We start from the raw sequence: 115,343 nt of genomic DNA on the forward strand, positions 1-115,343 counted from the left end.
CAGGTAGTAGAGGTCGTCGATCAGCCCGTCCAGCGGCGGTCGCGGCACTCTGGACACGTACTCCACGCCCACAGCATCGCCGACGCCCCGCCGGGATCGCGCGCCGGGATCCGCTGCGCGGCGAATACGCCGAGCAGACTCCCCGGGACCGGGCAGGCCGCTCACCCCGTGGTCCCGAGGTCCCCCTCCGGGAGGGCGGCCGGCGCCTTTTTGCTGGCTTCCACGATTGCGAGGGGCGGGTGGCTCAGCGGATCGCGCAGCCGGCGTCCCGGCAGCCACCTGGTCGTGCGGCGGAACGCGGCGCCACGGCCGGGATCGAGGGAGCCGATCGCCGCCAGGACGGCCTGATAGGCCTCGACTTCGTCGATGACGGTGGCGAGGTCGCTGTCGAGTCCGAGTCCGGTCCGCGTGCGGCGCCCGCGTGGGTGCACCTCGGTCCAGGTGTGCGTGCCGCTGCCGACCTCGTGCTCGGCTCCGGACGGTGGCCCGGGTGTCGGGCGGCACCTCGAGCTCGAACCGCACGAGGTCCTTCGAGCGGAACCAGCCGGCCGACGCCCGCCCGTACGGCGTGTCGTGCCACGCCGAGGCGTCTTCGAGCGCGTCGAGCAGCGTCGGGACGACCAGGATCCGCCGGTAGTGCCGGTGGTCGGGGTGCCGGGCCTCGATCAGGCCGTGCCTCGCGGTGTCGATCGACGGCGCCGCGCCGCCCCGGCCGTGCGGGCAGTAGCGCGCTTGGCGCGGCGGCGCGGCGAGCTGATGCGCGACGCGGCCCGTGAACCCGGTGGCATGCTCGCCGTGCCGGCCCCGGCCTCGGCCGTCGAGAACGCGATACGCGCGCTGGGTCGCGCGATCTGTGGCCGGCGAACCACAACGCACCCGAGCAGGTGGTGGTCTCCGGCGGCCGCCGGTCCCTCGCCGCCCTGGCGCGCCGGTTGGCCGAACGCGGCGTCCGCGCGCGCCCGCTGGACTGTCGGCGGCCTTCCACAGCCCGCTCGTCCAGGGCATGGCCCGGCCGTGGGGCGACCGCGTCCGCGGTTTGGCTCTCACCACCCCGGAAGTGCCGGTGTACGGTACGCCAACTCCGATGCCACCGCCTACCCGTCCGCACCGAGGGAGATCGCCGAGCGGATCGCCCGGCAGCCGGTGTCCGCGGTGCGGTTCGCCGACCAGGTGAACGCGATGTACGCCGCCGGGGTCCGGACGTTCGTCGAGGTCGGTCCCGGGTCAGTCCTGACCGGTGCCCCTGGGAACCCCCGGAGGAGCGGGAACGCCGACGTCGTGCTACTCCGAGACCCGGCCTCGGCGCCGGCCCGCGGGCGTCACGGGTTGAAGTACGGATCCTTCGCCATGCGCTGATAGGCCGCCAGCGACGGCACCGACGAGGTGATCTGCCACCGCCGCTCCTTCTCGACGTCGAACCACACCACCGCCTTGACGAGCGGGAACCTCCGCTGCAACGCGGGAACGACGTCTCCCACCCAGCGCGCCTTGTCCCCGCCGGTTTCGTCGGATGCCATTTCACCGATGATGATCGGCTTGCGCAGCGCGGCGAGCTTGCCGTAGCTGTCCGCGAACACCTCTTCGAAGCTCTGCCAGCCGAAGCCGGCTTCGGATGTGCCCCAGTTGTACCCGTCCACGCCGGTCCAGTCGACGTACTCGTCGCCCGGGTAGTAGGCCGTCGCCGGGGGTGCGCCGGGGGTGTCGGTGTTGTTCGGGCACCAGGCCCACACGACGTTCGTCACCCCGCGGGCCGCGAACACGTCGTGGATGTGCCGGTACGCGGCGATGTACTTCGCCGGCGAATGCCCGCCCCAGCCCTCTTCCTCGTTCATCTCGGCCGCGAAGTCCACGATCACCTTGGCACCGAGCGTCTTGACGCCGTCGGCGCGCGCTTCGACGGTGTCGTCCAGCTCGCCGGCCGCGAGGTCGTCGAAGGAGACGCCGAACGGTCCCCAGTTGATCAGCGGGATCCGGCCGCCGGCGAGGTCGGCGCGGGTGGCCCCGGCCGCGACCCAGTCGTCCGCCCAGCCGTAGTACGCAAGGTGGACCGCCGGTTTGCGGCCGATCCGGGCGTCGGTCTCCGCGATGGTCCCCGAACCGTAGTAGTGGCCCAGCAGGGCACCTCGCTCGGGGACCAGGATGTGGGCGGCCGGACCCGGCGGCGGTGCCGCCGGTGCTTCCCCGACGGCCGAACAGGCGACCACAGTCGCCGCCAGCACCGCCACCAGCCCCAGTGCCGAGCCGATTCTCTCCAGTACGCGCCCGGCCGTCACACCCGGCTCCCTTCCCGCAAGCCGCTCAGCACCTCGCCGACGATGTCGGCGTTCTTGTACCTGGCGATTTCGTCGATGCGCACCAGCCGGTTGACCACGCGCCGGCCGAGGCGGAAGCGGCGCAGCCAGGGCACCGCGCGGCGGAACCGGATCTCCGCCTTGCTGTTCACCACGAAGACCTTCCGGTCGGCGGCCGCGCCGTCGAGGTAGTGGCCGACGTAGGGCCGCAGCGCGCGCTCCCACTCCGTCAGCGCGGTGCCGATGTCGCCGGGGTGGCGTTCGAGCATGGTCCCGAGCAGCTCGGCGCCGGTGAGGCCCGACGAAACACCCATGCCGGCGTAGAGGGTGACGCACCAGGCGGCGTCGCCGAGCAGGACCACACGCCCGGTGTGCCAGGTGTCCATCCGGACCTGCTCGGCCGAGTCGAACAGGACGGTGTCCGCGGTCGCGGCCGCGCGCAGGACGTCCTCGAGCGTGGTGCCCGGCGGTTGCGGGCCGAAGACCTCGCGCAGCCGCTCGGCCGGGGGACGGCGGAACTCCGCGTCGACGTCGTCGGTGCGGTAGGTGATCAGCACCGTCGGGTCGTGGTCGCGGTAGGCGAAGACCCACATGGACCGGCCCGGCTCGAGCAGCGTCACCGCCTGGCCGGGGACGAGCCCGGCCGGGGTGCCGTCGAACCGGTAGGCGGCGACCATGTACCCCATCCGCCGCAGGTACCGCTCGTGCGGGCCGAACACCAGGGAGCGGACCGTCGAGCGCAGCCCGTCCGCGCCGACGACCAGGTCGAACCGCTCGGTGACCGACGTTCCCGCCACGGTGTCGAGCAGCGTGACGTCGACGCCGTCGTCGTCCTGCTCGATGGCGGTGGGCACCGTCGAGTAGCGGATCTCGACGTCGTCGGGCAGGACCGAGAAGGCCGCCTTCTCGATGTCGCCGCGCAGCATGGTCCACGGCCGGCCGGGTAAGTCCGAAAAGGACATTCCCGGCCGGGCGGCGCCGTCGCGCTCGATGTCGAGCTTCGGTGTTGTGGTCGCCCGGTCGTGGACGGCCGCCAGCAGCCCGAGCCGGGCGGCAGCTGCCTTGCCCGCGTCGAACAGGACGATGAAGTAGCCGTCGGAGCGGCGGCCCGGCGCCCGCTCGACGAGCACGGGCCGCCACCCTGCCCGGCGCAGCCGCACCGCGGTGGCGATCCCGCTGACGCCCATCCCGACGACGAGCACCCGTCCGGTTCCGGATTCGGTCATTGGTCTTCCCCTAGTCGACGAAGAGGCGGGCGAACTCGGCGACCTGCGCGGTGCTGGTCGGGTCCTCGAAGTAGACGATCAGTTCCTGCACCCCGGCCTCCTCGAACGCGGCGATGCGGCGGCGGACCGTGTCGAGCGAGCCGACGAGGCCGTAGGACCCGACGTCACCGGGGAAGACGAACTTGGACGCGAGCGGGATCAGCGCCCGCGCTTCGGCGTCGGTGTCCCGGATGATGCAGGGGGTGGTGACCGTGCGGGTGATCGCCGCGTAGTCGCGTCCGACGTCCTCGCAATGCCCGCGCAGCACGGCGAACTTGTGCCGGGCCACCTCGGGCGAGTCCATGATGTTGCAGGCGTCGCCGTAGCGGGCCACCAGCCGCAGCGTCCGCTTCTCCCCCGCCCCGGCGATCATCAGCGGGATGTGCGGGCGCTGCACGCCCTTGGGCTCGTTGACCGCGTCCTCGATGCGGTAGTAGCGGCCTTCGAAAGTCGCCTTCGGCTCCGTCCACAGGGCCAGGATGACCTGCAGGGCCTCCTCCAGCCGGCGCAGCCGCTCGCCGGTGGTGCCGAAGTCGTAGCCGTACTGCCGGTGGTCGGGCTCCAGCCAGCCCGCGCCGATGCCGAAGTCCAGCCGGCCGCCGGCCAGGACGTCCACTGTGGACGCCATCTTCGCCTGCAGCGCGGGGTTGCGGTAGCCGTTCGCGGTGACCAGGTGGCCGATCCGCACGGTGGTGGTTTCCCGCGCCAGCGCGGTGATCAGGGTCCAGGCCTCGAAGACCATGTCGGTCGACGGCTGGACCGTGGTGAGGTGGTCGGGCGCGAGCAGCGCCCGGTACCCGGCGTCGTCGGCCAGCTTGGCCAGCTCCACCAGCCGCGCGGTCACCGCGATCGGGTCGGTGAAGCCGGCGAACTCGCGGGCGAAGCCCGTGGGCAGGAAGATGCTGTACTTCATCGGGTGCCGTCCTCCTGGAGGAAGTGGGTGATCCGGGGCCACAGACCGGTCCAGGCCGCGTCCTTGTGGCCGGTGTCGTGCGCCATTCCCGGCACCACGACCAGTTCCGCGGGCACTCCCGCTTCGCGCGCAGCGGCGGCCAGCTCCTCGGACTCGGTGAGTTCGGCCACCGGGTCGGCGTCGCCGTGCACGACCAGCAGCGGCACGGTCACGTCGCCGAGCGCGCCCAGCGGCTGCCGGCTGGGCGAGGAGAAGTACTCCTCGATCGCGGCCGGGTCGCTCGGGGGCAGCAGGGAACCCGGCCGCGCCTGGTCGGCCAGCACGAACCGGACCGGGTCGTAGAAGCCCATGAGCAGCACCGCTCGCTGCCACAGGCCGGGCGCGCGCTCCACGGCCAGGAGCGCGGAGTACGCGCCGCGGCTGGTGCCCAGGATCCCGATGCGCCGCTCGTCGATCTCGGGGAGCCCGGCGAGGTGCCGGGCCGCCGCGACGACGTCGTCGATGTCCTCGGCGCCGATCCGCGCCAGCGCGCGGAATTCGGGCCCGTGCCCCGGTGCACCCCGCTGGTCGACGGAGAACACCGCGAACCCGGCCGCGGTCAGCGGCGCGTGCTCGCTCGTGTGCCGGTACTCGCCGTGGTCGTCGAGCACCCCGCCGTGCCCCGGCAGGCAGACGACCACCGCCGGGTGCGGGCCGGGGCCCTCGGGCAGGCTCAGGTGGCCGTAGACCACCGTGCCGTCGGCCGAGGTGATTTCGTGGACGGTGAGCTGCGTCCCCGGCGCCGCCGGCCGGGCGCGGTCCAGCTCGTCCGCGAGCAGGCCGCTGAGCACGTCGACGCTGAGGCTGCGCTGCAGCCGCGCCGCCGGAACGGCCACGCCGAGCTGCTTCTGGAGCAGCACCCGCAGTTCCACCGCGGTCAGCGAGTCGACGTCGACGGCCTGCTGCTCGGCGAGCTGCTGCTCGCCGAGGCCGGTCGTGCGCTGCAGCAACGGGGTGACCAGGGCGGGCAGCATGGCCGTGCGCTCGGCCGGGTCCGCCTGCTTGAGCCGCAGCGCGACCGACTCTTCGCCGCCGGAGTCGCCGTCGCCGTCCGCGGCCCCTTCCGGCACGACCGCGCGGAACTTCGGCAGCGAGGCCAGCTGCCGGTTGGCGCGGGCCCAGCGCGGCCAGTCGACGTCGGCCACCGACACCTCGGCCGGGGCGGTGCGCAGCAGCGTCTCCAGTTCGGTGACGAGCCGGGCCGGCGACATGCCGCGGTGGCCGTTGCGGCGCAGGACGTTGCCGACGTGGCCGTCACGGCTGACCGCGACGCCGACCTCGTCGATCATCCCCCAGCCGATGGCGGTCGCGGGCAGGCCCAGTGCGTGCCGGTGGCGGGCCAGGCCGTTGAGGTACTCGTTCGCCGTCGCGTAGGCGCCCGCCCCGAGCGCGCCCAGCTGCGCCGCGACCGAGGAGAACAGCACGAAGAAGTCGAGCTTGTCGGTCTGCGTCTCCCGGTGCAGGTGCCAGGCGCCGTCGGCCTTCGGCCGGGTGGCCCGCACGAGCCGGGCCGGGTCGGTGTCCGAGAGCACCACGTCGTCGAAGTCGGCCGCACCGTGCACGATCCCGCCGAGCGGCGGCAGGAAGGCCCGCACCCGCTCCAGCAGCGAGCGCACCTGTTCGCGGTCGCCGACGTCGGCCTTGTGGATCCGCACCTTGACCCCGCGCGCGGTCAGCTCGGCCACGTCCTGCGCCGCGGCGGACGACGTGACGCCGTGGCGGCCCGCGAGGACCAGGTACCGGGCGCCCCGGTCGGCGAGCCGGCGCGCCACCGCGCGGCCGAGACCGCCGAGGCCGCCGGTGATGAGGTAGGTGACGTCGGGGCGCACCGGCGAGCCGGGCAGCGACGCCGCCGGGACGGCCACCGGCTCGCCGCCGAGCCGCACGACGATCTTGCCGTGGTGCTCGGGCCGCGCCATCGCGCGGAAGGCCTCGCCCACCTCGGCGGCCGGGTACTCCGTGCACGGCAGCGGGGCGATGGCGCCCTGCTCGTACAGGTCGGCGACCGCGCGCATGCTCGCCCGGACGTCGTCCGGGCGCAGCGCCATCATCTGGTCGTAGTCGAAGGAGTGGAACGACAGCGCCCGCCGCGCGGAGGCCAGCCGGACGGCGTGGTCGGCGACGTCGCCGGGCTTGCCCAGCTCGACGAAGCGGCCGAAGGTGCCCAGTGCGCGGAGGCTGTGGTGGATCATGTCGGCGGGCAGGGAGCTGACGATGACGTCGACGCCGGCGCCGCCGGTCCAGCCGAGCACGTCGTCGGCGAAGGACGTCGACCGGGAGTCGGCGATGCGGGTGAACCCCTCGCGGCGCAGGACTTCCCGCCGCGGTTCGCTGCCCGCGGTGACGAACACCTCGGCGCCGAGCCACCGCGCGATCCGCGCGGCGGCCAGGCCGACGCCACCGGCGGCCGAGTGGACCAGCACGCGTTCGCCGGGCCGCAGGTTCGCCAGCCGCACCAACGACAGGTGCGCGGTGACCACCGGCAGCAGCGACGCGGCTTCGGCGCCCGACAGCACTTCGGGCTTCTTCACCACGCGGAACGCCTCCAGCGTCACGTGGGAGGCGAACAGGTCGCGGCTGTGCGCGAACACCTCGTCCCCGGCGCGCAGGTCCGGCACCCCTTCACCGACGCCGACGACGGTGCCCGAGCACTCCAGCCCGAGCGTCGTCCCGGAGTGGCTGCCCTCGATGGCGTGCGGGGAGATCAGGCCGGTCTGCTTGAGGACGTCCTTGAAGTTGAGGCCGGCGTGCGAGACCGCCACTTCGACCTCCCCCGGCCCCGGCGGACGGCGGGTGGCCGCGACGAACCCGAGGTCGCCACCCGCCAGCCCGGCCGGGCGCAGCCGCACCGGCGTGCGGTCGGTGCTCGTGCGGACGTGGTCGAACCCGGAGCCCTCCCCGGCCGGCAGCAGCCGCCGGACGTATCGGCCGCCGGCGCGCAGGGCGACCTCCTCGAGGCTGTCCTGGGTGAGCTCGGTGAGCAGCGCGGCCAGGATGCCGTCGCCCGGGGCGAGGTCGACAAGGCGACAACGCAGCTCCGGGCGTTCGGCGGAGACGACCCGCCCGAAGCCCCACAGCGCCGCGGCCGCCGGGGCGGTCGTCGGGTCTTCGGCGGAGACGCTCTGCGCGCCCGTGGTCACCAGGAACAACGTCCCGGACTCGGCCGGGAGCTCCTGGACCAGCCGCAGCGGCGCCGCCACCGGTTCGCACGCGGGCGCGTGGTCGTCTTGGGCGCCCTCGACGTAGACGACGCCGCGGCAGCCCCTTGAGACGGCGGCGAGCACGTCGTCGAGCCACCGGTCGCGGGCCGGGTCCGCGCGGACGACCTCGGCGTCCGCGCCGGCCAGCTCGCCGGCGACGGCGTCCGCGGTGGCCGACGAGCCCACGACGATCCAGCGGCCTTCCGCGCCGCCGGCCCGCTCCAGCGGTTCGGGCTGCCAGGCGTGCCGGTAGGCGAGCTTCGCCGCCGGCTCCTCCGCTTCGACCAGCCGGCTGGCCCGCAGGCCCTCGACCCGGGCGACGACTTCGCCGTCGTCGGTCACCAGGGTCAGGTCGCATTCGATGGTTCCCGGAGCGCTGCCGTCGCGGCCCCGGCCGTGGATCCACAGGCGGGTGCCCGGGGAGCGGAAGAACTTCAGCGCGTCGATCCGGGCCGGCACGTACGTGCCGGCCTCGACGCCGCCGCCGAGCAGGTGCGCGCCGGTGATGGCGGCCTGCAGCGCGCCGTCGAGCAGCACCGGGTGCAGCCGGTGGCCCGCCTGTTCGACGGTGTCGAGCCGCAGCTCGCCGAAGACCTCGCGCGTTTCCGTGCGCCACCACAGGCGCTGCACGACGCGGAACGCCGGCCCGTAGTTCAGCCCGCTGCCGCCGAGCCGCGCGTACACGTCGTCGTGGCCGAGTTCCGGCAGTCCTTCGGTGAGTTCGGCGAGGGTCCGGGGGTGCGGTTCCGCGGGGCGGGCCTTGGCGACGTGGGCGCGGCGGAGCTCGGCGTGCAGCGTCCAGCCGGTGTCGTCGGGGCCGCTGCGGCTGTGCAGGGTGACCAGCTGCCGCGCCGGGTCGTGCCCCACGCGCAGCGTCGGGACCGACGAGGGCGCCGGCGCGAACGGCCGGTGGAAGACGACGTCTTCGAGGACGCACGGGGCGTCGTCCGGGAAGGCGGCCAGCGCGGCTTCGAGGTAGCCGGAGCCGGGGAAGACCACCGACTCGCCCACCTTGTGGTCGGCCAGGTACGGGAACGCGGCCGCGGACAGCTCGACGTCGCGGACCGGGGTGACCGACGGCACGGGACGGCCGCTCAGCCGCAGGCCGTCGTGGCCCAGCCGCCGCTGCCGGGACGCGGCCGACTCGATCCAGTGCCGTTCCCGGTGCCACGGGTAGCGGGGCAGGTCCAGGTGCTCGCGCGGGCCCGGGTGCACGCGGTCCCAGTCCGGCTCGGCCCCGGCCTCGTACAGCAGGCCCAGGGTTTCGGTGAGCTGCTCGCGCTGCGGGCGGTCGCGGCGCAGCGACGCCAGCCGGGCGACGGTGTCCGCGCGGCCGGCGAGCGCCTCGTCGATCGCCGAAGCCAGCACGGGGTGCGGCCCGACCTCCAGCACGGCGCCGACGCCCCGGGTGAGCACCTTGCCGAACGCGTCGGCGAACCGCACCGGCTGCCGGACGTTGCCCCACCAGTACGCGGCGTCGAGTTCGGGGCCTTCGACGTGGTCGCCGGTCACCGTCGAGAACAGCGGGACCTCGGCGCGGCGCGGGCGGATCCCGGCCAGCGCGGCGAGCAGCGGTTCGCGGATCTCGTCCATCTGCGGGCTGTGGTAGGCGACCTCGACCCGCAGCGGCTTCACCGACGCGCTCAGCAGCTCGGTCAGCGCGGCAGTCACCGTTTCGAGGGCTTCGCGGTCCCCGGCGATCGTCGTGGCGTGGGTGCTGTTGATCGCGGCGATGCCCACGCCGTCGACCAGGTGCGGCGCCACCTCCGCGGCGGGCAGGCCGACCGCCGCCATCGCGCCGCGCCCGGCCAGGCGGGCCTGCAGGTTCGCGCGGTGAAAGCTCACCGTGAGCGCGTCTTCGAGGGTGTAGACGCCGGCCGCGTACGCCGCGGCCACCTCGCCCACGCTGTGCCCGACGATCACCGCGGGCTCGATGCCCCGCTCGCGCCACAGCGCGGTCAGTCCCGCCTGGACGACGAAGTTGGCAACCTGGGCGTAGAGCGTCTCGGTCAGCCGGGAGTCGGGCTCGGGGCGGCGCAACTCGTCCGCGATGGACAGGCCGTGGCGGGCGAGCACCTCGTCGCAGGCGGCGACCACTTCCGCGAAGCGCGGCTCCGTCTCCAGCAGCTCGCGGCCCATCCCCCACCACTGCGGACCCATCCCGGTGTAGACGAAGGCGATCGCCGGGCGCGTCACGCGGGTCGGGGCCGGCGTGAGGGCGCGCAGCTTCTCCGCGGCTTCCGCGGGCTCGGCGGCGACGACGAACGTCCGCATCGGGTGGTGGTCACGCCGGCGCGAGGCCGCACGGGCGATCTGGCGCAGCGGCGGCACGGCCGGTTGTTCGAGCAGGCTCGCGTAGGACTCCACCAGCGACTGCAGGGCTTCCGGGCTGCGCGCCGACAGCGGCAGCAGCACCGGGCGGCCGTCGTCGGTCCCGGCCGGCCCGGCGGCCTCGGCGGGCCACTGTTCGAGGATGGCGTGCGCGTTGGTCCCGCCGAAGCCGAAGGAGTTGACCCCGGCCCGCCTCGGCTCCGGCCGCTCCGGGAACGGGACCGCCTCGGTGGGCACCCGGATCGGCAGGCGGTCGAACGGGATGCGCGGGTTCGGCTTCTCGAAGTGCAGGTTCGGCGGGATGACCCCGCGCTGCAGGCACAGTGCCGCCTTGATCACCCCGGCCACGCCGGCCGCGGCCTCGGTGTGCCCGAAGTTCGACTTGACCGACCCCAGCCAGTGCGGGCCGGCGGAATCGCCGAGCACCTCGCCGATGGCGGTCGCCTCGACCGGGTCGCCCGCGGCGGTGCCGGTGCCGTGCGCTTCGAAGTAGCCGATCGAAGCCGGGTCGACGCCGCCGACCCGGCAGGCGCGCTCGATGAGCACCCGCTGCGACTCCACCCGCGGCACGGTGATGCCGGGCGTGCGGCCGTCCTGGTTCGTCGCGGTGCCCCGCACGACGGCGTGGATGCGGTCGCCGTCGCGCACCGCCGCCGACAGCGGCTTCAGCACCAGGACGCCGGCGCCCTCACCGCGGGCGTAACCGTTGGCCCGGTGGTCGAAGGACTTGCACCGGGCGTCGGGTGAGAGGAACTGGCCCTTGGACATCAGGATGGTGGTGGCCGGGTTCACCATGACGTTCACCCCGCCCGCCACCGCGAGGTCGCAGTCGCCCTGCGCGAGCGCGGTGCAGGCCTGGTGCAGCGCCACCAGCGAAGACGAGCAGGCGGTGTCGAGGGTGAACGCCGGGCCGCGCCAGTCGAAGGCGTACGACAGCCGGGCCGCCAGCATGGTCATGCTGACCCCGGTCGGGGTGGCCGAGCTGACCAGGTGCTGGTTGGACTCGGCCAGCTGCAGCGTCGCCGAGTCGAAGGTGAAACCGCCGATGTAGACCCCGATGTTCGCGGCCGCGGTGGTGCTCGGCGGGATGCCGGCGTCCTCGAAGGACTCCCAGGTGACTTCGAGCAGCAGCCGCTGCTGGGGGTCGAGCGCGGCGGCCTCGCGCGGGGACATGCCGAAGAACCCGGCGTCGAAGGCGTCGACCGGCGTGCGCAGGAACCCGCCCTGGCGCACGAACATCCGGCCCGGTGTCGCGCGGTCTTCGTCGAAGAAGTCGTTCGCGCGCCACCGGTCGCCCGGGATGTCGGTGATGGCGTCGGTGGCCGACTCGATCAGGTGCCAGAACCCCAGCGGATCCGCGACCCCGCCGGGGAAGCGGCATCCGATGCCGACGATCGCGACGGGCTCGGCGGTGCGTGGTGCGGAGGCTGCCATGCGCGTGAACTCCTTGACTACCGGGGGCGGCGGGGAGGGGTTTTTCCGGCGGTCTCTTCGACCACCGGGACGGTGCGGCGCATCGCCGTCGCGGCGAGGGCGCCCAAGAGCAGCACGGCCAGCGGCAGCAGCAACGTTTCGCCCGCCGCCTCGCTGAGTCCGATGTGGATGGTCCGGACCGCGAGCTCGCCCGGCAGGCCGGGCCCGGGAACCGGGCCGGCCGCGGGCGCACCGGCCGACGCGGTCACGCTTTCGATGAAGGGCACGCGGAACTGCTCCGGCAGCGTCGCCGCGGCGGCACCGGCCGCACCGGTGATCGAGGCCGAGATCCGCGCCTGCAGCAGGACACCGACCGCCGCGCTGCCGAGCACGCCGCCGACCTGGCGCGCGGTGTTGAAGACACCGGACGCGGTGCCGGCCAGCCGCGGCTCGACCGAGCCGAGGGCCACGGTGCTCATCGGCGCGAGGACGAGGCCGAAACCCAGGCCGCACAGCAGCAACGCGGGCAGCAGCGTCCACGGTTCGGTGGCCGGGGCCGCCTGCAGCGCCAAGACGCCGACCCCGGCCGCCAGCGCGAGCAGGCCGGTCACCACCAGGCGCTTGCCGCCGACCTTGGCCGCGGCGCGGCCGGCGACCGGCCCCAGCGCGGCGGTCAGCACGGACATCGGCGTGGTGAGCAGACCGGTCGCCGAGGGCGTCAGCTCCAGCACCGACTGCAGGTAGATCACCAGCGGCAGGAACATCCCGGTCATCGCGAAGCCGACGGCCGCCCAGGCGAGCGTGCCCGCCGAGAAGTCGCGGTCACCGAAGATCCGCAGCGGCACCAGGGGTTCGCGGCGGTTGGCGCGCTGCCAGAGCACAAACGCGCCCAGCAGCACCACACCCAGCCCGAGGGTCCCGAACACGCCGGCACCCCAGCCGCGCTGTTGCCCGTTTTGGACACCGAAGACGAGGAGGAACAACCCGGCGCCGGAGAGCAGAACACCGGCGACGTCGAACGAATGGGCGTGCTTCGGCTGCCAGTCGGGCACCAGCCACCAGGTCAGCACCAGGGTGGCGAGGCCGAGCGGGACGTTGACGAAGAAGATCCATTCCCAGCCCAGGTGCTGGACGAGCACGCCGCCGAGCAGCGGCCCGGCGATCGTGGCCAGCCCGGCCACGGCGGCCCACACCCCCATCGCCGGACCGCGTCCGGCGGGGGCGAACAGGTGGCTGACGAACGCGAGCGTCTGCGGGGTCAGCAGCGCGGCGCCGAGTCCCTGCACGGCGCGGGCCGCGATGAGCGTCTGGACGTCACCGGCGAGACCGCACCACAGCGAAGCGAGGGTGAACACGATGAGGCCGGCGAGGAACACCCGCTTGGGGCCGAACCGATCGCCGAGCCGGCTGGTGAACAGCATCGGGACCGCGTAGGTCAGCAGGTAGACGCTGACCACCCAGACGACCGCGTTGAGGCTCGCGCCCAGGCCGCGCAGCATGGCCGGGATGGCGACCGAAACGATGGTGGTGTCCAGCAGGATCATGAAGAAACCGAGGCACAGCGCGGAAAGCGCCGCCCACGGCCGGACCGGGCTCGTCGTCATGGGTCGTGTCCTCCGGGAAAGGGGCCGACACGGGATCACTCGCCGGACGGCCGGCCGGTGGGCACGATCGGTGCCGCACCCGGTGGCCGCCGCGGCGGAAAAGGCTTGCCCAGAAACTAACTCCGCCCGACGGCGATTGGCGATCGCCGCCCGCGCGGCACCGTCAGTTCGTCGAGCGGGTCTGCCCGATCAGGCCCGCGACCGGAAACCCGTCACCACACCGGCATCAACGACGGCAGCTCACCGCGGCCGCAGGGCACAACGCGACCAACAGCCCCGCCGCGCACACGCGGCCAGCTTCCGCGAGCCGAAGGACGCTACGCCCGCGGCCGGAAGCCCGTCACCACACCGGCATCATCAGCGACGGCAGCTCGCCGCGGCCGGAGATGCCCAGCTTGCGGTAGCCGTTCGACAGGTGGAACTCCACCGTGCTGGTGCCCAGGTGCAGCCGCGCCGCGATGGCCTTGTTGGCGAGGCCGGCGCGGGCGAGGTTCAGTACCTTGAGCTCCTGGGCGGTCAGTTTCGCGTCGGCGTCCTCGCCCGCCCAGCGGCGCAGGGCCGCGTCGATGCGGTGCACCCACGCTTCGCTGTTCATCGCCGCCGCGGTCTCGCGGGCGGCTCTCAGCGCCGGGCGCCCGTCTTCGTCGCCGGCGCGCACGCTGAGCTTGACGCCGAGTTCGTACCGGGCTCGCAGCAGGGTGCCGCGGGCGTTGCTGCGCGCCAGGTGGTCGGCGGCTTCCTTGAGCAGCTTGACGTCCCGGTCCTCGTCGGACACCAGCGCGACCGCCCGCAGCGCGGACCCGACCGCCTGCGGCGTGCCCCAGCGCTGGGCGTGGAACAGCTCTTCGTTGGCCAGCGAAAGCGCCAGGCTGCGCCGGTCGGCCGCCGCGGCGCACAGCGCCGCCTGGGACCGCCACGGCAGCACCGCCGGATTCGTCACGCCCCAGCCCGCGAGTTCCCTTCCGCAGGCGGTCCAGTCCTCGTAGGCCGGCTGCGCGCGTCCGGTGGCCTCCCGCAGCGCGCCGCGGGCCGCCAGCACCTCCGCGCGGTCGACGACGCCGTCGAGCGCGTTGGCGAACCCGTGCTCCAGCAGGAGGTCTTCGGCGCGGTCGAGGTCGCCGAGGTCCACCAGCGCCGCGATCGCCCAGGCGACGGCGACCTCGTGGAACTGCTCGACCACTCCCTGCCGCAGGGCGGCGTCGAGCAGCTGCCAGGCCCGCCGGGGCTCGCCGCCGAGCGCCGCGACCCGCGCGCGCAGCGCCGTGAGCGCGGAGCTGTGCGGGTGCGGGCCGGACCAGCCCGACCGCGCCATCGCCCGCTCGAGGTGGTGGCCGGCGGCGGCGATGTCGTCGGCGTAGGCGAGCGCGAGCACGGCGTACCAGAACGTCCCGAGGTCGCGCCAAGCGAAGGACTCCAGCGCCCGGTGCGCCAGCTCGACCACGGTCTTCGGCTCCCGGCCGCGGTTGACCAGCAGCATCGCGCAGGTCGCGTGCAGCCGGTCGGGCGGCACCGGCCCCCAGTTGCCCTTCAGCCGGGCGTGCCCGGGCCGGGGACTGCCCGCGACGTAGACCAGCCCGCCGAGGTCCGTTCCGATGATGTCGTGCGAGGCCGCCGCGAGGACGTCACGCAAGGTCACCAGCACGGCTTCGTCGGCTTCGCTCCACCGCCCGAGGTCACCGAGGCGGTCCCGTTCGGTGCGGGCGTTCTCGAGCGCACGCTGGATGCGCCCGGCGTCCTCGGACTCGCCCGGTTCCCGCATGCCACCCCCGTTCACGCCCCGGCCACGAACGAAGCGGGTGACCCGATTTTATCCGGCGCTCCCGCCCGCCCGGCCGCCACCACACCGCGAATTCACCCCAACCGGTGATCCACTACTCTTCGTCACGGCGCCCAAGGCGGCCCAGCACGCGCTTCAGCTCTTCGGGATCCTTGAGCCTTTCGAGCTCGGCGACCTCGGCCGGCACCGGTCCGGCGGGCGGCGGTGCGGCGACCGGACGGCCGAGGACCGGCGCCCCGTCCGCACCGGAGGTCCAGGCCCCCGGCTCGACCTCGAGGAACTTCGCCGGATCGCGTTCCCGCTCCGGCTCCTGCCCGGCCGCGCCGGGGAACGCCGACCCCAGGTACCCGCCGGCGGCGGAGTGGTCCCCGGCCACCCGCGGCGAGCCGGGCACCCCCGGTCCCACGGGCGGCACCCCCGCGGCCGTGGCGTCGAGACTTCCGCTGACCGGCTGGAACGCCGGCGAAGCGGGCAAGGCACCGGGCCCGCGCGGCACCCCGGCAGCGGGCTCGTGCCCCCCGAACCCGCCCGGCGACGGCGACCCGGGAAGCGGCCCGTGCCCCGACGCGGCCGGTGCCGTGGGAAAAGCGGGCCCCGCCGCAGTGGGAGTGGCGGGGAACGCCGGTGCCGCGGGCGCGGTCGCCGGCAGCGCGGGGGCAGCCGGGGTGCCGGGCGCCGGGGCGGCCGGAACCCCGGGCGCGGTCACCGAGGCCCCGTGGACGGCCGGAGCCACCTGCGCAGCCGAAGCCGAGGCCGGAGCCAGGTGACCGGCAGGTGCAGAAGCCACGCCCGGAGCCGGGTGACCGGCCGGTGCGGCGGCCGCATGAACAGCCGGCGCCGAAGCCACCTTCGGGGCCACGTGCTCGGACGGAGCCACCTCCGCAAGCGGTGCCGAGGCCGTGCTCGCTGCCCCGTGGCCGGCCGGTGCCGCGGCCGTCACCGGAGCTGCGTGGGCGGTCGGCTCCGCCACGGCCTCGATGGTCTTCGCGGCCCGCGGCGCCGCTTCCCGCGCGTGCTCACCTTCCGGCGCAGAAGTCGTGGGCACCTTCTCCGTCGCCGACGCGGGCTCGTCGTCGCGGCCGGGCTCCGGCGCGCACCCGTCGGACTTCTCCCCGAGCACCTCCTTGCGCCTCCCCCGGCCTGGACGAGCGGTCTCCTTCCTCCCCACCGACGGCCGTCCCAGCACCGCCGCCGCCACCGCGTCCGTCTCCGCCTGCGCAGACCCCGCGGCCGGAGCCGGAGCCACCGTGCGGCCGAGCACCACCGCACCCCCGGACGGCGCCGCCGGGGCAGACCCCGGCTCCACCCCGGCGGCCCGCGCGATCCGGCCCTGCACGCCCGGGTGCGCCAACGCCGCCGACGGCGCGAACCCGCCGCCGGCCGCTCCGCCGCCGCTCGGGTACTGCTCCTGACCGGACGGCCGCCACCCGGGCCCGGTCTGCGGCTCGCCACCGGCCGGCACACCACCCGGCGGGTTCGACGTCGACGGCACCTCGGTGCCCGCGCCCGGCACCGGGGTCAGCACCGCAACCAGGTCCCGGTACGCCGTGCCGAGGTCGTAGAGCACCTGGCGGGCGGCCTCGAGGTCGCCCTGGCGGTTCTGCGCGCGCAGGTCGTGCACGCGCTGGCGGGCCTGGGTCAGCGCGTCCCCGGCGCGGCGCAGCACCGCTCCGTAGCCGGGGTCCGCCATGGCGTGCACGACGGCTCCGGTGCGGCCGGACACCTCGCGGACGACCTCGTCGAACGCCTCCGCGATCCGGCCGGACCACGCTTCCCACAGGTGGCGGGTCTGGGCGCCGAGGTCGTCCTGCAGCTGCTCGAACCGCGCCATCGCGGTGTCGAACGCCGCGGCGCGCTCGTAGAACGCGTCCGGGCTCACCTCCTCGACCAGCTGGGCGAGCTGGTCGAACGTCAGGGTCTGCAGGTCGGGGTCGAGGACCGGCGGCGGTTCGGGTGCGCCCACCGCTCAGTTCCTGCCCAGCACGTGGCTGCGCGGCTCGTCGCTGTCCTCGCCGCCCCACGCACCCTGCTCGGCCTGCATCCAGATCTGCGGCTCTCGCTCCTTTTCGCCCTGGGCGCCGCCGCCACCGCCCATGCCGCCCATCCCGCCCATGGGCCCCATCGGGGCGCCGGCCGCGCCGGGGGCCGCCGGGGCTTGCGCGGACGCGGCCGGTGCGAGGGGGCCGCCCTGGGTGTTGACGCCGCCGCCCTGGAACGGCTGCGTGTCGAACTTGCCCGGGGCGGGTCCTTCGCCGGCGAGGGGGCCACCCAGCCCGGTGGTCGCGCCGCCGCCGGTGACCGGTCCCGCCGATGTCGCGGGCAGGCCGGGGCCGCCCCCGGGGCCGCCACCGGCACCGCCGCCCAGGCCGCCCTGCGGCGCCTTGAACTGCGGTTCACCCGGCTTGAGGAAGTCGTGGAGGGCGGAGGTGCCGTCGGTCCCCCCGATGCCGTCGATGGCCTTGTTCACCGCGTCCTTCGCGTTGGCGAGCGCCTGCCGCTCGGCGGGGGTGTCGTCGGGCTGGCACAGGGCGTCGATCGCCTTGGCGGCCTCGTCCTTCGCGTGCTGCACGGCTTGGTCGTGCTCGGGGCCGCTCAGCTCCGGGGTGTCGTTGAGCTCCCCGATCGCCTTGTCCGCCGCGGCCTTGGCCGCGTCGAGGGCGTGCCGGCGCTGCGGGTCGTCCCCGGCGGCGCCCAGGCCGTCGATCGCCTTGTCCGCGGCGTTCTTCGCGTCCTGGACCTGCTGGAAGTGCTCGGGAGCGGCGGCTTTGTCGATCGCGTCGCTCATCGCGGCCTTGGCGTCCTCGAGCGCCTGCTTGCGTTCGGGGTCGTCGGTCTGGCCGATGAGGTCGTCGATCGCCTTCTGCGCTTCGTGCTTGGCGTCGAGCAGGCCGGCGCGCTCCTGCGGGTCGGCGGCGCCGGGCCCGTCGGTCGCCTCCGGGTCGCCCAGGCCGTCGAGCGCGTCGGAGGCGGCCTGCTTGGCGTCCTCCAGCGCCTGTTTCCGGGCCTCGGAGTCGCCCGGCTCGGCCAGGTCGTCGATCGCCTTGCCGGCCGCGTCCTTCGCCGCTTCGATGCCCTCTTCGGCCGGGCCGCCGGTCAGCTGCCCCGGCGCGTCCGCCGGGCTGCCGAGCCCGTCGATGGCGTCCTCCGCGGCCTTCTTCGCGTCTTCCAGTGCCTTCTTGCGCTTCGGGTCGTCCGTCTTCCCGGCGAGACCGTCGATCGCTTTGCCCGCCGCGTTCTTCGCATCGGTCAGCGCCTGCTGGGCGGTGGGGTCGATCCCGCCCACCGCACCCGGGGACGGCGTGTCCGCCGGGCTGCCGGGCCCGGTCGCCGACGGCTGGCCGGTGAGCCCGTCGATCGCTCCCTGCGCGGCCTGCTTGGCGTCCTGCAGCGCCTGCTGCCGGGCCGGATCGGTTGTCTGCGCGGTCAGGCCGTCGATCGCGTCGCCCGCGGCCTGCTTCGCCCCCGCGAGGGCCTGCTGCTGCTCCGGGGTCATCCGGCCCAGGCCGGGTGCGCCTTCCTGCCCCGCACCCGGCGTCGCCTGCGGATCACCCGGCGTCTCGCCCGGCTTGACGGACTCGTACGCCGGCTTCAGCGGCCCCGCCTGCAGCGGCGTTCCCTGGCCCTGGGTCGTCTCCCCCGGCGTGGCCGGGTTCACCCCGGCGTAGGCGTTCTGCTGCGGGGTGTTCGTCGTCGGCGTGGCGGACTGCGAGTTCAGCTGCGAGTTCTCCACCGTCGGCTGCAGTGTCGGGGTCTCGGACGGCTTCGCGTTCGGGTCCAGCCCGGCCCCGATCCGCTGCTGCACACTGCCCTGGGGCGCGGCGGTGGTCGTGTCCCCGTCGGAGATGTAGAGCGGCACGAGGTCCGCCGCGCGGCTGTTGTACTGCCCGCCGAGCGCTCCCAGCGCGTTCTGCAGGTCCTTCAGCAGGGCCGTGTCCATGTTGGTCTTCATGGTGTTGAGGTCGGTGGTGACCTGCGCGTAGATGTTCGTCACCTGCTGGCTGGTCTGCGCCGCGGCGACCTGCGTCTGCGCGGTCGTGACGATCGAGTTCGTCAGCTGCGTCCGCGTCGACGTCGACGCGGTGTGGATCTGCCACCAGCTGTCCGCGAAGGACTGGACGGCGTGGCCGACGTTGCCCATCGTCGTTCCGAACTGCTTCTTCATCAGGGTGTCGTAGACTTCTTCACTGGTCTTGAGGATCGCGGTGGCGTACTTCCCGAACGCCTCGCCCGCGGTTCCCTCCAGGGCGTCCTTGACGGCCTTGATCTGCTTGGCGAAGTTCTCGTTGACGGTGGCGAGCGCCTTTTCCGCGCTTTTCACGTCCTTCTCGATCGCGTACCACGCTTCGGCGACGGTGGACTTGCTCGCCCCCGCCTTGGAGCCGTCCGCGTTGTAGACGAGGTCGCTGACGACGGACTCGATCGAGTCCAAAGTGGAGAAGAAGGCCGGGTCCAGCGTGGGCGCGGCCCCCGAGTACTGACCGACCAGCGGCGCGCCTGGGGAATCGGGCATGACGGAGATCCTTTTCTGGCCGGCCGGCCGCCGGGCCGGCGGACGCGGGGTTCACGCGGACCGGCCCGGCGCTCGCCGGGCGCGGGACTTCAGGTGGTGACCTGGTCGTTCAGGTTGTCGTTGTACCCGTCACCGTCGGTCGGGCGGTTGTAGCTGAAGCCGGTGTGCTGGGTGTCCGGCGTGTAGTTGTGCTGCTCGGTTTCGGTTTTGCCGTCGAACGTGTGGACCGCGCCGACGACCGCGCCCTCGAGTTCGGACATGGCCTTGCTGATCGCCTGGGCGTTGTCGCCGTCGGCGTTCTGGAAGTTCGTCGCGATCCCGTTGAGCTTCTTCTCCATTTCGTCGAAAGCGAGCTTGAGGTGCTCGGCGTGCGCGACGATCGCGTTGCGGCGGTCGTCCACGACCCGCTCCAGCCACACGGCGAGCTTGAACTTGCCCGCGTTGGGCCAGTGGTGCTTGAGCGCCTCGAAGGCGCTCATGTCGTCCATGAGACCACCGATCTTGCCCGCGGCGGTCTTGATGGCTTCGGCATCGAACTTCGTCGACACGGCAACTCCTTGCTTTCCACGAGGGCCGCCGGGGGCGGCGGGGGGCCGCGGTGTGCCGGGCGGGAAACGCCCGGCACACCGAGCGGGCTAGTGCATGCCCTTGGCACCGCTGGAGTCGGCCTGCTTCATGCGCTCGGCCGCGTCCTCCAGCGACTTGCGCAGGCTGTCCAGGTTGGACTTGTTCGCTTCGATGTCCGAGCGGAGGTCGTTGGCCAGCTGGTTGTAGGCGTCGGCCGTCGTGCCCTTCCAGTCGACCATGATCCGCTTGACGTCGGATTCCAGGTCGCCCGCCTGGTTCTCGATTTCGTTGGCCTTGCTGACCATCATCGAGATGCACTCTTCGATGACGGGGTAGTCGTAAGTGATCGTACCGTCGGACATTCAAGTCTCCTTTTCGGTCGGTGTTCGGGGTGGCGGTGCTCAGACGCCGAGGAAGTTGCCGGTCTCCATGGGCACGTTGAGGATCGCCTGCATGGATTCGGAGTCCATCGCGTCCTGGTTGTTCGCCTCGCGGCGCATGTTCTCGCCCATCGCGTGCATGTGGTCGAGCACCGACTTGCGCACCGATTCGACCCAGCGGTCGGTGGTCGTGCTCAGCGCGCGCGTGGCGGCGCTGGGGCTGGCCGCCAGCGTGGCCTCGATCTGCGACTTCAGCGTGTCGAGCTGCTGGCTGATGTTGTCGGCCGTCTCGTCGTGCCTGCTGGCCTGCTGGTTGATGGTCTGCGCGTTGAGCTGGGTGGAATGCGACACTTCGAGTCCTCCTGCGATGAGTGCTACGACTTTGGTGAGCGCTACGTTTCCTGCAGTAGCACGACCACGATTCGAGGGTAATTACCGCGGGCGGGCCGGAAAGCCGTTCCGCGAGCCGGTGCGCCCGTGGTAGGGATTCCCCTTACGAATTCCCGTCACGGCCCGGCCGCCGGCGCCCGGCGCGCGGCGTCCCCGCTGAGCACCGGCCCGGTGGGCAGCAGGTCGAGCAGCGGCACCGGAACGGGAACCGCCGCGGCCGGGGTGTAGCCGAGCGCGGCGACGGTTTCGGCGTCGGCCACGGCGTACTTTTCCCCCGCTTCGGTGACCAGGTACGTCACGCCGCCCCCGCCTCCCGGCGCGGGCGGGACGTGGGCGAGCACCCCGCGGCCCGCGGGAATCGCGACCCGGTCGGCCGTCGCGCCCGCCCGGTGGGTGCCGAGGGGGACCGAGGCCTGCGCGACCTCGTCGCCGGGCAGCAGTTCGGCCACCGGCGCCGGTGCGCCGCCGTCCACCGGGGTCTGGCGGATGCAGGGCTGCCGGCCCGCCGGCGGGGTCACCACCTCCGGGGGCACCGGGGGCAGCTCGGGCGCGATCCCGGCCGACGCCGCGATCGGCAGGCCGGTCAGCGCGTCCGGCCCGACCCGCACCGGCTCGATCACGCCGTCCGGGTAGGCCTGCCGGGTGCTCGGCGCGGCCAGCAGCAGTGCGGCCCCGGTACGGCTGAGCACGGCGAGGCCGTCCTGGCGCACCAGGTAGTCCTGCTCGGTGTTGATGGCCGGGTTGCGCACCTGGTAAACCTGGCCCACCCGGCTCTGCCGCCCCTCGATCACCGGGCCCGGCTCCCCGAGCCCGGCCACGGCCGGCGCGGCGACGTCCGGCCCCTGCGGCAGCGTGTTCAGCCACGCCGGGGGCACGTCGAACGGGCGCAGGGCGCCGTAGCCGAGTGCGGCGGCGACCGCGCTGCTCGGGACGTGGAACCGCTTTCCGCGGGACACCAGGTACACCGTCCCGCCCGGCGCCGACACGAGGAACGCCTGCCCGTCGCCGAGCGCGGGGCCCGCGGGGTGGCCCAGCAGCAGCGTCACCACCGCCGCGCCGGACGGTGTCGTGGCGCTCTGCAGGCACACCGTCCACGGCCCACCGTCCACTTTGTCCGGAGCCGGCAGGGAGTCCGGTGCCCCGGCGATCCCGATCGGCGGGCCGACCGGGGTGCCGGCCAGCGCGCCGGGGGAAACGGCGGTGAGCTTGCCGCCGGCCTGCGTGGCCACCAGCCGCGCGGAGGAGTAGTTGAGCACCGGCCGCAGCTGACCGCCGAGGTAGGCGTAGCGGGCTCCGCTGGTCTTGTCCATCACGAGCGCGCCCTCCTGCCGCCAGGAGGAGTCGCCGCCCGAGGGGACGAACATGCCGAAGATGCCGAAGACGCCCATGATCACCGCGGCCAGCACGAAGCCGAGCACCGTTCCGGTGGTCATCCGCTTGCTCGGCGACTCCAGCACGTCCGGCTTGCCGTGCGTTACCGCGGCCGCGAGCCGGCCGACGACGAAGAAGTAGGCCTGCACCTGGTCTTTGCGTGATTTCATCAGCCCGCCAGGTTCCGCATGAAGGTGTACACGTGCAGCACCTGCAGCAGGATCGGCAGCACCGCGACCGCGGTGATCAGCTCGAAGATCTCCACCGCGCGCCCCCAGTAGGGCCGGAACCGGCGGCCCGGCAACCGTTCCCCGCCCAGCAGCAGCAGGCCCGCGACGAGCGCGAGCGGGACGACGACCACGAACCGCGTGGCCGGCGCCGCGGCCAGCCCGAGCGCGGCGACCACGACCAGCACGGTGATCGCGGCGGGCACCAGGACCGCCCAGCGCTGCACCACCCCGTTCGGGTGGCGCGAGCGCAGCACCAGGAGCAGGGCGAGGACCAGCCCGAGGGTCAGGTGCCAGCCGTCCCCGCCGGTGAGCAGCACCGGCAACAGCACCGCCTGCGCGAGTCCCAGTCCGATGTGGAGCGCCGTGGCGTAGCCGAAGGTCGCGGCCCCACGCTCCACGACCACCTTGTGCGGCACGGGATCGATGTCCTCGTGCAGCTCTTCGGCGCCCGTGGGGAGCATCGGCAGCGTCAGCCCGGAGAGGCGGAACGCGGCCGTCGGGATGAACAGGCCCAGGATCCCCGACAGCACCAGGCCGATCGCGGTGGCCTGGGCCGGATCGGCCGGGGTCACCGAGCCGATCAGCCCGGTGCCCAGCAGCACCGCGGCGAACAGTACCGCGCCGGTGAACAGGAGCGCGGCGTCGGCGACCAGGATGACACCGGCCAGCAGGGCCAGCAGTGCGCCCGCCGCCGCCCCGGTGAGGCCCGCCATCGGGCTCGCCGCCGGGTCCAGCAGCAACACCACCGACCAGCCGGCGACCGCGGCGTGCGCGGCCCCGCCGGCGGCCAGTACCACGGCCGGCAGCGGTTTCGCGGCGCCGCGGGCCACCAGCGCGGCCGCCACCAGCAGCGCGAACGCCAGCCCGGCCGCGAGCAGCACCCCGGTCGCACCGGCGGAGCCGGGCAGCAGCACCAGGCAGCCGAGCAGCAGCGCCGCCACGGCACCCGCCCGGAACAGCCACCGGATCCGCGCCGGCGTCACCGCACCGGGGTGTTCGCGTACCTGTTCCGCGACGCCGTCGACGAGGTCGTCGTAGTCGATCGCGGCGAGCTGCGCGGCGCGCGGCAGCAGGTGCAGGCTCTCCCCGTCCAGCACGTTCAGCTCGGTCAGGGAACGGTCTTCGTCGAGCGCCGGTTCCCCGATCCGCTGCACCACCCAGCCTTCGTGTTCGGCACCTTGCTCGATCGTCTGCGCGCCGAACTGGGTGAGGACCGCGGGGAGCAGGTCGGCCAGCGGAACTTCCGCCGGCACCGCCAGATCCCGGGTCCGGTCGCCCAGAACGAACCGTAGCCTCGCCGAACTTGTTGTGCGATGCTGTGTTTGCTCTTCCATCGAAGCATCAGGCCCTTCCTGCCAGGTCCAGCCCTGAGACCGGCCCCGACGCTAGTGACCGGCGCGCCCCCGCGGCGCCCCGTCGCCCCGCCGGGGGCCCGAAGAGGGGAAGACCACTCACCAAACGGGAGAGCCTGTGAGCACCACCCTGTTCGCCCGGCGGGCGCGCCGGCCGAAACCACCCGCGCCCGACACCCGCATCGAGCTGCAGCCGCCGCCCGGCGTGCCCGAGAACACCGGCGGCGGGATCAGCTCCGTGCTGATGTACGCCCCGATGGGACTCGGGTCGCTGGCCATGGTGATGATGTTCGTCCGGCCCGGCGCCGGCGCGTTCGCCTACGTCGGCGGCGGCCTGATGGTCGTGTCGGCCCTCGGCATGCTCGTCACCCAGATGCTGCGCGGTTCGGTGACCCACAAGCAGAAGCTCAACGGCCACCGGCGCGACTACATCCGCTACCTCGGCCAGCTGCGCAAGCAGGCGCGCGACGCGCTGAGCGCCCAGCAGAAGGCCGCGCGCTGGATCCACCCGGACCCGGGCGCGCTGTGGTCGACGGCGCTGGGCTACCGGCTGTGGGAACGCCGGCCCGCCCACGACGACTTCGGCGAGGTCCGGCTGGGCCTGGGTGCCCAGCGCTCGACCTTCAAGCTGGATCCCCCGGACAGCAAGCCGATCGAAGACCTCGAGCCGCTCACCGCGCACGCCCTGCGCCGGTTCATGCGCGCCTACACGACGTTGCCGCACGCTCCGGTCGCGGTGTACCTGCGCGGCTTCGGCCAGATCCAGTTCAGCGGGGACGACGAAGCCGTCCTGGGGCTCGCCCGGGCGATCCTCGGCCAGCTCGCCACCGCGCACGCCCCCGGCGACGTGCGGATCGCGGTGTGCGCCGACGAGGCCCGGATGGGGCGCTGGGACTGGCTGAAGTGGCTGCCGCACAACCAGGACGCCGAAAGCCGCGACGCCGCCGGGGCGCGGCGGCTGGCCACCGGTGACCTCGCCCAGGCCGAGCTGCTGCTCGGCGGGCCCGCCTTCACCGGACGGCCGCGGTTCGAGGCGGACACGCCGGTCACCGCGTCGGAGCCGTTCGTCGTCCTCGTCCTCGACGGCGTGCCGGTGCCCGCCGACCACCGGATCGCCGACGAGGGCTACCGCAACGCCGTGGTCCTCGACGTTTCCGGTTCGCTGCCGTGGCAGGCCCGCCCGGGTGTGCTCTTCCTCGAGGTCGACGCGGACGACCTGCGGACCGTGTCGTTCGACCGGGTGGGCAAGCCGGAAACCGCTTCGCTGGGCCGTCCCGACCGGCTGAGCGAAACCTCGGCCACCGCGCTGGCCCGGATCATGGCGCGGTTCCGCATCGGCGAGGCGGTCGAGGAGGACGAGCCGCTGGCCGGCGACTACGACCTGGCGTCGCTGCTGGGCATCGGGGACGTGGCGAGCTTCGACCCGGTGCGGTACCGCCGCGACCGGATGACGAGCAAGCGCCGGCTGCGGGTGCCGATCGGGATCGCCGGGGCGGGCTCACCGCTGGAGCTGGACATCAAGGAGGCGGCCGAAGACGGGATGGGGCCGCACGGCCTGTGCGTCGGCGCGACCGGGTCCGGCAAGAGCGAGCTGCTGCGCACCCTGGTCATCGCCCTGGCCACCACCCACTCGTCCGAGGACCTCAACTTCGTGCTGGTGGACTTCAAGGGCGGCGCGGCGTTCCTCGGCTTCGACCAGCTGCCGCACACCTCGGCCGTGATCACCAACCTCGCCGAGGAGCTGGAGCTGGTCGACCGGATGCAGGACGCGCTGACCGGCGAGATGAACCGGCGCCAGGAACACCTGCGCGCGGCCGGGAACTACGCCTCGCGGCGGGATTACGAGGCCGCGCGCGCCCAGGGCGTGCCGCTGGAGCCGATGCCCGCGCTGTTCATCGTCGTCGACGAGTTCAGCGAAATGCTGTCCAGCAAGCCGGAGTTCATCGACGTGTTCGCCATGATCGGCCGGCTCGGCCGCAGCCTCGGCGTCCACCTGCTGCTGGCGTCCCAGCGGCTCGACGAGGGGCGGATCCACAAGGTCGAGACGCACCTGTCCTACCGGATCGGCCTGCGGACGTTCTCGGCGATGGAAAGCCGCAGCGTGATCGGCGTCCCGGACGCCTACGAGCTGCCCAACAGCCCGGGCAACGGGTACCTGCGGCCGGACACGCAGACGCTGGTGCGGTTCAAGGGTGCGTACTCGTCGGGCCCGTACCGGGCGAAGCAGAAGCAGGCCGGGGTCGCCGTCGAGCAGCACATCGTGCCGTTCGGCACCGCGTACGTCGAGCCGCCCGCCGCGCCGGCACCCGAGCCGGTCGCCGAAGCGGACGACGCCGGCGAGGCCACCCGGACCGTGATCGACGTGCTGATCGGCCGGCTGCGCGGCATCGGCCCGCGCGCCCACCAGGTCTGGCTGCCACCGCTGCGGACGTCGGCGACGCTCGACCAGCTGCTGCCGCCGCTGGTGGACGACCCGGCCTACGGCCCGCGCCCGGTCGGGGACCTGAACACCGCGAGCCTGTCGGTCCCGGTCGGGCTGATCGACCTGCCCGCCCAGCAGCGGCGCGAGCTGCTGGTCGCCGACCTGTCGGGCAGCCAGGGCAACGCCGCGGTCGTCGGCGGCCCGCAGAGCGGCAAGAGCACCCTGCTGCGCACGCTGATCTGCGCGCTGGCCCTCACCCACACCGCCGAGCAGGTGCAGTTCTACTGCCTGGACTTCGGCGGCACGCTCTCGGCGCTGGCGGCGATGCCGCACATCGGCAGCATCGCCAACCGGCTGGACCGGGACCGCGTCACCCGCACGGTGCTGGAGGTGACCAACCTGATGGCGCGCCGCGAAGCCCTCTTCGCCGAGCACAACATCGACTCGATGGCGAGTTACCGGCGTGCCCGCGCCCAGGGCAAGTACCGGGACCTCGACCCCTACGGCGACGTCTTCCTCGTCGTCGACGGGTGGTACACGATCCGTCAGGACTTCGAGGACGTCGAGGAGAAGTTCACCGAGCTCGCCGCGCGCGGGCTGAGCTTCGGCATCCACCTCGTCATCGCGTCCAACCGGTGGTCGGAGATGCGGCCGTGGCTGCGGGACGTGATCGCGACGCGGTTCGAGCTCAAGCTCGGCGACCCGGTCGACTCGGAGATCAACAGCCGGTTCGCCGCCACGGTGCCCGCCATCCCCGGCCGCGGCATCACCCCCGAGCGGCTGCACTTCCTGGCCGCGCTCCCCCGCATCGACGGCGACTCGCGGACCGACGACCTCGCCGAAGCGACGGTCGAGCTCGCCGAAGCGCTGGCCCCCGCCGGCGTGTCCCGCGCCCCGCAGGTCCGGCTCCTGCCGCAGACGCTGTCGGTGCGGGAGCTGCCGGGTCCGCGCGCGCCGTCGCCCGCGGCCGAGCTGCGGATGGCGCTGGGGCTGGAGGACCAGCACCTGGAACCCGAGTGGCACGACTTCGACGCCAGCCCGCACCTGCTCATCTACGGCGACGCCGAGACGGGCAAGACGAACCTGCTCAAGCACATCGCGCGCTCGATCGTGGCGCACCACAGCACCGACGAAGCCCGCATCATGTTCGGCGACTTCCGCCGCGAGCTGCGCACCTCGATCCCGGCCGAGTACCAGCTGGAGTACGCGGTGGGGGCCGAGGCACTCACCAAGTCGATCGCCGGCGCGGCCTCGGTGATCGAGAAGCGCATCCCCGGCCCCGAAATCACCCCCGACCGGCTGCCGCTGCGCGACTGGTGGACCGGCGGCCGGCTCTACATCATCATCGACGACTTCGAGCTGACGGAGTCCAGCGGCAGCGCCGGCCCGCTGCAGTCGCTGATGCCGGTGCTGGCGCAGGCCGCCGACGTCGGCATCCACGTGATCCTGGCCCGCAGCACCGCGGGCGCGGCCCGGTCGATGGGCAACCCGGCGATCCGCCGGATGTGGGAGCTGGGCACACCCGCGCTGCTGATGTCGTGTCCCAAGACGGAGGGCGCGTTCCTCGGCAACCTCAAGCCGCGGGTGCTGCCCCCGGGCCGCGCGCAGTTCGTCAACCGCCGCCGCGCGGTGCGGCTGGTGCAGACCCCGCTGGTCGACGGCGAACCGCAGCCAGCAAGCTGAAGCCGGGAAAGACAGCCGAGGAGGGCGCCATGCCGGAGAAGCTGACGGTGGACCTGCACCCGGTCTTCCGCGACGACCGGGCCATCGACCGCGCGGTGCGCAGCGCGCTGTTCCGCGCGGCCGGCACGAAGGTGCCGCTGCTGGAGATCATCCCGGGCAAGGGCTCCGGCAAGCTGCGCGACCGGGTGCTGGCCGCGCTGCGGCAGCCCCACCTGAGGAAGCTGTACCGGCGGGTGGAAGTGGCGCCGGGCAACGACGGGGTGGTGCTGGTGCACCTGCGGTGACGGGGGTTCGCCGCGGCCGGCCGGGCCGCGGCGAAGCCGCTTCCCCTTGCGGGGGCGGCACTGTGTCCGCGGTCGGGCGGCAGCGGGTCGTGAACGGCTCACCGGCCGGCCGGGCCGTGTGGAGGTCGCTGTGGGTGGGCCGCTTCCCTTGCGGGCACGGCACTGTGTCCGCGGTCGGGGCAGCGGGTCGCGAGCGGCTCACCGGCCGGCCGGTGCCGCGGCGACCCAGCCGAAGCCGCTTTCCTCTGCGGTGCAGAAAAAGGACCGCGCCCACGCAGGCGGGCTACCGGGTCAGGAAGCGGCGGCCGCGTTCAGCCGGGCGAGGAACGCCTGGGCTTCCCCCGCCTCCTCGCCGTCGAGCTGGACGAAGATGTCCAGTGCGCGCTGGGCGCGGTCGCGGGCTCGGGCGCGGCGGCCGGCGCGGCGTTCCAGTTCCGCGATGCCCAGCAGCGCCAGGGCTTCGTGGTAGCGGTCGCCGAGTTTCGCGCACAGCTCCAGCACCGTCTCGTACTCGCGGAGGGCGGTGGTGGTCTCCCCGAGGTCGCGGTGTGCGTGCGCCATGTTGAGCAGGAGGTTGACCTCCGTCAGCCCGGTGTCGCTCGCGCGGGCCGCGCGCAGGCCCGCCGCGCCCGCCTCGAGTGCCCGGCGCGGCTGCCCGGACTCGACGTACAGCTCGCACAGGGAATCGAGGCAGGAGGCCGTGCGGAAGTCGCGGCCGGCCGCCGTCGCCAGCTCGACCGCCTCCTGCGCCCGGCGGATCCCCTCGTCGTAGCGCCTCATCTCCCGCAGCGCCGAAGCCAGGTTGGCCAGCAACGCGATCTGCAGATCCGGGTCGCGCACCGCGCGGGCCAGCGCGAGCCCGCTCTCCAGGCGTTCGACGGCGAGCCCGTTCTGCCCGATCCGGGAGTAGGCGATGCCCAGCAGCATCAGGATGCGCGCCCGCGGCTCCGGGTCGTCGATTTCGCCCGCCGACGCCAGCCCGGCGTTGAGCAGCTGGATCCACTCGGTGAGCAGGCCCGTCGCGTAGTAGTGGTTGTAGGTGAAGAAGGCCAGCTGCCAGGCGATGTCGTGCTCGCCGAGCTCCGCGGCGCGCTGGATGAGCGGCAGTGTGTTCGGCGCTTCGGCCGCGTACCAGGCGTACACCGCTTCGCGGCTGTCGAACACGGGGAGCTCGTACCGGTCGTCGGGCACTCCCGCGGCCACCAGCGGGTGGTCGGGGATGAAGCAGGCGAACGCCGACCGGGCGGCCTGCAGGTACCAGCCGAGCAGTTCGCGGGCGGCGGTGGCGCGGTCCTCCGTGCTGTCGTGCCGCTCGGCCAGTTCGGCGGCGTAGACGCGCACGAGGTCGTGGAAGCCGTAGCGGTCACCGGCGCGCTCCAGCAGGTTCTGCTCGCACAGCACGGTGAGCAGTGCGGCCGCCTCTTCGACCGGCCGGTCGAGGAGGGCCGCCGCGGCGGCGAAGCCGATGTCCTGGCCGGGCAACGTGCCCAGGTACCGGAACGCGCGGGCGACTTCGGGGTCGAGCGAGTGATAGCTCCACGAGAACACCGCCCGCACCGACGACATCTCGTCGTCACCGGCCTCCAAGGTGTCCAGCCGGTCCTGCTCGGCGGTCAGGTTCGCCACCAAGTCGCGCAGGCTCGTCCCGGCATTCGCGGAAATCTTCTCCGCGGCGATCCGCAACGCCAGCGGCAGGCAACCGCACAACCGCGCCAGCTCCGCCGCCGCGCCGGGCTCGCCGTCGATCCGCGCCCGCCCCACCAACGCACGCAACAGGTCCCGGGCTTCCGCTTCGGTCAGCATCCCCAGCGTGAGGCGGTGGGCCCCGTCCCGGACGACCAAGCCGCTGAGCCGGTTGCGGCTGGTGATCAAGACAAGACTGTTGGACGGCCCCGGCAGCAGTTCCCGCACCTGCTCCGCCGACGCCGCGTTGTCCAGCAGGATCAGCACCCGCTTGTCCGACAGCAGGGTGCGGTAGATCGCCACCTGCGCGTCGCGGTCCTGCCGCTTGCCGCCCGCGCCCAGTGACCACAGCAGCTGCCCCAGCGCCTCGGGGCCGGACAGCGGTGGCCGGTGCGGGTCGAACCCGCGCAGGTTCAGGTACAGCTGCCCGTCCGGGAAGTCCGCGGCGACCTGGCGCGCGAACCGCACCGCGAGCGAGGTCTTGCCGACGCCCCCGAACCCGTCCACCGCCGAAATGACCAGCGCCCGGCTGTCCCGCCCGGCGGTGGCCCGCCACTGGGCCAGCTGCTCGAGTTCGTGGGTCCGGCCCACGAAGTCCGGCACCCCGTGCGGCAGCTGGGCCGGCACCGGCGCGGACGGCGACGCGGCCGGCGCGTCGAGCCCCGGGTCCGCACGCAACACCCGCGCCTGCAGCTCGATCAGCTCCGGCCCCGGATCGAGACCCAGCTCCGCCACGAACAACCGCCGCGTCGCCTCGAACTCCGCCAACGCATCCGCCCGCCGCCCACCGCGATAAAGCGCCAGCATCAACAGCGCCCGCAACCGCTCACGGAACGGCTCCGCCTGCACCGCCTCGCCCAGCTCGCCGACGACCTCGCGGTGCCGGCCGAGCTCCAGCAACAGCTCCGCCCGCTCCTCCACCAGCTGGAACCGCAGCTCCGTCAACCGCACCCGCTCGGCCTCCGCGAGCGGCCCGGGCAGCCCGAACAGCGGCTCCCCGCGCCACCGGGCCAGGCTTTCGCCCAGCACCCGCACGGCGCCGGGGTGGTCCCCGGCCGCGGCGAGCTCGCGCGCCCGCCGCGCGCCCGCTTCGGCCGCCGTCACGTCGACCGCGGCCGGCTCCAGCACCAGCCGGTAACCGGCGCCGGTGCGCACCAGGACGTCGCCGCCGGCCGCGGCCAGTACCCGGCGCAGCCCGTGGATGTAGGTGTGCACGCTGCCTTCGACCGACGCGGGGGCGGCGTCGCCCCACACGCCGTCCACCAGTTCCGCGCGGGAGACCGTCTCACCGGCCCGCAACGCGAGGACGGCGAGGACCGCCCGCTGCCGCGGCGGCCCGACCGCCACCTCGCCACCCGCCACCCGGGCCCGCACCTCACCCAGCAAGTCGATCCGCAACACCCGGCCAGCACCACCCACGCCGATCCAACCTCCACCCGTTCCCCCGCGAGGGCACCCTCGAACCGGCCGGTCGCCCACCCGGCGACGACCGCTCCTCCACGTCGGCCGGCTGCGGCACCACCGCACCCGGTTGTTCCCGCCGGCGCGACCACCTCTTCGGCCGGCAGCGGCTCTGCACCCTTGATAACGCCGCGACCGCGGCCGTACGCGGTTTGTTGCCCGAGCTTGGTGGCTTCCTGCCCGAAATGCCGGGCACGGGGGAGGGGTCGCCGCCATGTTGTTGTCCGGTGCCAGCGCCCCAACGCACCGAACGCCACATTCGGTGCGTTGAATCGGCACTGCGGCGCGGAGCGCCTCCGTTGAGGGTGGTGGCGGGGGCATGGATGGAGCACCGAACGCCACATTCGGTGCGCCCAACGCACCGAACGCCACATTGGGTGCGCTGGACGCACCGAACGCCACATTGGGTGCGTGGAACGGACCCTAGGCGGCCCGCACGAACCTCAGCCGTGCTCGCGCAGCTCCGCCAGCAGGTCCGGCCCGGGGACGCACCCGGCCACCCCGACCGCCCGTACCGTGTCCACCAGCCGGCCGCTCGAGGCCGCGACCCGCGGGAGCACCGCGCGCACCCGGCAGCGGGCCAGGACTTCGAGGTCGGCCTTCTCGATCCGGTTGGCCACCAGCACCGCGGGCGCGGCGAAGCGCCGGGCCGAGGTGCGCAGCACCTCCACGAACGCGTCGTCCACCCGCTCGGTCGCGTGCACGCACACGTCGATCGCCGGGTGGCCCCGGTCCCCGACCACGACCAAGCCGGGCGCCGCGCGCAGGCAGGCGCTCAGGCCGGTCAGGGTGAGCGGCTCGACCGCGTTCGGCAGGACCCGCACCGGCCGCGCGGGTGCCGCCGGCCCGTCCGGCTCGTCCCGCCCGGCCGCGGCCGACCGGCGGATCCGCCGGTCGAGCACCGACCAGCGGTCCAGCAGCAGGTCGCTCCAAAGCTGCTGCAGCCACAGCCGCCCGGGCTCCGCCGGCGAACGGTGCCACCGGATGTAGCGCCGGACGTCGAGGAGCTCGGCCTCCAGGCTCCGCAGCTCCCCGGGGCCGCCGGCCGCCGACCGCACCTCGCCCACCTCGTCTCCCCTACTCGGCTATCCAGGCGTGTTTGCGCGCCAGATCCAGGAAGCTCCGCCGCACGGCGACGAGCTGCTGCCCGGTCAGCGACGGCACGTCCGCCAGCACGGCTTCGGTCAGCTCCCCGCACAGCTGCTCGGCGGAGAGCACGTCGTCGCAGTGGCTCTCCGGCCGCGCCAGGCTCACCCGCGACGCCTTCAGCCCGCGGTCGCCTTCTTCGGCGGCGAACCGGACGCGCACGCCGGGCGCGATGAGCCGCTTGTCGCACTGCAGGTCGTTCACGTGGAGGAAGACGTCCTCGGTGCCGTCGTCGGGGGCCACGAAGCCGTAGCCGCGGACTTCGTCGAACCGGATCACCTTGCCCGTGACCACGGAAGACATTCCTCACCTCGCTCGTTCGAACGCCGCGACCGCGGCGAGCAGCCGGAAACCGATGCTAACGGCGGCGGGGAGCCGCCAGCCAGGCCGCGGCACGAAGGGGCACCCGATGCTGTCCGAACGGCCCCGGCCGGGTCCGTCCTAATCGGACTCTTGTGCCCGCCCGGCCGCGCCGGGCTCCCACGGGACGACCCGCAGGCCGGCGCCGTCCTGCTCGCCCGGCCCGTAGAGCTCGGCGACCTGCGCTTCGTCCAGCGCCAGTGACTCGCGCAGGAAGTCGCCGGTCAGCCGCACCGCGGCCGGGCCGCCCGGGTTGAACAGCACGTCGACCCCGTCGGCGAGCAGCGCGGTCAGCTCGGCCAGGTCGACGCGCCGCCAGTCCGGCGCGGCGACCCGCCGCCGGTGCGGCTCGCCGGTGGCCACGACGACGCACGGGACGTCGTCCGGCGACCGGGTGACCAGCGGGCGGCCGTCGCCGTTCATCGCGACGTCGACCAGCGTCTCCCGCACCACCAGCTGGATGTGCCCGGCCTCCGCGCGCCCCTGCAGGACCAGGCGCAGCACCGCGTCCAGCGGATCCGACGGCGAATGCTCGTCGGCCGGCACGTACTCCGGGTTGGCCCGGAACTTGCCGAGCCCGCCGTCTTCGGCCACCGGCCAGAGGCCGACGACGGCTTCGACCGGCGGTGCGTCGTTCTCGGCGGCCGGGCTCCAGGCCGGGTCCATCAGCAGGAACCAGTTCTCCAGCGGGCCCTCCGCCGGGGTTCCTTCGTTCGTTTCGGTCATGGTGGCCATCGGGCCCCTTTCTCAGTCGGTTTCCGGATCGAGGGCGGCGAACGCGCGCCGGATCCGCTCGGGGTCGCCGGTGGCCAGCGCCCCCTCGCCCAGTTCGTGCGCGGGCAGGTCGGTGTACACCACGACGTCGGCGGGCAGCCAGCCGCCCGGCACGTCGGCGAAGGCACCGGCGGTGATCGCCACCGGTCCCGGCGCCGGGACCGGGAGGCCGAGCGCGGCCAGCCGAGCGCTCTCCGCCGCGAACTCCGCGCGGAAGACGCCGGCGACCTCCTCCGCCCGTTCCCGGCCGCGTCCGGCGGTGTCGCCGTAGCCGACGATCTCCACCGCCGGCGCCGGAGCGCCGAGGCGCGAGCGCCACGCGGCCGCCCGGGCCACCTGGCGGGCCGCCCGCCGCACTTCGGTGTGGTCGGCGCCGGGACCGAAGACGTCCGCCTGCTCGATCCGGCTCGCGGCCAGATCGCTCAGCGGGATCGGCTCGGCCGGGGTGGCGTCCGAGCCGAGCACCTCGCGCAGGTGGCCGCCGTCGCTGACGTACCGGGCCCCGTCGGCGTCCAGCGCGGCGAAGCCGTCCGGCGCCAGCACCCGCAGGGGCCGGCCGTGGTCCCACGCCTGCTTCAGCAGGAAGGCGGAGCTGGGGCGGCCCGGTCCGGGGCGGACGTCGGCCAGGCAGCTGAGCAGGGTCAGCTCGACGGGCCCGGCCGGGCCCGCGCGCCGGAAGGCCGCACTGCCGAACAGGGCGGCCACGCTCGGCGCCCCGGCCAGCGTCACGCGGTCGCCCAGCCGGTGCGGGGAGCCGGCGAGCAGCCGGAAGTGGAAGCCCCGGCCCGCCGTGCCGTGCAGCACCGCGTTCCACGAACGGGTCGCGTCGGGCCGTGCGGGCGTGAGGTAGGGCCGCCACACCTCGTGCTGACCGCCTTCGCCGTCCGGCTCGGTCGTGCCGGAGTAGTAGATCCGGCTCTGCGCGGTGGTGTCGTTCACCGCGCCGGCCGCCATCAGGGCGCGGTCGAAGTCCCGGGCCGGGAAGTACTGGCCCCGCGTGCCCAGCTTCGCGTTCGCCCGTTCGTAGCCGGCCAGGTGCCGCGGTTGCGGCACGATCGGCGCGACCCGCTCGAACCCGCCGCTGCCCAGGCCGAGCACGCCGTCCGGGCGGAACTCCAGCGCGCCCGCCGATCCGTACCAGGTCCGCGAGTAACCGGCGGGCACGAACTCGTCGGCGAGCTCGGCCAGGCCCGTCACCGGGCCGCCGAGGCTCGCCAGCACGATGCCGGTCTCCTGGCCCTCTTCCCCCGCCACCGCGCCTTCGGTGCCGAGCATCCCGCGCAGCTCCCGGCCGTCGCGCACGGACCGGCCCAGCTCGCCCGCGGTCAGGTCCAGCTCCCGGCCGTCCCGGCGGAGGGCGCGGTAGCCGGTCTCGCTCCGGTGCGCGAACAGCAGCACCGGACGCTGCTGCCACGGCGTGAGCGCCCAGGTCCCGTCCCCGGTGAGGAACGCGGTGAGGGCGCCGGCGTCCTTCGCCGCCCACCGGCGGACCCGCGCGAGCACGTCGCCGTCCCCGGGGAACCGGACGAACTCGCCGATCGGCTGCCCCGCCGGGCCGGTGATCACGGTGGTCCGCAGGTCGCCCGCCCGCGGCACCGACACCAGCGTCAGCGTGCCGTCCGCGGCTCGCACGTGGACGTCGCCGAAGAAGCCGGCCGCGCGCAGCGCACCGGCGAAGTCGAAGCCGAGGCCGCCGGGGCCCACCCGCACGTCGGCGGCACCGGTGTCGAGGACGACGGGCCGGCCGTGGGCGAGCTGCTGCCGGAAGCCGGGATCGCGCAGCAGCAGTTCGCCCAGCGCGGTGCCGCCGAGGTCGGTGCGCTCGCCGTTCACCAGCTCGACCCGGGCCGAGGTCTCCGTCCCCGGCACGGCCACGACGAGGGCGTCCCCGTCGCCGGTGAACACCTCCGCGGTGCCGTCGAAAACGGTGCGGGCGCCGTCCCGGTGGTAGCGGACGTCGGCCGGGGCCAGGGGCGGCCCCGCCGCGAACGGGTGGTCGACGACGAGGACGCCGTCCTCGCGCAGGCTCAGTGGCCCGGCGTAGTGGTAGGACACCCACGGACCGGTCAGCTCGGCCAGCCGCGCCAGGAAAGCCTTGTTGAGCGAGTGGTCGCCCGGCGGGACGCCGTCGGCGTAGGTGATCACGGCCAGCGGCGGGCGCACCGGGCCGGCGGTCAGCCGCCGGAACTGCGCGCTCGCCGCCACGCGCTCCGCCATCTCGCCGGGGGTCAGCATGGCGTGGCGGCCGTCCCGCAGCGGCGCGAAGTACCGGCCGTCCGCGGCGCTCAGCAGCAGGCGCACCGGGTTCGGGCCGTCGGCCCAGTCCGCGGTCACCTCCACGGCGGTGACCTCCCCGGCCGGGTCGGCGCGGTTGAGGCCGTACAGGCGGTCGCTCTGCTCGGTCGTCCACTTGACGGTGCCGGCGAGGTAGTCCGCCTGCTCGTCGCCGTCGGACACGGTCAGCACGGTCTCCCGGCCTTCGGCGTTGCGGGCCGCGAACCAGCGCACGTCGTCCGCCGTGACTTCGTGCGCGGGCACCGGAGCCGGCGCCGGGGTGGCCGGCGGCGGTGGCGTGCCGGGTGCCGCGGGCGCCTGGTTGCCGGTGAGGGTCAGCAGCGGCGCGCCGGACGGACCGACGCCGAAGCGCGGACGGACCGGCGGCGTCCGGGTTCCGGGACGGCTCAGCCACTCGAGGGCCGCCCCGAGGTCGGTCAGTCCGGTGTGGACGGCCGCCCCGGTCCCGGACAGCTCGATCCACTCCGAGCCGGCTTCGACGCGGCCGTCCCCGGTGATCCGCACCCCGCCGTGGGTCACCACGACCGGCGCGGCGACCTCGGCCAGGACGGCCGGTCCGAGCCGGGCCGCCCCGCCCGGGACGGCCAGCACCAGGCGCAGCCGGGCGTCGTCCGGCGCCGCATCGGCGGCGTTGGTCAGCACCTCACGGGCCGCCAGGACCTTGCCGAACGCCGCGAACGGAACCGGGTCGGCCGACCACAGCTCGACGGTGTCCCGCCCCGGCGTCACCGTCGCGGCGACGATCTCGACCCCGTCGTAGGCCGGCAGGCTCCTGACCGTGCGCAGGGCGTCGCGCACGCTGTCGCCGCGCACCGGGTACACCCACCCGCGGGCCCCGGGGCCGATGACGACCTGGGACCGCAGGTGGTGGTCGTTGCCGCCCCGCTCCGACCACGGGGTGGTCCACGCGTAGAGCTGCACCGCCAGTTCCTGCGCCGCCGGGCTCAGCGGCAGCAGCTCCAGGAAGTCCAGCAGCAGGCCGAGTTCCGCCTCCCGCGTCGCGGCCGCCGGCTCGTGCCCGAGCAGCCGGGGATCGGCCATCAGCGCGTCGAGACGGCGGTGCAGCGACGGATCCTTCGCCGCCAGCACCATGGCCGCCGAGATCTCGGCGTGCACCTGCCACACCGCAACGTCGAGGGTGCCCGCCCAGAACCGGAACTCCAGCCAGTCACCGGCGTCGCCGTCGATGTGCTGGAAGTTGATCGCGTCGGGCTTGCCGGTGCTGAGGGCCTGGACTTCGTCGGCCGAGGTGATCGTCGCGGGGTCCGGCGGGAGCGGGTTGGGTCCGACCATCCACAGCTTCCGCTGCGGCGCGGTGGTGCCGTAGTGGTTGCCCAGCCGGTACAGCAGGCCTTCGAACGCCTTGTTCAGCTGCGCCAGCCGCCCGTACACCGGCAGTTCGGGTTGCTCGGCGAAGCTGAAGTTCACGTGGCCGCCCACGTACGAGGCGTCGGGACGGCCGCCGTGGAGGCCGCGGTGCGCGTGGATGATGTTCAGCACCTTCGCGAGGTCGGCCCAGCTCTCGACGGGCCCGCGGAGGATCGGCGAAACCACTTCCACGCCGCCCTCGTGCGCCCCTTCCCGCACGATCGTCCAGTCGTGGAAGCCGGCCGCGTCCAGCTTCGGGCGCAGGGCCGCCTCCGCGGCGGCGAATTCTTCGCCGAACAACTGGAATTCGATCTCGAAGCCGAACCGCGCGTCCGGCCGGCTGCTGACACCGCCGGGGACGCCGCCGGGGTGGAAGGCGAGCGGCTTCTTGTCGGCCTCGACCTCGGCCACCGCGGCCGTGTAGCTGCGGTCCAGCTGCTGCAGCCGCAGTTCCCGCAGGCGGGCGGTCAGCCGCCGGGCACCCGCGAGCCGGTCGGCGAGGTCGAGCGCGTCCACATCGGACAGTGCCGCGGCCCGCAGCAGGCTCGCGCGCCGGCTCCAGTCCCGCACCCGGGCGCGCAGTTCCGGCTGGTACGCCGCCGGGAAGACCGCCAGGTGCCGCCGCAGCTGGGCGATCTCGTCGGAGAGCTGCCCGATCAGCGCGGGCACGTCGGGGCGCGCGTACTCGGGATCGCTCTCCCCTTCGGCGTCCCGGTCGCTGTCGTAGTCCGGATCCGTTTCGCCGTCGGCGTCCCGGTCCGAACCTTCGTCGACGTCGGTCATCGGAACGTCTTCGTCCGGGTCGTGCCCGGGCGCTTCCGGCAACGCGGCCGCTTCCTCCGGGTGCGCCGGCCGGCCGGACCCCACCCCGGTCGTCGCGCCCAGCGCCCGGGCGCGGTTCTCCACCAGCCACAGGTTGCGGGGTTTGACCGACGGCACCGCGAGATCCGTGCGCCCGTGGCGCCGCAGGTCGTCGAGGTACGCGTCCAGGTGCGCGGTGAACAGGCCGTCGTCGCCGGCCACCCGGTTCGAGGACGGCCCGCGGAACACCCACGGTTCACCGTCGCCGCTGCGGCGGACGTACTCGTCGTAGAGGCCGGCGAAGTGCCCCAGTTCGTGGCCCAGCGTCAGCTCGTGGGCGTCCGACGGCCAGTGCAGCTGGTCGGCGGCGCTGCCCGCCGGCCCGACGGTGATCGTGGCGTGCGCGGCGGCGGTGGGGTCGTGCGTCACGCGGAAGTGGAAGGCGTCGCCGGTGGGCAGGCGGAACTTCCCGTTGTAGAGCCGGTCGACCCCGGCTTGCGCGCGGGCGAGGTAACCGGGCACGTCGAAGCCGGGAGGGGCCGCGAAGCCGAGCCGGACGGTGTACTCCTGCACCCACTTGCCGGGCCGCACCTCGTACCGGCGGTGGTCGTAGGCGATCGGCTGCCGCCACCGCCCGTCCGCACCGGCGGTCGGCCCGGTGTCCTCGCCGAACACGGTGACGGCCGTGGCCCGCGCCCGCGCGGCGGCGAGTTCGCCGTCGGTCGCCGGATCGGGGTCGGTCATCCATCCGGCGGTGGCGGCCGGGCTGTGCGCCCAGGCGGCGTCGTCGAGCACGGGGTGTTTGCGCGGCAGCAGCTCGGTGGTGACGTCGAGCGGCGCACCGGCGCGCTCCGGCCCGGTGCCGGCGAGCGTCCCGTGACCGGAGCCGCGCAGTTCCCAGTCCACGCGCAGTTCGACCGCATCGGGAAGCAGCCCGGTCGCCCGGCGCGGAGCAAGACCGATACCGGTGGCGGTCACCGGCTTCCCGAGCAGCCGGCTCGCGTGCGCGGAAATCTCGTCGGTCAGGATACGGGCGGCCTCGGTGGCCGGAGTGCCTTCCGCGGGGGCCAGCAGGGTGACGACCTGGGGTGCGAAGCCGAGCCGGCCCCGGGCCAGGGCGTGCTCCACGAGCGCGCGGGCCTGCTCGGTCAAGGCGTCGCGCTGCTGCGGGGACAGCCCCGTGTGGTCCGGTTCCCGGCGGAGGAGCAGCTCGCGGGTTCCGTTCTCGGGCGCGGCGGGGTCGGACCGACGCGCCTCGCCCGCTCCCGGCCGCGGGTCCGGAGCCGGTTCCGCCCGGCCGGACCCGCCCGGCGCCGTGCCGGGGTCGAGAGCAGACCGGCTCGCCTCGCCCGCACCCGGCCGCGGGTGCGGAGCCCAGCCGGACCCGCCCGGCACCGCGCCGGGGTCCTGCTCTCCTCGCCGGTGGGCGGCGAGCTTCAGCCGCTCGGCTCGACGCCGGGGAATCTCCTCGATCAAGGGCCGCCGTTGACCGTGCGAAATCGAGGCGCGCCAATCCGGAGCCGCCGGGCCGGCATCGGGGGTCGCCGCGGCTGCACCAGATTCGGTACCCGGCCCGGCCGAACCCACCGGATGTCCCGCCGGGCCGGCATCGGGCCCGGCCGGTTCCGCGAGCGTCGCCGGGCGAACCGCCTCGCCGAGGAACTCCGCCGAACGGCCCGGCTGCAACCTCACCAGGCCGGCCGCCTCCGGGGGCAACGGGACCTCCGCGAACCCGTCCTGCAGCACCCTCTCGAACGTCACCGAGCGCACCTGGGCCCGGAAGGCGGGCACGCTCGCCAGGAACTCGAGGGCGGCCTTCCAGACCACGGCCGGGGCCTCGTGGTCCGCCACCAGTCCGGCGACCTCCATCAGGTGCAGGTCACCCGGCCGGTTGTACAGCTGGCGGACCAGCGTCTGGACCACCTTCGCCGTCAGCAGGGCGGTTCCGCCGGCGTCGGCCGCCGCGATGCGGGGGCGGCGCGCCGCCGTCCGCGCGCCCGGGACCCAGCTCTTGGCGGAGCGCACCTCCACCCCGGTCAGCAGCGGCAGCTCCGCACGGCCGAGCCGCTGCCGCAGCCGGGAGAACAGGTCCGGGCCGGTCCGGCGCAGCACCGAGCGGCGGCGGATCGGGCTCCGCGGGTCCGCGATGGTCTCCGTGGCCGTGGGGCCGGCCGGACGGCGGAAGAGCTCGAACTGGGTCAGCCCGTAGTTCTCTTCGATCTGGTCCAGGTAGAGGCGGGTCACGGGATGGCCCTTGGCCATGGCCAGTGCGCTGTTGCTGGAGCGCACGCGGGGCCGGCCGTCGGCGTCGGCGAAACGCTCCCCGCCGAAGGCGTAGCCCTCGGGCGACTCGTGGACCGCGAGCAGCAGGCCGGGGTCGTGCAGCAGGTCGTCGCCGTCGAGGTAGAGGCCGCCGAACCGGGCGAGGACGTGCACGCGCAGGCTGTCCGCCGCGGCGGCGTACCCCGGCCCGCTGCCCTTGGCCAGTTCGGCGCGGTAGAACGGGTCCAGGCGCATCGGCGAGTCCGCGTTGAACACCTCGTCGACGTTGACCAGGTGGATGTCGTTCTCCCGCGCCCACCGCACCATGTCCCGCACGCCGTCGAGGGAGCGGTCGGCGTCGTCGGCGAGCGCGGCGGCGATCCGGCTGCGCGGCACGTCGGTCCACAGCACCGCCCGGCCGCCGAACGACTCCGCCGACGCGGCGAACCCCCGCCGGAACTCCCCGGTCGCGCCGCCGTCGGCCAGCTCGCCACCCAGCCAGATGCCGTGCAGCAGCTCGGGGGTCTCCCGCGTCGCGGGCAGCGTGGCGACATCGATCCCGAGCGCGGCCCAGTGCCGCAGCTCCGCCTCGCTCCAGTCCCCGGCCAGCACCTCCTGCCGGGCTTCGGCGAGGGCCTCGGGCGTGAGAGCTCCCGCGTCGGGGAACGGTTTCGTCAGGTCGATGCGCTGCAGCAGCGTCATGCCCTGCGCCGCACTGAGCCGGTCGTGGTCCAGACCACGCAGGGCCGCGGGCGCGGCGGGGGTCCGGCCGGAGCCGAACAGGTCCGGGCCGAGCAGCTCGGGCCGGCCCCGCCCACCGGCGCCCGCTTCCGCCATCCGCTCGAGCCGGGCCCGCACCTCGGCGACGGTGACGGGTCCGGCGGACGGGGTCGCCGGACCGGTCTCCGAGGCCGTCCCGGGTTCCGCGTCCGGTGCCCCCGCGTGGCGGATCGCCACCGCGCCCGTCCCGGCCGGGGCCGGAGCCGGGTTCGGGACCTTCCCGGGAGCCAGCGCCCGGAAGGCCTCGTTCAGCTGCTGAACGGCCTTCTCCGAACGGTCGCCGCCGGCCACGCGCCGGACCGCTCGCTCGCCGAGGTCGTGCTGCGGCAGCCGGACCTCCAGGCGCGCCACCGGACCCGTCTGCGGAGGTGCTTCGGCGCCGAGCACGCGGACGGCGAGGTCGCCCGGCCGGACGTCGAGGCCGAGCCGGGCCAGCCGCAGCGCTTCTTCCTCCAGCTCGTGGCGGAACACCGCGGCCACCGCCTCGGCCCGCGCCCGGCCGGTTTCCTTCGCCTGTTTCCCGCCGCTGAGCAGGCCGGACTGGCCGAACCCGCGGATCGTCACTTCCGGCGGGCCGGCGTGGTTGCGGCGCCGCCAGGCCGCGGCGCGCGCGACCTGCTGCGCGACCCGGCGGACGACGGCGACCGCCGGCCCCGGCAGGGTTTTGCTCTTCGACGCGAACGTGAGCACCTCCGGCCGGATCCGCTCGGCCGCGAGGTCGGCCAGCGGGACTTCGGGGGTGCGCTCGTGCTCCGGCAGCGCCTCGACGATCGTCCCGCCGTCCTCGACGACCCGGACGGCGGTCGAGGTGGTGACGGTGACCTCCCGGGTGGCGCCGAAGACCGCGCCCGGCCCCACGATGCGCCGCCACTCGAGCTTGAACCGCTCCGCGTGGGTCTGGCCGGCGCCGCTCCGGGGCGCCATCGTCCAGCATTGGCCCAGCGGGATCGACGCCCACGGGTCGAGCCCGGCCCGCCGGAACAGCTCGGTGCCGGCGACGAGCCGCGCGCCGGCCTCCGGGGTCAGCATGACGGTGTCGCCGATGTGCAGCGGCCGATCGGTCTTCAGCGCGAACGGCATCCACCCGCGGGGGCTGACGTGGCCGTCGAGGAACCACGCGGGGACGGTGCTGCCGGCCCACGGCGCGACGAGCGGCTCGAACCGCGAACCGCCGTCCGCGCGGTTCGCGAGCCGCCGCAGGTAGTACTGCTGCCGCACGGCGGAGTCGTACCGCGCGGGCAGGTACATGTCCTGGGCGTCGATCTCGTTCAGCGGGAAGAACTGGCCGTGGGTGCCGAGGGCTTCGTTGGCCATCGCGTAGGTGACGACGTCGTCCGGCCCGGGCAGCGGAGCCGGTTCGGTGGCGAACTCCGTCCCGCCGGTGGCGAAGGTTCCGTCCTCGAACAGCGAGAAGCCGTCCGGCACGTGGTGCACGGCGCGCGCAAAACCGCCGGGCAGCAACGACTGCGTGAATTCGGGGACCCCCGTGGTGGCCCCGGTCAGCGCGGCGAGCACGAGCGAGCGGTCGTCGCCGCGGCCGTGCCCGCGGCCGAGCGCCCGGCGCACACGGGCGTCGGTCCGCACCACCTGGGCCAGCTTCGCCGGGGTGAGCTGCAGGGGCGCGCCGTCCTTCCGGATGGCGGTGTACCCCCGCGGGCCCGCGCCGCCGAACAGGAACAGCGGCACCGAACCGGCCGGCCACGGCGAGTCCGCCGCGCCGGTGCCGGTCGCGTGGCTGCGCAGGCGCTCGGCCGTGGCGTTGCGGGCCCACGCCCGGGCCAGCCGGACCGCCCGGCGATCACCCGGGTAGCGCACGAACAGCGCGACCGGCTCACCGTCGGCGCCCGGCAGGACCTCGGTCCGCACGTCGCCGGCCCGCAGGTCGGACACGAGCAGGAACCCGGTGGTCCCGCCGGTGCCGATCCGGTCCGGTTCGAGCACCGCCGGCCCGTCCGGGGCGTAGACGTCGGGGAAGAATCCCGCCGACCGCAGCGCGCCGGCGAAGTCGAAGCCCAGGCCGCCGAAACCGGCCAGGGTGCTGCCGTCGCGGGCCACCAGCACCACCGGGCGCAGCGGGTCGGCCGCCAGGCGCCGCCGGAACCGCGGGTCGGCCAGCAGCATCTCCCCGAGCCGGCGACCGTCCACTTCGAGCACGGCGCCGGCGCGGGTGGCGAGGCGGGCGAACCGGCCGTCCGGGGAGTCGACCGCGACGACGATCGGCTTTTTCGGCGCCCAGAGCCCGTCCAGGTCGGCGGTGCCGTCCGCGACCGCGTCGAGGAACGCGGTCAGCACCGCGGTTTCCGCCGCCGGTTCGCGCGTCCCGCCCGGCACGGGGAACCCGAACACCCCGCCGCCGGCGATGTGCACCACGTCCGCCGTCGACGGCGGCGGGCCCTCGGTGAACCGGGTGCCCCGCGGGACGGTCACCATGGCGGTCTCGCCGACCGAGTACGGGCCGGTGTGGTGGTAGGTCTCCCAGGGCCCGGTCAGCGCGCGCAGCTCGGCCAGCAGCCGCTGGACGGCTGCGCCCGCCGTCGCCGCCGCTTCCGGCGGGAGCGTGCCGAAGACGATCAGCGGCGGGCGGGCCGGGCCCGCGGTCAGCTGCCGGAACGCCGAAGACCGCGCCAGCAGCTGCGCGCTGCGCTCGGCGTCGAGCCGCCAGGTGCTGCCGTCGGACAGCGGGACGAGGAAGTCGTCGCCGTGGACGTCGAGGAAGAGCTCGACCGGGCGGGTCCGGGCGCCTCCGGTCGCCGCGGCCCACGCCTGCGTGGCCGGTTCCGGGTGCTCCTCGGCGCCGGCCTCCAGCAGCGAGCGCAGGCTGTGGTCGGTGGTGTGGGCCAGCTTGCCGGCCAGGTCGTCGTCGAGGCGCGCGGGCGAGGCGAAGCCCATGCCGAAGCGCCGTCCGTGCGTGTCCGCCAGCGGCAGCCACCGCACGTCGTCCGGCCGGATCGAGGCCACCGGCTCCGCGACGCCGTCGTGCTCCGGGACCGCGCGGCCGGCGGCGTCCAGCGTGAGCCGCTCGGTCAGGGCGGTCACCGTGCGGTACGGCCCGTCGCCCCGCAGCGCCTCCGCGAACTCCTCCGCCGCCGCGGTCGTCCCGTCCGGGTCGGCGGGGTCGGCGCCGGCCAGGCGGACCGGCACCGACGGATCGGCGGCGTGGCGCCGGAACGCCGGGGAGTTCCGCACGTGCCGGGCCAGGGTGACGCCGTCGACCAGCGCGCCGCCGACCAGGAACTTGCCACCGCGGCCGGTGACGTAGACGAAGAAGGGCTCGGCTTTGCCGGTCTTCGGCGGCAACGCGTGGTGCAGGCGCTCCCAAGCGGCCCGTTCCGACGGGGCGCCGGCGTAGAAGCTGATCCCGCCGGCCGCGTTCGCGGTGGGCGCGTGCTCCGCACCCCGCGGCACGACCGGCACCGTCACGTCGACGGCGACCGGCCCCGGAGTGCCCGGGGCGAGCCCGATCTCCGGCTCCGGCCGGCCCCGGTCCAGCGCGGCCCGGAGCAGGTCGGCGACGATCCGGGCGTCGCGCCGGTCGCCGGTGATGCGGACGCGCGGCACCGGCAGCCCGGCGGCCCGCTGTGCGCGCACCGCCGACGACAGCGCGGCCGCCAGCGTCCGCAGGTCCGCCGCCGCGGCCGGGTCGGCGAGGCGCGGCCGGGCCGCGTCGACGACGTAGTGCCGCCGCGAGCCGAGACCGGCGCTCGTCGCGGGCGGCGAGCCGAGGATGACGGAGTCGTCGTCCGGCGTGGCGTCGTCCGGCGCGGGTCGCACGGTGCCGTCCCGGCGCACCTCGACCCGGGTGCGGTGGCCGCGGACCTCGCCCCGGAACCCGGACTGCCGCAGGAGTTCCCGCAGCGCCCCCAGCCGGTCGCCCACCCGGCAGCTCAGGAAGACGAGCGCCGGCCAGGCCGTCGCGCCGGGCAGCCGCAGCCCGGTCAGCAGCCGCACCACGCCGCGTTCGTCGAGCCGCACGACCCGCCCGCCGCGCGTGCGCACCAGGAAGCCGTGCCCGTCGTGGTGCAGGGGAACGCCGAACTCCCCCGCCGCGCCGGCGCCGTTTTCGAACGCGTCCCGCAGCACGCCGCGCTCGCGGTCGGAGAGCGGGAACCCGACACCCACGACGGCGCCGCCGCGATCACGCAGCACCACGTGCTCGACGTCGCCCGGCTCGACGTGCTCCGGCCCGAGCAGGTCCGCCAGCGGCACGGTGCCGGCGGGTTGCGACCCGCCGATGTGCACCTCGATGCCGTGCTGCGTGCCGGTGGCCTGGTGCACGACGGCGTCGACGCGGTCGAGGACGTCGCCGGCCGAGATCCCGGCTGCGGGGTGCTGCGCCAGCCGGCGCCGCACCGCGTCCTCGACGACGGCGCGGAACGGCGCGACCCTCGCCCCGTCGCTGACGAGCCCGCGGCTGGCGAGCTGGGGCAGGTGCGCGGTGAGCCGAAGCCGGGCGGCCGTCCCCCCGCGCGCGGCGACCAGCGCGTCGGTGAAGCCCTCGGCGACCCACTCGAGCCGCCGCCGGTCGACGGCCGCGAGACGGTGCACCCCGGCCAGCGGCGCCGCGAAGTGGCTCTGCGCGCGGTAGAACGCGATCGTGCGGCGCGGGCCGTCGTGCCGGGACAGTTCCCAGCTGCCGTTGGTTTCGCGGGTGCCGGGGAGCTGCTCGAGGGTGAACTCCCACGCCGCCGGACGATCGGGGAACCGCCCGGCGGGGTAGAGCTCGTCCAGCGCGGCCTGGAGTTCGCGACGGGCCCGGTCCTGGAGGAACGCGCTGAGGTCGGCGAAGCGCCGCTCGAGGTGGCGGCCACCGGTCATCCGGACACCGAGCCGCAGATCGAGGCCTTCCCGGCCGGCGTTGGGCCCGGCCATGACGAGGCGGACGAGGTCCCGCGCGGCCTGGCGCAGGCGAGCCTGGTCCTGGGGCGGGAGGTCGGAGTTCGGTCCGCGGGAGGTGTCGGCGCGGCCGTGCGCGAGCACGACGGACGGCGGGCGGGCGGGGATCCGGGGCGCCTCGGTGGGGGTGGGCCGGGTTTGCTGTCCGGCCCGGCCGGTCCGCGCCTGGGCCGGGCGGGCCTCGCGGTCGGCGGTTTGCCCGGCTTGCCGGCGGGCGTCTTGTTCGGCCCGGATCCGGTCGGCCTGGCGGCGAGCTTCCTGCTCGGCCCTGGTCCGCTCGGCCTCGCGGCGAGCCTCCTGCTCGGCCCGGATGCGGTCGGCTTCGCGGCGGGCGTCTTGCTCGGCCCGGATCCGGTCGGACTCCTGCCGGGCCAACGCCTCACGCCGAACCCTCGCCTCCTCGGCCTCGCGGCGAGCCTCCTCGGCCCGGATCCGCTCGGCCTCACGACGGGTCTGGTCGTTCTGCTGGTTCTGGTGGCGCCCGGTTTCGCGGTCCCACCAGTCCGTCTCCCGCCGGTCCTGTTCCGCGCGCCGGCGTTGCGCGTCGCGCTCGGCCATCCGGTGGTGGTGGCGCTCCGCCTCGGCGCGGGCCAGCACCGCGGCCTGCTCCTCGATGCGGCGCACCCGCTCCGCCGCCGTCGCTTCCGGGCGCGGGATCGTGGGCTGCATCCGCAGTTCCCACTTGCCGTGGTCCTCGCGCGGGGCCCTGGCGACGGACTGGTGGCGCACCGTGAAGGTCAAGCCCTCGACGGAAGCCACGGGGAAGCCGCCGCCGCGCAGGAGGCGGTCGACCTCTCCGCGGAGGGCCGTTCCGGCCAAAGTGGACAGCTGCTCCTGGTGCACGCGCAGGCGGGCGGGGCCGTGCAGGGTGAACAGCACGTCGAACGCCCGGTGCCCGTTGCGCACCTGCTCGGTCACCTCCCGGCCGAGCTCGGTCAGCCGCGCGATCTCCTGCGGGGTGAGGACCGGCGGGCCCGTCAGCTGCCCGGCCAGCCGCACCGGACTGCCCGACAGCCGCAGGTAGCGCGCCAGGTCCGATTCGGCCGCCGGAACCGCCGCCGGCTGCCCCGCCGATCCCGGCTCGACACCGGTCGCCGGAACCGCCGTCGGCCGCGCAACCGAACCAGGCTCGGCACCAGTCGCCGGAACCACCGCCGGCTGCCCGACCGAACCAGGCTCAACACCAGTCATCGGCTGCTCGACCGATCCGGGCTCGACACCAGCCGCTTGCCCCGCAACCGACCCAGCACCAACACCCGACCCCGCAACCGAACCAGGCTCAACACCAGCCACCGGAACCACCGCCGGCTGCGCGACCGGGCCGCTGCTCGCCGGAGCCGGAGCCGGAGCCGGAGCCAGAGCCGGATCCGGCTCCGGCTCCGGCGTCACGTCGTACAGGCTGTCCCAGTCGGCCGGGCCCTCCTCCGGTGCCGCTTGCTGCGGTACCGCCCGGAAGCGCAGCTCCCAGCCGCCGAAGTCGGGGCGCTCCGGGTCGGCCTCCCGGTCGCCGATCCAGCCGATCTCCACCTCGGCCGTCGAATCCACCGGGAAGCCGCCGCCGGCGAGGACATCGCCCACCGATCGGCGGAAGGCTCCTTCGACCACCGCCGCCATCCGGTCGTGCAACGCCTCCGGGGCGTTGAGGTCCAGCTGGACCTCGAACGTCCGGTGCCCCTCGGTCACCAGGCCGGCGAACCGGGTCGCGGCCTCGGCCACGGCCGCCTCTTCGGCCGGGGACAGCACCGGGCCGCCCTCCTCGGTGAACCGGCCGCGGACCACCGGGTCCGGCACCTCGGCCGGGAAGTCGAAGAGCCCGCCATCCCCCAGGTCGTCCGGGAAGTCCGGCGGGAAGCCGGTGAAGGCGTCCCAGTCGAACCCCTCCAGCAGGTCGGGCACGCTCCCGGGTTCTTGACCGGCGTCGAAGTCGATCAGGTCGTCCATCAGCGCGTCGAGGGCCGGGTCGTCCGCCGGGAGGAAGGCGCCGGGCTCCGGTTCGGCGAACGGCAGCGGGGCGGTCCACTGTGGATCGGGGTCCTCCTCCAGCAGCCGCTCCAGGTCGTCGAACACCGACGCTCCGCGCGGGCGCGCCGGCTCGGGGGACGCGTCCGGCATCGCCGTGTCGGACACCGGGGACGGCGCTTCGGGACCGCTCTCCACGAACCGCAACCCGGGACCCGTTTCCCCCTGCGGCGCCGGCGAAATCCGGACGTGGTCGCGCAGGATCGTTTCCACCGGGGGCAAGCCGGGGTGGCCGGCCAGTGCCGCGCGGACCAGGGCGTCGACCCGGGCGAGGCGGCCGGGGAGCACATCCGCGGGGCCGTCGACGGTGATGGCGAGCGTGGGTGCGAGCTCGCTGTCGGCCAAGCGGGCGAAGAAGCCCGCCAGGGCCCAGCCCAGCCGCCGTTCGGTCGCCACCGGCAGCCGGACGCTGTGGCTGAGGAACCCGGCCGTCAGCCGCCGCGCGTCGCCGTACCAGGCGGGAACCCGCCGGGACGCGGCGATCGACCGGAACACGATTTCGCCGTCGTACCCGCCGCCGCTGCCCTCGTACCAGCTCCAGGTGAGGGGCAGGCGCTCGAGGGTGGCGTCGTCGACGCCGGCCGCCCGCATCCCGTCGTGCAGGAAGCCGAGAAGGTCCGCCGTCAGCGCCTCCCGCGCTCCGGCGTCGCGGGCGGTGATCCGCGAACGCACCGCGATCCGCAGGTCCGGCAGCTCCAGCTCCGGCCGCGCGACGACCTCCCGGCCCTGCTGCCGCCCGAACTCCGTGAAGGCCACCCGGTCCGGTTCGAACACCAGCAGGCCGCGCCGGCCCGTGCGGAAGTGGCCCACCACCCGTCCCGGCGTCTGCGGGGCGGACGCGTCCAGCGGGACGGGGGCGGGACTGCCCCGGCGGACGTACCGCTCGATGTCGGGCAGCCCCGGCGTCTGCGGGCCGGACACGTCCAGCAGGACGGCGGCGGGAGTGTTCCGGTGGACGTACCGCTCGAACCGCACGGCGTCGAGCAGCAGGGCCGAAACGCGCCGCGCGGTCTCCGCGTCCGGGTGCCCGGCGAGCACCTCGGTGGCGGCCGCTTCGACGAGCTCCCGGACCTCCCGCGTGCGGGCCTCGTTGTTGGCCGGCGAGGGGTGGACCACGGCGATCCGCAGCTGCTGCCCGCTGTCCGGCTGGGCCAGCAGCCCGTCGACGAAGCCCTGCACGACCCAGGCGGCCCGCCGGCGGGCCGCCTGCGGCAGGACCGGCAGCTGGGGCAGGAAGAAGAACGCCGACTGCCGCGCCGCGCGGTGCTCGGCCGCGGTGGCGCGGGGCGTCTCGTGCCAGGTCACCCGGAGCGTCACCGGTGCGCCGGTGGCCGGGACCTGCTCGGTGAGCAGGGTGAACTCCAGGCCCGGCGGCACGGCACCCCGGGCCGCGACCGCGGCCAGCAGCACGTCGCGCAGCCGGCGGTGCTCGTCGGTCAGGTGCCCGTGCCCGGACCGGTGGCCCGCGCGCACGGACAGCCGGACGTCGGGCAGCTGCTCCCCGCGCGCCGTGCGTTCGGCGACCTCGCGGGCGAAGCCGTCCGCGAAGCGGTCCAGCTCCGCCCGGGCGGCGGCGGACAGGCCCCCGCCGGGTTCCAGCGGGCTCGTCCACTGGCCGAGCACGGGGTCGTTGCGCCGCATGACGCGGCCGGCGTCCGTCCGCGTCAGCGTGCCGACCGGCGGGAGCTCGGGCGCGGGGTCCGCCTCGGGAACGCGGCGGGCCGGAGCCGGGGCGGGCGAATCCGCGCCGTCGGTCCAGTCCACGCGCACGCCCGGTTCCGGCGAGGTGCGGTCCAGCTCGTGTTCGGGCCCGGTGATGTCGGCGAACAGCTCGGCGTGCTTGACCGACGTCTCGTGGCGGAACGCGATGTGGTCGCGGATCACCCGCTCCGCCGTCAGCGCGGAGTCCGGCCCGAGCAGCGCCCGCAGGGCCGCGTTCACCCCGGCGGTGAGCTCGTCGGTCCGCGCCGCGATCAGGCCGGCCGAGGACCGCAGGTCGAGCAGCAGCCGCGGCGGATCACCGGCGCCGTCGGTGTCGCGGATCCGCTCGACCAGGCCCGCCAGCAGCAGGTCGAGGCGGCGGCGTGCGGCGTGCGGCAGGGCGGCCGCGCGGGGGCTGTAGGCCGCGTTGAAGGTGCGGGCGGCCCGGTAGGCGTGCCGCGAGGGGTGCGGCGCCCGGTGGACGGTCACCTCGAGGCCGGCTCCCCGGCCGCGCTGCCTGCCGTCTTCGACGTGGTCGAACGCGAGGTCCGGGGCGGTCACGTCCCGGTCTTCGAGGCCGGACCGGAATTCGTCCTCCAGCAGCGCGAACAGCGCGGGCCCGTGTGCCTGCCGCCGCGCCGCGGTGTCGTGGAGGGCGAACCGGACGTCCGGCAGGTCCCCGTCGTGCTCCAGCAGCAGGGCGGTGTTGCGGGCGACCAGGTCGACCAGCGCGCCGAGCGACGCCTGGTCTTCCGGCGCCAGCCGCAGCGGACCGTCTTCCGGGAGCTCGACCGCCCAGCGGCGCACGACCGGGTCCGTCCGCGCCGCGGTGCCCCCGGACCCGTGCCGGGGTGCCCCGGTGGCCGCGGGCAGCGGGACGAGCTCGGCCCCGGGCGTGGAACGGGCGTCCGCCATCTCGGCGTCGGCGGAACCCGCCCGCGGGCCGGGTTCGGGTTCGGGGATCGACGGCAGGGTCACCGTCGCCGAGGCCTGGCCGGCCCGGAACGAGTAGTCCCCGTCCGAAGTGAGGTGCAGCTGCGGCATCAGCTCCTCGACCGACGGCAGGTCCGCCACCCCCCGGGCCGCGCCTTCGGCCACGGTTTCGGTGAGCGCCTGCCGCACCAGCGCGGTGAATCCCGCCTCGCGCTCGGCGTGCGCGGCGGCCACCTCGTTGACCTGGCCCCGGACGGCCACCAGCACCGGCGGCAGCGGCCGGAGCCTGGCCCGGATCGCCCGCACGGCCGCGCCCTGCACGGCCCAGCGCACCCGGTTCGCGTGCGCGACGGGCAGCAGGGCCGAGCGGTGGGCGTAGTCGACGTCCAAGGTCTCCGCGGTCCGGTAGTCGGCGACCCGCCGCCCGGGGCCGGGGTGGGTCCACAGCTCGAGGCGGCGATCGGTACCCGCGGTGAAGACCGCCGCGGTGACGGCCAGCCCCGTGCTGTCGGCGGTGTGCCGGGGCTCGCCGTCCTGAAGGGCCCGCAGCTGCGCGTCGATCAGCAGGCGGAAGCGGTCCGCCAGCGCCGGCACGGCCGCCCGCTCCCACGCGGCGCCGGCGTACCCGGTCAGCCGGATGTCGAGCCCCTCGCGGCCGTCGCGGGCGAGCTCGAGCAGCCGGACGGCGAACGCGCGGGCCAGGTCCGCCAGCGCGGCGTCGTCGGCGCCGCGCAGCTGCCGGTTCCGGTCGAACCGGCCGGTCCACTCGTGCGTGGCGCCGTCCGGCCGGTCGCCGGGACCGGCCAGCTCCACCGACCGTGCCGGCGAGCCGTCGGCGCGGGTGCCCGCGGGCCGGACCTCGCCGTCTTCGAAGACCTCGATCCGGGTGACCGGACCGCCGACGCGGCCGCGGTAGCCGTCCTCGCGCAGCAGGGTGCGCAGGGCGGCCAACCGGCCGCTCAGCACCGGATCGCCCACGGCGCAGGCCAGGAACACCAGCTTCGGCCGCGCCCGCCAGGCCTGGGCGCCCGGCAGGCCGGCGCTGTGCAGCAGCCGCAGGACGCCGTGCTCGTCGAGCCGGATCCGGGTGCGGTCGGACTTGCGCCACACCGAGAAGCCGTCCTCGCTGTGGTGGATGGCCGTGGTGTAGGCGTCCGGGTCGCCGGCCCCGCGCTCGAACGCGCGCCGCACGATCGCGGCCTCGTCGCCGCCGGGCCGGGGGAAGAACACACCCGCGGTCCCGCCCGCGCCGTGCGAGAGCGGCACCATGTCCAGATCGGACAGGTCGACGGGGGCGGCGATCTCGCGGAGGTAGCCCCCGCCGGCGACGGTGAGGGTGCCGCCCGTGCCGGCGATCACCTCCTGGTCGGCGCCGAACAGGACCACCGGCCGGAAGTCGCGTTCCCACGCCCGTTTGACGCCGAAGCCGACGGTGACCTGCCCGGGCCGCCGTCCGTCGACCCGGCAGTGGCCGAGCAGCACCAGGCCGCCGGGGGCGCCGGCCCGCACGAAGATCTCGCTGGCGTAGACCGCCCGGGCCGCTTGGTCCTCTTCCCACGTCAGCTTGTCGCCGGCGACGTGCGGACGGCCGGTCCGCATCGCGAAGACGAGCCCGTCGAGGCCGCCGTGCCCGTCGACGCGCCACGGCCGGCTGCCGAAGCCGGCCCACGGCACGACGGCCCGCACCACGGTGCCCGGCAGCTGCCGGTCGTAAGTCGTCCTCTCCGTGCTCGCGTACCGCAGCCCGTGCAGCGCTTCGTTCGCCGCGTCGAACGCCTTGGAGGGGAAGAACTGGCCGTGCACGACGCCGTCGAGCGTCACGTGCGGGTAGCTCAGCAGGTCACCGGGTCCGGGCTGGACCGGGTCGAGGCGCGCGAACCCGTCGCCGTCGACCCGCAGCGTGCCCGACGCCGAGAACGAGACCGGCCCGAGCGGCCGGAACAGGGTGCGGGCGTACCCGCCCGGCAGCAGGCCCGCGGAGAACGCCGTCAGGGACGAGGTGCCGGCACCGAGCCCGAGCACCAGGAACGGCACGTCGGCCTGGTCGCCCGCCAGGGCCCGCAGGTCCTCGTCGTCGCGCAGCACCTCGCTCAACCAGGTCTCGTCGAGCAGGACCTGGGCGTCGTCGCCGCGCACACCCGCGTACCGGCCCGGCGCCGGGCTGCTCGCGACGATGAGCACCGGCGGCTGCTGCGGGTCCCACGGCACGGCCCGGCGCGTGCCGTCGCGGTCGAGGAACTCCGCGAACGACTCGGCGGTGGTGCGGGCGAGCCAGTCCCGCAGGCCCTCGGCCAGCTCGTCGTCGCCCGCCGCCCGCACGAGCCGGAGCGAGAGCGAGCCCTCGGGATTGCTCAGCGAGAGCGTCTTGAGGTCCCCCGCGCGCCACCGGGACACCGGCACGAACACCGATCCCGGTTCGAGCGTGAGCCCGGTGCCGTCGGCGCGGACCCCCTTCGTCGGGGCGAAGACGTCCGGGAAGAGCCCGGCGGCCCGGAACGCCCCCGCGAGGTCGAAGCCCAGCCCACCGAAGTTCACCCGGGCGCCGCCGCCGGCGGACACCACCACGACCGGCCGGTCCGGCGCGTGCTCCAGCACTTCGCGGAACTCGGGCACCGACAGCAGCAGCCGCCCGACCGCGCTCCCCGTCACCTCCACGTCCGGTCCGTCGGCCAGGCCCAGCTTCGCGTGGTCCGCCGCGCCGTCCAGCACGACGAACACCGGGCGGCGCGGGCCCCACGGTCCGCGCACGGTGGCCGCGCCGGCGTCGGCGAGCTGCCCGAAGGCCCACACCGGCGCGAACGAGCGGCTGCGGTCTTCGCCCGTGAGGAAGCCGAACACCGAACCGAAGAAGGCGGGGTCGAAGTCCTCCACCGGGATCGGCACCTCGCGGAACGCGCTCCCGCCGGGCAGGGTCAGGAACCCGTAGTGGCGGTCGATCCCCACCGGGCCGGTGAACACGTGCGCCGGCCACGGTCCCGACAGCGCCCGAAGCTCCGCCAGCAGCGCGTCGTTCGGGTCGGCGGCCGGGATCCCCGCCGGATCGGAAGTGGCGATCACGAGCGGACGGCGGACCGCGGCGGCGGCGATCCGCCGGAAGACGGGCGTCTCCCGGATCAGCCGGGCCAGCTCGGCCGGGCTCACCCACACCCGGGCGTGGCGTTCGGCCAGCCCGATGAGGTACCCACCCGACCGGCCGTCGAGCAGCAGGTGGAACGGGCGCGCCCGGCCGGGGCCGGTCGCCCCGGCCCAGGCCGCGACGACTTCGGTCCGGGCGTCCTCGTCGCTCTCCTCGTGACGCTCGTCCGCGCCGGGCTCGGCGGCGAGCACCCGCTGGGCGTGGTCGGTGGCCTGCCGGACGGCCTTCTGCGCCAGCTTCCCGACCCACCGGCCGGCGGGGAAGCCGAGGCCGTGGTCCCGCTCGTGCGCGTCGGTCAGCGGCAGCCAGTAGACATCGGCCAGGTGCAGCCGGGAAACGCGGGAGAACGTCCCGCGGCCCGGATCGCCGGCCACGGGCCGGTCGGCGACGTCGACTTCGCGGTACGGTCCGCGGCCCCGCAGCGCCTCGGCGAACTCGCCCAGGGCGGCGACGGGCCGCTCGGGCCCGGCGAGAACGACGCTGACCGCGAACTCCGGTTCCGCGAACAGCGCCCGCCGGTACGCCGGGCTGCTCTTGACCGCGGCCGCGAGGCCGGCTCCGTCGAGCACCTCGCCGCCGACGTCGAACCCGCCGTCGCGAGCGGTCACGAACACGTACAGCGGACGGCCGTCTTCGCGCGCCGGCAGGTCTTCGTAGACCTCTTTCCAGTGCGCCAGTTCCCCGGGTCCGGCCGCGAAGGCCAGCGCACCCGCCGCGTCCCCGGTTCCGTCGAACGCTTCGCCCGGGGTGGCGTGCCTGGCCCGTTTGGCCGCCGGTCCGGCGGGCGGCGGGGCCAGGTGCTCCGGCGCTTTCAGCCCGAGGCGGGCCGGCGCGTCGTCGGGAACGGGCAGGGCGTAGGTGGCGGGTTCGGTCCGCCCGCCCGGGTGCTGCTTCACCCACGGTTCACCCTCGCTCGCGACGAAGCCCGGCCGGCCGTCACGGGTGACACCCAGGTCGCCGACCCGCACGGCCGGGCCCGGCCCCTCGACCCCGGCCCACAGCAGCTTCGCCGGCCGGTACACGACCCGGTCCAGCCTGTCGGCCAGGCCGAGGGTGAACTCCGCCAGCCCGTCGACGTTGCAGTCGTAGACCCGGACCGGGTCGGAGCCGTTCCAGCCGCCGCGCCGCAGGGCTTCGCGCGCCGCGGCCACGTCCCGCAGTCCTTCGTCCGCCAGCACCAGGCCGAACACGCCGTCCTCGCGGGGCAGCCACCGGGCCGCGCGCCCCCACGCCGAGCCGGGGTCGCCGAGCACCACGCCGGCGCGGACCGGCGTCACGGCCTGGCCGCCCGGGAGGTGGGAAGTGGTGCCCGTGACCGGGGCGAGCCCACCGGGCACCGGGCGCGCCCGGCGGCGGGCCGGAACGCGGTCGGCCAGCCCGGCGGCCTCGACTGCCTCGTCAAGGTCCTTCGCGGCCAGCCGGCGCCGCTCGGCGCCGTCGCGGTAGAGCACCCACCCGCCCTCGCTCGCGGGAGCGGGCGAGGCCACCCCGCGTGCGCCGAAGGCGACCGATCCCGCCCGCACCCGGCCGTGGGCGGACAGCGTGGCGCCGCCGCCCGGGGCCAGCACCTGCGCCCGGCTGTGCTCCGAGACGGTCCCGGCGAGCGTGCGCGCCCCCGGCTCGGGATCGGCGGCCGGGGTGGCCGCACCGTCGGCGAGGAGCACGAACTTCAGGTGCTCGGCCACGTCCCGGTAGCGCAGGTGCAGCAGCTGCGCGTACTCGCGGAAGGTGCGGGTGCTGCCGTCCCACAGCCGCACGTGCTTGCCGTCGGGGGTGAGCGTCACCTTGACGACCTGGACCCCGGGGTACCGCGGCAGCAGTTCGGCGACGCGCACCGCGGACGCCACGCTGTCCCCGGGTGCCGGGAAGACGAGACCGTGGCTCGGGGCGCCGACGGTGAGCAGCCGTTTGCGGTCGTCGGTGTAGCCGGTCGGCTCCCACGGCCGCGTCGCGGCGTACAGCTGGATCACCTGGTCGCGCGCGGCCGGGCTCAGCTCCAGCAGGTCCAGCAGCTCCTGGAACCGGGCCCACCGCTGCCGCTCGTTCAGGGGGGCCGCGTCCGGGCGCCACAGCAGGTCGGGGTGGCGCAGGGCGGCGGCGATCTCCTTGACCTGCTGCCGGAAGCCCTCGCCGCGCAGCTTCGCCTCGATTTCGAAGCCCATCCGGGCGTCGGGGTCGGAGCTGACCCCACCGGGAACCCCGTCGGCGTGGTAGCCGATCGGGGCGGCCGCGCCCCGCGCCGCTTCGAGAACCCGCCGGTCGGTCGGGCGGTGGTGCAGCTCGATCACGGCCCGGCGCCCGGCCGCACCGCCGCCCGACCGGCCGCCCGAACCGGCTTCCACCTCCGCCGTCAGCTCGGCCAGCGGCGGCAGGCTTTCCCCGTTCGCGGTCCGTTCCCGGTGCTCGGCCGCCATTCCGGAGAGCAGGACGTCGCGCACGGCGGTGGCGCGCTCGAGCCCCGATTCGCGCGCGGAGAACAACGTGGTGCCGTAGCCGGTGATCCGGACGGTGGTGCGGGGCCGGCCCTGCCGGTGCTGGTCGAGGCGGTCGGCGAACAGCTTCCGGCCGAGGTCCGTGACGGCGCGGCGGTCGGCCGGCGCCGGCGTCTTGACGCCCTTGCCGCCGAAGGGCACGGTGATCCGCTCCGGTGCGGCCGCGTCCGCGGGCCGCGGGGGCATCGGCACGAACCCGGCGTCCTCCGGCGCGGTGAGCAGCGCTTCGAGCTCGGGGTGCCGGTTCGGCAGGATCTGCTGCAGGTAATCGCCGAACCGCGGCACGTCGTCGAGCAGCCCGGCCCGGGCCGGGCTTTCCCCGAGGATCGACCGCACCGCGGCGAAGAGCTCGTCTTCGCCCGGGTAGGCGCCGGTTTCGACGCCGCGTCCGTAGAGCCCGGTGACGTGGTCCTTGATCCGCCCGGCCAGCTTCCGCCGCGCGACGATCTCCGCGTGCCGGACCTGGTCGCCTTCCTCCAGGTTGCGCACCAGGCGGTCGTACTCGCGGAGCGAATCCAGCTGCCGGTACCGGTCGCGGTCCACCACCCACTGCGAGGCGTGCGCGTCGGTGACGATCGCGTACGGGACGGTCATCTGGCCGTCTTCGCCCCACCGCCAGGTGTCCCGGCGCAGCACGTCCATGACGTCGGTGACCGTCTTCAGCGGCCCCTCGATCGGCGGCTCGGGAAGCTCCGCCCCCATCCGCGCGATCCACTCCCGCTGCCCCAGCGGGTGATCGGCGAAGGACGGGTCGAAGACCATCCACTCCGGACCCCGCGGGCCGCGGACGTAGACCAGGGCGGCGGTGTGGAAGTCCCAGATGATCTCCTCGCCGGCCCCGTCGAAGTCGTTGTCGGGCCCGCGCAGCCCCTCGTCCCAGGCCGCGAAGATCTTGCGCGGCTCGGCGCCGAGCTGCTGCAGCTTCAGCACGCTCAGGTGTGCCCGGACGTAGCACCCTTCGTCGGTGTACTCGTGCGGCACCGGGACGGAGCGGTCCCGCAGGTCCAGCGTCATGGCCTTGAGTTCGCGCAGCCACTCGAGCGCGGTGTCCCACTCGACGGCGGTCGGGGTCGCTCGCCACGCCGCCACCTCGGGCGACGGCTGCGCGAACACGTGGTCGAGGTAGTCGCTCTCCTCCGGCAACGCGGTGCGCAGGTCCTCTTCCAGGTCGCGGGGCTCGCCACCGTCGCGGGCGGTCAGCTGCCGGTACGCGCCGGTCACGGCCCACAGCGCCCGCGGGTTGCGGTCCAGCCGCTCCACCAACGCCAGCGCGTCACCCTCGACGCCGGAAGCGATCCAGTCCGCGAGGACCGCCGCGAAGCGCTGCACGTCCGGCAGGTCCGGCAGGTCCACGCCGGCGTCGGTCCGGATCAGCGGGACCGGCGGCACGTCGCCGGGCTCGAGGTGACTGCCCGCGGTGACGCCGAAGCGGTCCAGTACCCGGTGGACCTGTTCCTCGGTGAGCCGGCCCGCTTCCTGCGCCCGGTCGAGCGCGGTGCCCAGGTCCGTGCCGGCGGCCTCGGCGAACGCCGCAGCGAACGCCGCGCCGTCGCGGCGGACGTGGGCTTGGCGCAGGATGTTCAGCACTTCCCGGAAGTCCACCGGGTCCGGGCCGGCGAGCTGGTCGTGCAGCCGCCGCGCGTACGGGCCGTCCGCCACGGGGACCATGTCCTCCCCGGCGAGCCGCGGGCCGTCCGTCCCGGTCAGGTCCGGCAGCGCCGTCCGCGCGGGCACCGGGTTCCACCCGGCGACCGGGCCCAGCTGGCCGGCCATCGTGCGCTCGAGCAGCCACGCGTGCCGCGGCTTGAACACCGCACCCGTGTGGATCGCCGCCCCCATCGGCCCGTCGTCGGCGGCCACCCGGCTGCGCCCGGCGGTGCGCAGGAAGACGCGGTTCGCGTCCAGGCCTTCGTCCACCAGGCCCAGGAAGTGCAGGACCTCGTGCGCGAGCGCCCGTCCGTCGCGGACGTTCCACCGGAGCTGGTGGCTCTCGCGCGGATCGGCGGCCTCGAGCAGGACGACGCCGGCGTGCGCGGGCTCGTCCGCCGCCGTGAACTCGACGCGCACGTGCAGCTGGTCCCCGCCCGGCAGCCGCAGCCCGCCGGTGACGCCCAGGTCGGTCAGCCCGGCGCGCACCTGCTTCAAGACGGCGCGTCGTTCGGCGCCGGTCACCGCGGACGCGTCCGGCCGCAGCCGCACGGTGTACTCCTGCACGAACCGGCCGGGGCGCACCTCCATCCGGCGCAGGTCGTAGCGCACCAGGTGCGGGTACCGGCCGATCCGCAGCCGGCGCCCGTCCGGCCCCAGCTCCGCCCGCACCTTCGGGTCGGCCAGTTCGGTGTCCACCGTGCGCACCTGCGCGCCGGCGCGCAGGTGCTCCCACTCCGCCGGCCGCAGCGGATCGGCCGGCGCGTCGAACCAGCTCGCCGACCCGGCCTCGCTGTGCCGCCATGCCTCGTCGGCCGCCGGGTCCCCGGCCCGCGGCGCTGTAGTTCGGGTTCCGGCCGGGGCGTTCGGCTTCGGCTCGTTGGCTCGCGGCGCTGCAGCCGAAGTCTCTGCCGGGGTGTTCGGCACCGGCTGCCGCGACTCAGCCGACGGCTCCTCGGCCCGCGGCGTTTCAGCCGAAGTCCCGGCCGGGCCGTCCGGCGCCTGCCGCGGTGGCATCGGGACGAAGTCCTCACCCGGGGAGACCGTCCGGTCCGCTCGCGAGTGCCGGCGGCGGTGGGCGCGGGCCGCTTCGGCCTGCCGGCTCCGGTCGGTGGGCACCCCGGACGGCCCCGGCAGCTCCGGGAGGGTGTCGTGCCAGTCCTGGGCCGCGGGCCGGTTCAGGTCGTCCAACAGGTCGCGGAAGCCGAAGTCGTCGCCCTCCAAGCCCTGGTACGGGTCGAAGTCCTCCTCGTCGAAGCCCGGCCACGGGTCGAACGGCTCGTAGACGTCCTGGGCCGGTACCCCGCCCTCGTCGTCTTGGAGGAGGGCGTTCAGCAGCTCGGCCAGGTCGTCGTCGACGTCCTGCGCCTCCTCGGCCGCCCGGCCGGCCGGGGTACCGGCGCCGAGGATGTCGTCGTCCGGCACCGCCGCCGCGGGGCCGGCCTCCGCCGCCCGGCGCTCCTCCCGCGCCGCCGCCGACTTCCACATCTCGCGAACCCGGCCGGGCTCGATCGAGTCGTCGCCGGACCAGTGCACGACGTCCGCGGCGGTGACGGCGGAACCGTCTCCCGGCGTCGTCACGTCCCGCATCCCCAGCAACCAGAACCGCAGCAGCTTCGCCGAGTGCCCCGACAAGCGCTCCCCCGCCGCCGGGACCGCGTACGCCGGCGGCAGCACGCCCCGCTCCTTCAACGACTCCAGCTCCGCGACCCACGTCGGCGTGTTCGATTCCCACGGCCGCCACGACAGCAGGCCGGCGGTGGCGGCGTCGACCGCGCCGGTGTCCGCGGGCAGCAGCTTCCGCCACCGTCGCAGGGTGCGGACGTTGACCGTGGTCGGCCCGGCCAGCCGCACGATCTCCGGCTTGCTGAACGCGGGCCGGCCGGCCACCCGCTCGCCCAGCATGCCCAGCGCCCACTTGCGGAACGCGATGCGGATCGGCCCGGCGGGCCACCTACCCGGCGCCGGCCGGTCCGCCGGCCGGAGCAGCCCGCGGGTGTGCAGCCGCTCCCACGCCTCGCGCCACGTCGCCGACTCCGACGTCCACGGGCGCCACGACTCGAGTTCCGCGTATTCGGCCGGCTGCGCGACGGCACCCGGCTCCGGCTCCGGCCGGCGCTCCTCCGCCCAGCGCCACAGGTCGCGCAGCTTCTTCCGCTCGACCGGGATGCCCGCCCACTGCACGACTTCCGCCGGGATGACGGCGGGACCCCCGCCCGGCGTCACCACCCCTCGCATCCCCAGCAACCAGAACCGCAGCAGCTTGGCCGTCAGCCCCGACGCCTGCTCGCCCGCGGCCGGCACCGCGAACGCCGGTGGCAGCACTCCCTGTTCCCGCAACGATTCCAGGTGGGCCAGCCACGTCGAAGCGCCCGGGTCCCACGGCCGCCACGACACCAGGCCCACGGTCACGTCGTCCGCGGCGCCGGGGGCGTCGGCGGGCAGCAGCCGCCGCCACTTGCGCAACGTGATGAGCGTGATCGCCGTGGACCCGGCCAGTTCCACGATTTCCGGCGCCGTGAAGGCGGGCCGGCCGGCCACCGTCTCGCCGAGCATGCCCAGAACCCAGGTGCGGAACGCTTTCCAGGGCAGCCCGGTCAACCGCTCGTCCGCCGCCGGGAGCCGGTACGCCGCGGGCAGCCATCCCTGCGCGTACAGCCGTTCCCACTCCTCGCGCCACGTCGACGCGTCGGAATTCCACGGTCGCCAGGATTCGAGACGCCTCTCGGCTTCGCCCGTGCGGGCGCTCGAACCCGACGGCGCGCCCTCGGTCGTCACGGTGAGCCAGGTTCCGTTCGAACTGGCCACGACCGGTGCCGAGCGCGGGTACTCCAAGGCGGGCGCGAACTCGTCGGGGTCGAGCGCGGACCCCTGGCTGCGGAGCTCTTCGCCGACGAAGGCGCGGACCAGCGCCCCCAGGTAGCCGGAGCCGAGCGGCGCGTCGGTACCCGCCTCGACGGCCACCCGGATCGGCGGCATCTTGTCCGCGCCGGCGGCCAGTGCCCGCGCCGCCGCACCCCGGACGACCCGGCGCAGCCGGTCCACGTGCGCCGACGGCAGCTCGCCGGACCCGGCCGGGAACTCCACTTCCAGCGCGGATGCGTCGCGGTAGCCGGCCGTCGTCCGGGCGGGATCCGGGAACCGGAGCAGCCGGTAGTTGCCGGGCGAGGGGTCCGTGGCCTTCTTCCACTGGAAGAGAGTCGTCACCTTCAGTCCCGCGCCGGCCGCAGTCACCACCGACCCGCCGGCGGTGCGGCGAGCGATCTCTTCGTCGATCAGGCGGAGCAGGATGTGCGGCATGGCCCGGAGACGGGCCTGCACGGTGGCGCGCTGCAACCGGGCCGTGCCCTGCCGGGGCCACGAGTGGATGATGCGCAGGTCGGGTGGTTCGGTGCCGCGGGCGGCCCGGTCCAGCAGCTCGGGCACCAGGTCGCGCGCCACCTGCCGCAGGGCGGCCTCGTCGGCGGGCACCAGCCGGTCGGTGCTCTGGTTGCGGCCTTCGCCGTCGAACCCGCCCCGCCACAGCTCCGCCGCGCCGGCCGCGACCGGGTCCCAGTCGGAGCTGACGGGCGGGACCGGCGCGCCGGTTTCCCAGCGCACCTCCGTCGCGCCCTCCTCCCCGGAAAGCCACGTCCCGGGCGCGGGCGGGCCGGCGGGGACCGGCACCGCGGGGGCCAGCGCGACCCGCAGCCCGGCACCGTGCATGGCGGTGTCCTCGGTCTCCGGCCCGGGGAACAGCAGCTCGGGCACCAGCTCGGCCGGACGGCGGTCCGGTGCGAGGCGGGCGGCTTCCTCGGCGACGACGGCGTGGACCAGCTCGGTCAGGTGGGTCACGCGGGCCTCGTGGACCTGCGCCCGCTCCCGTTCGGCCCGCTCGGCTTCGAACCGGATCGGCGGTATCGGGCCCACACCGTGCGCCCAGGCCCGTTCCACGTGCCCGCGGACGACCTCGCGGAGGCGGTTCGCGTGCGCGGCCGGCAGCTCCGCCACCCCGTGCGGGTACTCCAGCGCAACGGACGTGGCCGTCCGGTAAGCGGCGCGCGGCGCCCCCGGGTCAGGGAACCACAGCAGCGAGTACTTGCTGGGCGACGTGTCGTCGTCCTTCTTCCGCGCGTAGATCGAGTCGACCGCGAGCCCGAGGCCGGCCGAGGTGAACCCCGGGCCGCCGCCGGTGCTCCGGTCGAGTTCCTCGTCGACGAGTTCGGTGAGGATGCGGACGATCTCCGCGCGGTGCCGCCGCATGCCCGGGCGCTGCAGCTTCGCCGTGCCCTGCTGCTCCAGGTCGTGGACCATGCGCAGGTCCGGTGGCTCCAGCCCGAGCCCGGCCCGGCGCAGCAGCTCGGGCACCAGCGCGCGCACGACCTGCCGCAGGGCGCCGAGGTCGGCCGGGAGCAGCGTGTCGTACTTCTGCGAAGCCGCCTTCCCGGAGAAGTTGCCGGTCCACAGCAGCTGGGCGCCGCCGGCCAGGGGATCCCACCGGGCTCCGGCGAACGGCGGGACCGGGGGCGCCGGCTGCTCGGGCCGTTCCCACTGCGTCCCGGCCGCGATCGGCTGCGGTTCCACGCGCGACGGCCCGGCCACGGGCCCGGCGGCGCCGAAGGGCCCAGCCACCGGCCCGCCGAGAAGGCTCGTCCCGGACGGCCCAGCCGCCGACGAACCCGCCACCGGCCCGCCGAGAAGGCTCGTCCCGGACGGCCCAGCCACGGGCCCCGTGGCGCCGGACGGCCCGGCCACCGACGAACCCGCCGCCGGTTGCGGTTTGGGGCGTTCCTTCGCCCAGTTGGCCAGCGAGCCTTCGAGGGTGTTCTCGCCGGCCACGTTCTTGATCGCGAGCTGGCCGTGCACCGGCTTGCCGTCCTCGCCGGTCTCGGCGAGCATTCCGCGCGCCCACTGCCGCAGGGCGAGCCACGCCGCCCCGGTCGGTTTTCCGTCCTCGGCCGGGGCCGGGAAGCCGGCGGGCAACCGGCCGCCGTCGTGCAGCCGGGCCCACTGCTCCCGCCACGTCTTCGGCTGCCCGTGAACCCCGGACGGCCGCCAGTCCACCAGCTCGGCGACCCCGGCGTGCACCGGCTCGGCGGCCGCGGCCCGCGGCGGCCGCTGCTGCCGCGTGGGCCGGTCCTTGGCCCAGTTGCTCAGCGCGCCTTCGAGGGTGTTCTTGCCGGCCGCGGCCCGGATCGCGGGCAGGCCGTAGGCGGGTTCGCCGTCCTCGCCGGTCTCGGTGAGCATTCCGCGCGCCCACTGCCGCAGGGCGAGCCACGCCGCCCCGGTCGGCTTGTCCTCCCCGGCCGGCGCCGGGAAATCCGCGGGCAAGCGGCCCTCGGCCGAAAGCAGCGCCCACTGCGCCCGCCACGTCGCCGGCTGCCCCGCGGCCCCGGACGGCCGCCAGTTCTCCAGCGCGGCGACCCCGGAGTCCGCCGGGTGGTCGGGACCCAGGTGCGCCGGCTCGGCCAGCCCCAGCCGCGGCGGCGCGTCGGCCGGCACGGGCTGGGTGTAGTGCGGGAAGCGGCCCTTCTTGACGAGCTTGCGGTGCTTCGCCGCGATGTGCCAGCCGTCCGCCGGTTCGCGGAACCGCGGCCGTCCGTCGGCGGTGAAGGTGGTGTCCCCCACCCGCACCGCCGTTCCCGGCGTGTCGATGCCCAGCCACAGCAGACCCTTGGGCCACGCGAGGTCGACGCCCACCGCCTGGTGCAGGGCGGTGGCCAGGCCGTCGAGGTCGTCGACGTTGCAGGCGTAGAGCCGGATCCGGTCGCGGCCGTTCCAGTTCGCGGCGCGCAGCGCGGTCACCGCCGTGGGCACGTCCCGCAGCGCGTGGTCGAGCAGGACCAGGCCGAGCACGCCCGATTCGGCGGGCAGCCGGCTCGCCGCACGGCCCACCTTCGAGGCCGGATCGCCGAGGATCGCCCCGACCCGGGCCCGGGTGGCCGGGGTGCGGAGGCCGAGCGGGCGGGTCAGTGCGGTGGCGCCGTCGCGCGGGACCGGCGCCGGGGCGGACGCGGCCGGGGCCGAGCCGCGCCGGGTGGGTCCGGTGGCGGGTGCCGGGGTCGCGCCGGTCGCGGTGGCGGGGCGGGCAGCGGCCGGGTCGAGGCCGAGCGCGCGGGCTCCGGCCTCGTCGACGCGCAAGCTGACCGTCCCGTCGGGGCCCAGGTGCACCGGGGCCGACGCCGTTCCGTCGTGGGCGTGCAGGGTGATCGTGGGGTTGAGCGTGGCCTTGACCAGGTAGACCGGCCGGTCCTGCGCCGGGCCGGTGACGTCGGTGCGGTCCGGGTCGTCGGCGGGCAGCTCCCGGGTCTTCTCCTTCGTGAACGTGGCCAGGTCGCCGGCGAGCGCGGCGGGCAGGCCGCCGAGCGGGGTGGCGGTGAACTTGCCGGCGGTCGCGACCGCGGTGGTGGTGTCCTCGTCCGTCGCGTGGTGGCTCGTCACCGTTCCGCCCGGGATGGCGCGCACCAGTTCCCGGTCGGTGAGGTCGAAGGTGATCGCGACGCTCGCCACCGTCGTGCTGTCCACCGTCACGACGTGCCCGGCTCCGGTGAGCCCGGTGGCGAAGTGGGAGCTGAGCCGGTCGGCCCGGCTGCCGGCCAGCAGGCCGTGCCCGCGGCGGGCGTTGAGCCGCCCGAGCAGGCCCAGCAGCTGGTTCTGCAGCTTGGGCGCGGGGAACGGCCAGGCCGCGACGACGGCGTCCGCGGGTACCCCGGGCGTGCTGCCCTCGCGCCGCCACTGCTCCCGCAGCGAGCCGGGCCGGCGGTCCAGGGCGGTGCCGCCGGCGGGCAAGGCCGGGACCGTCGAGCGGAACGCCGTCTCGAGTTCCAGGCCCGGCAGGGTTTCCAGGCCCGTGACCGGGGTCTGGCGCAGCAGCGGGATCCGCCGCCGGTACACCCCGGAGCGCGCCCAGGGCCGCAGCAGGAACTCGACCTTCAGGCCGTGCTCGTGCCGGTCGGACCGGCCCGTGTGGGTGTAGACGGTGGTGTGCTTCTCGGTCCGCACCGGCCCGCGGCGCTTCGTGCGGCTGCCCTCGGCGGCGGCCTTGGGCTCGACCGCGCCGCCCAGCAGGAATCCCGCACCCGGGAAGCCGGGCGTGGGGATGGCCGGCGTGCCCTTGGCCGAGAAGCCGTAGCTCACCGTCGAGACGACTCCGTCGCGCACCAGCCGGTTGGTCGTCACCGTCGAACGGTGCGTGTGCCGGGTGTCCCCGCCGCCGGGGCGGGTCGTGGTCCGCTCCGCCTTGACCACGACGAGCTGCTCCAGCTTGCCGGACTTCCCGATCCGCGCGGCGAACAGCTCGTCGCCGCCGTTGAGCATGTTGCGCATCGTGACGTCGAACCCGCCCAGCAGCAGGCGATCCCCGAACGCGCGCGCCATCGCGTCGTGCAGCACCGCATAGTCGGCGGCGACGTCCCGGTCGGTGATCGACTTCTCCCACTCCCGCAGCCGCGACCGCAGCCCGTCGACCAGCTCGGTCACCACGTCGGCCCGCGCGGGCTCGAAGCGGCCCAGCTCGAGCCCGGCCGCCCGGTCCGGCGCGGGCACCGCCGGCGCCGGGGCGGCGGCGGGGGCGGCGTCGTCTTCGGGGAAGAGGTTGTGCCGCACGTCGTGCGGGGACAGCTCCCCGATCGACGCGAGCTCGCTCGCCGGCACCCACACCCGGACCGCGCGCGGGACGAACTTGACCCGCTCTCCGGTGGCGGCCGGCCGGTCGTGCTTGCCGCCCAGCGGCCCGGTCAGGCGCTCGCGCACCGACGTCGCCAGCAGGTGCCGCGCGTCGAACTCCACCAGGTAGCCGCGTTCGACGCGCTGGTGCTCGTCCCGGGTGGTCACGACGTCGATCTCGTTCGCGGCCGGGCCGCGGTGGTAGCCGGCCGACACCTCGCCGCCGCCGGTGAACACCTCGCCCGCCGACGCCGACACCCCGAACGACGCCGGGACACCGACCTGCTTGCCGCTGTCGTTGGTGAGCACCGTCTGGGTGCTCTCGGCGCCGCCGAACACGTGGGCCGGCTCGCGGTCGACGATCCGCGGGTTGCCGTAGAAGGTCGACAACGCGGCCGTGCCGGTCAGGTCGCGCCCGCCGAGGCCGAGGTCGCTGCCCGCGTTGTAGCTTTCCAGGCTCAGCACGTCCGACGGCCCGGCCGCGAGCCCGAGCCGGCCCTGGCGGCTGGTCCAGTTCGCCCACGTCTCCAGCGCTTCCTGCGACGCCGACGCGGTTTCCTCCCCCTCGGCGCGGCCGCCCAGCGGTTCCGACGGCGAGCCCAGCAGCAGCCGTTTCGCCGCCGCCGACAGCTTGGCCCCGGCACCTCCGGCCGCCGGGGCCAGCAGCAGCTCCGCGGCCGCGGACAGCAGGCCCCGCACCGGCGCGAAGGCGTCCAGGTCGTAGGCGGCGGGCAGGGTGCCGGGCCGCATCGACGCGATCAGCCCCGCGCCCACGGAATCCGCGTCCAGCCAGCCGGTCTCCGCGGCCGGCGTGGTGGGGTCGGGGACGGCGCCGAGCCCGCTGCGGGCGGCGACCTTGATGCCGAGGCGCCCGGTGAGCCCGGGCCGGTACTCGGGTTCGGTGGCGGCCGGGTCTTCGTCGCGCCACTGCAGCGGCGGCCCGAGGTGCGCGCGGTCGGTGCCCAGGCGGGCCTGGATGACGACGGGGTAGCGGTACTGGTGGATGTCCGCCTCGCCGCTCCAGGCCTGTTCCCGCTGCACCGCGCGGGCGACGAGCCCGCCGCGGTGCTTCTTCTCGGCCAGGGCGACGGCCCCCGAAAGCGACACCGGGCCGGCTTCGCCCTCGACCGAGACACCGAGCTTCTTCTCCCGGCGCCGGTGCTGCTCCACCCGCTTCTCGTCGCGGGCGGTGATCACCCCGGCGAGCTCCTTGCGCGGCACCGGACCGAGGTAGTGGCCGTGCTCGGGGTCCAGCTCGCCCACCAGGAAGAGGTCCTGCTCGGTGCCTTCGAGCGGGAACCGGACGCCGTCCCCGCCGTCGAGCAGGGCCCGGGTGGCGCGGTCGTCGAGGAACCCGGTCAGCTGGTTCCGGACGCGCTGGGCCGCGGTCCCGGGGATGACGCCGTCGAGCACCAGCCGGTGCACGATGCGCCCGGTCAGGTCGACGAGCGTGTTCTCGGTCAGCTGCCACGCGCTGCGCACGGAGTCGGGCACGTGCTCGCGCGGCAGCCCGGCCGGGCCGTGGGAGCCGGATCCCGACCGGCTGCCGGAGCTGCTGGAGCGGTCGCTGTCGGGGTCGATCCGCTCGGCCAGCACCAGCCGCGCGTCGGCGCCGAAGGTGAACGTCACGCGCGGGGCCTCGTGGCGGTGCCACAGCTTCCGCCTCCGGCTCTCCTGCTCGCGGTAGACGGACTGGTCGACCTCGGCCGCCGACACGACGAACTCGAACGGGACGCCGTACTTTTCGACCTCGCCGCTGGTGCGCTCGGTCGACTCGGCCACCACCCCGCCGACGTGCTGCTCGGCGTGCTCGGCCTGCCGCCCGTAGGACACCCCGACGGTGAGCTTCCCGCCGGCCAGGCCGAGCAGGTCTTCGCCGAGCCCGACCGACAGCTCGCCGCCCCAGCCCTGGACGTCGCGGTGTTCGACGCCGTGACTGTCACTCGCCCGCCGCCGGTGCCCCACGCTCTGCTCGGCCCGGCCGACGAACTCGGCCACCGCAGCCGGGTCCAGCCGCCGGGCCAGCATGATCTCCACGGGCCGCTTGTGCCCGGGCAGCTCGAACACGCGCCGCGCGACCCCGCCGGTGAACAGCTCGACCCCGTGGTCGGGGCCGATCCGGTCCAGCCACCGGTCCAGCTCGGTGGCCGCGTCGGTGGCCCGGTCGAGCTTCAGCTCGTCGACCAGCCGGTCGTACAGCCCGGCCAAGCCGGTGAACCGCACCGACTTGATCGCCTTGCGGGCCTGCCGGAAGGCTTCGAACATCGCCGTGAGCTGCTGCGGGCTCGCCGAGGGGGGTGCCTGGGGGTAGGCCAGCGGCACCATCCGCCCGCTGGCCCCGGCCGCCGCGTCGTGGCGCGGCCACTCCAGCCGCACCGGCACGGCCACTTCGCGCACCACGCCGGGCCGGTTCCGGTGCAGCACCCGCCCCGGCCGCGGGCGCACCAGCACCCGGTGCACGATCACGTGGTCCGACCGCGACACCCCGCCGCGCTCGCGCACCTCGGTGGTCGCGCCGGTCTCGCTGGTGGCGCGCATCCGCCCCACCGACGTCACCCCGGGGTCCTTGAGCCCCACGCCGACCGTGACCGGCCCCGCCGGAATGCTCTGACCGGTCGGGTTGAGCGGGGTCCGCGTGGCCTCGGCGACGGCTTCGCCCGTCCGCCGCTCCCCCTGGTACTCGTGGCTGATCTCGCCGATCCCCCGGACCTCGTCCATCGGCGCGCCGATCCGCACCGCCTGGACCTCGATCTCGACGTCCCGCTCGGCGTCGTGGATGGTCTCCAGCGTCCGGTCCAGCTGCCGCAGCACGTCGTCCGGGAACGACTCGGCCACCCAGCCCTGCCAGTCCGCGCGCTTCTCGCCCGCCTGCACGAGCTGGGCCAGCACCGCTTCCCGCAGCGGCGCGAAGTCCGGCTCCCCCACCACCGCGGGGTGGTCCAGCCGGGCGCGTTCCGCGCGCTCCAGCCCCGCCAGCACCGCGGGATCCGCCGCGCTCGGACCGGTCCCGGCGCGCGTTCCCGGTGCGTCCGACCACGCCGAGGCGTCCGACAGCGCCCGCGCCCGGCGCACCTGTCCCCCGCCGCCGGGGTGCAGCAGGGACTCCGATCCCGCCCGGCCGTGCCGCTGCCCGCCCGCGGGCGCCAGGTGCACCACCTCGCCGAGGCCGTAGCGGGGCGGCGCGTCGGCGGGGAACGGCTCGTCGAACGCCGCCGGGCGCTCCTCTCCGCCGGGCAGCTCCTCGACCCATCCGCCGGCTTCCGCCTCGGCGAAGAAGGGGGTGCCGTCGGCCCGGTAGCCCACCGAGCCGACCCGGCCCGCCCGGCCGTCCCACCCGGCCGGCTCGTCGAACCCGAAGTACAGCAGCCCGGTCGGCCGGAACACCGCGGCGCCCGCCGCGGCCCGCAGGTCGCGGGTGAAGGCGGCGAGGAAACCGACGTTGCACGCCCACACGCGGATCGCGTCCATGCGGTTCCAGCCCGCCGTGCGCAGCGCCTCCATCACCACCTGGACGTCGCGCAGGCCGTGCTCGAGCAGGATGAGGGCGAACTCGCCGTCCTTGCGCGGGAACCACTGCGTCGCCCCCGCCACGGCCGAGGCCCGGTCGCCGACGACCACACCCGAGCGCACCCCGGTGAGCTCGGACCCGCCGGCGGACCCCAGCGGTTCGAAGCGCACTTCGTCCGGGTCGCGGTCCAGCCGCGAGATCCCGCGGCGGCGCTGCATCACGTCGTGGGCCTCGGCCAGCCGCCCCGGCGAGATCCCGCTCTCGTCCGCGGCCTGTTCGCCGGTGGCCGGGCCGGCCCACGCCGGGAGGCCGAAGCCGAAGTCGAGCAGGCCGGCACCCGGCTCGAACTCGAACACGCCCTGGTCGCCGAAGAAGTCGTTGATGGCGTCGAACGGGGCCGGGTCGAACGACGGGGCGTCACCGAAGGAGGCCTCGAAGGAGCCGTCGAAGCCATCGGACGGCCACGAGGCGTCGAAGCCCGCCATGAACTCGTCGACGTCGAAGCCGGAGCTCTCCCCGGCCACCGGCTGTTCCGGCCCGGTGTCCGCCGGTTGCTCCGGAACCATCTCTCCGGCGCCGGGGACGGCGGGGCTTTCCGGCCGCGGGTCCGGAACCGCCGGCTCGTCGGGGAGGTCCTCCAGCACGAACGCTTCGGGCTCGTCCCGTTCCCCGGTGACCGCCGCCGGGTCGGCCGCGAGCATCGCCTCCACCGCCGGGACGAAGTCGGCCGGCACCGCCGACAGCCGCAGGTCCACGCCCGGGGTGTCCCAGTCGCCGCCGATCCGGAAGCGGAAGCGGGCGTCGATGAAGGCGTCGACGTCGCGGGGACCGTCCGGCATGGACCGCAGCACCGCCGAGACCGCGGACCGCATCGAGCCCACCCGCTGGTGGAACTGCTTGACGCCCTTGGCGACCACCTCGACCAGCAGCAGCGGGGTGCCGGCGCCGATGGCCGCTGTCAGCCAGGCCCGCAGCTGCCACTCGACGGCCGGGGAGAGCTCGTTCATCTCCGGCCGCATCACCGCCGTGGTCTCGGTCGCGGCCGACTTGCCGAGGAAGCTGCCCTCCCACCGCGGCGAGGCCGCGGCCTGCTCCGCGGTCACCAGCGGGGTCGGCTGCACCGTCACCGACACCCGCGGCACCAGCGCCGACTGCGTCAGGTAGATGAACTCGGTGAACTTCCACCCCGAGGTGTCGACGCCGGTTTCCCGCAGCCGCGTGCGCAGCTGCTCGACGACGAAGTCCAGCGTGTCGTCTTCGTACTTGACCACGGAGTACGGCTGGGCGAGCCGGATCCGGACGTCGGGCATCCCGACCTTGCCGCGCACGGCCTTCCACTGCGTCGCGAGCTGCCGCACGAACGCCGTCAGGCCCGCCTCGTCGTCCCGCGACAGCAGCGAAACCTCCGCCGGCGCGCGCTCGTCGAGGCGCCGGGCCTCCTTCAGCCGCTCCCGGGGCAGCTTCCGCCGCGGCACGACGTCCAGCTCGCCGCGCCACGGCGGCACCACCAGGCGCGCCGGGCCGGGCGCCGGAAGGCCGCGCGGCACCGCGGGCGCCGGCCCGTCGTCGACGACCACCGAGGCGGCCGTCAGCTTCCGCGGCCACTCGGCGGCCTCCCGCACCCGCACGTCGGCGACCACCCGGTCGCCCAGCGCGTCGCCGAAAACCTCCTGCAGCAACCGGTTCAGCGACGCCGTCCGCAGGCGATCCACCGCTTCCGCGCCGGGCCCGGAGACCAGCTCGATCGTCACGGTCACCGGCGCCGGCCGGTCGGCCGCCGCCCGGAGCCGTTCGGCGGCGCCCTCGAGCAGCCACCGCAGCCGCCACCCCACCACCGGGGCGAGCTCCGCCTCGTCCGGCTCGAACGGCAGGTCCAGCACCCGGGCCGCGCGGTAGCCCGCGATCGAGCCGCCGGGATCGGGCCGCAGCCAGACCTCCATCCCGAACCGGTGGTTGCGGTGCCCGCGCGTCACGGCCGAGACGAACCGGGCCGGATGGCCGCCGAAGAGGCCGGAAAGGCCGGCCTGCCGCGCGGCCGCGTCCAGCAGGTTCCCGATGCGCTGCCGGTCGGCTTCCGCCGCCCGGCGTCGTTCCGCGGGGTCGCCCGTGCGCTGCAGGTAGCGGACGACCTCGATGGCGAGCGGTTCGAGGCCGGCGGCCTCGCGCGCGCGCAGCAGGGGAACGATTTCGCCCGCCCACTGCACGAGGGCCGCGCGGTCCGGCTCGGGCAGGGTCACCGCGCCGCGCCACTGCAGCCCGACCTGGCCGGGCCGCTGCCACCAGTCCCCCAGCACCTCGCCGTCCGTCAGCCGCTTCTTCCGGGCGTGGTACTCCTCCTGCTTGCGCTTCCGCAGGCCGGCTCCGGGGTCGGCTCCGCCGACGGCGACGCGGGCCACCGGGTGCCCCTTGGGCTGCACCTCACCCGTCCCGACGGTCACCACGGGCGGCCGGAGGGTGAAGCCGCCCGTGCCGGCCGCGGTCTTCCCGGCCTCCGCCACGGCTTCCCGCACCAGGTCGCGAACCAGGGCCGACAGGTACTTCCGCCGTTCTTCGCCCAGAGCGGCGGGCTCGCGCGCGATCCGCACGGGGGCCAGCGTGATCGGTTCGATCGTCGCGGTCCGGTCACCGGCGGCGAGCGCGGCTCCGGCCGCTCGGCCGACCGCTCCGGAGACGAGCTGCCGCACCTGCCACACCGCGGCGTCGGTGAGCCGGGCGGCTCCCTCGACGAAGGCCAGGCCGGGCAGCTCGCGCGCCTGCCGGTAGTCGGCCGCCGTCCAGCCGGGGTGCGGTTCGGGGTGGACCGTCAGCAGGATCCCGGTCCGGTAGTCGCCCGCGCTCGTTTCGGCTTTGGTCAACGGCCGGTCGCCCACCGGGAAGGTGAGCCCGAGCGCGGCCGGCCCGGCTTCCGGCGAGCGGCGGCCCGGCAACCCGGCCAGCAGCTCGGCGAACCGGCGGCTCACGTACTGGAAAACCTCGCCGGAGGCGGCTTCGACGGTCTGCTTCTCGGCCGCCGTCTTCGCCGGGTGGTGGTGCGCGGTGAACCGGAAGTCGACCGGGGGCCGGTCGGCTTCGTGCCGCTCGAGCGACGTCCGCGCCGCCTGGTCGAGCCAGGCGTCGAGCCGCGCCCGGTCGTGGGGGTGGATTCCCTCCTTCGCGCTCTGCAGGCCGGCGGACCACGGTTCGCCGGTGTCGGTCGCCGCCGCGAGCGTGAGGCGCACCGGGATCTCCCCGTGCCGGGCCGCACCGCGGTAGCGGATCTCCACCCGGGGGACGAGGCCGTCGCCGAGCCCTTCCCCGAGCAGGCGCCGGAAGTGCGCTTCGCGCTCGGCCTGCGCATCCCCCGTGTCGCTCTTGATCTGCCCCACTTCGAACACGAACACCGGCAGCGGCGCGCCGTTCGCGCGCCGGGCCGCGCCCGCCGCCACCTGCCGCAGCTGGTCCGCGTGCACTTCCGGCAGCTCGTTCGTGTTGCTGAGCAGGGTCAGCTCGAGCGAGGTCAGGTCCCGGTAGTGCGCCGGCGGCATCCGGTCGCCGTCCGGGTGGCGGACCAGTTCGAGCCGCGCCTTCCCGGGCTGGGACGTCAGGAGGACCTTGGTGATCTTGACGTCGTGCGCGCCGGCGGCGGCCAGTCTGTCCAGCACCTGGGTGTGGGCGGCGGCGAGCCGGGGCAGCACGGTCTTCAGGTGCTTGCCGCCCTTGTCCGCGGTGGACAGGACCAGCCGCAGGTCCACCGGGGTCTGGCCGGCTTCCCCGCGGGCCCGCTGCTCGGCCAGCACCGCGGCCAGCTGCCCGGCCAGCGAGTCGAGCGCTTCCGGGGCCACCACGCCGGAGAACTGACTGGTGAAGTGGCCCTCCCACAGCTTCCGGGGGCCGGCGGCCGGGTTCGTGGCGCCCGCCGCCGGGCCCGGCTGAGCGGCCGGGTTCGTGGCACCCGGCTGAGCCGCCGTGCCTGCCTGAGCCGTGGCGGCGGCCTGCCGCCGGGCGGTGCGCCACACTTCGTTGGCCCACTTGGGCGGAAGTGCGAAGCCGGAGAGCCGCTGGACGTCCGGTGCGGTGACCGGGCGGCCGGTGCCCGGGTGCCGCACCCCTTCCATGTCGCGCATCCACGCCCGCACCAGGTCCCAGACGGGGCCGGTCCGGCGGGTCTCCCCGATCGGCTCCGCGTACTCCGGCGGCAGCTGGGGAAGGACCTCGTCGAACCGGCTGCGCCACGTCTGCGAGCCGTCCCAGGCCGTCGGCCGCCAGGTGCGCAGCTGATCGAGGACCGCGGCGCCCGCTTCCGCGCTGCTGCCGCCGGGCTCTTCGCCCGCGTCGCTGCGGGCACCGCGTGCCCCGCGGGTCCGCGGTGCACCGACGCTCGCGGCCAGCTCCCGCGCCAGGTCGGTGACCCGGTCTTCGGCCTGGGGAACGTCGAGGCCGGCGACGTGGTCCTGGACGCGGCGGGCGGCGACGATGGTGCGGAACACGCGGTCGCGGGCGACGAGGTCGCGTTGCGCGGGGCTCACCGGGGCGATGAACGTCTGGGTCTGGTAGGCGTCCGACAACAGCTGCCCGGCACGCACGGACAGCGCGCCGACCACGGACGCGGGCAGCTTCGACGCCCCGAGCACGTCCCGCGCGCGCTGCCACTGCGCCGCCACGTCCGCGGGCAGCGCCCGGGCCACCCCGGGGAGCAGCTGCCCGGTGCTCACCCCATCGGCGCCGGCGACGGCACCGTCTTCGGCGAGCACAACACCGTCACCGGCGAGGTCTCGCGCGAGTTCCGGCAGTGTCGAGTCCGGCAGTGTCGATTCCGGCAGTGTCGATTCCGGCAGCGTCGATCCCGGGGCCGCCGCGTGGGTGAAGCGCTCGTCGAGGTCGTCCGGTGCCCCGGTCGGGTGGTCCAGCCAGGTCTGCCACTCCGCACGGACGTCGTGCCCCGCCCCACGGCCGGTGCGCAACCCACCGAACCGGTCCTCGAACCCCTCCTCGCGAGCGGCGACGAACTCGTCGTGGATCCGCTCGACGGCCGCCTCCGGCAGCACCGCGTCCGGGTTCGCCGCCCGCCACCCCGCGAACCGCTGCGCGAACTCCCGCTCGGCCGCGTGGAGCGCACCGGCGAGGCCTTCGTGGTAGGTGAGCTCGATCGGCTCCCGCCGCTGATCTTCGTCCCGGTCGACGAAGCCGGCCTGCGACGTCGTCGTGGCCGCTTGGGCGAACCGCTCGTCGAGCCCCGCCACGCCGGCCGGGTCGGTCAGCCAGGACTGCCACGCCGCGCGGACGTCCTGCCCCGCACCACGGCCGGTGCGCAGCGAACCGAACCGGTCCTCGAAGCCTTGTTCCCGGCCCGCGACGAACTCGTCGTGGATCCGCTCGACGGCCGCCTCCGGCAGCACCGCGTCCGGGTTCGCCGCCCGCCACCCCGCCAACCGCTGCGCGAACTCACCCTCGGCCGCGTTCAACGCACCGGCGAGCCCCTCGTGGTAGGTCAGCTCGATCGGCTCGCCGGGCCGGGCGTTCGGATGTTCCGGCGGCCGGGTTTCCGGCGCGCCGTCCCGCGTGCCGGTGCCGGTGCCGGGGCCGGCGGGCGGGGCGTTCGGCCGGCCCGTACCCAGGTCGACGGTCGGGTGCCCGGAGTTGGGCTGCAGCGGGGCCACCAGGTCGCGCAGCTGCTGTTCGGCCGCGGCCAGGGCCGGGGTGTCGCCGGCGGCGAGCGCGTCGGTGTACTTGATCACCACCTGCTGCACGTCCGGGTGCCGCGACAGCTGGTAGATCTCGTCCTTCGGCGACGAGTAGTACACGACCTCGCCGCCGCCCCCGCTGCGGCCGGCCCGGTTTTCGGCCTGCACGTCGATGTCGGCGGAGATCTCCGAGTGCGCGGTGACCCGCACGAACAGGTCACCCCGCGCCTTGGCCTCCGCGGTGGTGGTGATGTCGACCCCGCGCGCGCCCTGCATGTTGATCACCAGGACCTTGCCCGGCGCGCCGGCCGCGTCGATGATCCCCTTGAACGCCTCGTCGAGGTTCTTGCCCTGTTCCAGCTGCCACTTCGCGTCGATCGCCTCGTGCTCGACCTTCAGCTCGGCGAGCAGTGCCGACACCGCGGCCACCTGGTCGTTGCGGGTGGCCAGGATCAGCTGCGGCTGCCGGGTTCCGTCCGGCGACTGCATCGCCCGGACGTCGCGGGCCAGCTGCGCGAGTTTGGCGGATTCGTCGGCGGCGACGACGTCGGCGGACTTCTTCAGCCGCGACTCGTAGTAGCGCGGCATGTCTTCGACCACCGCGGACATGCCCTTGCCAGCGAACTCCTCGCCGTGGCCGTTGGCCGTGCCCGACGCCCCGGTCTTCTGCCCGTACTCCTTTTTGGACAGCAGCTCGTGCGCGGTGACGCTCTTGCTGCCGGCCGAGTCGCTGCGGATCTGCAGGCCGTGCGCGAACTCCACCGCCTGCGCGAGCCCGCCGTTCCACCGGCTCTCGGAGCTGGTCTCCGGGTTGAACAGCACGTTGTGGGTGGTCTGGTCGATGATGTAGATCTTGCCTTCGTGCTGCACGTAGTGCACGTTCTCGCGGTATTCCCACTTGGCCGCCGCGGCCATGTCGATCCGCGAAACCTCCTCCTCGGTGAGGGGACGGCCGAGCAGCAGTTCCACCTTTTCCCGGCCGGGCCCGCTCAGCCGGGCGGGACCGCCCGCCTGGCCTTCCCGGCGCCCGAAGTCCGCCGTGTCCAGCCAGCCGCTGTCCACGCCGTCACGCACCAGGTCGTGCGCCCACTCGACGTGCGCGCGAACCTCCGGTGTGGCTTCGCCCTGCACGCCTTCGCTCAGGATGTACTGCGAGTTCGAATAGACCAGTGCCTCGTCGATCTCGTCGATGCTGACCGTCAGCACCGTCGGGTCGCCGGGGTTCTTCTGCCCCGGCAGGGTTTCGTGCCGCAGGTAGGTGAAGCCGACGTCTTCGGCCGTGCCGAGGTAGACCGTCGGGCGGCCGTCGCGCGGCCCCGGCGGCGGCTTGTCGGGGTTCAGCCGGTGCACGTCGATCCCCAGCACCGACATCAGATCCAGGTAGTGCGGCAGTTCCCGGTCGGCCAGGTTCCCCCGCGTGGTGGTGACCTGCACGCCGTCGACGTCCGGGCGCGCGGCGTTCACGGCCGCGTGGGCGAAGAAGAGCCACGACTTCCCCTCGCCGGCGGCCATGTTCACCACCTGGCCCTTGCCGAAGGCGTGCACCGCCGACACCTGCGTCCACCGCAGGGCGATCCCGTTGCGGCGCCGGATCAGCTCGAACACCGCCGCGAACGCGTCCGCCTCCGGGCCCCGCGAGTACAGCTGCGCCAGTTCGGCGTCGCCGATTTCGGTCAGCTTCCGGTGGCCGGGGACCTCCGGGCCGGAGCGCGCGGCGATGTCCCACAGCGTCCGGGCCGCGTCGTGCGCCTTGTTCGCGCCGGCCAGCCAGCCCTCGTACGCCACCGCGCCGGTGCCGTGCTCGGTCCACCCGCCGCCTTCGGCGGGCACGAACACGCGCGGCTGCGGCAGCCACTTCCCGGCGTCGTCCTTCAGCTGCCGGTAGGCCACGACTTTCTCCGCGTCGCTGTGGCGGTCGACGACCTTTTCGCTCTCCGGCGGCAATTCGGCCAGCAGCGACCCGTCCGGGCGGTGCAGCGGTTCGACCGCGTCGGTCTTGCGCGCCCGGACCTCCCCGGGCCGCGTCCGCGGCGGCGACCAGCCGCCGTCGAGGCCGCGTTCGAAGCTGACCCCGTTCCCCAGCACAACGTGCCGGACGTCGCCGCTCGCGTCGAACACGGCCAGCGCCCCTTCGGGCACCTCCGTCCGCTCGCCGCCGCGCTCCAGCACCCCGGGGGCCTCGGCGCGGTACCACCCGTCGGCGCCGCGCGTCCACGCCGTGCCCAGCGCCGAGGACCGGTTCGGCCACACCACACCCCCCGACGGGTCCGCGACCACGGTGGGTCGCTTCGGCGCCGGCGTCGGGTCCGGGGCTTCGGCGCGGGTGTCCCGGATGGCGGCGTCGATCGCCGCGAGGTCCGCGGCCCGCAGCCGCCCGTTCCCGTCCACCCCGGCGAGCGACAGCAGTTTTTCCACCGCGGCGTCGAGGTCCCCGGGCCGCCAGGTGAGCTGACCGTCCCGCGCGGTTCCGTCCACCTCGACGGGCACCCGCCGGGAGCCATCGTGCTCCCACCCGGGCCGCGGCGGCCCGTTCGGCGTCGCCGCATCGACGACGACGTGCAGCCGGGCCCCGTCCCCGAACCGGTGCCGCCCGTTGACCCGTTCGTCGAGCAGCCGCTGCACCCCGTCGGCCAGCGCCCGCCGCGCGCCGGCGTCGACCCGTCCCGAGGAGGAGACGAGGTCGACGGGCACGGAGATCTCCCGCACCCACTGGTTCGGCGCCACCTGCCCGCGCCGCACGTCGAACCGCAGCGGCGACACGGTGGTCCCACCGGAGGCGACCCGTTCCCCCCGGTGCCGGGTGGCGGGAACGGACTCCCGCACGGCCGACCAGCCGGCGGCGGGTGGGTTGCCGGCGGGCGGGTGGCCCTCGTGCCCGGCCGGTCCGGGTCGGCCGGCGGCAAGCTGAGCGGCCACGACGGCGGCTTGGGCATCGGCGGGATCGGTGTTGGGGTCGTCTTTCCCGGGCCGGTGGGGTTGCGCCGGGCCGGAGTCGGTGCGCGGGAGCTGAGAGGGGCGCGTGGCGGGATCGGTCCCGTTGTGCCGTTCGGACGGCCGGGGGCCGTCGCTGTGACTGGGGCGCGCGGTCTCGGTGGTGGGGCGGGTTGAGTCCGTGGTGTTCGGGCGGGCGGTGTCGGTGGGCGGGCGGGTCGAGTCGGTTGTGGTCGGGCGGCCGGCGTCGGCGGGCGGGCGGACCGGGTCGATCGTGGTCGGACGGGCGGTGTCGGCGGGCGGGCGGGCCGAGTCGGTCGTGTTCGGACGGGCGGCGTCGGCAGGCGAGCGAACCGGGTCAGTCGTGCTTGGGCGGCCGGCGTCATTCGTGGTCGGCCGACCTGCTTCGGCGCCCGGGCGCGCCGAGTCGCTTCCGCCTGGGCGCGCGGTGTCGGCGGGCGGGCGGACCGGGTCGGTCGCGCTTGGGCGCGCGGTGTCGCCGCCGCTTGGCCGGGTGGGCTCGGTGCCGGGCTGTGCGGACGGGCTCGGCGCCGGTTGCTGCGGGGTGTGGCCCGCCGGGGCGCTGGTGACTGGACGGGCCGGATCTCCTCCCGGAACGGGACGGGCGTCCCCCACCGGCGCCACCGGCCGCTGCCCCGGCGGCTGACCGGCAGGCGCGGACGTGCTCGTGGCCGGACGGCCGTCCCCGACACCGGCCGTACCGGAGCCCGGACGTTCCACCGGCGAACCGGCAGCCGGTCGTCCCCCCTGCTCCCCCGCCGCGGGTCCCGGCTGCCCCGGAACGTTCGGGCCGGGACGGGCATCGCCGCCGGTCGCACCCGAAGACTGATTCGCCGCACCCGGGCGCACCTCTCCGCCCACGGGCGACGCAGGCTGATTCGCCGCACCCGGACGCACCTCCCCACCCGCCGGCGACGAAGGCTGACCTGCCACCCCCGGGCGGGTGTCACCACTCGAGCCACTCACGGAGGTCGAGGGCTGCCCCGCCGTACCGGTACCCGGACGGGCGTCGCCGTTCAGGCCACCGGACGGCTGCCCCGCGGGGCGTGCGTCGCCGCTCGAGGTGCCCACGGCGGTCGAAGGCTGGCCTGCCGCCGGGCGGGCGTCGCCCGTGGCCGCGGGGGCAGGTGGGCCCGATGCGCTGGTGCTCGGGCGGGGCTCCCCGCTCGTCGGCGCCGATGACTGGCTCGACCCGCTCGTGCTCGGACGGGCATCGCCGGTCGCCGGGCGGGTGTCGCCGCCCGATGCGGCCGGGCGGCCGTCCGCGGACTGGCCGGTCGCGCTCGTGGCCGGGCGGGTGTCCTGGGCCGACGGGCTCGCCGCCGGCGGCTGGCCCGCCGTGCTCGTCGCCGGGCGGGTGTCCTGGGTCGACGGGCTGGCGGCCTGCGCCGGCGGCTGGCTCGTGGTGCTCGTCGTGGGCCGGGCTTCGCCGCCCGGCGAGACGGGCGCGCCGGCCGGGCGGGCATCCTGGACCGGACCGCCCGCCGTCCCCGAAGCCGGGCGAGCCGCGCTCTCCCCCGCGGGCCGGCCGCTTTCCTGACCCGGTGCGACCGGGCCGCCGATCGTTCCCGAAGCCGGGCTGCTCGTCGCCTCCGGCGAAGACTGCCCGTCGGTGCTCGTGGACGGGTGCGCCTCGGCGGGGGTGAACAGCTGGCCCAGCGGGGTTTTCCCGCTGGTGACCGGCTGCGACACCGCACGCTGCTCACCCTGGGACTGCGAAACCTGTTCGCCCGCCGAAGGGCGGTCGCTCGCCAGCGGGGTCTGCCCGTTCGCCGAGGGCCGGCCGGCCGTCCCCGGCTCCGGGGTTTGGCCGTTCAAAGCACCGTCCGACGGGGCCTGTCCGTTCAAGGCACCATCCGCCGGAGCCTGACCGTTCAAAGCACCATCCGTGGGTGCCGCGCCCGGTGTCTGCGTCTCGCCCGCCGGTGGGATCACCAGCTTCGGCGGCCCCTCGCCGCCGCCCGGGGATGCCGGCTTCGCCAGCTCCGGCGGTGCCAGGTCCGGGACATCGAGCTTCATCCCGCCTTCGCCACCGCCCGACCGGTCCGGCAGGTGAGGACGGCCGTAGCCCGACATCGCACCCAGGATGCCGCCCCAGAACGCGTCCGGGTTGTGGAGCACCTTGTTCACGATCGGGTTGCTCCACGCGACCGAGGCGGCCTGGCCCGTCGCGTAACCCAGGTGTCCCAGCACGACCAGGCCGCGCGGGATCTTCTTGCCGAACTGCGCCGCCGCCGACTTCGCCGCGTACACCACGACCCGGGCGCCGCTGGTCATCACGCCCGAGGCCGCGCCGCCGATCGCGCCGCCGATCGCGGCGTAACCGACCGACTTGCCGTCGATGTGGTCGCGCTGGTGGTTCTTGTGCTGTCCCAGCTGGGTGAAGTAGTCCGCCGACGCCATCAGGCCGGCGCCGACCCCCGCCGACACGCCGATGTCGATCGCCGTCGACTGGACCCACGGGGCGATCCGGATCAGCAGCTGCTTGACCGCTTCCCAGGACAGCTTCTCCAGCGACAGCGACGTCAGCTTGGCGATCAGCTGCTGCATGATCATGCGCAGCGTCAGCTGCGCGGCGGCCTCCACCGCCGGCGCCATCCACGCGAAGATCACCGAAGCCAGCAGGAAGATCACCTGGGCCAGCGCGAACGTCGCGGCCACGATGATGAGGATCTGCGCCTTCTCCACGTCGGCCGCGGAGTTGCGCAACGACGCCGACAGCTGATCGGCGTACTTCTCCAGCTGATCCAGCGCCGAGGCCACCGTCCCGGTCAGCCATTCGGACATCGCTTCGGCGTATTCGCCGTCCATCGCCCGGTCCAGGTCGGTCGCGCGGGCGCGCACCTTCGCCTCGAAGTCCGCCGCGGCGTGGGAGATGTCCGACCACCCCTGGGACATCGCCCGCATGCTGCGGACGTTGCCCTCCGGCCACTCCATCCCCAGCGTGACCTTGAGGAACTTCTGCAGTTTGGCGGGCGGGTGCACCGGCCCGTCACCCGATTCGAACACCGCCCACCTCCCTTCAGCGCAGCGACGGCCGACAGCTTGCGGCTACTTGTCGTCCTGCTGGTGCACGGATTCGGCGAGCTGGTGGTCGTACTGCTTCGCGTTGTCCTGGTCGAGCCCCTGGAACTCGGTGACCGTGCTGGTGATGCCCTCGCCCAGCTCGTGCACGTTCTTGGGCAGGTCGTGCAGTCCCTGGCGGACCTGGCGGGCGTTTTCCACGTAGCCCTGGGCAAATTTCTTGCCCGCTTTGTCGTCGCCCCAGCAACCGTCGTACCGGTCCAGGGTGTGTTCGAGCTTCGCCACCGCATCGGAGAAGTCGGAGCTCGCCGTGCCCAGCTTCTGCACCATTTCCCGGACGGCGGCGGGATCGAGCCGGAACTGGTCAGCCATTGCGCTCACCCCGGTCGGTGCGCGACAGGCCCACGCTGTCGAGCATCGGCGAAATCAGCGATTCCAGCAGGGCCTGCGGATCCGCTTTCCCCGAGGCCACCGCGCCGTAGTCGAGGCCCGACGGACCGCTCGTGCCCATCAGTTCCGCCACCTTCGCCAGGGATTCGGCCTTGCCGCGCTGCAGCGTCTCCACGACCACGCTCGCCAGCTGCGCCGGCGCCAGCGAGCGGTACTTCCCTTCGTTGAACACCAATTCGACCAGTTCGCCCCGGCCGTCGAACGTCATCGACAGCGACTGGTCCTTGGCCCGGACCGTCGTCCGGGCGTCCCGCCACAATTCGCTGAGCTTGCCCAGCTTTTCGCGTTCGCGTTCCAACGCGGCCATCGCTTCTTCCACGCCGCCGCCGTCGAACAATCCGTCCGGGAACATCACTCACCAAGCCCTTCCGCCGAGTGCTTCCGCCACGCTCTCAAATTCCCGTTCGCCGCCCCAAGGGATCCGGGGCGGGAACGGTTGTTCGTCGAAGGTTCCTGCCCCGGCGCACCAGCGACCTCGGCGACGCGCGCGGGCAGCCAGCGCCGCGTGCGCGCCCCGCGCAGGAGCCGGGAAAACAGCAACGCCACCAAGGCGACGACGGGAACCGCGACCGCGGCGGCGAGCGCCACGGTCGCCCCGGCGCCCGCGACCGGCGGCACCGGCGGGACCGGTGCGGGCGCGGGCGTGACGACCGGGCCGAGCCCGCCGGTCTCCTCCGGCAGCACGGTCGTCACGGCCGCCACCGCGTTCACCGTGCCCCAGCCGAACCCGGGATCGGGCAGCGCCGCCGCCGGGTGGTCGGCGGTCAGTTCGAGGCGGCGCTTGACCTGCGCGGCGGACAGCTGCGGGTGGTAGGCCCGCACCAGCGCGGCGACGCCCGCGACGAACGGCGCCGCGTAGCTGGTGCCGCTGCCCAGCCAGTGCCCGGCGCCGCCGGGGCCGACGCTCGTCACGCCGACCCCGGGCGCCACCAGGGAAAGGAAGCCGCCCGTCTGGGAGAAGTCCGCCTTCTTGCCGGTGGCGTCGACGGCGCCGACCGCGAGCACCCCGGGGAAGGCTGCGGGGTAGGTGACCGGATCGCCTTGCTGGGCGCTGTTGGCCGCGGAGGCCACGACGACGACGTCCCGGTCGGCGGCGTGCTGGACCGACTTCTCCAGTTCCGGGTCGGGGACGTTGGTGCTGGCCGAGATGTTGACCACCCGCGCGCCGCCGTCGACCGCGGCGCGGATGCCGTCGGCCATCTGGACGGCCGTCAGCACCGGCGGCGAGCCGTCCGGCGTGAGGGTGGCACACCGGATCGGCAGGATCGTCGCCTCGGGCGCGATCCCGGCGAACCCGGTGTCCGGCCGCGCGCCCGCGGCGATGATGCCGGCGACGAAGGTGCCGTGCCCGAAGCAGTCCGCGTCCGCGGGGCCGCCGCCGGGGTTGGCGACGTCCTGCCCGCGCTGCACCCGGCCGCCGGCCAGCTGCGGGGTCTGGGCGTCGACGCCGGTGTCGACCACGCCGACCGTCACGCCCGCGCCCTTGGTCAGCGGCCACACGCGCTCCGGCACGAGCCGCTGCTGCGCCCACGGCACACCGGGTTCCGCGCTGACCGGCGGCGGCAGGCAGCCCAGCTGCTCCGCGGGCAGCGGTGCGGGCGCCTGCTGGGCCGCGGCCGGTGCCGCGGGCAGGACTGTCCACAAGAGACCGGCCGCCAGCAGGCAGCGCGCCGGACGCCGTCCGGCTTTCCCCGTCATCGTCGCCACTGTCCTTTCCGGATCGCTCACGACGCCAAGGTGGCGGTGTGGTTCGCCGTGGCCCGGGCGGTCGTGTCCGCCCGCCACTCGAGCAGGGAGGTGGTCATCCGGGCCACGACGTCGGGCTCGTCGACGACCCGCAACGCGCCGCGGCGGCGCCGGTCGAGCGCCTGGTCGAGCTTGGCCAGCGCGGCGAGGTCGCGTTCGTCGAGCTCCCCGGACGCCGGCGCCTGCTCGCCGGGGGCGAGCTCGCGGAACAACGCGGCCACGCGAGGCGCGGCCGGGGTGTCGTCCGCCGGCTCGCCGTCGGGTGGGACGGTGCGCACGGCCAGCGCCTTGAAGCGCGCGCCGGCGAAGAACACCACCTCGTTCACCGGCGGGCCGATGCGCAGCTCCGAGGTGCGCCGGGCCGAGGCCGGCCAGATGAGGACGTCGAGGCCGGCGTCGGGCACGGTGACGTCGAGGTCGGTGCTGCCGACGAGGAATCCCGGCTCGGTGAGCACGGTCCCGGGCGCGGCCGTCCCTTCCGGCGGCTGCCCGGCGCGGCCCTGCCGGAGCACGGCGCGCCGGTGGGTGGGCAGCCGCCGCAGCCCGGACACCAGGCACGGCAGCTGACCGTCGAGCTCACCGGCGCTGCCGGCGCGCACGGCGGCGCCGAGGTCGGCGGAGCTGCCCGCGCCACCGCCGAGGTAGAGGCAGACGGCCACGTAGTCGGCTTTGGCCACGGCTTCCTCTTGGCGCATGGACGGCCAGGTCGCCAGCGCGGCGTTGACGGTGGCGAGCGCTTCCCCGTAGGCCTCCCCGGCCGCGGCGGTGAAGCGCGCCTGCTCGGCGGGAGTGCTCGCGCGGTCGGCGACGACGAGTTCCCGGCCGGACACCACCGGCGGCTCGGCGACGGGGGTTTCCGCCGGTGGAGCCGGCTCGGCTGCCGGCGGCTCGGCGGGTTCGGCTTCGGCGGGCTTGGTCTCGGTTTTGGTCTCGGGCTTGGTCTCGGGAGGCGGCGCGGGGGCACCGGAGACGGTGGACACCGGCGGCCCGGAGACCAGCAGCGAGGGCGGCGCGAGGGGTCCCGGCTGCGGGCGCTCCCCCGCCGGGGCTTTCGATTCGGCGGGCGTTCCGGCCGGAGCCGGGGACTGCGGGGGCCGCGTGATCCTCACCGTGGCTTCGGAAGCCGCCTCCGCCGGCCGCAAACCCTCACCACGCGGCCTCCCCTGCGCATCGGAAGCCGCCCCCGCCGGTCGCAAACCCTCGCCGCGCGGCATCCCCTGCGCAGCAGCAAAACCAGGCACCAGACCGGAGCCCGTCCGTGGCCGGGTGCTCGCCGCCGCGCGGGTGCCGCGGACCGCGGCCGACGGGCGGGCCGACAGCAGGGCCCTCGCGCCGTCGTCCAACGTTCCCGCCAGTCTCAACCAGGCCGCCGCCCGGGTCTGCGGGGTGAGCTCGCCGAGGATCTCCTCCGCCGCCGCCAAGAGCTCCGGGGTCAGGCGCTCACCCGGAGTGCCCAGGTGCAGGGTCCAGCCCCGCGGGTCGGACGGGGCCCGGTCCGCCGCCGGGTCGGGGCGGCCCGTGCGCAACGCCAGACCCGACGGCACCACGTCCGCCTCCACCGCGCCCAGGCGGTAGCCCGTGCGGCCGCGGCGCCGCCAGCGGCCCGGCGGGGGTGCCGCCTCCGCCACCTCCTGGCCGCCGTCCGGCCGCTGCCGCAGCAACGACGCGAACGGGCCGAAGCGCCCCTCGCCCCGGCCGGCGGCGGGAGCGGCCGCCACGACCACGTCCCGGCCCAGCGCCTTCGCGAACTCGCTCAGCCACGCACTGGTGCGGGCCGCCGACGGCAGCACCACCAGCCGCGTGGGCCCTTCCGGCAGGCGCGCGGCCGCCGCGGCGACGTCGGCCGGCGGCGGGACGCGGCCGCCCGCGCCCACGACGACGGCCGCCGCGGCCGGGTCGGCCGGTACCGCGAACGCCGGGCCGTCCGGTGCCGCCGGGGGTTCGGCGGCGCCGCGGACCCGGACGCCCGCCGGGACCGGCTCGAGCACCACCCCGCCCACCGTGATCGCCTCGGCCGGCAGCCCCGCTTCCCACGGCGGTACCGGGTGCCGGTGCCCGCCGGGGGACGGCGACGCCCCGGGCCGGAAGCGCCGCCAGCCGCCGGCCGCGTAGAGGGCGGCACCGGGGTCGGCGCAGAAGTCCCCTTCCGGGGCCAGGATTTCGACGTCCAGCGCGTCGGCCAGCGCCTGCGGGACGAGCGCGTCCGCGCCCAGGTCCGGCACGCCGATGCGCACGGTGCGGACGTCGCCGCCGGCCACGACGTGCCGGTGCAGCAGCGACGGCAGGGCCGTCACCAACGCGGGTTCCGCCGCCGCCGCGGCCGACACGCGCACGAACGCGTGGCCCGGCACGAGCGCCGGGCGGCCGGGCGGTTCCGCTTCACCGGGGCGCCGGATCAGCAGGTCCGGGCCGCGCCGGTCGACGGCGAAGGCCTCGGCCCGCGGCCGGGCGGTGCTGGTCATTTCGCCTCCTGCTTCGGGGGTGCGCCCGCCGGGCGGTGGCGAGCTCCCGGGCGACGTCGGTTCAGGCACTGGGTTCGAGGTCCTCGACCGTCAGCAGGGTCAGGTCGGCCGCGGTGACCGACGGCGATTCGGCCAGGCGGGACGCCTGCCGGTCGGTCATCCGCTCGAAGACCCGCCGCGCGGTGCGGCCGTTGCCGAACGTGCCGTCCTTCGGGATGGCTTCGAAGTGCTCCCGCAGCGCCTCGGCGGCGGCGTCTTCGAGGTGGTAGTCGTGCTTCGCGCACTGCGACCGCACGATGGTGACGAGCTCGTCGGCGGTGTAGTTGGCGAACTCGATCGTCCGGCTGAACCGGGACTCCATGCCGGGGTTGGCCGAGAGGAACGCCTGCATCTCGGTGCTGTAGCCGGCCGCGATGACCACGACGTCCTCGCGGTGGTCCTCCATCAGCTTGACCAGGGTGTCGATCGCCTCCCGGCCGAAGTCGGGTCCGCTGCCGCCCTGCCCGGAGCTGAGCGTGTAGGCCTCGTCGACGAACAGGACACCGCCGAGGGCGGTGGTGAACGCCTCGGTCGTCTTGATCGCGGTGCCGCCGATGATCTGCGCGACGAGGTCCGCGCGCGCCACCTCGACGAGGTGCCCTTCGCGCAGCACCCCCAGCTGGGCGAGCACCTGGCCGTAGAGGCGCGCGACCGTCGTCTTGCCGGTGCCGGGAGCGCCGGCGAACACGAGGTGGCGGGCCATCGGCGGGGCCGACAACCCGGCGTCCTGACGCCGCTTCGCCATCTTGTTGAGGTTGATCAGCGACGTCACTTCGCGCTTCACCCCGGCCAGCCCGACCAGGTTCTGCAGTTCGGCGAGCGGGTCACCGGCGGGCTTCGGGCGCTCGGCCGCCGCCGGTGGCACCGGTTCGGCGGCCTCGACGGACGCGGAAGTCCCGTAGGCGTCCGGTTTCGCGTTGCCGGCGGTGATCAGGTCGAGCACCTCGATCGCCGTGCCGGGACGCAGCTGGCGCACGCCGCTGCCGCGGTTGTCCCGCACCGTGCAGGACGCCACGCGCACGGCTTCGCCGGTCTCCAAGGTGATCCCGTCCGATCCCCCGTCCGAAAATTCGGACTCGGTCACGGTGCCCGACGCGCCTTCGCCCAGCCGGCAGCCCGCACCCGCGCTGCGGTGCACGCGGCAGCGCAGCACCGACAGCGTGGCCCCGGGTCCGGCGTGGACACCGTCGCCGCCGGCGCCGTCGATCGCGCTGTCGGCCAGCGACAACGTCGCTTCGGTGACTTCCACGCCGGTGCCGGTGGTGTTGCGCACGCTCAGCCCGCTGGCCGACAGCCGCGAGCCGCCGGCGACGCGCAGGCCCGCCCGGCCGCCGTCGATCTCGACGTTCTCCATGGTGCCGCGGCCACCGCCGTCGACTTCGACGGCGGCGCCGTCCGAGCCGCGCACGCGCAGGCGGCGGAAGAACGGATCGGCGGCGTCGGTCACCTTGAGCCCGGCTCCGGTGCACCCGGAAATCGCGAGCTGGTCGAACTCCGGCGCGGAGCGCTCGGTCACGTGGACGCCGATCCCGTCGACGTCCGAGACTTCGCAGTCGGTGACGAAGCCGCCCGACCGCGCGGCGAAGTGCACACCCCGCGTCCCGGTCGCGCGGACCCGGCAGCCGGACAACGCCGGCTTGCAGCCTTCGGCGACGAAGACGCCTTCGCCGCCGACGCGCTCGGCAACGCAGTCTTCGAGGGTGACTTCCCCGGTACTGGCAAGGTAGAAGCCGATGCCGTCGCCGTCGGACGCGGTCAGCCGCTTGGCGGTGATCGCCGCCTGCTGCTCGACCGCGACCGCGGGCTTGGCCGAGGCGCGGATGGTGGTGTCCTCGACGGTCAGCCGGCCGCGGCCGTTGAGGCAGATGCCGTTGCCCGCCGCCTTGTCCACCGTGCACGCGCGCATCAGCAGCGTGCCGTCGTCGGCGACGACGACCGCCGAGGTCCCCATGGCGTCGAACCGGCACGACTCGAGCACCCCGCCGTGCGGGGAGGTGACCACGACGCCGGCGCCGGTTCCGTTGCGGACTTCGCAGCCGCGCATCAGGATCGTGCCTTCGCCGGAGGCGAAGACCGTGGACCAGCCCGCGGCTTCCAGGGTGCATTCGGTGAGGCTGAGCTGCCCTCGGGCCACGAAGACCGCGGGGTTGTCGGCGTCCGCGGAGACGGCCGTGATGCCCGACAGCGCGGCGGAAGCGGCGTTGAGGGCCACCGCGACGCCGGTCCGGGCGAACACCGTCACCGTGCCGGCGCCGTCTTCGGCGGTGATGGTGACCGCTTTGGACAGATCGAGGTTTTCGGCGTAGCGGCCCGGTCCCACGACGATCAGGGCGCCCTCGGGTGCTCCGGCCACCGCGTCACCGATGCGCCGGTACCCGTGCCCCGGCGTCTGGGTGACCATGATGACGTTCTGGCTCACGCTGCGGCTCTCCTTCGTCGTCACGCCGGTCCGGGCCCCACCCGACCACTCGCGACTCAACAAAATCTCTATCCCGGGCCGCGGCGGCGGAATCCGGGGACTTTCGGGCACGATCGCCGACGAACGTCCCTTCCCCGCCCCGGTTCCCGGCCGCCGCGTGCCGATGATGGCGGGGTGGAGCACGTTCTCGACGCCGTCGCCGCGGCCGGAACCCCGCTGGTCCTGCTCACCGGATTCGCGGGCACCGGCCGCACCACCCTGCTCGCCCGCCTCGGCGAACGCCGCGAAGCCGAAGGCCGGCACGTCTCGGCGCTGAGGTTCACCTCGGACGGCGACGTCGTCCCGGCCCGCTTCGCCGTTTCTCCGGACGGCGGTGGCGCGAGTTCGGCGACCCGCCTGCGCGGCCCCGTACGCGGCGAGCCCGCGTGGGCGACGATCGGCCCGGTCGACGGCGCGGCCGACGACCCGGCGGTGGCACTGCGCGCCGCCCGCGCGGCCGCCGCGGCCCTGCGCCGCACGGGCGACGGCACCGTCCTGCTGCTCGACGACCTGCAGTGGATCGACCGGAACTCGCTGGCGGTGCTGGAGGCGCTGGTCCGGATGGCGGCCGGGCCGACGCTGACGTGCGTCGGCGCGCTGCGGGTTCCGCCGGAGCCGGGCACGGTCACCCGGGCCGCGGCCCGGTACGGGCCGGAGGTGCTGGTCCGGCTCCGGGCGGAGAACCTGGTGACCACCCTGCGCCTGCCGCCGTTGACCGGGACGGCGCTGGCCGGCCGGCTGCGCGAAACGTTGCGGGCCACCCCCGACGCGGCGCTCGCCGAGCACGTGCGCGCGCTGAGCCGTGGGGTGCCGGCGGCCGTGACCGATGCGCTGGCGGAGCTGCGGCGGCGTGGCGCGATCCGGGTGGTGGACCGGACCGCGTACCTCGTGCCCGCCACGCCGGCCGGGGAGCCGGGGCCTTCCGGGGAGTACGTCCGGGTGGTGCGCGAACTGGGCGCCGAGGCGTGGGACGCGGCGAAGGCGATGGCGCTGCTGAGCCCGCTCGGCCCGGCCGCGCCCCGGCTCGCCGCTCAGGCGCTGGGCACGAGCGCGGAAGAAGTGCTGCGGCGCCTGGACGTCCTGCGCGCGGCGGGGATCCTGCACCGCGGAAAGGCGGGCTGGCGGTTCCCCGTTCCGCTGCTGGCGAGCGCGCTGGCGGCGGCCTGCGGGCCGTACGAACGCCGGGCGCTGGCCGCGGGCGCCGTCGAAGCCCTGTGGGACGGCAGCGCGACCTGCGCCGACGCGGGCCACCGGGCGGACTTGCTCGCCGGCGCGGGCCGCCTGGTCGATCCGGCGCGGGCGGCGGCCGAGCTCGTCCGCCACGCCGCCGCGGCCGGGGAGCCCGGGGCGGCACTGCGCCGGCTCACCGCCGCGGCCGGGCTCGCGAACGACCGGGCACAGCGCGCGGAGGTGCTCGTGGCGCTCGCGGCGGCCCACCACCGGCACGGCGGCCACGAGGCGGGCCTGCGCACCATCCGGCTCGCCTTCGCCGAAGGGGCCGACGGGTTCGAGGCGGGCGCGCTGTTCCTGCACGGGCTCAACGGAACCGGCGACCTCGCGGCGGTGCGCGCCATCGCCGACGGCCACGAGCAGCCTCCTGGCGACCCCGCCGCCCACACCGCACTCAGGGCGCTCGCGTGCGCGCTGCTCGATCGCTGGCCTGAAGCGGAGAGGTGGGCCGACGCGGCCGGTTCCGCGGACCGGACCCGGGGTTCGGCGGAAACCACGGACCGGGCAGGAGCCCCCGGCGACCCCCCGCAACAGCCACCAATTCCGATCGAAGCCGCCGACCTCAGCCCGCGGCCGCAGGCGGTGGCCGTGCAGCTGATCCGGACGCTCGGTGCCCTCTGGCAAGGCCGGGCCGAACCGTTCGAGCGCAGTCTCCGCGAACGGGACCGGTGGCCCGATGTCGCCGGCCGGCGCGCCGGTCACCGGGAAGCGCACCTCACCGGATTGCTCGTCAACGGCGAACTGCGGCGCGCCGAACGGCTGCTGACCGAGGAACACGCTGCCTGGCCCGATACCGGCGCCGCGAACCGGACGATGGCCGCGGTCCTGCGCGGGGACTTCCGGGACGCCGCCGAACTCGCCTGCCGCAGCGTCGCACGCCGGTCGGTGCCCGGGTCCGGCGCCGCGACGGCCGGGATGGTGCACGCCGCCGTCTCCGCGCTCGTCCGCCAAGGCCGGCTCACCACCGCGCGCGAGCTGCTGACCGCGGCCGCCGAGACCCCTTCGGTGCTCGCCCACCTGCCCGCCTTCGCCGAGGCGCAGCTCGACCGCGCCCTCGGTGACGCCCGCGGCGCCGCCGGCCGGCTCACGGCCGCGCTGGCCGCCGCCGCCGATCGCGGTTTGGTGGCCGGCTGCGACGACGCCTACGCGGAGCTGGCCGACCTCGCCCTCGACGCGGGTGACCGGGCGACGGCCCAGCGCTGCCTGGTGGCCGCCGAGCGGCTGGCGCGGACGCTGCCCACCGGCCGTGCCGCGGTGGCCGCGCGGTTCACCCGGGCGGTGGTGACGCACGATCCCGCCGCGGCCGCCGACTGCCTCGCGCTGGCGCGAGACCGCGGTCAGCCCTTCGAGCTGCCGGTCGTGCTCGCCCGGCTGGTCAAGCACGGGGTCGCCGAGCCGGCTCTGCTCGGCGAGGCCTACGAGCTGATGGGCGGAACCGGGGACCTGCTGCACCGCGCGAAAACCCGCACCCTCATGCGGGAGCACGGCGTCGTCGTCCCCGGCCGCCGGAACACCGTCGCCGAGAACGAACGGCTGCTCGCCACCCTCGCCGCGGAAGGGCTGAGCAACAAGCAGATCGCCGCGGCGCTGCGCACGAGCGAGAAGAGCGTCGAAGGCCGGCTGAGCCGGCTGTTCACCCGCAGCGGGTACCGCTCCCGCATCGAGCTGTCCACCGCCATCGTCAACGGCGAGCTCGCCCCGTTGCGGGAGAACAGCGTTTCGCAGCGCAAGCCCGGCCGGCCGGGGTGACGCCGGCGGGGAGCCTCACCCGGAGGCTCCCCGCCGTGCAGTGGTTCAGAGCGAGCCGACGACCTCGGCCACCGTCACGCCGATCGGCGTGCTCGCGCGGCCGGTGGACTGGCCGATTCGGCGGCGAGTTCGCGGTTCGACCAGGCGACGTCCCCGGCGAGCTCGTAAGTCTCGCCTTCGTGGCCCTCGCCGGTGAGCCCGGCGGCCGCGGCCGCCGCGTAGTCCGCCCGGGTGGAGCTGGCGACGCGGCTCAAGCCGGCTGCGCCAGTTCCCGGACCGCGTCCGCGAGCAGCCGCATCGACGCGGGCGAGCCCGGGTTCAGCAGCACGTCCACGCCGTGCGGGGGCAGGGCGACGGCGAGTTCCTCGACCGTGACGTCCAGCCAGCGGACGGCGTCCCCGACCCGGGCGCGGTGGCCGTGGGCGGTGGCCACCTGGACCGACGGCACGCCGTCGGGAGCCGGCCGCACCAGCGCGGTGCCGTCCCCGGCCGTGGCGATGCCGAGGACGGTGTCGCGCAGCACCACCGGCAGCCGGTCCGCGACGTCCTCGCCGCCGGCCAGCGCGCGCAGCACCGCGTCCACCGGGTCGAGCGGGGAGTCCGGCGAGCTGGGCCGGTAGTGCGGGTTGGGGTGGAAGCGGCTGGGCGTCCCCGTTTCGTCGACGAGCCACGCGCCCAGCACCACGTGCTCCGGCACCGATTCCTGCCCGTCCAGGGTGAACGCGGGGTCGAACAGCAGCAGCAGCTCGCCGGCCACGCTCACACCTGCCCGTCCGGCGCGGCGTCGACGCCGGGCACCCGGCCGAACCGGTGCGCCTGCGCCGACGGGACCGGGGCCGGCGCCCGGGTGCCGCGGTCGGTGAACGTGCGCAACGCGGCCCGGACGAGGTCGTCGCGGCCGGTGGCCGTTCCGGCTTCGGCGGGCGCCAGCTCGCGCACCAGGATCCGGCCGCGCTGCGCTCCGGCCGGCTCGACGGCTTCGAGGACCTTGAAGCCCGTGCCGGGCGGGAACACGACGCGGTCGGCGACGCCGTCGTCCTCGGGCTCGAGCGACGCCGTCAGCCGCCCGGTGAGCGACCAGACCACCAGGTCGGTCGAGCCGCCGCCGACCGGACCGAGACAGGTGCGCGTGTGGAAGAACCCCCACTCGCGCAGCACGGTGCCCGGTTCGAGCAGCGACCACACCGGCGAGCCCGGGTCGAGCACCGTCGCGGTCGCCTTGCGGTGCCCGGGCAGCTTCTGCAGGCCCGCGGCCACGCACCGGCCGAAGTCGAGGTGCGGCCCGGCGGTGCCGGCCCGCAGCGCCGCGTCGACGTCCGGGTCGGCCGAGGCCAGGTAGAGCCCGGTGGCGACGGCCGCGGTCAGTGCGCTCTCGGGCACGGGGCGACCGGGTGAGAACCGGCGCATGACGGCGCCGACGCGGTCCGACAACGCGTCGAAAGCGGCCTCGCGGTCCGTGCGCACCACGGCGCGGTCCGCACGGAACCCCTCCGGCAGCGGCCAGGCGCGCACTTCCGGCGTGGGCTGCGCGGCCACGGTCTCGGCGTACGCGGGCCGCGGCGCGGGCAGGGTCGCGACGGCGGGGTAGCGGATCTTCGTGGTGACGGCCACGGCGTCGTCGTCCGGGGCCGGCCGCGCGCCGACCGCGGACCGGCGCTCCGGCGCGACGGCCACGGACCCCGCGGTCTGCCGTTGCAGCAGCCTCGACAGCCGGGGCAGCGGGGTCAGCGGCCGGGTCAGGTCGGCGCCGAAGGGCACCGGCGGCGAGCCGACCGGGGTGCTGACCGGGACCGGCCGGACCGCGGCCCGGTCCTTGTCCGGCAGCGGGCCGAGCACCCGGGCCACGAGGTCGTCGTCGGCGGGGTCGTGGAACACCAGGAGCGCGGCCGGGTCGGGCGGGGTGGTGCGGATGTCGCCGGCCTGCCCGGATTCGTCCGGCGTGCGCACCCACAGCCCCGCCTGGACGACCTCGACGACCGCGAGGGACTCGTGCTGGTAGACGCCGGGCCGCAGCTCGGTCAGGCCGTCGCCGGGACGCCGCGCGCGCCGCACCCGCGGCACCGGTGCGTCGGCGCCGGGGTCGCGCCGGGGTCGGAACGCCAGCTGTTCGGCGAAGGTGCGGATGCCGTGGGACCCGTCTTCCCGCAGGGCGAACACCTCCGGCGCGTCGGGCCGGCCGGCCGGCAGGCCGCCGTGGCACACGACTTCTTCGCCGAGCGCGTCGGCCAGGGCCTGCCCGGGCGCGGCGGAACCGGCCCCGGCGAGCTCGCCGAAGCAGAAGAACCGGGTCCTGGCCCGGTTTTCCGGCGCGACGGTGGCCCACCACCGGACGACGTCGGTCAGCGGCAGCGGCGGTGTCCCGTGCGCGCCCAGCACGACGGTGAACTCCCGCGGCGAAACGGACAGCCAGCGGGTGAGCTTCGCGCGCCCGGCTTCCAGCCAGTCGTCGCGGCCGTCGGTGCGCAGCCACAGCCCGGCGGGCAGCGGTTCGGCCGTCGTGGTCTCCCCCACCCGGGCCGGAGTCGTGTTGGCCGGCTCTTCCCACTCCGGCACCGGGAACCGCCGCCCCCGCCACTCCGGCTCCTGATCCGGCGCGCACACCGCCCAGCCCCGGCCGGTGGACGGCGGCAGGAACACCACGCCGGTCGAGCCCGGCAGCGCACCGTCCGGGCAGAGCACGGGCTGACCGATCCGATCGGCGAGCCACTGCACGGCGTCCAGGGGCACTTCGCCGGTCTTCTCCGCGGGGAACAGCCGGACCGGGCACCGGTCGCCCGCGACGGCCGTCGCCAGGGCTTTCCAGTGCTCCGGCGGCGCATCGGCGGGGAAGTCCACCACGACGAGCGTCCGCCCGGCTTCGGCGGGCAGGGCCGACGCCAGCCGGCCGGCCTGCGCCGTCATGCCCGCGGGGCCGTGGACGACCAGCGCCTCGCCGACCCGCCGGGTGGACACGCCGGCCTTGCGCCGTCCGAAGCGCGGCACCTTGAGAAGCGACATCGGGTTCGCCTTCCTCTTCCGCCGCTCGCCGGCGGCTGACCACTGTGGACCGGTGTGCGGAGCGGGTCCGGCGGGACACCGTCCACTGTGACCCGCCCCGTGGGCCTCCGGTGGGCCCGGACGTCCGCGGCGGGCGTTCCTGCCGGGGATCCCTCACGAACTCCCGCCGGGGTTTCGGCGGGGCTCAGGCGCCGATGGCGTCGGGGTGGCGGCCCAGCCCCGACGTCGCCAGGCCGTAGCGGGTCCGGCACCCCGCCTTGGCGAAGAGGCGGGAAAGGTGCTTCTCCACCGTTTTTTCGCTCATCCGGATGGTGCGGGCGATCTGCCGGTTGGTCTGGCCGGTGCGGATCAGCTGCAGGATTTCCCGCTCCGTCACCGACAACGCCGCCGCCCGGCCGGTCGCGGTCGCGGTCGCGGGCTCGGGTTCGCGGGCCGTGCGGGCGGCGCCGCCGGCGCGGGTGTTCTCGTAGGCCTCCCGCAGCCAGCCGCGGGGGCGCCGGACGGCCGGCTCGCTCAGCAGCACCAGCTCGTGGTCGCCGCGCCGCCGCACCAGCCGCTCGGCCGTGCGGATCTCCGTCTCGTCGCCGGCGGCCAAGCCGCGGACCGCGGCCAGGACGCCGAACGAACGCGCCGAGTTGCGGTTCTCGTGGTAGTTCTCGGCCACGCCGACGACCACGCGGGCGGGTCCGGTGTCCTCGACGCGGCCGGCGAGCCAAGCCAGGCGCAGCAACAGCCGGGACGCCCCGAGTTCGTCGCGGGAGAAGGGGTGCGCCCGGAACGCGCGCCGCCCCACTTCGAACGCCTGCTCGGGTTCCTGCGCGTGGTGGCACAACCCGGCCTGCACCCAGGCTTTCAGGTGCGGGAAGTGCCCGTGCTCCGGCACTCGCGCGAGCCACCCGGCCGCCCGGGCGGTCTCGCCCCGCCAGCCGCACACCTCGGCCGCCAGCAGCCGCGCGTGTTCGCGGGCGAGCTCGTCGACGGCTTGGTACGACTCCAGTTCTTCGACCGCGGCCAGGGTTTCGGTCCAGCGCCCCTCGGCGTAGGCGGTGCGCACCCGGTGGTAGGCCGCCAACGGCCCGGCCGCCGGCACGCGGTAGTCCTCCCCCAGCACGGCGGCCAGCACCGGGACGAGGTCGCGCACGGCGCAGGCGTCGGCGAGCGGGGCGCCGTGCCGCCGCCCGGACCAGGCCGCCCGTCCGGGCGGGGCGGGGACGCCGAACCGCTGCCACACCGGCAGCAGCGCGGCGACGACATCGGCGGGCTCGACCCGCTCCCCGGCGAACCAGCGGTCGGCCGGCAGCAGCACCTCGCGAGCCGCACCGCTCCGCCCGAGCTCGGCGCGGACGCCGGCGGCCACGGGCTGTCCGGTGTGGACGGCGGCGAGCACGGCCGCGAGCGCGAGCCCGGCCCGCCAGTCCTGCGCGGCCTCGGCTTCGGGTTCGACGGCGAACGCGGCCCGCCCAACGGCAACCGCCACGGCCCGCGACGCCGGAGCCCCGAGCGCTCGCGCAACCTGCTCTCCATCGCCAAGCCCGTCCTGCGCGGCTTCGGGTTCGAGGGCGAACGCGGCCCGCCCAACGGCAACCGGACCGTCGTGCGCACCCTCGAAACCGCCCCGAACCTGCTCACCACCACCCGGCACGGCGCCCGCAACCCGCTCCCCCTCATCAGACCCGTCCTGCACCGCCTCGGCCACGAATTCAGCCATGGCCGGATAATCCGCCTCGCGAACCAAGTGCCGGACGAGCTCCGCCTGGCGGGCAATGCGCCCGGCGCCCGATGCGGTGTGCCACCAAGCGGCCCGCAGGTGGCCCGTCCGGAGCGGTGAACCGGGGCTGAGCGCGCTCGCCGCGGTCCGCAGCAGCTCGGCGAACTCCGGGCGGCGCGGGACGGCCGGTCCGGCCGCGGCGAGCTGCCTCGCCAGCACGTCCTCGCGGGGGCCGGTTTCGAGCAGCCGTGCGACGATCTCCCGGTGCAGCCGTTGGCGGGCACCGCTTCCCGCCGCCTCGGCCACCGCCGCGGCGAAGGCGGGGACGCGGCAGCGGAGGGTCCCGGCCGGGTCGCACTCGAGGAGGCCGGCCGCGACCAGCGCGTCGACCGCCTGCCCCGCCCGCGCGCCGGGGGCGGCCGCGTACCGGAGGTCTTCGGCGGCCAAGCCGCCCGGTTCCGAGGCGAGCAGCACGATCCGGCGGCCCACCTCCCCGAAGGGGGCGAGCACCGCGAACGCCGGGTGCGCCGCCGGCAGGGTGATCGGTCGCGCCGGCCCGGTCAGCCGGGCGAAGCCGTCCACCGTCTCCCACTGCCCGCGCTCGCGCAGGCCGGCGATCGTCGAGACCACCGCTCCCGGGTTGCCCCACAGCGGGCCGAGCGCCTGCCGGACCGCCGTCTCGGCGGCGGGGGTGACCGGCGCCTTTCCCTGGCGCCGCACCAGGCTCGCGGCTTCGTCCGGCAGCAGCGGCCCGAGTTCGACCACCCGCGGGAACGCGGGGCCGAGCGGGGCCGTGGCCGACGCGAGCACGGCGTGCCCGGCGCGGTGCACCGGGGCCGCCGCGAGTGCCGGCTCGTCCAGGCGGTCGACGTCGTCGAAGACGACGGTCACCGGCGCGGTGGCGCTCAGCCTGGTGAACAGCGTGCTCATCGCGTGCAGCAGGCAGAACCGCGTCCACGGGTCGGCGTAACCGTCCTCTGTGCACAGCCGGCTGACCTCGTCCAGCGCGTCGGGGAGCCGGGGGTCGGCGTCGAAGCACTCGTACTGCTCGCGCACCGCCCCGAGCACCGCGCGGAAGCCGAACCGGTCCCACGCCGGTCCGTCCGCCGGTACCGGCACGTCCAGCACCGGCGTTCCCCGGGCCGCCAGGACGCGGCGGGCTTCCCGCAGCAGCGCGGTCTTCCCGCTGCCGGCCGGCCCGGATACCAGGACCGGGCCGGCGCCGCCCGCCTCGAGGACGGCGTCGAGTTCCGCTCGCCGCCCCACCAGCCCACCACGCCGACGCGTCATCACCCGTCCCCTTCGGTTCCGGTCCCGGGTCCGGTGCCCGGGCCGTCCGCCGCCACTCGCGGACCCTGCGAAATTCCACCAGGGCCGGCTCAACGAATTCTTCATCCGGGAAACGAAAAAACCCGCGCACGCGCAAGTCCCGGGCACCGGCAGGGCCGGTGTCCGGGACGCGTTCAGGAAAGCGCTCTCTGTCCTAACTGGACACAGGACGGATCAGATGACCCCGGCCTGCACCGCGTAGGCCACCGCGTGCGGCCGGTTGCGCAGGTTGAGCCGGCTGGTCAGCTCGTAGATCACGTTTTTCACGGTGCGCTCGGAATAACAGAGCCGCCCGGCGATTTCGCCGGTGTCCAGCCCGTCCGCCATGAGCCGGAGCACGTCCACTTCACGCGCGGTCAGCCCCGCCGCGCCCAAGCCGCGGGGGGTGAGCACCTCGTGCTGCAGCCGCCGGACGCTGTCGAGCAGCCGGCCCAGCAGGTCCGGTGGCAGCACCCCGCGGCCGGACGCGGCGGCGATCACGGCTTCGACGAGCGCCTCCCCCGTGGTCCGGCTGCGCGGCAGCACCACCACGACCCGGCACTCGACCGCGTTCAGCACGTCGTTGTCGCGCAGCTCGTCGATCAGCAGCACCTTCGGCACCGCGGCCTGGCTCTCCGCGCGCAGTTCGGCGGCGACCTGCGGTGTCATCCGCTCGGCCTGGACCACCAGCACGTCCCGCTCGGTCAGCTCGGCGCGCTCGACGACGCGGACCTGCCCGCACGTGCGCAGGTAGCTGGTCAGTCCCAGCTGCGTGATCGAGTCGGCCGCCTGGACCCCCACTCGCACCGGTTCCACTTCGGACCTCCACGATCGGCGACGACCCGGCGGGTCGTCGGTTCTGCGGTTCTGCGGTTCTGCGGTTCTGCCTGGTTCGCCGCCACGGGGGCGGCCGCGATCGGTCAGATCACGCCGGCGCGCATGGCGTAGGCGACGGCGTGGGAACGGGAGTTCAGCCGGAGCCGGGCCATCATGCCGTAGAGCACGTTCTTGACGGTGCCCTCGGAGTAGGTGAGCCGATCGGCGATCTCGTCGGTCTGGTAGCCCTCGGCGATCAGCTGGAGGACATCGCGCTCGCGGGTCTCGATCCCCGACAGCGTCAGGCCCGCCGGGGCGAGCACCTGCGAACGCAGCTGGCTGATCTGGTCCAGCAGCACGCCTTGCAGCCGGTACGGCATGAGGGCGGCGCCCCGGCTCACCGCGGTGATCGCGGTCGCCAGCGTCCCCTCCTTGAGCTCGCGGCGCGTCAGCAGCGCCGAGGCCCCGCACTCGACGACGGGCAGGAGGTCCTCGGCCCGGAACCGCTCGGCCACCAGCACGGCGCGCGGCCCCGTGCCACCGGCGCGGAAGCGGCGGAGGCGGGCGAACGCGCTCGTGCCGACGGCCCCGTCCACGACCACCACCAGCACGTCCGGCGGGCGCTCCGGGTCCTCCGGCACGAGCCGGAGCTTCTCGTGCCCGCGCAGCATGGCTTCGACGCCCGCCGCGCTGATCTCGTCGGTCGCGTGCACCAGGACCTCGACCACACCCACGCCACCGCTCCCTTCGGACTGTTCCGGCTTCGGCACCGAGCGTGGCCGGTACTCCTTCACAAACCCTCTATTCGCCGCAACGAACCCCGTCGCCGCTGGTCGAAGCGGTGAAGGTCTGTTTTGAACAGTTCAGTTCAAAACAACGGCAGGCCGGTGGCGGGGGGTGGCGGGCCGGCCGTGCGGCGCAAGCCCGCCGCACGGCCGCCTCAGGATTCGCCGGGAACCGTGATCCAGCTGCCCGGCGCCTCGGGGATGGCGATGCCGGACAGGTTCCGGGGACCGAGGAGCGTGGCCACCTTGTCCTTCCACTCGCCCTGGTCGCGCGCGGCGTCCTCCTGCTGCACCTGCGCGAAGCGGAGGATGCCCTCGGTGTCGATCAGGAAGGTGCCCCGCCGGGCGACGCCGGCGGCGTCGTCGAAGGTGCCGTAGGTGGTCGCGACCTCGCCGTGCGGCCAGAAGTCGGACAGCAGGGGGAACGGGTACCCCTGCTGCTCGGCCCACGCCTTGAGGCAGAACGGGGAGTCCACCGACACCCCGATCACCTGGACGTCGTAGCGGTGGTAGAGCTCCATCTCGTCCCGCAGCTGGCACAGCTCACCCCGGCAGATCGGGGTGAACGCGCGCGGGTAGTAGACGAGCAGAACGTTCTTGTCCCCCGCGAAGGAGGACAGCGTGACGGGCTCCAGCTGGTTGCTGTCGAGCGTGAAATCCGGAGCTCGGGTGCCGATCCTGATTCCCACTGGCGTCGCCTTTCCCCACCCGTGGCGGGCTGCTATTCCGCCGCGTCGGCGGCGGCCATGGACTTGCGGACCGCTTCGACGTCGACCGCGCGGGCCTGGCGGATGACGTCGTTCAGCGTTTCTTCGCTCAGCGAACCCTCGTGCGTGAAGATGAGGGCGCCGCCGCGCATCACGGCGATCGTCGGGATCGACTTGACGTTGAACGCGGCGCCGAGTTCGGGCTGCGTGTCGGTGTCGAGCGAGGCGAACACGACGTCCCCGGAATTGTTTTCCGCGGTCGCGTGGAACACGCTGGTGAACGCCTTGCACGGGGTGCACCAATCCGCCGACAGGTGGATGACGATCACGCCGTCCGACTCGGTCAGCTCGGCGAACTTGGCCACGTCGAGCGCGACGATCCCGGATTCTTCCTCGGCCATCGGCCGTCCTTTCTTCGCTCAGTGGGTAGTGCGGGCGCGGATCGCACCGCCTACGTCATCGACGGCTGGGCGACCTGCTCGACCTTCTTCATGACGTGCTCGATCAGTCCCAGCAGGGTTTCCTTGACCTCGTCGCGCTCCCGCGCGTCGCAGCGGAAGATCGGCACGGCAGGGTCGATCGCCATGGCCCGCCGGACGTGCTCGAGCGGGTGGTGGAGGATGCCGTCGAACGTGTTCACCCCCACGACGTAGGGGATGTTGCGGTTCTCGAAGAAGTCGATCGACGAGAACGCGTCGGCGAGCCGGCGGGTGTCGGCCAGGACGACGGCGCCGATCGAGCCGCGGACCAGGCTGTCCCACATGAACCAGAACCGCTCCTGCCCCGGGGTGCCGAACAGGTACAGCAGCAGCTCGTCGTCGAGGGCCACCCGGCCGAAGTCCATCGCGACCGTGGTCTTGCCCTTGTAGGGCAGGCGCTCGGTGTCGTCGAGCTTCCCGCTGGCCACCGTCATCATCGCCTCGGTGGTGAGCGGCTTGATGTCGGAGACCGCGCCCACGAACGTCGTCTTCCCCACGCCGAAGCCGCCGGCCACGACGATCTTCGAGGTCGTCATGGAGTTCTTGGCGGAGCCCCCGACCCTGTGCTTGGTCATCTGAGTCCCTTTCCGATGCAGGAAGCTAGTTCGCCCGGGTACCGGCGGCGGCCGTGGTGGGCTCCGCTTCGTTCGTCCGCAGCTCCGGGGTCAGCATGTGACCGAACCGGTCCACCAGCAGCGCCATCTCGTAGGCGATCTGGCCGATGTCGTAGCCGGGGTCGGCGAGGATCGACAGGCACGAGCCGTCGCTGATCGCCATCAGCAGCATGGTGCCCGCGTCCATCTCCACGATGGTTTCGTTGACGTTGCCCGCCTCGAAGCAGCGAGCCGCGCCCTCGGTCAGGCTCACCAAGCCGCAGGCGACCGCCGCGAGCTGGTCGGCCCGGTCTTCCGGGAGTGTGCTCGACGACGCGATGAGCAGGCCGTCCGAAGACACCGCGACACCGTGCGCGACGCCGGGCACGCGCTCCACGAAGTCGTTGATGAGCCACGCGTACTCGTTCAGGGACTCGTCGTTTTCGACCATGACAGCTCTCCGTTCAGCAATTGCTATTTTTCGATTTCGAGAATGGTCCAGCCACCGGTGTGCCCGGTCCCGCGGAGGCGGGCCTCCTGCTCCTTGGCCTTCTGCACGCCCTGCTGGTAGCTGGACAGCCGGCGCCGGGTGTGCGTCGCGTCGCGTTCGATCGGTTTCGGCGTCCGGGCCGGCTCCGCCGCCGCACCGGCGTCCGCGCGGCCGGCGAACAGGTGCTCGCCCTTCTTGCGCAGCGGCAGACCGTCCTCGGTGTAGGTGTAGTCCTGCTCGTGCTGCGACTTCTCCACCATTTCCCACGCCCGGTCCGCCGTCGATCGCCAGTTCTGCGCCGTCCCGTCGTCCGCCGTCCCGGAACCGCCGGCCGGCCCTTTCTCCCGCAGCCGCGTCCGGCTGCGCGCCTCGAACCAGCGCGACGCCGTGCGCGGCGCCGACGGCGGTGTGGTGCCCGCCGGCGCGGCGGGCCGGTTGGGCACCCGGGTCGGCAGCTCGCCGGGCACGTCGGAATGGGCCTGGGCCACGAGGTCGGTGGAGCTCAGCCCGGTCCCCGGCCGGCGCGGGGCGCTGCCCTTCTTCCGCTCGTGCCACGCCGAGGGCCGCCGCGCCTGCGCGCCTTCGGCGGCCGGCGCGTCCTGGCGCCGCACCGTGGTGGTCACCGGGACCACCGGGTGGCCGCGCCCGGTGAGGCGCGACGAGCCGCCGGCGGGAGCGGGCCGGGACCCGGACCGCCGGAGGCCGCCTGCCGGGTTGCGGCCGACGTCGCCGGGCAGGGTGGCGCGGACCGCGTCTTCGTTCACCAGCGCCGAACTCGGCACGGAGACCAGGGCCGAGACCCCTTCGACGTCGTCACCGCCGAACAGCTCGACGCGGAACCCGTGGCGGCCGGCGAGCCGCCCGACCACGAGCAGCCCGAGCCGGCGCGACCGGGCGATCTCCGCGGACCCGAGCTTCCGCAGCTGCTCGTTCGTGTCGCGGATGTCGTCGTCGGACATCCCGATGCCGTTGTCGATCACCCCGATCGACAGGCCGTGGTGGCGGGCCAGTTCCGCCTTGACGGTGACCGGCTTGTCCGGCGGCGAGAACGACGTCGCGTTGTCGAGCAGCTCGGCCACGATGCGGATGAGGTCACCCGCCGCCGTGTTCGACACCCGGACCGACGGCGTGGAGAGCAACCGGACCCGCTGGTAGCTGTCGATCTCGGAGATCGAAGCCCGCAGCAGGTCCTCGACCGGCACCGGCTCCTTCGTCTTGCGCACCAGTTCGGTGCCCGAGAGCACGAGGATGTTCTCGTTGTTCCGGCGCATCCGCATGACGAGGTGGTCGAGCTGGTAGAAGCGGTTGAGGTCCGAAGGGGACCGGTTGTCGCGTTCGAGCCCCTCGATGATCTGCAGCTGGCGCAGCAGCAGGGTCTGGGTGCGGCGGAACATGTTCACGAACACCTCCGCGTAGCCGGCGCGGATTTCGGCGTGGTCCTGGGCCAGCCGGACGGCGTCGGTGCAGACCCGCTCGACGTTGGCGGCCAGGCCGGCCAGCCGCTCGTCCAGCACGGCGGGCAGCCGCAGCCCGCTGCCGTCGGCGTCCCGGCCCGCCACGACGTCCGCGACGAGTTCCGGCAGCTGCTGCCGCCCGAGCAGGTCGAGCTCCCGGTTCAGGTTCTCCAGTTCTTCGCGCCGCCGTCGCGCTTCCGAGAAGACCAGCGCACCGGCCACCAGCGCCCCGGCCGCGAGCACCAGACCGGCCACCCGCGGCCACCAGGCCGGCCACACCAGGCTGACCGCGACGAAGGCCGCCGAGGCGGCCAGCGCCGTGCAGAGGACGGCGAACCGCGCCAGCAACGGCTCGGGGCCGCGTCTCCGTATCGCATCGGTGTTCATCGTTCCTCCGTCGGAAAGGGCGGGTCAGGACAGCCGGGACAGTCCTCTGTGGACCCGCCGGAGTAGTTCGAGGGACGGCAGGCCGTCCACGGTGGGCGGCGCGGTGCTGTGCACGCGGAGGAACCCCCGCTCGATCCCCTCGCCGATGATCAGCTGGGTCAGGTCGATCGGTGCCCCGATCGCCACCGCGATCTCCGCGACCGACTGCGGCACCGCGCAGGTCCGGTACACCCGCCGCTGGTCGGCGCTGAGCGACTTCAGCGGCAGCGTGGCGTACGGCTGCACCGTCTCGATCATCGTCTCCAGCCCCAGGTCGGCTCCGGCCTTGGCCGGCCTGCCGGCCCCCAGGTACGGGCGGACCAGCGCGGAGGGGTCCACCTCGAGCGTGAAGTCGGCCTCCGCCCCGTCCTCGCCGGGCGGCGAGATCCGGCACACCTCCCGGATCTCGAACTCCTCCGCCGGCTCCTCGGGCAGGTGGATGGGCACGACCGCGGTCATCACCTCCACCACGATCGGCCGCTTGCCGCCGGCCCCCGGTTCGTCCGACGCGCCGCGGTCGCGGAAGTCGTGGTCGGCCCACTCGCCGTAGTCCGACCAGCCGCCGAAGCGCACCGGCTCCCCCGCGGCCGGGAGCCGCCCGGGTGATCTCCCCGCCGCCGCGGCCGCCACCGCCCGGTCCTCCCCCGTCATCGGCCCGCCACCGGTTCTCCCGTCGACGGCGCCACGCCGGCCGACGGGTCGTGCCCGCCGGAGGAGCCCATCTCCATGCCGCTCATCGGTTCCGGCGCCGGCGCCGGGCCGCTCGAGGGCGGCGGCGCGGCCGACCACGCGGTGGCGAAGTCCTTCTCCGGCACCGGCGCGCTGATCGTCCGCGGCGTTTCGCGGTAGGGCAGCGGGACGACGACGGAGCGGTAGTCCGGGGAATCGGCGGTCATGATGGACAACCCCGTGGTGAGCGAGGAGAAGTTCGGTGACTGCTGGATGGCGAGCGCGGCCGCGGCGGCCAGCGCGACGAGGGAGAAGATCCCCAAGACGTTGGGTCGCATGCAGTCGTCCTTTCGGCTTCGGCTTCGGTCGGGCTAGACGCGGAGGAACTCGGGCCGCGGGTCCGGCTTCGGTTTCGGGGTCACGGGTCCGGGTGCCGCCGGTACCGGCGGGGCCGCCGCGCCCAGCGGCGCCTTGTCCGTGAAGGTCTTGGCGTAGTTGAGCACCGCCGCCGAGTTGTCGAAGCCGATCACCCCGACCAGGGTGTCGTCGCGGTAGTAGCCGGTCAGCGAGTGGCCGCCCGGGGTCGTGGGGTCCATCGGCTCCCGCTTGCTCCCGACGGCGGGCATGCCCGCCGCCTGGATGCGCAGCCCGTGCTGCTCGGACCAGAACCGCGGCACCGGCGTGAACGGCGTGGCCGAACCGCGCCCGCTCAGCAGGTTCTCCGCCGCCGCCCGGCCCATCTCGATCGCGTTCGTCCAGTGCTCGACGCGCCGCGGCTTCGTGTCGAACCGCAGGTTCGGCCAGCTGGCGACGTCGCCGGCGGCGACCACGTCCTCCAGCCCGGCCACGTGGCAGGTCGCTTCGCACACGACGCCGTTGTCCAGCACGGCCCCCGAGTCGCGCAGCCACGAGACCGCGGGCACCGAGCCGGCCGCGGCGACCACAAAAGCCGCGTCCAGCTGCCGTCCGTTGGACAGCCGCAGCTGCACCTTCGACCCGCCGGCCGCCCACTGCTCGACCCGCGTGCCCAGCTGCAGCTGGACGCGGTGGCGGCGGTGCAGCTCGGTCAGCCGCTGCGCGTGCCCGGCGTCGAGCAGGTTTCCCATCAACAGCTTGGAAGTGCCGATGAGCACGACGCTGTGGCCGAGGGAGCGGATGCTGGAGGCGGCCTCGCAGCCGATGAACCCGGTGCCGACCACCGCGATCGGGTCGCGGGCGCCGGTGAGGGCCTGGCGCAGGCGTTTGCTGTCGGCGATGGTGCGCAGCACCGCAACGCGGGAACCGGCTCGCATCGCGCCGGGCAGCCGGCGGGCTTCGACGCCGCTGGCGATGATCAGCCCGTCGTACTCGAGCTCTTCACCGCCGGGCAGGTGCACCACGCGCCGCTGCGGGTCCAGCTGGGACACCACGGTGTTCAGCCGCCACAGGGCGTCGAGGTCGTGGGTCGGCGCGGTGATGACCTCCTTGAGGCCGAGCTCGCCGGTCAGGAACTGCTTGGTCAGCGCCGGCCGGTAGACCGGCATCGTCGACTCCGCGCCGACGATGACGATCTCCCCGTCGAACCCCAGTTCGCGCAGCCGCTCGGCGGCGCACATGCCGGCCAGCCCGGCTCCGACGATCACGATGCGGGGCAGCTCACTCACGGTGGTTCGTCCCTTCCAGTTGGATGGCCCGCATCGGGCACGCCCGGGCCGCGGAGATGACGTCGAGGTTCCGCGCCAGCTCGGGCTGCTGCCGGTAGGCGAGCCTGCCGTCCTCGCGCAGCTGGAAGACGTCCGGCGCCTCCGCCTGGCAGAAGCCGTAGCGGTGGCAGCGCTGGTTGTCGACGCTGATCTTCAGCGGCGCCGACTTGCCCACCTGCTTCGGCGCGACGGTGGCCGCGTCGCCGATCAGGCCGATCTTCACCAGCACGGGCACCGGCAGGAACCGGGCCGTGGTCAGGGCGATCACCGGGGCCAGGACGGTGATCCCGGCCAGCCACACCAGCTGGAAGTTGCCGTTGGCCCACGCGCCCCACCAGGAGTGCGCCACCCCGAGGGCGATGGCCGCGTACGCGGTCTGGTGGAGGCGCAGCCAGTTGCGGTAGCGGATGAACCGGTGCATCCCCGCGGTGACGACGATGGCCACCATCAGCTCGAAGGACAGGATGCCGATGCCGTGGCGGACGTAGCCGTTGAGGAACGGGATAAGCACCTGGGTGCCCACGACGACCTGCTCGTCGAGGAAGAGCATGCCGAACCCGTGCACGGCGGCGGTGGCGAGGGTGAACGACGCCAGCATGACGTGCCCGGTGCGCAGGGCCTGGTGGCCGGTGATGCGCCGGATCCACCCGGTGGCGGTCAGGATGCCCCAGCACAGCGTCAGGCACATGGACAGGTAGGCCAGGCGCGCGGACATCGCGACCACGGACCGCACCCCAGCGTCGTTCGAGGTGTACCCGGCGGCCAGCACCGCGTCGGGCGCGCTCGCGAAGAAACCGGTCATTCGAGTGCTGCTTCCTCTTCCGCCGCTTCCGCGGTCTTGCGGGAGGCGAGCCGGACGACCACCAACGTCCCGAACGCCGCGACCAGGGCCAGCCCGACCCCGGTGACGATCTCGGTGGTCGTCGGCGTGGCCTGGTAGGGCGCGTCCGTTCCGGCGTGCACGGCGACCGAGTCGGAGTCGGCCAGCCCGGTGCTCTCCAGCAGCGCCATGTGCCGGGCGACGTACTCGGTGGCCACCTGGGCCAGCGAGCGGACCACGTCGTTCTGGGTGGTCGCCCGGACCGTGGCGACCTTCATGTAGACCGAGCCGTGCGCGGCCCGGGTGAGCCGGACGTAGAGCCGGTCGCGTTCGTCGCCGCGGGCCGCCTCGATCTCCCGCCGCCAGCTGTCCTGCTGCGGCGTCGCGGCTTCGGGCAGCTGGACGTTGAGGCGCGCGGCGGCTTTCTCGTTGTCGGCGTTGAGCACGTGGTGCTCGCGGGCCAGCTGCGCGGCCACCGCCCGGACCTTCGGGTTCGCGCTCTCCCCGGCCACCAGCTCACTGGTGGGCGCTTCCCAGAAGCCCGCCTGCGAAACGGCGACGAGCACCGCGATGTCGGCCGGGTACAGCGGCCCGAAGGGAGCGTCCATGTTGGTGCGCTTCTGGTCTTCCCGGCCGGGCACCGCGGGGTTGTAGCCGGAGGTGGCGGAGATCCCGCAGGAGGAAACCGCCCCCAGCACCGCAACGGCGGCCAGCAGCCGGGCGACCCGGCCGCGCCGGGGCCCGGAGCCGGCCGGCGGCACGGCTGCGGTGCGACGGGGAATCATGGCTGCGCACTCCCTTCCGGTGTGCCGTACCCGAGCCGTGCAGGCCACGGACTCGGTGTGCCCATTACGCACCTTCACCGGATCGGGTGGAAGGGTGCGGTGGCACGGTGGGCGAGTTCGTCGAACGCCAGTGCCCTCAAGGGCACGGGGCCCGCTCCGGCCGGGAAAACGGGCCGTCCGACGGTGTTTTCGGGAAGCCGGCGGCCAAGGACAGCACCGTCCGCCGAGGACACGCCGGGGTCGCGGTTCCGCGGCCGGGTTTCAGGGGCGGCGCAAGCGGGACCCGGGGTGCCAGAACTCCCCGAAGGCACTGGTGATTTTCAGCTCCGCCTGCTCCCGGCACGCGCCGGGCCAGATCTGGACCAGTGCCGCCGCGCGCGGCAGCGAGCCGGCGCCCGGGCGGCGGCCCGGCTCGGCGGGTTCCTTGACGTGGTAACGAACGCGGTAGTCCCCCGGTCCGCCGGGCAGCAGCGGCAAGTCGCTCACCAGCGCGCGCGACCAGTCCAGCAGCGCGGGGGCGCCGGTGGCCGAGGGGTAGCCGAACTCGATCGCGTCGTCGAAGTCGTCGAGGACACCCGCCGGTTCGGTGCGGTGGACCTCGATCGCGACGCACGCCCGGTTCGCCCGGGACGGCAGCTGCAGTTTCAGCTTGCCCGCCGACGCCGTGACCATTCCCGACCAGGTGGAAACGCGGTGGTTGATCAGGGAAGTGTGCTCGCTGAGGTAGAAGTACGGGTATTCGGCGTCGAGATCGCACTCCGTGCGACCGGGGTGGGTCGCCGGGCTTTCACTGGCAGACATGGAAATCGGTTCTACCGGCTCCGCGCCGGTGCGCGCGCGCAGCGCCGGCCGGCCGGGGACTTCCGTCAGTGCCTTCTGCCCGAAGGGCACCGTGTTCTGCGAATGGGGAGGCCGGAACTCAGGGCTGCATTTCTTCGAGCAGGGCGACGGCGGAACGCAATTGCCGTTCGGCGGTTCCCGGATCGCCGCGGTCGGCCGAGCGCAGCGCTTCCGCGGCCCGGGTCAGGCCGTCGGCGAGGTCGACGCAGCGGCGGGCCGGCGCCGCGGCGCCGGGGCGGAAACCGTTGCGCAGCAGGCTTTCGGCGTACCGGTCGAGCCGGGCCGCGAGTTCCAGGGCGGGAACCAGGCCCGCACCGGCCGTCCGGCCGGGATCTCCTGCTGTCACGATGCCCCACCTTAACCGTTGCGGTCGCTCAGGAGACCTGTCGACGAGGCCGGGTTTTCCGGACAACGTAGCACGCTCGCGCAACCGGCGGCCCGCGTCCGGGTGCCCGCTCCCGGGGTTCACGGCAGCCGCGCCGGGCCGTCCCGCAGCTCGCGGCGGCTGGAGATCCCGAGTTTCCGGTAGACGTTGGACAGGTGGAACTCGACGGTCCGCACCGCGAGGTAGAGCTTTTCGGCAATCTGCTTGTTGGCGTAGCCCGCGCGGGCCAGCTCGGCGATCTTCGCCTCCTGCGCGGTCAGCGCGCCCGGCTCGGCGGCGTGGGCGAGCTCGGCCAGCGCGGCCCGGACGTTCGCCGTGAGGCGTCCGTTGCCGATCTGCCGCGCCCATTCGCCGGCGCGGTCGAATTCCCGCTTCGCCGCGGCGTGGTCCCCCGCCGCCACCGAGCGCCGCCCGCGTTCGTACCCCGCGGCGGCGAGCACGACGCGGGACCGGGCGAGCTCGAGCAGGTCGATGGCGTCGTCGAGGAGCGCGGTGGTCGCCTCGGACCCGTCGACGACGGCGCGGACGTACAGCGCCCAGCCGACGTAGGCGGGAGAACCCCAGGCGAGCGCGGCTTCGTGTTCCTGCGCCGCCAAGGCGGCGGCGCGCTCAGCGTCCCCGGCGGAAGCGGCGGCCAGCGCGGCCAGGCCCCGGCGGTGCAGCACGGCGAAGTGCGCCGACAGCTCGGCAGCCGGCAACGGCAGGCAGTCCGCGTAGTCGCGGGCGGCTTCCGGGAACCGCCCGGCCACCAGGTGCGCCGAGCCGCGCGCGGCCAGCAGCAGCGGCCGGGTGCCGCGGGTGCCGCCCGGCCGGCCGGCGAAGCGGTGGGCGGCGAGCAGCGCGTCGGCGGCCTCGCCGGCACCGGCGGCGGCGAGCGCGTCGACGAGGAAAGGCACGGCGAGCCGGCGCACGAACGGCGTCTTCGCGGAGGACACGGAGGCGGCGAGCGCCGCGCGAGCCCCGCCGAGATCACCGGCGAGCCGGGTGTGCTGCGCCCGCAGCAGCGCCACGAGCTCGGCGGCGGGCCCGGCACAGGTGGTCTCGAGCCGCCGGAGCCGGGCGTCGGCGGCGACCAGTTCACCGGCGCACAGCAGCACGGTCACCGCGCGCCAGAGGCAGCGCACGTGCCGCAGGCAGGCTTCGTCATCGAAGGCGAGATCGGCGCACTGGACGGCGGTCGCCCGATCGGTCCCGCGCTCCAGCAGCGCGAGCGCCTCCCCGGCCGGGCACCGGCCATCGTGCGGCTCCGGCGGCCCGGGCCGGGCCGTGGCCGGGACGGCACGGTTGTCTCCCACACCCACCACCCCTCGAAAGCTCCGGCCGCACGGTACCGGTGGCGCTCTTCACGCCTGCGGCCCGGTGGATTGAGAAAGTCTGAAGACGCCTACTGGACGGTAGAGCCGAACCAGTGCCACCCCGGAACGCCGAGCCGCCCCGATTCCCCGCCGGGAGAGGCGGATCGGCGCCGGATCCGCCGCCTGACCGACCAGCCGAACGGAGCGCCGAGACATGCCCGCTGCCCCCGCCGGCCGAGCCGCCGACCACGCCGCACCTGCCTGCCGCGCCTTCGCGAGCCGAGCGGCCACCTGTATTTTCGGGAGCCGTGCTGCCGCCTGCCGGGCACCGCACCGGCGCAGCCGCACGAGCCGCACCACCGCGAGCCGCGAACCGATCGGTCCCCACGTCACCGCGAGCCGCACCCCCGCAAACCCTGCCCCCGCCGGCCGAGCCGCCGACCGCGCCGCACCTGCCGGCCGCGCCTTCGCGAGCCGAGCGCCCGCCCCCCGTATCCCCGGGACCCCTGCCCCCGCCGGCAGACCGCGAAGACCGCGCCGCCCCCACTGACCTGATCGCGCCCCAGGCGGCTCCCCGACACCCTCGGCCGGTCGGGCGACAGAAAATCACCGACCGCTTCGCCGCCACACCTGGGGCTGAACCACAGGATCTCGCCCGAGATGTCCCCTACTCCACGTGATCACCAGAGAATGGAACAGCACTCCTACTGGCCGGTTCGGGTGAACCGGCCGCCCACCTCGGTCGCCGCCGGCAGGGTGACGGCGATCACGTCCGGTAATGGCCCAGCGGAACCGCGGAGGCGATGATGCGGTTGCAGCTCGATCTCTTCGGACCGGTCCGCGCCTGGCGCGGCGGCCGGGAGATGGCGCTGGGCTCGGCGCAGCGGCGGGCGCTGCTCGCGGTGCTGGCGCTGAAAGCCAACCAGGTCGTCACCCGGGCGGATCTCATCGACGCCATCTGGGGCGAGAAGGCGCCGGCCAGCGCCAACGGCAGCGTCTACACCTACGTCTCGTCGCTGCGCGCCGCCCTCGATCCCGATCGGCCCGCCGGGGGGTCCGCGGTGCTGACCTCCGGCAGCTCCGGCTACTGCCTGCGGGTGGACGCCGAGTCGATCGACGTGGTCCGCTTCGAGAACCTGCGGGAACGCGCACGGCTGTGCCAGCGCGCGAACGACTTCCCCGGGGCGCGGGCCGCGCTGGACAGCGCGCTCGCCCTGGCCCGGGAAGAACCGCTGGCCGGGCTGCCCGGGCCGTACGCCGCCACGCAGCGCGAGCGGCTGCGGGAGCTGCGGCTCGAGCTCGTCGAGCGGCGGGCCCGGATCGTGCTCGACGAGGGCGGCCACCAGCAGGTGCTCGCCGACCTGCGGCCCTTCACCGCGCAGCACCCGCTGCGGGAAGGGCTGCAGAGCCTCCACCTGCTCGCGCTCTACCGGTGCGGGCACCGTGACGAAGCCCTGCGGCTGTTCGAGCGGCTGCGCGCCGGCACCGTCGACGAGCTCGGCATCGAACCGGGCAGCGAGCTCACCACGCGCTACGAGCAGATCCTGGCCGACGACCCCGCGCTCTGGCGGCAGCTGGCCAACGCGCCGCGCACACCGGCTCCCGCCCCGGCGCCGCGCCCGGCCGGCCGGTCCGGGATCTTCGTCGGCCGCGAGGACGAGCTGGCGCTCCTGCGGTCGGTGACCGACGGCCTCGCCGGGGGGCGGGGCGCCTCGCTGTGGCTCGAAGGCGAGCCCGGTATCGGCAAGTCGGCGCTGGTCGCCGCCGGTCTCGAGGCCGCGTCCGGCTGCACCGTCGCGCTCGCCGGCGCGGACGAGCTGAGCCGGCACACCCCGCTGCAGGTGCTGCTGGACTGCTTCGACGTCACCCCGGCCTCGGCCGACCCCCGCCGCGCTTCGGCGGCCCACGCGCTGCGGCGGCTGTCCCTCGACGACGACCACGACCTGGCCGCCGCGGTGGACGTCGTGACCGGCCTCGTCACGGCGCTGTGCCGTGAGCGCCCGCTCGTCCTCGTGCTCGACGACCTGCAGTGGGCCGATCCGGCCACCCTCGAGGTCTGGGGCCGGCTCGCGCGCGGCTGCGCCCGGCTGCCGCTCGCGCTGGTCGGGGTGTGCCGCCGGGTGGCCGGGCACTCGCGCCTCGACGAGCTGCGCGGCGCGCTGGCGGCCCACGGCACCCGTGTGCACACCCTGGGCCCGCTCCCCGAAGCGGAGGTCCACGACCTCGTCACCGCCCTCACCGGGGCCGCACCCGGGCCGGAACTGCGGGAACTGGCCCGGACCGCGGCCGGCAACCCGCTGTTCCTCCGCGCCGTCGTCGAGGGGCTGGCCGGTGCTGAAGCCCCGGAACCCGCGGTCAGCGAGGCCCGCCCGGCCGTGCCGCCGGCCGCGCTGGACGCCATCAGCCGCCGGCTCGGCTTCCTCTCCGCCGCGGCCTCGGAGGTGCTGCGGTGGGCCGCGCTGCTCGACCGGAGCTTCACCCGCGCCGACCTCGCCGCGGCGCTGGGCCGCCCGGCCGGGGAGTTCGACGACGTCCTGAGCGAGGTCGCGGCGCTCGGCCTCGTCGTCCGGACGCGGGGCAAGCTCGCGTTCCGCCACCCCGTCGTCCGCGAAGCGCTCTACGCCCGGACGCCCGCGGCGTTCCGCCTCGCGCTGCACCGCCAGCTGGCGGAGGCACTGGCCGACGCGGGCGCGCCCGTGGAACGCGTGGCCTTCCAGCTGCTCGCCGCGCCGCTGCCGGTGGACAAGTGGCAGTGCGAGTGGCTGACGCGGGAGGTCTACCGCCTGGCCGCCCGCTCGCCCCTCTCGGCGATGCGGCTGCTGCAGCGGGTCACCGCCGCGAACAGCGTCCCGGCGGCCGCGCGCGACGCCCTCGCGATCGCCACCGCGCGGATCACCCTCTGGCTCGAACGCGATCCGGTCACCGGCGCGAGCGCGCCGGCGGCGCGGACGAAGGACCCGGCCGTAGTCGCCGAGCTGCGCTGGCTGCTCGCCTACGCGCGGCTGGTGTGCGGCAACACCGGGCAGGCGGTGGCGGGCGTCGAGGAAGCCCTGCGCGACCCCCACACCCCGGCTGAGTGGCGCAGCGTCGCCACCGCGCTGCGGTCGCGGGCGCGGGTCGGCTGGTGGCCCGCGTGCACGACCGCCGCGGAGCGGACGGCGGTGGTTCCCGCCCAGCGGGCGCCGTCCGACGACGGCCCGGCGGCCGCCTTCTGGCTGGGTCACTGGGACGCCGCGCTGGCCGAGCTGACCCGGCTGTTGCGGGGCGGGCCGGTGTTCGCGCGGCACACCCTCGGCCGGCCCGGCGCGCTGCGGCAGCTCAGCGGGGTGGCCGCGGTGATCGCCGCCCACCGCGGCCGGCCGGACGACGCCCGGGCGCACCTGATGTCCGTGTGGACCCTGGCCCCCGCCGGTGAACCCGGCGCCGACGGCACGGACTTCACCCTCGCGGCCAACGCGCTGCTCGCCGAGCTGGCGGGCCGGCCGGAACAGGCGTTCGCCCTGCTCGCCGGCCTGCTGGAGGCCGAAGACGGCGTCGCCTGCCCGTGGATGCCCGACCTGGTCCGGCTCGCCGCCGGTCTCGGCGAGCACGACCGGGCGAAGGCGGCGACCCTGCTGTGCGAGCGCACTCCCGGCCGGCAGCTCGCCGCCCTCCGGTGCCGGGCCCTGCTCGACGAAGACCCCCTGGCCGCGCTGGCCGCGGCGGGCCGGTCGCGGCGGGCGGGCGACCGGTTCGGCACCGCGCAGGCGATGGAGGACGCGGCCGCGCTGCTGGCCGCCCACGACGAGCCGGTCAAGGCCGCGGCGGCCCTGCACACCGCGCTGAACGCCTACGAAGAGCTGGGTGCCGTGCTGGACGCCGAACGGGCCGGGCGGCGGGTCCGGCACACACGATCGCGGGTCCGCCGGTGAGCGGGCCGCGCCTGCGGGTCGCGGTGCTGGGCACCCTGCGCGCCTGGCTCGGCGACCGGGAGCTCACGCTCGGGCCGGCCCGGCAGCGGGCCGTCTTCGCCGCCCTGGCGACCCGCGCGGCGACGCGGCCCGCCACCCGGGGTGAGCTGATCCAGGCCGTCTGGGGTGAAGCGGCGCCGGCGAGCGCGGACGGCAGCGTCCACACCTACATTTCCGGGCTGCGCCGCGTCTTGGAGCCGGGCCGGACGCGGTGGTCGACCGACGGTTTGCTGCTGTCGGACGCGACCGGGTACCGCCTCCGGCTCGACCGCGAAGCCCTCGACGCGCACGTGTTCGGTTGCCTGTACGAGAAAGCGCGGTCGCGGTGGTCGGCCGGTGATGCCGACGGCACGATCGAGATCCTGGACCGCGCGCTGGCGCTGTGGAGCGGTGAAGCGCTTTCCGGCGTACCCGGCCCGCACGCCGAGGCGCTGCGCACCAGCCTGACCCGGCAGCGGGTGCTCGCCCGGGAACTGCGCGCCGAAGCGCTCCTCGGCCGCGGGGCGCACGAAGACCTGGTGCCCGAGCTCACCGTGCTCGTCCGGGAACACCCGTTGCGCGAGCCGCTGTGGCGGCTGCTGATGACCGCCCTGCACCGCGGCGGCCGGACCACCGAAGCGCTGGACACCTTCCGCTGCGCCCGCGAGGTCCTGCGGCGCGAGCTGGGCGTCGCACCCGGCCCCGAGCTCACCGAGGCCCACCGGCGGATCCTGACCGACGACCCGGTCGTCGCCCCGCCCTCCCCCGCCGAGCCGCTGCACCGGGTGCTGCCCGGGCAGGTCGCCCACGCCCTCGGCCGCCGGGCGGACCGGGGGGCGGGCTGCCGGGGGCGCGAGCCCGAAATCGCGCGGCTGCGGCAGCTCGCCGACGACGTCGTGGCCGGGCACGGCCGCACCGTGTGGATCGAAGGCGAGCCGGGGATCGGGAAGTCCGAGCTGCTCACCACCGCGCTCGGCGACGTCACCGGCCGCGGCTGCCACGTCGCGTGGGCGGCGGCGAGCGAGCTGGGGCCGTCGGTTCCGCTGCAGGTGCTCACCGAAGGCCTCGGCCTCGGGGCCGGCGACCCGGCGGCGGCCGGTGCGGAGGAAGTGCTCGCGCACGTCGAGCGGCTCTGCGCCACCGCGCCGCTGGTGCTGGTCGTCGACGACCTGCAGTGGGCCGACGAGGCGAGCGTGCTGCTGTGGAACCGGCTGTCCGCGGCCGCGGAACGGCTCCCGCTGCTGCTGGTGGCCGCGTCGCGGCCGGCCGGACGGCGGGAAGACCTCGCCCGGGTGCGCCGCGCGGCCGAGCTGCGCGGCCTGGAAACGCTCACCCTCGGGCCGCTGGCGCCCGCCGACGCCGGGGACCTGATCGAGGACCTCGTCGGGGGCCGGCCCGGCCCCCGGCTGGCCTCACTGATCGGCAAGGCCGCCGGCAATCCCTTGTACCTGCGGGAAGTGACGACGGCGCTGGTGCGCGAAGGCGCGGTCGAGCTCGAGAACGGCGTCGCGGACCTGCGGGAAGGCACGGCGCTGACCGTGCCCGGCTCGCTGCTCGGCGCGGTGGACCGGACGCTGGCGCAGCTGGACGGGCTCACCCGGGAGGCGGTCCGCCGGGCGGCGATGCTGGGCATGGAGTTCGGCCTGGCGCAGGTGGCGGCCACGATGGGCGTACTGCCCTCGGCGCTGCTCGGTGCGTTCGGCGCGGTACTGGACCTGGGGATCGTCGTCGACGCCCGGACGCACCTGGTCTTCCGGCACCCGCTGCTGCGGTGGGCGCTCTACCACGAAATCCCGGCCGCCGAGCGGGCCGCGTGGCACCGCCGGGCGGCCGAGGCGCTGGCCGACACGGGCGCGGGGGTCGAATCCGTCGCCCAGCAGCTGGTGGCGGTGCCGGCGAAGGTGGACGACTGGGTGACCGGCTGGCTGACCGAGCACCACGCGGCCCTCACCGCCCGCGCCCCCTCGATGGCCGCCGTGCTGCTGCGGCGGGTGCTCGACGAGTGCGACCCGGCCGACCCGCGCCGCGAAGTGCTGGTCGCCGCGAACGTCCTCGTGCTGTTCGGGCTGGACCAGGAACCGCTCGAAGCGGCGAAAGAGGCGATGGCGCTGAGCCGCGATCCCGAACGCGCGGCGGAGATGCGGCACATCGCGGCGGTGCTCACCCACCGGCGCGGCGACACCCGCGGAGCCCTCGCGCTGCTCGAGGGCAACGACGCGCCGGGCACGCCACCGCTGTGGCGGGAACGGCGGCGCTCGCTGCTGGCGCACCTCGGCCGCGGCCGCCTCGACGACCTCGGCCGCGCCGCCCGGCAGGCCCGGCGCACCCACCGCGCCGCGCTGTCGGCGGGCGAGCCGTACCCGATCGGCCACGCCCTCCAGACGCTGTGGCTGATCAAGTCGATCGAACGCGACCACGGGGCGGCGCTGCGGTACGTCGAGCGCGCCGTCAAGGCGGTCGAGGGACGGCCCGAGCAGGCG

General features: G+C 75.0%; 49 protein-coding genes and 1 pseudogene (2 of these 50 only partly in view). 5 read left to right on the top strand and 45 right to left on the bottom strand.

The annotated features are described in order from the left end of the window. From Q5425_RS44655 to eccD, 16 genes and pseudogenes are all read right to left on the bottom strand, one after another. Positions 1 to 48, bottom strand: partial view of a helix-turn-helix domain-containing protein gene (locus Q5425_RS44655; RefSeq protein WP_308678737.1) — the start only. Its footprint begins 774 nt before the window's first position; the window shows 48 of its 822 coding nt (coding positions 1–48); its start codon is at positions 46 to 48; its stop codon lies off the left edge, out of view. Positions 49 to 161: 113 nt separating this feature from the next. Further along, entirely contained in the window at positions 162 to 431 is a 270-nt protein-coding gene (locus tag Q5425_RS44660; protein ID WP_308678526.1) for a hypothetical protein, read from the bottom strand. A 106-nt stretch (positions 432 to 537) separates the two neighbouring features. Continuing rightward, positions 538 to 1,005 (bottom strand): annotated as a pseudogene (locus Q5425_RS45985) (hypothetical protein); the annotation flags it as partial. Positions 1,006 to 1,319: 314 nt separating this feature from the next. After that, a complete protein-coding gene (locus tag Q5425_RS44665) occupies positions 1,320 to 2,273 on the bottom strand; it encodes a glycosyl hydrolase (protein ID WP_308678527.1) in 954 nt (317 codons plus the stop codon). Then, entirely contained in the window at positions 2,270 to 3,517 is a 1,248-nt protein-coding gene (locus tag Q5425_RS44670) for an FAD-dependent monooxygenase (protein WP_308678528.1), read from the bottom strand. Before Q5425_RS44670 ends, Q5425_RS44665 begins: the two co-directional genes overlap by 4 nt. Before the next feature lie 10 nt (positions 3,518 to 3,527). Next, positions 3,528 to 4,469, bottom strand: coding sequence for an LLM class F420-dependent oxidoreductase (locus Q5425_RS44675; protein ID WP_308678529.1), 942 nt, complete (start codon positions 4,467 to 4,469; stop codon positions 3,528 to 3,530). After that, complete coding sequence (locus tag Q5425_RS44680) at positions 4,466 to 11,473, bottom strand: SDR family NAD(P)-dependent oxidoreductase (protein ID WP_308678530.1); 7,008 nt, start codon at positions 11,471 to 11,473, stop codon at positions 4,466 to 4,468. Before Q5425_RS44680 ends, Q5425_RS44675 begins: the two co-directional genes overlap by 4 nt. A gap of 17 nt (positions 11,474 to 11,490) precedes the next feature. Then, the gene (locus Q5425_RS44685; protein WP_308678531.1) at positions 11,491 to 13,056 is read right to left on the bottom strand and encodes a DHA2 family efflux MFS transporter permease subunit; all 1,566 of its coding nucleotides are present in this window, start codon (positions 13,054 to 13,056) and stop codon (positions 11,491 to 11,493) included. Positions 13,057 to 13,396: 340 nt separating this feature from the next. Continuing rightward, complete coding sequence (locus tag Q5425_RS44690; protein ID WP_308678532.1) at positions 13,397 to 14,815, bottom strand: helix-turn-helix transcriptional regulator; 1,419 nt, start codon at positions 14,813 to 14,815, stop codon at positions 13,397 to 13,399. 112 nt (positions 14,816 to 14,927) lie between these two features. Further along, positions 14,928 to 16,796 (bottom strand): hypothetical protein, encoded by a 1,869-nt coding sequence (locus Q5425_RS44695; RefSeq protein ID WP_308678533.1) that lies wholly within the window; start codon positions 16,794 to 16,796, stop codon positions 14,928 to 14,930. A gap of 3 nt (positions 16,797 to 16,799) precedes the next feature. Continuing rightward, positions 16,800 to 19,343 carry a large repetitive protein gene (locus Q5425_RS44700; RefSeq protein ID WP_308678534.1) on the bottom strand — a complete coding sequence of 848 codons (2,544 nt, stop codon included), beginning with the start codon at positions 19,341 to 19,343 and terminating at the stop codon, positions 16,800 to 16,802. Positions 19,344 to 19,432: 89 nt separating this feature from the next. Beyond that, positions 19,433 to 19,891 carry a hypothetical protein gene (locus tag Q5425_RS44705; RefSeq protein ID WP_308678535.1) on the bottom strand — a complete coding sequence of 153 codons (459 nt, stop codon included), beginning with the start codon at positions 19,889 to 19,891 and terminating at the stop codon, positions 19,433 to 19,435. A gap of 87 nt (positions 19,892 to 19,978) precedes the next feature. Next, positions 19,979 to 20,272, bottom strand: coding sequence for a WXG100 family type VII secretion target (locus Q5425_RS44710; RefSeq protein ID WP_308678536.1), 294 nt, complete (start codon positions 20,270 to 20,272; stop codon positions 19,979 to 19,981). A 39-nt stretch (positions 20,273 to 20,311) separates the two neighbouring features. Beyond that, complete coding sequence (locus Q5425_RS44715; RefSeq protein ID WP_308678537.1) at positions 20,312 to 20,641, bottom strand: hypothetical protein; 330 nt, start codon at positions 20,639 to 20,641, stop codon at positions 20,312 to 20,314. 155 nt (positions 20,642 to 20,796) lie between these two features. Beyond that, positions 20,797 to 22,221, bottom strand: coding sequence for a type VII secretion protein EccB (eccB, locus tag Q5425_RS44720; RefSeq protein ID WP_308678538.1), 1,425 nt, complete (start codon positions 22,219 to 22,221; stop codon positions 20,797 to 20,799). Next, positions 22,221 to 23,615, bottom strand: a complete 1,395-nt coding sequence (gene eccD, locus Q5425_RS44725; RefSeq protein ID WP_308678539.1) for a type VII secretion integral membrane protein EccD — start codon at positions 23,613 to 23,615, stop codon at positions 22,221 to 22,223. The genes eccB and eccD overlap by 1 nt, the downstream gene beginning before the upstream one ends. 136 nt (positions 23,616 to 23,751) lie before the next feature. Here eccD and eccCa point away from each other — a divergent pair, with 136 nt between their 5' ends. Continuing rightward, positions 23,752 to 27,738 (top strand): type VII secretion protein EccCa, encoded by a 3,987-nt coding sequence (gene eccCa / locus Q5425_RS44730; RefSeq protein WP_308678540.1) that lies wholly within the window; start codon positions 23,752 to 23,754, stop codon positions 27,736 to 27,738. 29 nt (positions 27,739 to 27,767) lie between these two features. Continuing rightward, a complete protein-coding gene (locus tag Q5425_RS44735; RefSeq protein ID WP_308678541.1) occupies positions 27,768 to 28,022 on the top strand; it encodes a Smr/MutS family protein in 255 nt (84 codons plus the stop codon). Positions 28,023 to 28,313: 291 nt separating this feature from the next. Here Q5425_RS44735 and Q5425_RS44740 read toward each other — a convergent pair whose 3' ends face one another. The 10 genes from Q5425_RS44740 to Q5425_RS44785 all read right to left on the bottom strand — a co-directional run bounded on the left by Q5425_RS44740 (position 28,314) and on the right by Q5425_RS44785 (position 87,677). Continuing rightward, the gene (locus Q5425_RS44740; RefSeq protein ID WP_308678542.1) at positions 28,314 to 31,106 is read right to left on the bottom strand and encodes a BTAD domain-containing putative transcriptional regulator; all 2,793 of its coding nucleotides are present in this window, start codon (positions 31,104 to 31,106) and stop codon (positions 28,314 to 28,316) included. Positions 31,107 to 31,609: 503 nt separating this feature from the next. Further along, the gene (locus tag Q5425_RS44745) at positions 31,610 to 32,233 is read right to left on the bottom strand and encodes a hypothetical protein (protein ID WP_308678543.1); all 624 of its coding nucleotides are present in this window, start codon (positions 32,231 to 32,233) and stop codon (positions 31,610 to 31,612) included. A gap of 10 nt (positions 32,234 to 32,243) precedes the next feature. Further along, the gene (locus Q5425_RS44750) at positions 32,244 to 32,615 is read right to left on the bottom strand and encodes a cold shock domain-containing protein (RefSeq protein ID WP_308678544.1); all 372 of its coding nucleotides are present in this window, start codon (positions 32,613 to 32,615) and stop codon (positions 32,244 to 32,246) included. Between the two features lie 138 nt (positions 32,616 to 32,753). Further along, positions 32,754 to 33,398 (bottom strand): type VII secretion system-associated protein, encoded by a 645-nt coding sequence (locus Q5425_RS44755; protein ID WP_308678545.1) that lies wholly within the window; start codon positions 33,396 to 33,398, stop codon positions 32,754 to 32,756. 21 nt (positions 33,399 to 33,419) lie between these two features. Next, positions 33,420 to 80,546, bottom strand: a complete 47,127-nt coding sequence (locus Q5425_RS44760) for a protein-glutamine glutaminase family protein (RefSeq protein WP_308678546.1) — start codon at positions 80,544 to 80,546, stop codon at positions 33,420 to 33,422. Between the two features lie 42 nt (positions 80,547 to 80,588). Beyond that, positions 80,589 to 80,933, bottom strand: coding sequence for a WXG100 family type VII secretion target (locus Q5425_RS44765; protein WP_308678547.1), 345 nt, complete (start codon positions 80,931 to 80,933; stop codon positions 80,589 to 80,591). Continuing rightward, entirely contained in the window at positions 80,926 to 81,363 is a 438-nt protein-coding gene (locus Q5425_RS44770) for a YbaB/EbfC family DNA-binding protein (protein WP_308678549.1), read from the bottom strand. The genes Q5425_RS44765 and Q5425_RS44770 overlap by 8 nt, the downstream gene beginning before the upstream one ends. Then, positions 81,363 to 82,709: a type VII secretion-associated serine protease mycosin gene (gene mycP, locus Q5425_RS44775; RefSeq protein WP_308678550.1), complete on the bottom strand. Its 1,347-nt coding sequence runs from the start codon at positions 82,707 to 82,709 to the stop codon at positions 81,363 to 81,365. The genes Q5425_RS44770 and mycP overlap by 1 nt, the downstream gene beginning before the upstream one ends. Before the next feature lie 26 nt (positions 82,710 to 82,735). After that, a complete protein-coding gene (locus Q5425_RS44780; RefSeq protein ID WP_308678551.1) occupies positions 82,736 to 85,219 on the bottom strand; it encodes a hypothetical protein in 2,484 nt (827 codons plus the stop codon). A 61-nt stretch (positions 85,220 to 85,280) separates the two neighbouring features. After that, complete coding sequence (locus tag Q5425_RS44785) at positions 85,281 to 87,677, bottom strand: right-handed parallel beta-helix repeat-containing protein (protein WP_308678552.1); 2,397 nt, start codon at positions 87,675 to 87,677, stop codon at positions 85,281 to 85,283. A gap of 174 nt (positions 87,678 to 87,851) precedes the next feature. On the opposite strand from Q5425_RS44785, the gene Q5425_RS44790 reads away from it, so the two are divergent. Beyond that, the gene (locus tag Q5425_RS44790; RefSeq protein WP_308678553.1) at positions 87,852 to 90,695 is read left to right on the top strand and encodes an AAA family ATPase; all 2,844 of its coding nucleotides are present in this window, start codon (positions 87,852 to 87,854) and stop codon (positions 90,693 to 90,695) included. A gap of 74 nt (positions 90,696 to 90,769) precedes the next feature. On the opposite strand, the gene Q5425_RS44795 is transcribed toward Q5425_RS44790, so the two are convergent. The 19 genes from Q5425_RS44795 to Q5425_RS44885 form a co-directional block, all read right to left on the bottom strand. Further along, on the bottom strand, positions 90,770 to 90,949 hold the full coding sequence (locus Q5425_RS44795; RefSeq protein WP_308678554.1) for a hypothetical protein: 180 nt from the start codon (positions 90,947 to 90,949) through the stop codon (positions 90,770 to 90,772). Further along, positions 90,946 to 91,452, bottom strand: a complete 507-nt coding sequence (locus Q5425_RS44800) for a type VII secretion system-associated protein (protein WP_308678555.1) — start codon at positions 91,450 to 91,452, stop codon at positions 90,946 to 90,948. Before Q5425_RS44800 ends, Q5425_RS44795 begins: the two co-directional genes overlap by 4 nt. Positions 91,453 to 91,454: 2 nt before the next feature. Beyond that, entirely contained in the window at positions 91,455 to 93,692 is a 2,238-nt protein-coding gene (locus Q5425_RS44805) for a hypothetical protein (protein ID WP_308678556.1), read from the bottom strand. A 184-nt stretch (positions 93,693 to 93,876) separates the two neighbouring features. After that, positions 93,877 to 96,690, bottom strand: coding sequence for an AAA family ATPase (locus Q5425_RS44810; protein ID WP_308678557.1), 2,814 nt, complete (start codon positions 96,688 to 96,690; stop codon positions 93,877 to 93,879). A gap of 213 nt (positions 96,691 to 96,903) precedes the next feature. Next, entirely contained in the window at positions 96,904 to 97,524 is a 621-nt protein-coding gene (locus Q5425_RS44815) for a response regulator transcription factor (RefSeq protein WP_308678559.1), read from the bottom strand. Between the two features lie 104 nt (positions 97,525 to 97,628). Beyond that, positions 97,629 to 98,258 (bottom strand): response regulator transcription factor, encoded by a 630-nt coding sequence (locus tag Q5425_RS44820; protein WP_308678560.1) that lies wholly within the window; start codon positions 98,256 to 98,258, stop codon positions 97,629 to 97,631. Positions 98,259 to 98,464: 206 nt separating this feature from the next. Beyond that, on the bottom strand, positions 98,465 to 98,998 hold the full coding sequence (locus Q5425_RS44825; RefSeq protein WP_308678562.1) for a peroxiredoxin: 534 nt from the start codon (positions 98,996 to 98,998) through the stop codon (positions 98,465 to 98,467). Between the two features lie 32 nt (positions 98,999 to 99,030). After that, positions 99,031 to 99,417 (bottom strand): thioredoxin family protein, encoded by a 387-nt coding sequence (locus Q5425_RS44830; RefSeq protein WP_308678563.1) that lies wholly within the window; start codon positions 99,415 to 99,417, stop codon positions 99,031 to 99,033. A gap of 50 nt (positions 99,418 to 99,467) precedes the next feature. After that, complete coding sequence (locus Q5425_RS44835) at positions 99,468 to 100,031, bottom strand: ATP/GTP-binding protein (RefSeq protein WP_308678738.1); 564 nt, start codon at positions 100,029 to 100,031, stop codon at positions 99,468 to 99,470. Between the two features lie 64 nt (positions 100,032 to 100,095). After that, the gene (locus tag Q5425_RS44840; protein WP_308678564.1) at positions 100,096 to 100,539 is read right to left on the bottom strand and encodes a roadblock/LC7 domain-containing protein; all 444 of its coding nucleotides are present in this window, start codon (positions 100,537 to 100,539) and stop codon (positions 100,096 to 100,098) included. 23 nt (positions 100,540 to 100,562) lie between these two features. After that, positions 100,563 to 102,419 (bottom strand): ATP-binding protein, encoded by a 1,857-nt coding sequence (locus Q5425_RS44845; protein ID WP_308678565.1) that lies wholly within the window; start codon positions 102,417 to 102,419, stop codon positions 100,563 to 100,565. 24 nt (positions 102,420 to 102,443) lie between these two features. After that, positions 102,444 to 103,109, bottom strand: coding sequence for a DUF742 domain-containing protein (locus tag Q5425_RS44850; protein WP_308678566.1), 666 nt, complete (start codon positions 103,107 to 103,109; stop codon positions 102,444 to 102,446). After that, on the bottom strand, positions 103,106 to 103,465 hold the full coding sequence (locus Q5425_RS44855) for a hypothetical protein (protein ID WP_308678567.1): 360 nt from the start codon (positions 103,463 to 103,465) through the stop codon (positions 103,106 to 103,108). Before Q5425_RS44855 ends, Q5425_RS44850 begins: the two co-directional genes overlap by 4 nt. A 33-nt stretch (positions 103,466 to 103,498) precedes the next feature. After that, a complete protein-coding gene (locus Q5425_RS44860) occupies positions 103,499 to 104,770 on the bottom strand; it encodes an FAD-dependent oxidoreductase (RefSeq protein WP_308678568.1) in 1,272 nt (423 codons plus the stop codon). Beyond that, positions 104,763 to 105,611 carry a 4Fe-4S domain-containing protein gene (locus tag Q5425_RS44865; RefSeq protein ID WP_308678569.1) on the bottom strand — a complete coding sequence of 283 codons (849 nt, stop codon included), beginning with the start codon at positions 105,609 to 105,611 and terminating at the stop codon, positions 104,763 to 104,765. Before Q5425_RS44865 ends, Q5425_RS44860 begins: the two co-directional genes overlap by 8 nt. Next, positions 105,608 to 106,414, bottom strand: a complete 807-nt coding sequence (locus Q5425_RS44870) for a DUF4142 domain-containing protein (RefSeq protein ID WP_308678570.1) — start codon at positions 106,412 to 106,414, stop codon at positions 105,608 to 105,610. Before Q5425_RS44870 ends, Q5425_RS44865 begins: the two co-directional genes overlap by 4 nt. A 261-nt stretch (positions 106,415 to 106,675) precedes the next feature. Then, complete coding sequence (locus Q5425_RS44875) at positions 106,676 to 107,215, bottom strand: hypothetical protein (RefSeq protein WP_308678571.1); 540 nt, start codon at positions 107,213 to 107,215, stop codon at positions 106,676 to 106,678. A gap of 118 nt (positions 107,216 to 107,333) precedes the next feature. Then, on the bottom strand, positions 107,334 to 107,600 hold the full coding sequence (locus Q5425_RS44880) for a hypothetical protein (RefSeq protein ID WP_308678572.1): 267 nt from the start codon (positions 107,598 to 107,600) through the stop codon (positions 107,334 to 107,336). Positions 107,601 to 107,719: 119 nt separating this feature from the next. Continuing rightward, a complete protein-coding gene (locus tag Q5425_RS44885) occupies positions 107,720 to 108,934 on the bottom strand; it encodes a helix-turn-helix transcriptional regulator (protein WP_308678573.1) in 1,215 nt (404 codons plus the stop codon). A gap of 806 nt (positions 108,935 to 109,740) precedes the next feature. Here Q5425_RS44885 and Q5425_RS44890 point away from each other — a divergent pair. Both Q5425_RS44890 and Q5425_RS44895 read left to right on the top strand, forming a co-directional pair. Next, positions 109,741 to 112,845 carry a BTAD domain-containing putative transcriptional regulator gene (locus Q5425_RS44890; protein WP_308678574.1) on the top strand — a complete coding sequence of 1,035 codons (3,105 nt, stop codon included), beginning with the start codon at positions 109,741 to 109,743 and terminating at the stop codon, positions 112,843 to 112,845. Then, on the top strand, positions 112,842 to 115,343 hold the 5' portion of the coding sequence (locus tag Q5425_RS44895) for a BTAD domain-containing putative transcriptional regulator (RefSeq protein ID WP_308678575.1). 912 nt of this gene lie beyond the right edge of the window; 2,502 of the gene's 3,414 nt are visible here — the first part of the coding sequence; its start codon is at positions 112,842 to 112,844; the stop codon falls past the right edge of the window. Before Q5425_RS44890 ends, Q5425_RS44895 begins: the two co-directional genes overlap by 4 nt.

Source organism: Amycolatopsis sp. A133 (assembly GCF_031082405.1).
In the GTDB taxonomy this organism is placed as follows: Bacteria; Actinomycetota; Actinomycetes; order Mycobacteriales; family Pseudonocardiaceae; genus Amycolatopsis.

Bases quoted from the DNA above. Each gene is read 5' to 3' on its own strand.
- Q5425_RS44670 (WP_308678528.1), bottom strand. From the start codon at position 3,517: ATGACCGAATCCGGAACCGGACGGGTGCTCGTCGTCGGGATGGGCGTC.
- Q5425_RS44675 (WP_308678529.1), bottom strand. From the start codon at position 4,469: ATGAAGTACAGCATCTTCCTGCCCACGGGCTTCGCCCGCGAGTTCGCC.
- Q5425_RS44680 (WP_308678530.1), bottom strand. From the start codon at position 11,473: ATGGCAGCCTCCGCACCACGCACCGCCGAGCCCGTCGCGATCGTCGGC.
- Q5425_RS44685 (WP_308678531.1), bottom strand. From the start codon at position 13,056: ATGACGACGAGCCCGGTCCGGCCGTGGGCGGCGCTTTCCGCGCTGTGC.
- Q5425_RS44690 (WP_308678532.1), bottom strand. From the start codon at position 14,815: ATGCGGGAACCGGGCGAGTCCGAGGACGCCGGGCGCATCCAGCGTGCG.
- Q5425_RS44700 (WP_308678534.1), bottom strand. From the start codon at position 19,343: ATGCCCGATTCCCCAGGCGCGCCGCTGGTCGGTCAGTACTCGGGGGCC.
- Q5425_RS44710 (WP_308678536.1), bottom strand. From the start codon at position 20,272: ATGTCCGACGGTACGATCACTTACGACTACCCCGTCATCGAAGAGTGC.
- eccB (WP_308678538.1), bottom strand. From the start codon at position 22,221: ATGAAATCACGCAAAGACCAGGTGCAGGCCTACTTCTTCGTCGTCGGC.
- eccD (WP_308678539.1), bottom strand. From the start codon at position 23,615: ATGGAAGAGCAAACACAGCATCGCACAACAAGTTCGGCGAGGCTACGG.
- Q5425_RS44735 (WP_308678541.1), top strand. From the start codon at position 27,768: ATGCCGGAGAAGCTGACGGTGGACCTGCACCCGGTCTTCCGCGACGAC.
- Q5425_RS44750 (WP_308678544.1), bottom strand. From the start codon at position 32,615: ATGTCTTCCGTGGTCACGGGCAAGGTGATCCGGTTCGACGAAGTCCGC.
- Q5425_RS44755 (WP_308678545.1), bottom strand. From the start codon at position 33,398: ATGACCGAAACGAACGAAGGAACCCCGGCGGAGGGCCCGCTGGAGAAC.
- Q5425_RS44765 (WP_308678547.1), bottom strand. From the start codon at position 80,933: ATGGCTGACCAGTTCCGGCTCGATCCCGCCGCCGTCCGGGAAATGGTG.
- Q5425_RS44770 (WP_308678549.1), bottom strand. From the start codon at position 81,363: ATGTTCCCGGACGGATTGTTCGACGGCGGCGGCGTGGAAGAAGCGATG.
- mycP (WP_308678550.1), bottom strand. From the start codon at position 82,709: ATGACGGGGAAAGCCGGACGGCGTCCGGCGCGCTGCCTGCTGGCGGCC.
- Q5425_RS44780 (WP_308678551.1), bottom strand. From the start codon at position 85,219: ATGACCAGCACCGCCCGGCCGCGGGCCGAGGCCTTCGCCGTCGACCGG.
- Q5425_RS44805 (WP_308678556.1), bottom strand. From the start codon at position 93,692: ATGTCGCTTCTCAAGGTGCCGCGCTTCGGACGGCGCAAGGCCGGCGTG.
- Q5425_RS44810 (WP_308678557.1), bottom strand. From the start codon at position 96,690: ATGACGCGTCGGCGTGGTGGGCTGGTGGGGCGGCGAGCGGAACTCGAC.
- Q5425_RS44830 (WP_308678563.1), bottom strand. From the start codon at position 99,417: ATGGCCGAGGAAGAATCCGGGATCGTCGCGCTCGACGTGGCCAAGTTC.
- Q5425_RS44835 (WP_308678738.1), bottom strand. From the start codon at position 100,031: ATGACGACCTCGAAGATCGTCGTGGCCGGCGGCTTCGGCGTGGGGAAG.
- Q5425_RS44840 (WP_308678564.1), bottom strand. From the start codon at position 100,539: ATGGTCGAAAACGACGAGTCCCTGAACGAGTACGCGTGGCTCATCAAC.
- Q5425_RS44845 (WP_308678565.1), bottom strand. From the start codon at position 102,419: ATGAACACCGATGCGATACGGAGACGCGGCCCCGAGCCGTTGCTGGCG.
- Q5425_RS44850 (WP_308678566.1), bottom strand. From the start codon at position 103,109: ATGACGGGGGAGGACCGGGCGGTGGCGGCCGCGGCGGCGGGGAGATCA.
- Q5425_RS44855 (WP_308678567.1), bottom strand. From the start codon at position 103,465: ATGCGACCCAACGTCTTGGGGATCTTCTCCCTCGTCGCGCTGGCCGCC.
- Q5425_RS44865 (WP_308678569.1), bottom strand. From the start codon at position 105,611: ATGACCGGTTTCTTCGCGAGCGCGCCCGACGCGGTGCTGGCCGCCGGG.
- Q5425_RS44870 (WP_308678570.1), bottom strand. From the start codon at position 106,414: ATGATTCCCCGTCGCACCGCAGCCGTGCCGCCGGCCGGCTCCGGGCCC.
- Q5425_RS44875 (WP_308678571.1), bottom strand. From the start codon at position 107,215: ATGTCTGCCAGTGAAAGCCCGGCGACCCACCCCGGTCGCACGGAGTGC.
- Q5425_RS44890 (WP_308678574.1), top strand. From the start codon at position 109,741: ATGCGGTTGCAGCTCGATCTCTTCGGACCGGTCCGCGCCTGGCGCGGC.